The 115,343-nt window shown below is 63.6% G+C and carries 102 protein-coding genes, 1 tRNA gene and 1 pseudogene (1 of these 104 running past the window's edge); 38 read left to right on the top strand and 66 right to left on the bottom strand.

All coding sequences use genetic code 11. The annotated features are described in order from the left end of the window. Positions 1–700, bottom strand: partial view of a type I secretion system permease/ATPase gene (locus AXW67_RS36845; protein WP_430648747.1) — the 5' end (the start) only. 1,454 nt of this gene lie to the left of the window's left edge; 700 of the gene's 2,154 nt are visible here — the first part of the coding sequence; the start codon lies at positions 698–700; the stop codon falls past the left edge of the window. 559 nt (positions 701–1,259) lie between these two features. Here AXW67_RS36845 and AXW67_RS36840 point away from each other — a divergent pair. Then, positions 1,260–3,005: an AIDA repeat-containing protein gene (locus AXW67_RS36840; RefSeq protein ID WP_082908167.1), complete on the top strand. Its 1,746-nt coding sequence runs from the start codon at positions 1,260–1,262 to the stop codon at positions 3,003–3,005. 120 nt (positions 3,006–3,125) lie between these two features. Here AXW67_RS36840 and AXW67_RS36835 read toward each other — a convergent pair whose 3' ends face one another. After that, positions 3,126–3,971, bottom strand: a complete 846-nt coding sequence (locus tag AXW67_RS36835; RefSeq protein ID WP_063681844.1) for a cell envelope integrity EipB family protein — start codon at positions 3,969–3,971, stop codon at positions 3,126–3,128. Between the two features lie 268 nt (positions 3,972–4,239). Between AXW67_RS36835 and AXW67_RS36830 the strand changes: the two genes are divergently transcribed. The 4 genes from AXW67_RS36830 to AXW67_RS36815 all read left to right on the top strand — a co-directional run bounded on the left by AXW67_RS36830 (position 4,240) and on the right by AXW67_RS36815 (position 7,396). Next, on the top strand, positions 4,240–4,707 hold the full coding sequence (locus tag AXW67_RS36830; protein ID WP_027553071.1) for a RidA family protein: 468 nt from the start codon (positions 4,240–4,242) through the stop codon (positions 4,705–4,707). A gap of 18 nt (positions 4,708–4,725) precedes the next feature. Continuing rightward, the gene (locus AXW67_RS36825; protein WP_063681843.1) at positions 4,726–5,472 is read left to right on the top strand and encodes a glycerophosphodiester phosphodiesterase; all 747 of its coding nucleotides are present in this window, start codon (positions 4,726–4,728) and stop codon (positions 5,470–5,472) included. A 203-nt stretch (positions 5,473–5,675) separates the two neighbouring features. Next, entirely contained in the window at positions 5,676–6,917 is a 1,242-nt protein-coding gene (locus tag AXW67_RS36820; protein ID WP_082908166.1) for a GNAT family N-acetyltransferase, read from the top strand. Positions 6,918–6,967: 50 nt separating this feature from the next. Beyond that, the gene (locus tag AXW67_RS36815) at positions 6,968–7,396 is read left to right on the top strand and encodes an HIT family protein (protein ID WP_063681841.1); all 429 of its coding nucleotides are present in this window, start codon (positions 6,968–6,970) and stop codon (positions 7,394–7,396) included. A gap of 10 nt (positions 7,397–7,406) precedes the next feature. Here AXW67_RS36815 and tsaA read toward each other — a convergent pair whose 3' ends face one another. From tsaA to AXW67_RS36795, 4 genes are all read right to left on the bottom strand, one after another. Then, a complete protein-coding gene (gene tsaA / locus AXW67_RS36810; protein ID WP_063681840.1) occupies positions 7,407–7,898 on the bottom strand; it encodes a tRNA (N6-threonylcarbamoyladenosine(37)-N6)-methyltransferase TrmO in 492 nt (163 codons plus the stop codon). Positions 7,899–7,927: 29 nt separating this feature from the next. Further along, on the bottom strand, positions 7,928–8,278 hold the full coding sequence (locus tag AXW67_RS36805; protein WP_027553066.1) for an AzlD domain-containing protein: 351 nt from the start codon (positions 8,276–8,278) through the stop codon (positions 7,928–7,930). Then, positions 8,275–9,015 carry an AzlC family ABC transporter permease gene (locus AXW67_RS36800; protein ID WP_063681839.1) on the bottom strand — a complete coding sequence of 247 codons (741 nt, stop codon included), beginning with the start codon at positions 9,013–9,015 and terminating at the stop codon, positions 8,275–8,277. Before AXW67_RS36800 ends, AXW67_RS36805 begins: the two co-directional genes overlap by 4 nt. A 232-nt stretch (positions 9,016–9,247) precedes the next feature. Next, entirely contained in the window at positions 9,248–10,225 is a 978-nt protein-coding gene (locus AXW67_RS36795) for a lytic transglycosylase domain-containing protein (protein ID WP_063681838.1), read from the bottom strand. A gap of 162 nt (positions 10,226–10,387) precedes the next feature. Between AXW67_RS36795 and AXW67_RS36790 the strand changes: the two genes are divergently transcribed. Both AXW67_RS36790 and AXW67_RS36785 read left to right on the top strand, forming a co-directional pair. Next, positions 10,388–11,413 (top strand): TRAP transporter substrate-binding protein, encoded by a 1,026-nt coding sequence (locus tag AXW67_RS36790; RefSeq protein WP_063681837.1) that lies wholly within the window; start codon positions 10,388–10,390, stop codon positions 11,411–11,413. Positions 11,414–11,482: 69 nt separating this feature from the next. Further along, on the top strand, positions 11,483–12,121 hold the full coding sequence (locus AXW67_RS36785) for an HAD family hydrolase (RefSeq protein WP_063681836.1): 639 nt from the start codon (positions 11,483–11,485) through the stop codon (positions 12,119–12,121). Positions 12,122–12,165: 44 nt separating this feature from the next. Here AXW67_RS36785 and AXW67_RS36780 read toward each other — a convergent pair whose 3' ends face one another. Beyond that, positions 12,166–13,182, bottom strand: a complete 1,017-nt coding sequence (locus AXW67_RS36780) for a carbon-nitrogen hydrolase family protein (RefSeq protein WP_063681835.1) — start codon at positions 13,180–13,182, stop codon at positions 12,166–12,168. Between the two features lie 205 nt (positions 13,183–13,387). On the opposite strand from AXW67_RS36780, the gene AXW67_RS36775 reads away from it, so the two are divergent. The 3 genes from AXW67_RS36775 (at position 13,388) to AXW67_RS36765 (ending at position 16,276) form a co-directional block, all read left to right on the top strand. Continuing rightward, a complete protein-coding gene (locus AXW67_RS36775; protein WP_063681834.1) occupies positions 13,388–14,344 on the top strand; it encodes an AraC-like ligand-binding domain-containing protein in 957 nt (318 codons plus the stop codon). A gap of 89 nt (positions 14,345–14,433) precedes the next feature. Further along, positions 14,434–14,661, top strand: a complete 228-nt coding sequence (locus AXW67_RS36770) for a hypothetical protein (protein WP_063681833.1) — start codon at positions 14,434–14,436, stop codon at positions 14,659–14,661. A 193-nt stretch (positions 14,662–14,854) separates the two neighbouring features. Then, on the top strand, positions 14,855–16,276 hold the full coding sequence (locus AXW67_RS36765; protein ID WP_063681832.1) for an MFS transporter: 1,422 nt from the start codon (positions 14,855–14,857) through the stop codon (positions 16,274–16,276). Between the two features lie 79 nt (positions 16,277–16,355). Here AXW67_RS36765 and clpA read toward each other — a convergent pair whose 3' ends face one another. Both clpA and clpS read right to left on the bottom strand, forming a co-directional pair. Then, positions 16,356–18,767 carry an ATP-dependent Clp protease ATP-binding subunit ClpA gene (gene clpA / locus AXW67_RS36760; protein WP_063681831.1) on the bottom strand — a complete coding sequence of 804 codons (2,412 nt, stop codon included), beginning with the start codon at positions 18,765–18,767 and terminating at the stop codon, positions 16,356–16,358. A 308-nt stretch (positions 18,768–19,075) separates the two neighbouring features. Then, positions 19,076–19,408, bottom strand: a complete 333-nt coding sequence (gene clpS / locus AXW67_RS36755) for an ATP-dependent Clp protease adapter ClpS (RefSeq protein ID WP_027553057.1) — start codon at positions 19,406–19,408, stop codon at positions 19,076–19,078. A gap of 483 nt (positions 19,409–19,891) precedes the next feature. Here clpS and AXW67_RS36750 point away from each other — a divergent pair, with 483 nt between their 5' ends. Next, complete coding sequence (locus tag AXW67_RS36750; RefSeq protein ID WP_063681830.1) at positions 19,892–21,301, top strand: TadE/TadG family type IV pilus assembly protein; 1,410 nt, start codon at positions 19,892–19,894, stop codon at positions 21,299–21,301. 72 nt (positions 21,302–21,373) lie between these two features. Here AXW67_RS36750 and AXW67_RS36745 read toward each other — a convergent pair whose 3' ends face one another. Continuing rightward, positions 21,374–21,712 (bottom strand): phasin family protein, encoded by a 339-nt coding sequence (locus AXW67_RS36745; RefSeq protein WP_027553055.1) that lies wholly within the window; start codon positions 21,710–21,712, stop codon positions 21,374–21,376. Positions 21,713–22,100: 388 nt separating this feature from the next. Between AXW67_RS36745 and AXW67_RS36740 the strand changes: the two genes are divergently transcribed. After that, on the top strand, positions 22,101–23,927 hold the full coding sequence (locus AXW67_RS36740) for a D-alanyl-D-alanine carboxypeptidase (protein WP_063681829.1): 1,827 nt from the start codon (positions 22,101–22,103) through the stop codon (positions 23,925–23,927). Positions 23,928–24,152: 225 nt separating this feature from the next. Here the strand turns inward: AXW67_RS36740 and AXW67_RS36735 are convergent, their stop codons facing one another. The 4 genes from AXW67_RS36735 to AXW67_RS36720 all read right to left on the bottom strand — a co-directional run bounded on the left by AXW67_RS36735 (position 24,153) and on the right by AXW67_RS36720 (position 28,002). Then, complete coding sequence (locus AXW67_RS36735; RefSeq protein WP_063681869.1) at positions 24,153–24,881, bottom strand: DnaJ domain-containing protein; 729 nt, start codon at positions 24,879–24,881, stop codon at positions 24,153–24,155. A 99-nt stretch (positions 24,882–24,980) separates the two neighbouring features. Further along, on the bottom strand, positions 24,981–25,736 hold the full coding sequence (locus tag AXW67_RS36730) for a vWA domain-containing protein (RefSeq protein WP_063681828.1): 756 nt from the start codon (positions 25,734–25,736) through the stop codon (positions 24,981–24,983). 125 nt (positions 25,737–25,861) lie between these two features. Then, positions 25,862–26,722, bottom strand: a complete 861-nt coding sequence (locus tag AXW67_RS36725; protein WP_027553051.1) for an alpha/beta fold hydrolase — start codon at positions 26,720–26,722, stop codon at positions 25,862–25,864. A gap of 356 nt (positions 26,723–27,078) precedes the next feature. Then, on the bottom strand, positions 27,079–28,002 hold the full coding sequence (locus tag AXW67_RS36720; RefSeq protein ID WP_027553050.1) for a division plane positioning ATPase MipZ: 924 nt from the start codon (positions 28,000–28,002) through the stop codon (positions 27,079–27,081). A gap of 287 nt (positions 28,003–28,289) precedes the next feature. On the opposite strand from AXW67_RS36720, the gene panC reads away from it, so the two are divergent. After that, positions 28,290–29,141 (top strand): pantoate--beta-alanine ligase, encoded by an 852-nt coding sequence (gene panC, locus AXW67_RS36715; RefSeq protein ID WP_063681827.1) that lies wholly within the window; start codon positions 28,290–28,292, stop codon positions 29,139–29,141. On the opposite strand, the gene AXW67_RS36710 is transcribed toward panC, so the two are convergent. The 5 genes from AXW67_RS36710 to AXW67_RS36690 form a co-directional block, all read right to left on the bottom strand. Further along, complete coding sequence (locus AXW67_RS36710) at positions 29,138–29,578, bottom strand: DUF1489 family protein (protein ID WP_063681826.1); 441 nt, start codon at positions 29,576–29,578, stop codon at positions 29,138–29,140. The genes panC and AXW67_RS36710 overlap by 4 nt on opposite strands. 42 nt (positions 29,579–29,620) lie before the next feature. Then, positions 29,621–30,619 carry a hypothetical protein gene (locus AXW67_RS36705; protein WP_063681825.1) on the bottom strand — a complete coding sequence of 333 codons (999 nt, stop codon included), beginning with the start codon at positions 30,617–30,619 and terminating at the stop codon, positions 29,621–29,623. 142 nt (positions 30,620–30,761) lie between these two features. Further along, positions 30,762–30,953, bottom strand: a complete 192-nt coding sequence (locus AXW67_RS36700; protein ID WP_027553046.1) for a hypothetical protein — start codon at positions 30,951–30,953, stop codon at positions 30,762–30,764. Positions 30,954–31,151: 198 nt separating this feature from the next. After that, positions 31,152–31,520, bottom strand: coding sequence for a YidB family protein (locus AXW67_RS36695; RefSeq protein WP_063681824.1), 369 nt, complete (start codon positions 31,518–31,520; stop codon positions 31,152–31,154). Between the two features lie 196 nt (positions 31,521–31,716). Further along, a complete protein-coding gene (locus AXW67_RS36690; RefSeq protein ID WP_063681823.1) occupies positions 31,717–32,379 on the bottom strand; it encodes a glutathione S-transferase family protein in 663 nt (220 codons plus the stop codon). 121 nt (positions 32,380–32,500) lie between these two features. On the opposite strand from AXW67_RS36690, the gene AXW67_RS36685 reads away from it, so the two are divergent. The 3 genes from AXW67_RS36685 to AXW67_RS36675 all read left to right on the top strand — a co-directional run bounded on the left by AXW67_RS36685 (position 32,501) and on the right by AXW67_RS36675 (position 34,167). After that, positions 32,501–33,223 carry a DUF599 domain-containing protein gene (locus tag AXW67_RS36685; RefSeq protein ID WP_063681868.1) on the top strand — a complete coding sequence of 241 codons (723 nt, stop codon included), beginning with the start codon at positions 32,501–32,503 and terminating at the stop codon, positions 33,221–33,223. 252 nt (positions 33,224–33,475) lie between these two features. Then, the gene (locus AXW67_RS36680) at positions 33,476–33,760 is read left to right on the top strand and encodes a hypothetical protein (protein ID WP_063681822.1); all 285 of its coding nucleotides are present in this window, start codon (positions 33,476–33,478) and stop codon (positions 33,758–33,760) included. A gap of 155 nt (positions 33,761–33,915) precedes the next feature. Next, complete coding sequence (locus AXW67_RS36675) at positions 33,916–34,167, top strand: hypothetical protein (protein WP_027553042.1); 252 nt, start codon at positions 33,916–33,918, stop codon at positions 34,165–34,167. A gap of 15 nt (positions 34,168–34,182) precedes the next feature. Here the strand turns inward: AXW67_RS36675 and AXW67_RS36670 are convergent, their stop codons facing one another. The 4 genes from AXW67_RS36670 to mgtE all read right to left on the bottom strand — a co-directional run bounded on the left by AXW67_RS36670 (position 34,183) and on the right by mgtE (position 38,132). After that, on the bottom strand, positions 34,183–35,151 hold the full coding sequence (locus tag AXW67_RS36670; RefSeq protein ID WP_063681821.1) for a hypothetical protein: 969 nt from the start codon (positions 35,149–35,151) through the stop codon (positions 34,183–34,185). Positions 35,152–35,200: 49 nt separating this feature from the next. Continuing rightward, positions 35,201–36,019: an aldo/keto reductase gene (locus AXW67_RS36665; protein ID WP_063681820.1), complete on the bottom strand. Its 819-nt coding sequence runs from the start codon at positions 36,017–36,019 to the stop codon at positions 35,201–35,203. A 129-nt stretch (positions 36,020–36,148) separates the two neighbouring features. Continuing rightward, positions 36,149–36,451, bottom strand: coding sequence for a helix-turn-helix domain-containing protein (locus AXW67_RS36660; RefSeq protein WP_027553039.1), 303 nt, complete (start codon positions 36,449–36,451; stop codon positions 36,149–36,151). Between the two features lie 259 nt (positions 36,452–36,710). After that, a complete protein-coding gene (gene mgtE / locus AXW67_RS36655; protein WP_063681819.1) occupies positions 36,711–38,132 on the bottom strand; it encodes a magnesium transporter in 1,422 nt (473 codons plus the stop codon). An 83-nt stretch (positions 38,133–38,215) separates the two neighbouring features. Here mgtE and AXW67_RS36650 point away from each other — a divergent pair, with 83 nt between their 5' ends. Continuing rightward, a complete protein-coding gene (locus AXW67_RS36650; RefSeq protein WP_145928118.1) occupies positions 38,216–39,022 on the top strand; it encodes a polysaccharide deacetylase family protein in 807 nt (268 codons plus the stop codon). A gap of 179 nt (positions 39,023–39,201) precedes the next feature. After that, positions 39,202–40,449 carry a polysaccharide deacetylase family protein gene (locus AXW67_RS36645; protein WP_063681818.1) on the top strand — a complete coding sequence of 416 codons (1,248 nt, stop codon included), beginning with the start codon at positions 39,202–39,204 and terminating at the stop codon, positions 40,447–40,449. A gap of 4 nt (positions 40,450–40,453) precedes the next feature. On the opposite strand, the gene AXW67_RS36640 is transcribed toward AXW67_RS36645, so the two are convergent. Beyond that, positions 40,454–40,828: a hypothetical protein gene (locus tag AXW67_RS36640; RefSeq protein WP_063681817.1), complete on the bottom strand. Its 375-nt coding sequence runs from the start codon at positions 40,826–40,828 to the stop codon at positions 40,454–40,456. Positions 40,829–41,125: 297 nt separating this feature from the next. On the opposite strand from AXW67_RS36640, the gene AXW67_RS36635 reads away from it, so the two are divergent. The 3 genes from AXW67_RS36635 (at position 41,126) to AXW67_RS36625 (ending at position 43,083) form a co-directional block, all read left to right on the top strand. Beyond that, complete coding sequence (locus AXW67_RS36635) at positions 41,126–41,383, top strand: hypothetical protein (protein ID WP_198024739.1); 258 nt, start codon at positions 41,126–41,128, stop codon at positions 41,381–41,383. Between the two features lie 202 nt (positions 41,384–41,585). After that, entirely contained in the window at positions 41,586–42,215 is a 630-nt protein-coding gene (locus tag AXW67_RS36630) for a DUF1326 domain-containing protein (protein WP_027553033.1), read from the top strand. 49 nt (positions 42,216–42,264) lie between these two features. Then, on the top strand, positions 42,265–43,083 hold the full coding sequence (locus AXW67_RS36625) for a DUF2182 domain-containing protein (RefSeq protein ID WP_063681816.1): 819 nt from the start codon (positions 42,265–42,267) through the stop codon (positions 43,081–43,083). A gap of 37 nt (positions 43,084–43,120) precedes the next feature. Here AXW67_RS36625 and AXW67_RS36620 read toward each other — a convergent pair whose 3' ends face one another. Continuing rightward, positions 43,121–44,386, bottom strand: coding sequence for a DUF3047 domain-containing protein (locus AXW67_RS36620; protein WP_245315834.1), 1,266 nt, complete (start codon positions 44,384–44,386; stop codon positions 43,121–43,123). Between the two features lie 452 nt (positions 44,387–44,838). Here AXW67_RS36620 and AXW67_RS36615 point away from each other — a divergent pair, with 452 nt between their 5' ends. Beyond that, on the top strand, positions 44,839–45,534 hold the full coding sequence (locus tag AXW67_RS36615; RefSeq protein ID WP_082908165.1) for a transglutaminase-like cysteine peptidase: 696 nt from the start codon (positions 44,839–44,841) through the stop codon (positions 45,532–45,534). Here the strand turns inward: AXW67_RS36615 and AXW67_RS36610 are convergent. The 7 genes from AXW67_RS36610 to AXW67_RS36580 all read right to left on the bottom strand — a co-directional run bounded on the left by AXW67_RS36610 (position 45,531) and on the right by AXW67_RS36580 (position 55,814). Beyond that, positions 45,531–45,896 carry a helix-turn-helix domain-containing protein gene (locus AXW67_RS36610; RefSeq protein WP_063681814.1) on the bottom strand — a complete coding sequence of 122 codons (366 nt, stop codon included), beginning with the start codon at positions 45,894–45,896 and terminating at the stop codon, positions 45,531–45,533. The genes AXW67_RS36615 and AXW67_RS36610 overlap by 4 nt on opposite strands. Positions 45,897–46,326: 430 nt before the next feature. Continuing rightward, positions 46,327–48,588, bottom strand: coding sequence for a polysaccharide biosynthesis tyrosine autokinase (locus tag AXW67_RS36605; protein WP_063681813.1), 2,262 nt, complete (start codon positions 48,586–48,588; stop codon positions 46,327–46,329). A gap of 331 nt (positions 48,589–48,919) precedes the next feature. Then, positions 48,920–51,076: a glycosyl hydrolase family 28-related protein gene (locus AXW67_RS36600; RefSeq protein ID WP_161491334.1), complete on the bottom strand. Its 2,157-nt coding sequence runs from the start codon at positions 51,074–51,076 to the stop codon at positions 48,920–48,922. A gap of 99 nt (positions 51,077–51,175) precedes the next feature. Further along, positions 51,176–51,805 carry a class I SAM-dependent methyltransferase gene (locus AXW67_RS36595; protein WP_063681811.1) on the bottom strand — a complete coding sequence of 210 codons (630 nt, stop codon included), beginning with the start codon at positions 51,803–51,805 and terminating at the stop codon, positions 51,176–51,178. Positions 51,806–52,042: 237 nt separating this feature from the next. Continuing rightward, on the bottom strand, positions 52,043–53,458 hold the full coding sequence (locus AXW67_RS36590; RefSeq protein WP_145928117.1) for a hypothetical protein: 1,416 nt from the start codon (positions 53,456–53,458) through the stop codon (positions 52,043–52,045). Continuing rightward, the gene (locus AXW67_RS36585) at positions 53,455–54,729 is read right to left on the bottom strand and encodes a hypothetical protein (RefSeq protein WP_145928116.1); all 1,275 of its coding nucleotides are present in this window, start codon (positions 54,727–54,729) and stop codon (positions 53,455–53,457) included. Before AXW67_RS36585 ends, AXW67_RS36590 begins: the two co-directional genes overlap by 4 nt. A gap of 110 nt (positions 54,730–54,839) precedes the next feature. Further along, positions 54,840–55,814 (bottom strand): peptidylprolyl isomerase, encoded by a 975-nt coding sequence (locus tag AXW67_RS36580; protein WP_245315833.1) that lies wholly within the window; start codon positions 55,812–55,814, stop codon positions 54,840–54,842. A 506-nt stretch (positions 55,815–56,320) separates the two neighbouring features. Between AXW67_RS36580 and AXW67_RS36575 the strand changes: the two genes are divergently transcribed. Continuing rightward, a complete protein-coding gene (locus tag AXW67_RS36575) occupies positions 56,321–57,973 on the top strand; it encodes a substrate-binding domain-containing protein (RefSeq protein ID WP_063681807.1) in 1,653 nt (550 codons plus the stop codon). 187 nt (positions 57,974–58,160) lie between these two features. Here the strand turns inward: AXW67_RS36575 and AXW67_RS36570 are convergent, their stop codons facing one another. Further along, the gene (locus AXW67_RS36570) at positions 58,161–59,453 is read right to left on the bottom strand and encodes a thioesterase domain-containing protein (protein WP_063681806.1); all 1,293 of its coding nucleotides are present in this window, start codon (positions 59,451–59,453) and stop codon (positions 58,161–58,163) included. A 40-nt stretch (positions 59,454–59,493) separates the two neighbouring features. On the opposite strand from AXW67_RS36570, the gene AXW67_RS36565 reads away from it, so the two are divergent. Continuing rightward, entirely contained in the window at positions 59,494–60,732 is a 1,239-nt protein-coding gene (locus tag AXW67_RS36565) for a glycosyltransferase (RefSeq protein ID WP_063681805.1), read from the top strand. 39 nt (positions 60,733–60,771) lie between these two features. Here AXW67_RS36565 and AXW67_RS36560 read toward each other — a convergent pair whose 3' ends face one another. Then, positions 60,772–62,568, bottom strand: coding sequence for a carbamoyltransferase family protein (locus tag AXW67_RS36560; RefSeq protein ID WP_063681804.1), 1,797 nt, complete (start codon positions 62,566–62,568; stop codon positions 60,772–60,774). Between the two features lie 477 nt (positions 62,569–63,045). Here AXW67_RS36560 and AXW67_RS36555 point away from each other — a divergent pair, with 477 nt between their 5' ends. The 3 genes from AXW67_RS36555 to AXW67_RS36545 all read left to right on the top strand — a co-directional run bounded on the left by AXW67_RS36555 (position 63,046) and on the right by AXW67_RS36545 (position 66,922). Beyond that, positions 63,046–64,563 (top strand): sugar transferase, encoded by a 1,518-nt coding sequence (locus tag AXW67_RS36555; protein WP_161491332.1) that lies wholly within the window; start codon positions 63,046–63,048, stop codon positions 64,561–64,563. Positions 64,564–64,757: 194 nt separating this feature from the next. Then, positions 64,758–65,903, top strand: a complete 1,146-nt coding sequence (locus AXW67_RS36550) for a glycosyltransferase family protein (RefSeq protein WP_063681802.1) — start codon at positions 64,758–64,760, stop codon at positions 65,901–65,903. Further along, a complete protein-coding gene (locus tag AXW67_RS36545; RefSeq protein ID WP_063681801.1) occupies positions 65,900–66,922 on the top strand; it encodes an NAD-dependent epimerase/dehydratase family protein in 1,023 nt (340 codons plus the stop codon). The genes AXW67_RS36550 and AXW67_RS36545 overlap by 4 nt, the downstream gene beginning before the upstream one ends. A 182-nt stretch (positions 66,923–67,104) precedes the next feature. Here AXW67_RS36545 and AXW67_RS36540 read toward each other — a convergent pair whose 3' ends face one another. From AXW67_RS36540 to AXW67_RS36500, 10 genes and pseudogenes are all read right to left on the bottom strand, one after another. Then, positions 67,105–68,094: a glycosyltransferase family 2 protein gene (locus tag AXW67_RS36540; protein ID WP_063681800.1), complete on the bottom strand. Its 990-nt coding sequence runs from the start codon at positions 68,092–68,094 to the stop codon at positions 67,105–67,107. Between the two features lie 29 nt (positions 68,095–68,123). Next, positions 68,124–81,887, bottom strand: a complete 13,764-nt coding sequence (locus AXW67_RS36535; RefSeq protein ID WP_145928114.1) for a filamentous hemagglutinin family protein — start codon at positions 81,885–81,887, stop codon at positions 68,124–68,126. 313 nt (positions 81,888–82,200) lie between these two features. Then, a complete protein-coding gene (locus AXW67_RS36530) occupies positions 82,201–83,085 on the bottom strand; it encodes a peptidylprolyl isomerase (RefSeq protein WP_245315832.1) in 885 nt (294 codons plus the stop codon). A 131-nt stretch (positions 83,086–83,216) separates the two neighbouring features. After that, complete coding sequence (locus AXW67_RS36525; RefSeq protein WP_063681865.1) at positions 83,217–83,810, bottom strand: hypothetical protein; 594 nt, start codon at positions 83,808–83,810, stop codon at positions 83,217–83,219. Between the two features lie 2 nt (positions 83,811–83,812). Further along, the gene (locus tag AXW67_RS36520; protein WP_245315831.1) at positions 83,813–85,660 is read right to left on the bottom strand and encodes a putative porin; all 1,848 of its coding nucleotides are present in this window, start codon (positions 85,658–85,660) and stop codon (positions 83,813–83,815) included. Between the two features lie 83 nt (positions 85,661–85,743). Then, the gene (locus AXW67_RS36515) at positions 85,744–86,469 is read right to left on the bottom strand and encodes an energy transducer TonB family protein (protein WP_063681796.1); all 726 of its coding nucleotides are present in this window, start codon (positions 86,467–86,469) and stop codon (positions 85,744–85,746) included. Between the two features lie 12 nt (positions 86,470–86,481). Continuing rightward, positions 86,482–86,886 carry an ExbD/TolR family protein gene (locus tag AXW67_RS36510; protein ID WP_027553015.1) on the bottom strand — a complete coding sequence of 135 codons (405 nt, stop codon included), beginning with the start codon at positions 86,884–86,886 and terminating at the stop codon, positions 86,482–86,484. Positions 86,887–86,890: 4 nt separating this feature from the next. Continuing rightward, positions 86,891–87,846 (bottom strand): annotated as a pseudogene (locus AXW67_RS44580) (MotA/TolQ/ExbB proton channel family protein); the annotation flags it as partial. A 1-nt stretch (position 87,847) separates the two neighbouring features. After that, the coding region (locus AXW67_RS44575) for a DUF2341 domain-containing protein (protein WP_245315830.1) at positions 87,848–88,834 on the bottom strand (987 nt) is incomplete at its 3' end. After that, positions 88,835–90,415 carry a ShlB/FhaC/HecB family hemolysin secretion/activation protein gene (locus AXW67_RS36500; RefSeq protein WP_245315829.1) on the bottom strand — a complete coding sequence of 527 codons (1,581 nt, stop codon included), beginning with the start codon at positions 90,413–90,415 and terminating at the stop codon, positions 88,835–88,837. A 504-nt stretch (positions 90,416–90,919) separates the two neighbouring features. Between AXW67_RS36500 and AXW67_RS36495 the strand changes: the two genes are divergently transcribed. Together AXW67_RS36495 and AXW67_RS45145 are read left to right on the top strand one after the other, a co-directional pair. Further along, positions 90,920–91,579: an RNA polymerase sigma factor gene (locus AXW67_RS36495; protein WP_063681794.1), complete on the top strand. Its 660-nt coding sequence runs from the start codon at positions 90,920–90,922 to the stop codon at positions 91,577–91,579. A gap of 16 nt (positions 91,580–91,595) precedes the next feature. Continuing rightward, positions 91,596–91,793, top strand: a complete 198-nt coding sequence (locus AXW67_RS45145) for a FecR/PupR family sigma factor regulator (protein ID WP_027553012.1) — start codon at positions 91,596–91,598, stop codon at positions 91,791–91,793. A 50-nt stretch (positions 91,794–91,843) separates the two neighbouring features. On the opposite strand, the gene AXW67_RS36490 is transcribed toward AXW67_RS45145, so the two are convergent. The 12 genes from AXW67_RS36490 to AXW67_RS36445 all read right to left on the bottom strand — a co-directional run bounded on the left by AXW67_RS36490 (position 91,844) and on the right by AXW67_RS36445 (position 99,748). After that, positions 91,844–92,506 carry a lytic transglycosylase domain-containing protein gene (locus tag AXW67_RS36490; RefSeq protein ID WP_245315828.1) on the bottom strand — a complete coding sequence of 221 codons (663 nt, stop codon included), beginning with the start codon at positions 92,504–92,506 and terminating at the stop codon, positions 91,844–91,846. A 191-nt stretch (positions 92,507–92,697) separates the two neighbouring features. Then, entirely contained in the window at positions 92,698–93,045 is a 348-nt protein-coding gene (locus AXW67_RS44570) for a hypothetical protein (RefSeq protein WP_245315827.1), read from the bottom strand. 237 nt (positions 93,046–93,282) lie between these two features. Further along, positions 93,283–94,461, bottom strand: a complete 1,179-nt coding sequence (locus AXW67_RS36480; protein ID WP_063681792.1) for a polysaccharide biosynthesis/export family protein — start codon at positions 94,459–94,461, stop codon at positions 93,283–93,285. 353 nt (positions 94,462–94,814) lie between these two features. Further along, a complete protein-coding gene (locus tag AXW67_RS42485) occupies positions 94,815–95,237 on the bottom strand; it encodes a hypothetical protein (RefSeq protein WP_145928112.1) in 423 nt (140 codons plus the stop codon). A 140-nt stretch (positions 95,238–95,377) separates the two neighbouring features. Further along, the gene (locus tag AXW67_RS42480; RefSeq protein WP_145928111.1) at positions 95,378–96,181 is read right to left on the bottom strand and encodes a hypothetical protein; all 804 of its coding nucleotides are present in this window, start codon (positions 96,179–96,181) and stop codon (positions 95,378–95,380) included. 183 nt (positions 96,182–96,364) lie between these two features. Then, positions 96,365–97,288 carry a type II secretion system minor pseudopilin gene (locus tag AXW67_RS36470; protein WP_063681791.1) on the bottom strand — a complete coding sequence of 308 codons (924 nt, stop codon included), beginning with the start codon at positions 97,286–97,288 and terminating at the stop codon, positions 96,365–96,367. 2 nt (positions 97,289–97,290) lie between these two features. Continuing rightward, positions 97,291–97,974, bottom strand: a complete 684-nt coding sequence (locus tag AXW67_RS36465; RefSeq protein ID WP_256380006.1) for a PulJ/GspJ family protein — start codon at positions 97,972–97,974, stop codon at positions 97,291–97,293. Between the two features lie 17 nt (positions 97,975–97,991). Then, the gene (locus tag AXW67_RS36460) at positions 97,992–98,387 is read right to left on the bottom strand and encodes a prepilin-type N-terminal cleavage/methylation domain-containing protein (RefSeq protein WP_035685193.1); all 396 of its coding nucleotides are present in this window, start codon (positions 98,385–98,387) and stop codon (positions 97,992–97,994) included. Next, the gene (locus tag AXW67_RS36455) at positions 98,365–98,889 is read right to left on the bottom strand and encodes a prepilin-type N-terminal cleavage/methylation domain-containing protein (protein WP_082908160.1); all 525 of its coding nucleotides are present in this window, start codon (positions 98,887–98,889) and stop codon (positions 98,365–98,367) included. The genes AXW67_RS36460 and AXW67_RS36455 overlap by 23 nt, the downstream gene beginning before the upstream one ends. Next, positions 98,834–99,301: a type II secretion system major pseudopilin GspG gene (gene gspG, locus AXW67_RS36450; protein WP_063681789.1), complete on the bottom strand. Its 468-nt coding sequence runs from the start codon at positions 99,299–99,301 to the stop codon at positions 98,834–98,836. The genes AXW67_RS36455 and gspG overlap by 56 nt, the downstream gene beginning before the upstream one ends. Continuing rightward, positions 99,298–99,492, bottom strand: coding sequence for a type II secretion system F family protein (locus AXW67_RS45190; protein ID WP_145928110.1), 195 nt, complete (start codon positions 99,490–99,492; stop codon positions 99,298–99,300). The genes gspG and AXW67_RS45190 overlap by 4 nt, the downstream gene beginning before the upstream one ends. Before the next feature lie 4 nt (positions 99,493–99,496). Next, entirely contained in the window at positions 99,497–99,748 is a 252-nt protein-coding gene (locus AXW67_RS36445; protein ID WP_063681788.1) for a hypothetical protein, read from the bottom strand. Between the two features lie 310 nt (positions 99,749–100,058). On the opposite strand from AXW67_RS36445, the gene gspD reads away from it, so the two are divergent. The 6 genes from gspD to AXW67_RS36415 all read left to right on the top strand — a co-directional run bounded on the left by gspD (position 100,059) and on the right by AXW67_RS36415 (position 105,493). Further along, the gene (gspD, locus tag AXW67_RS36440; protein ID WP_063681787.1) at positions 100,059–102,413 is read left to right on the top strand and encodes a type II secretion system secretin GspD; all 2,355 of its coding nucleotides are present in this window, start codon (positions 100,059–100,061) and stop codon (positions 102,411–102,413) included. Positions 102,414–102,628: 215 nt separating this feature from the next. Continuing rightward, positions 102,629–103,384 (top strand): Hint domain-containing protein, encoded by a 756-nt coding sequence (locus AXW67_RS36435; RefSeq protein WP_063681786.1) that lies wholly within the window; start codon positions 102,629–102,631, stop codon positions 103,382–103,384. A 234-nt stretch (positions 103,385–103,618) separates the two neighbouring features. After that, complete coding sequence (locus tag AXW67_RS43405; RefSeq protein WP_201723758.1) at positions 103,619–103,858, top strand: sialate O-acetylesterase family protein; 240 nt, start codon at positions 103,619–103,621, stop codon at positions 103,856–103,858. Beyond that, the gene (locus AXW67_RS43400) at positions 103,848–104,234 is read left to right on the top strand and encodes a hypothetical protein (RefSeq protein ID WP_201723757.1); all 387 of its coding nucleotides are present in this window, start codon (positions 103,848–103,850) and stop codon (positions 104,232–104,234) included. Before AXW67_RS43405 ends, AXW67_RS43400 begins: the two co-directional genes overlap by 11 nt. A gap of 316 nt (positions 104,235–104,550) precedes the next feature. Next, positions 104,551–104,925, top strand: a complete 375-nt coding sequence (locus AXW67_RS44565; RefSeq protein WP_245315826.1) for a hypothetical protein — start codon at positions 104,551–104,553, stop codon at positions 104,923–104,925. Between the two features lies 1 nt (position 104,926). After that, positions 104,927–105,493 (top strand): type II toxin-antitoxin system VapC family toxin, encoded by a 567-nt coding sequence (locus tag AXW67_RS36415; RefSeq protein ID WP_063681783.1) that lies wholly within the window; start codon positions 104,927–104,929, stop codon positions 105,491–105,493. 160 nt (positions 105,494–105,653) lie between these two features. Here AXW67_RS36415 and AXW67_RS36410 read toward each other — a convergent pair. Next, positions 105,654–105,738 (bottom strand) — tRNA-Leu (locus AXW67_RS36410). Positions 105,739–105,873: 135 nt separating this feature from the next. Continuing rightward, complete coding sequence (locus AXW67_RS36405; RefSeq protein ID WP_018647371.1) at positions 105,874–106,116, bottom strand: FliM/FliN family flagellar motor switch protein; 243 nt, start codon at positions 106,114–106,116, stop codon at positions 105,874–105,876. A gap of 70 nt (positions 106,117–106,186) precedes the next feature. Between AXW67_RS36405 and lipB the strand changes: the two genes are divergently transcribed. Continuing rightward, entirely contained in the window at positions 106,187–106,921 is a 735-nt protein-coding gene (gene lipB / locus AXW67_RS36400; RefSeq protein ID WP_063681782.1) for a lipoyl(octanoyl) transferase LipB, read from the top strand. On the opposite strand, the gene AXW67_RS36395 is transcribed toward lipB, so the two are convergent. Beyond that, positions 106,918–107,346 (bottom strand): tautomerase family protein, encoded by a 429-nt coding sequence (locus AXW67_RS36395; RefSeq protein ID WP_063681781.1) that lies wholly within the window; start codon positions 107,344–107,346, stop codon positions 106,918–106,920. The genes lipB and AXW67_RS36395 overlap by 4 nt on opposite strands. A gap of 113 nt (positions 107,347–107,459) precedes the next feature. On the opposite strand from AXW67_RS36395, the gene AXW67_RS36390 reads away from it, so the two are divergent. Next, positions 107,460–108,317, top strand: a complete 858-nt coding sequence (locus AXW67_RS36390; protein WP_063681780.1) for a LysR family transcriptional regulator — start codon at positions 107,460–107,462, stop codon at positions 108,315–108,317. 18 nt (positions 108,318–108,335) lie between these two features. Here AXW67_RS36390 and AXW67_RS36385 read toward each other — a convergent pair whose 3' ends face one another. From AXW67_RS36385 to AXW67_RS36370, 4 genes are read right to left on the bottom strand one after another with little or no spacing between them, the layout of a single operon-like run. Continuing rightward, a complete protein-coding gene (locus AXW67_RS36385) occupies positions 108,336–108,782 on the bottom strand; it encodes a hypothetical protein (RefSeq protein ID WP_145928109.1) in 447 nt (148 codons plus the stop codon). Next, a complete protein-coding gene (locus tag AXW67_RS36380; RefSeq protein WP_063681778.1) occupies positions 108,779–110,215 on the bottom strand; it encodes a TIGR01777 family oxidoreductase in 1,437 nt (478 codons plus the stop codon). Before AXW67_RS36380 ends, AXW67_RS36385 begins: the two co-directional genes overlap by 4 nt. After that, positions 110,212–110,877, bottom strand: coding sequence for a DUF4166 domain-containing protein (locus AXW67_RS36375; protein WP_063681777.1), 666 nt, complete (start codon positions 110,875–110,877; stop codon positions 110,212–110,214). The genes AXW67_RS36380 and AXW67_RS36375 overlap by 4 nt, the downstream gene beginning before the upstream one ends. Positions 110,878–110,893: 16 nt before the next feature. Then, entirely contained in the window at positions 110,894–111,451 is a 558-nt protein-coding gene (locus tag AXW67_RS36370) for a GbsR/MarR family transcriptional regulator (protein ID WP_063681776.1), read from the bottom strand. A 156-nt stretch (positions 111,452–111,607) separates the two neighbouring features. Between AXW67_RS36370 and AXW67_RS36365 the strand changes: the two genes are divergently transcribed. After that, positions 111,608–113,128, top strand: coding sequence for a PAS domain-containing sensor histidine kinase (locus tag AXW67_RS36365; protein WP_063681775.1), 1,521 nt, complete (start codon positions 111,608–111,610; stop codon positions 113,126–113,128). Positions 113,129–113,134: 6 nt separating this feature from the next. Here AXW67_RS36365 and AXW67_RS36360 read toward each other — a convergent pair whose 3' ends face one another. The 3 genes from AXW67_RS36360 to AXW67_RS36350 form a co-directional block, all read right to left on the bottom strand. Next, the gene (locus AXW67_RS36360) at positions 113,135–113,434 is read right to left on the bottom strand and encodes an acylphosphatase (protein WP_027552994.1); all 300 of its coding nucleotides are present in this window, start codon (positions 113,432–113,434) and stop codon (positions 113,135–113,137) included. Next, positions 113,431–114,297: an isocitrate lyase/PEP mutase family protein gene (locus AXW67_RS36355; protein WP_063681774.1), complete on the bottom strand. Its 867-nt coding sequence runs from the start codon at positions 114,295–114,297 to the stop codon at positions 113,431–113,433. Before AXW67_RS36355 ends, AXW67_RS36360 begins: the two co-directional genes overlap by 4 nt. A 206-nt stretch (positions 114,298–114,503) precedes the next feature. After that, a partial coding sequence (locus AXW67_RS36350) for a biotin/lipoyl-containing protein (RefSeq protein ID WP_145928108.1) occupies positions 114,504–115,343 on the bottom strand: 840 nt, incomplete at its 5' end.

The raw sequence follows: 115,343 nt of genomic DNA, 5'->3' as shown, positions 1-115,343 counted from the left end.
GCGCGCCCAACTCGACGTCGATGCGGTTGGTCGTGTGCGAAAACAGGTAGGTCCGGAGCGTTCCGAGGATCGTTTCAAAGACCGCGATCGCAACCAGGCCGGTCACGATGACGTCCAAGGTCGTCATGCTGCGATGGACGAGCACCTTGTCGATCACGACCTGGAACAACAGCGGGGAAACCAGAGCGAAGAGCTGGAGGAACAGCGACCCGACCAGGACCTCGCCGAGCAGCCGCCGGTATTTATGGATCGCGCCCAGGAACCACGTGATGTCGAAGCGCCGGGACAGGTCGGTCAGGGGCGCTCGCTTGGCGATCAGGATCGCCCGGCCATCCCACGCTTCCTCGAATTCGGCCCGGGTCATGAGATCCGGTTTCGGGGCGTCCGGCACCTGGACGATGATCTTGTCGTGCCCGGCCTTGCCGAGCAGCAGAAACCCGCCGTCGCGCAAAACTGCGATGCATGGCATCGGCATCCCGGCAAGCCGATCCCAGGTCGCGGCGACCGCCCTCGCCTTCAGGCCGAAGCTCTTCGCGCAGCGCAAGACCTCGGTGACGCCGAGCCTGTCGCCGAATTGATGCCGGATCTGGTCCGGGCTTGCCCCCACGCCATTCAGGCGCAACAGGGCAACGATCGCGTGAAGGCCAGGATCGGCGGGCAGTTCACGGGCTGCGCCCTCAGCCATGCGCAGCACCGTCATGTTTCAACTCCGTTACCCGCGGACACCCCGGCGGGCTGGTTGTCGGCTCCATAGATCCCCTCATCGGGCACGCTGCGAGCAACCGCGCCCAAAATCATATGATATCTTATCGATATATGTTATATACGACGAATGCGACTCACATACGAACGTCGATTCAATTACACGGCATACGCCGATGCCGTGATCAAGGGCGCCCTCGCGTCAACGCCAACTGCATCTGGCTGACCTTCATTATCCATTATCGGGCTCGCGGCGCGCCTGCAGCACCCGGAAAATAGGAGCCGCGTGGTACTTATTATCGAGGACGCATCGGTCAACGCCTGATGATCCACCGCGACATGACGCTGGCATCGTTCGACGGGACTCTAATGCGGCAATCCGACGCGTCAGCGCGACGCGATATCACATAACAATGGATGGGAATAAACCATTACTCACCGTGTTATGATAACAAAATTGACTTGTATATCGTAACTGGACGCGCGATCGAGAAGACCCCGGGCTTCGGGATGCGAGAACGGAAATTGGACACAATGAATTTTTCCAGGAGAATGCGATGACTGAGACAGTACAACCGGGCGATACCTTGGAGGTCGGCTCGGGGGCAACCGCTGACGGGACCTTGGTCCTGTGGAACGGTACGCTCGAGATCAACGCCGGTGGCACGGCCAGCGGAACGGTCGTCAATGGCGGCGGCCTGCTGGTGGTGGACTCCGGTGGAACCGCCGTCGATTCCTTCCTCGGCGGACTTGCCGTCGAGAACGTGTTCGGCACCGACATCAACGCGACGGTCGCCGGCGGCGCCGTCATGAACATTTTCAACGGTGGCAAGGCGATCGGCACCACCTTGGACGGCGCCACTCAGAACGTCTACTCCGGCGGAACGGCCAGCAACACCACGGGCGGTGGCGTTCAGGCCGTCTATGACGGCGGTATCGCGACGGGGACCAACCTGAGCGCCGGCGCCCAATGGGTCTATTCCGGCGGCATGGCCAGTGGCACGACGCTCGGCAACGGCATCTACCAGGCCGTCTATGGCGGCGCGACCGCGAGCGCCACGACCATTGCAGGTGGCCAGGAGGACGTCCTCGGCACCGCGAACGACACGATCATGACCAGCGGGTGGCAGTTTATCGGAGCCGGTGGTGTCGCAAACAACACGACCATGTCCGGCGGGTTCGAATATGTGCTGGCCGGCGGCACCGCCAACGGCACGACGGTGCGCGGCGGATCCCAGATCGTATGGGACGGCCTTGCGAACAATACGGTGATAAATGGTGGCACAGGCACGCAGACCGTCCTCGGCGGGGGCGTCGCCAACGGCACGGTCGTCAACAGCGGAACGCAGAACGTGGAAGCCTACGGTCTGGCGGTGGGCACCACGGTGAACCACGGCGGCTACGTAGTCGTCACCTCAAGCGGCTTTACGAGTGGCTCTGTCATCAACAACGGCGGCTACGAATTCGTCAGCGCAGGAGGAACCGCAGCGGGAGGGATCATCCATCACGGTGGCTATGAAATCGTCAGCGCTGGTGGGACCTCCGAGTCGGCGACCGTCTATGCCGGCGGCTACGAGGTCGTCGACACCGGCGGCATCTCGAAAGACGCAACCGTGCTGACCGGCGGCTACGCCATGATCCAGGTCGGAGGCCTGGCAACGAACATGGTCATCAGCGCCGGATACCAGTTCGTCTACGGCACCGCGGACAACACCACGAACCTCGGTGGCACCGAATACATCTATGGCGTCGTAGACAATGCCGAGATCGGAAATCGCGGTAAGGAAAACGTCATGGGCGTCGCCAACGGCACCGTCGTGAACAGCGGCGGCCTCCAGACCGTGACGGGCGGCATCACCAACGGAACGATCGTCCACAGCGGTGGCGTTGAGCTCGTGAACAGCGGCTTGGCCAACGGCACGATCATCTCCGGTGGTCTTGCGCATATTGCCGTGGGTGGCGCGGCGATCGACGTCACGTTCCAGGGCGAAGGCGGTACGCTTCAGCTCGACGCCTCCGACCTGTTTTCGGGGCAGATCGCGGGCTTCGGCGACACCGACATCATCGACCTCCGGGACATCGCCTTTGGCGCAGGGACGACGTTGGGCTATGCGGCCGCCCCCGGCAATGCGGGTGGCACGCTGACCCTCAGCGACGGCTTCAATTCAGCTTCGCTGATCCTGCTCGGCCAATACTCGGCCGCGAACTTCGCGCTGGCTTCGGACGGACATGGCGGCACGATGATCACCGAGCACATGGCGGTGGCACAGGCGAACCTAGCGCCCAACGCCCTGGCGGCCTGACGGCAGAACGCGCGGCGGGGCCCCGGCTCCGCTAGCTCCGAAATATCGAGGGCGCGGTCTCGCCGAGGCCGCGCCCTTTTTTCTCACTGCTGGAATGTGCCAGCGCGCGGAACTTCGCCCTCAATTACAGGGCTTGCTGTCCTTCACGTCGAACTTGCCGAGCGCGCCGGAGATCACAAAATCGTTGTAATCGAGCACGAGCTGACGGGAGACGCCGTTTTCGTAGAGCTCGAACGACATCGCATAGACCGGCGTCTGCTCGCCTTCCTTCTGCTGCACGTCGCGGTCGAAATAGCTGACGGTGACGGGCCAGCGCTTGAGCGACTTCATGTGCTCGTCGGTGGTCGACGGGTCGGACGAGATGGCGCGGTCGGCGGGGATCGGCTGGCCGATCACGGTCAGCGTGTTGTAGACCTTCTGGCCATCATCGGAGCCGTCATAGACGGAGAGCTCGAGCAGCGACTTGCCGTCCTTGGCGGCGGCGATGATGCGCTGGATCTGCTCGGTCGGAAACACGATCTTGCCGTCGAGGGCAAAGCTCTTTGGCGCCGGCAGCTTCAGCTTGACGTTAATATGGTCGCCGTCGCGCTCGGCGGAACCGTCGACCTTTGCGGCCTCCGTCTCGTTCATGCGCGTCTCGATCCTGAAGCGGTAGCTCTTGCCCGCGGCGTCCTCCCAGGAATTGGATCGGAGATCGCTGAGCGTGACCTTGCCCTCGCCGCTGTCGAGCTCGGAGACCTGGCGGAATTCGGAGGTGTAGCCCTCGCAAGAGTTGCCGGTGAAATTGTAGAGGATGCGGCCGCGCGCGCTGTTGACCGAGTTGGAGCGCGATTTGGCGAGACTCAGATCATAGAGCGCCTGATGCGCGAGAAACGGGCCGCTCGCGGCCTGCGCCCCGCCGCCCGGGCCGAAAGTGGCCGCAGCGAGCGCCATCACACCGAGCGAAGTCCGGAAAAGGTGCACCATGTCTATTCCCTGGGGAAACGCAGATTCGACACTTTAATGACCGTCCCATTGCGTCGCAACTGCGGCCGTTTCACGTAAAGTTGCGGCCTCGCGTTGAACCTCCTGGACTGCCTCAACAAAATGCAGTTCGCCGCCGGGCTGCCCACCCGCCCCACCGGCTTGCTTGCATGTGGCTGCCCAATGGGCGAAACAGGCCCGGCCCGGCCGCAAACTGAAAGCGGCCGGGGCGGATGAATTCTCGGACACTTCCTGGACATCGAGGTCGAACATGGCGGGCACGGTCGAACAGAAACTGGCGGAACAGGGCATCAAGCTGCACGAGGCGCCCACGCCCGTGGCCAACTACGTGCCGTTCGTGCGCACCGGCAACCTCCTGTTCGTCTCCGGGCAGGTCTGCTTCGACCCCGCCGGAAAGCTGATCGCCAAGGGCAAGCTCGGGGCCGGCGTCACCATTGAAGACGGTGCCGCGGCGGCGCGGGGCTGCGCCATCAACCTGCTCGCCCAGGTCAAGGCGGCGCTCGGCGACCTCGACAAGGTCGTGCGCGTGGTGCGCCTCGGCGGCTTCATCAACTCGGCGCCGGATTTCGTCGACGGACCGAAGGTCCTGAACGGCGCCTCCGACCTGATGGTTGCGGCGTTCGGCGACAAGGGCCGCCACGCCCGTACCACCGTCGGCGTCGCTTCGCTGCCTGCGGATGCGGCGGTCGAGGTCGAAGGCATCTTCGAGGTCGCCTGATCTGAGGGAGCAAGCAGCGTGCGTGCTCCGGATTGGCTGACAGCGCGGCCGGTCGCCCATCGCGGCCTGCATGACATTTCGCGCGGCATCGTCGAGAACATGCCGGGCGCCGTGCAGGCGGCGATCGCGGGCAATTTCGCCATCGAGGTCGACATCCAGCTCACCGCCGACGGCGACGCCATGGTGCATCACGACCATGCGCTCGGCCGCCTCACCGAGGCGACCGGCGAGCTGATCGAGAAGACCGCGGCGGAGCTGAAGGCCGTCACGTTCAAGGATACGTCCGAGCGGATGATGTCGCTGCCCGACCTCTGCACCATGGTCGCGGGCCGCGTGCCGCTGGTGATCGAGGTGAAGAGCCATTTTGCCGGCGACCGCAAGCTGGTGAGGCGGATGGCGGAGGTGCTGTCGTCCTATCAGGGGCCTGCCGTCGGCATGTCCTTCGATCCCGACCAGGTGCTGGCGCTGCGCGAGCTGTTGCCCTCGCGCCCGCGCGGCATCGTCGCGCAGCGGACCTATGAGGACGAATACTGGGCTTATCTGACGCAAGAACAGCGCGACAGCATGCTGTACCTGCGCCACGGCCTTCAGACCCAGCCGCATTTCGTCGCCTTCAAGGTCGACCACCTCCCCGCACCCGCGCCCTGGATCGCGCGGAATGTCTTCGGCTGCGCCCTGCTCGGCTGGACCGTGCGCACGCGCGACCAGCGGACGCGGGTTGGGCAATATGCCGACCAGATGATCTTTGAGGGGTTCGTGCCGTAGGGGCACGGCACACTTCCTCCATCGTCATTGCGAGGAATTGGGCACGGTGCCTCCCCAACGTCGTCCTGGCTTTCGCCAGGACGACGTGTTGGGATGGTCTTGCCCGAAATGGCGAGCGCTGCCTTCGCGGCACCCCGGTTCCCGCCCCCTTGAAGTCGCTGCTGCGATGCACGATGTTTGGCTGGGACCGTTCAAGACACACGATGGCATCATCCGAAATCACGCTCGAGGCCGTACCTTCCATCGGCGAAGTCTCGCCAGAGGATTGGGACGCCTGCGCCAATCCCGCCAGACGGTGCAATGGGTCTGGCCCGGGAACCTCATCTCCCCTCCCAGGCGATTCGGCCGGCCTCCCAAGAGCCGCCTATAACCCGTTCGTCTCCCACGCGTTTTTCGCGGCGGTTGAGAAATCGGGTTCGGCGACGCCGCGCACCGGCTGGGGCCCGCGGCATCTCGTGGCCAAGATCGACAGCCGCGTCGCAGGCGTTGTACCCTGCTATCTGAAATCGCATTCGCAGGGCGAGTACGTCTTCGACCGTGGCTGGGCGGACGCCTATGAGCGCGCCGGCGGGCGCTATTACCCGAAGCTGCAAGTCTCGGTTCCCTTCACGCCGGCAACGGGGCCGCGGCTCCTGATCCGCGACGGCGTAGACCGCGACCACATCGCGGAGGCGCTCGCGAGCGGGCTGGTCGCGCTCTGCGGCGTCAGCAAGGCCTCTTCGGTGCACGTTACCTTTGCGCGCGAGGACGAATGGAAGCTGCTCGCAAGCCACGGTTTCCTGCAGCGAACCGACCAGCAGTTCCACTGGCACAACGAGGGCTTTGCGACCTTCGACGATTTCCTCAGCACGCTGAACTCGCGCCATCGCAAGTCGATCAAGCGCGAGCGGCGCGACGCGCTCGCTGCCGGCATCAGCATCCACTGGCTCAGGGGCAGTGACATCACCGAGGACGCCTGGGACGCCTTCTTCGAATTCTACATGGAGACCGGCTCGCGCAAATGGGGCCGGCCTTACCTGACGCGCGAGTTCTTCTCGCTGATCGGCGCGACCATGAGCGAGGATGTGCTGCTGGTGATGGCGCGGCGCAATCACCGCTGGATCGCGGGTGCGATCAACTTCGTCGGCTCGGACACGCTGTTCGGCCGCAACTGGGGCGCGGTCGAGCATCATCCGTTTCTGCATTTCGAGGTCTGCTACTACCAGGCGATCGACTTCGCGATCAAACACGGACTCGCGTATGTCGAGGCTGGCGCGCAGGGCGAGCACAAGATCGCGCGCGGCTACCTGCCGCGGACGACGCATTCCGCCCACTTCATCGCCGATCCAGGCCTGCGCCGCGCCATCGATGATTACCTCAAGCGCGAACGCGCCTATGTGGCGGAAGCCGGCCGCGAGCTCGCCGAGCTAGGACCGTTCCGGAAAGGCGCGGACGAGGCGCCTTGACGCCTTCTCCAAGGTGATGACAGTAAGGCCGCAACTTCAGGAGCCGCCGCATGACCGCCTACGATCCCAACAATATCTTCGCGAAAATCCTGCGCGGCGAATTCCCTTGTTACAAGGTCTATGAGGACGAGCACGTGCTCGCTTTCCTCGACATCATGCCGCGCTCGCCCGGCCATACGCTCGTCATCCCGAAAGCTCCCGCCCGCAACATCCTCGACATCAAACCTGACGACTATGCCCATGTCGCGCGCGGCGCGCACAGGATCGCGGCAGCGGCGATGAAGGCATTCGACGCCGACGGCATCACCGTGCAGCAGTTCAACGAGCCTGCTGGTGGACAGGTCGTATTTCACCTGCACATGCATGTGATGCCACGCCAGGACGGTGTCGCGCTGCTGCCGCCCGCGAGCCGCAAGGAAGACGGAAAGGTGCTGGAAGAGCATGCGGCGAAGCTGATCGCGACGTTGAAGGTGGGTTAGGTCTTTCCCGTCATTCCGTCTCGAAATCCCCGGGCTGCGGCGCGGCAAGCGGCGTGAACTCGCAGCGATCCGGCTTGATGTCGATCAGCGGCGTGTTGTCGATGCAGTCGAGCCCGCGCACAAGGATCGTGCTGCCCTCGACGCCGACCAGCTTGACGATCGAGGTGCCGATCGGATTGGGCCTGACCGGCGAGCGCAGCGAGAAGGTGCCGCGGGTATTCTGGTTGTTCTTCGGGTTCTGCAGGATGATGTCGCGGCGCGAGCGGTCGAGCCAGTAAAGCACCTCGAGATTGCTGTAGAAGTCGACGCCCTTGATCGCCGGCACGAAGGGCTCGAAGATCTCCAGCCGGCACACCGGGCCGTCGTGACGGCCCTGCCGCGGCGTCTCCAGCCGTGAGGTCCACGGCGTCCGGATGCGGCCGATGAAGACGAGGCCTGCATCCGCAGTCGGCGGCAACTCGATGGCGACCTCGCCTTCGCGGAGCTCGTTTTCGCGAACCATTTTTCACTTCCTTGCTGTTCGCGGCGGTTTTAGCCCAACCACCACTTTCCGGCCAGCATGAAGACTTCGCCGGTGACGACGCCTGCAAAAATCGAGCGGCGGGTCAGCAGGAACGCGACGAGGCCGGCCCCCACCGCGCCGTAGCGCAAGCCGTCCGGCACGCTCGCCAGCGCGCCCGGCGGCTCGACCACGATCTGGGCGATGACGCCGGCCAGAATCGCGGTCGCGACCGCCCTGACCCAGACCAGCAGCTCGGAGCCCTCGTCGATGCCGCCGCCGAACCACAGGCCCAGCATGCGCCATATCTGGTTGGGAATAACGCCGGCGACGAACAGCACGGCGAGCGCGTGCCAGTCACCGATGAGCTGCACGATGGTCATGCGTGCACCTCGCGCCACCAATGCACGCCATAGGCAATCGTGCCGGCTGCAACGCCGCTGACGAGGATGTCGAGGCCGGAGTTCATCTTCGCCGCCAGCGGATACAGCACGATCCCGAGCACGAGCGCGACGACGTCGGCGATCTCACGGCTGTTGCGCGCGGTCGAGAACAGGAAGGATAGCGGCGTCAGCAAGAGGATCGCGCCGCCCAGCGTCTGCGTCAGATTGGCGGCGAGGAAATATCCGACCGTGTTGGCGCAGAGGCACACCGAGACCAGGCCAAAGCCGAGCCCGTGGACGAAGGCGATACGCCGCTCGCGCGGCACCTGCGGCAGGAAGCGATGGCATTCGACCCACAGCGTCACGGCGGTGAGATGCGCGGCGAAGATCAGCTCGCGCCGTTTTGTCGTTGGCGTGCGCATCAGCGGCAGCACCGAGACCACCATCGGAAACAGCCGGATCGCGCTGACGGTGACAGCGATCGCGGACTGGATGATGGTCGCGCCCGAGCCGAGCGTGGTGATCAGAATGATCTGCGCCGGCCCCGCCCAGACGAACAGCGTCGAGGCCAGCGCCCAGAGCAGGCTGAAATGGGTGTCATGGGCGAGCGCGCCGATGCCGAGATAGGTCACGAAAAGAACGATCGTGAGGATCGTCTGCGTGATCGAGCGCAGCCCCCAAGCAAAGGCGCGCCAGGGACTTTGCCATTGAGGTGAATCGAGCGGAGGAAGTGCCACGGGAGAGATTTGGCCGGGTGAGGAATCGTTCCTGCATAACGGGCAATGGCAGGCCCCGCGTCAAGAAAGCGTGCGGCGGGGCTGGCATGCGGGCGGACGATACTCACCGTCATTCCGGGGCGCGCCCCCTTAGGCGCGAGCCCGGAATCCATTGGGCCGCAGAGTTGGTTGTGAAATGGATTCCGGGCTCGCGACTTCGTCGCGCCCCGGAATGACGAGGGGAGAGAGATCCCTACCCTGTCACGCCCCGGTTCTTCAGCACGAAACAGGCGCCGCCCGCTTTGCGGATGCGGTTGCAGAGATCGTCCGCCTCGCTGCGCGTATCGGCGCCGATGCGCACCTGGTAGAAGGCGTGCGTGCCGCGGCTGCGCATCACCGAGCTCAGAAGGCTCGGATCGCGGTTGCCGATCACGGCGCTGAGGCGCGTCACGGCGCGGGAATACATCGCCAGCGCCCTGTTGCGGTCAAAGCCAGCGGCGAGCTGCACGCCCCAGACTTTTGCGGCGGCAAGCTCGACATGCTGCTCGAGCTCGGCGACGAAGGGGTTGGGTGCGCGCTTGAGCAGCGCCATCAGATCGCGACAGCTCGTCGGCGGCCCGCTCGGCGGACCCTTGCCGGTGCTGCCTGCCTTGGCCCAAGCGTCGACCGTCGCGCCGGTGATGGCGAAGACGTAGTGGCGCGTCTGCTCCGGCATGCCGCCGGTGCCGGCGAGCCACTCCTGCACCCGCCGCGGACCGGCATTGTAGGCGGCCGCGGCCAACCCAAGATTGCCGAACTGGTTGCGCAGCTCGTTGAGAAACTCCGCCGATTTGGGCAGCGCCTGCACCGGATTGAAGGGATCAAGCAGCCCGCGTTCGCTCGCCGTGCCCGGCATGAACTGCGCGATGCCCTGCGCGCGCTCGCCGCTCCGCGTCACGGGCCCCACCGCGTCGGTCTGGAAGCGGCTCTCCTGCCAGATCACGCGGGCGAAGAATTCCAGCGGCAGATTGGCATCGCGCGCCGCCGCCTCGATGATCAGGCAGATCGACTCCCGCGTGTCGCTCTCGCGTGCACTGACCGGCTTTTCCGGCGGCCATGCAAGCTCCTCGACGCTCGGGACGGCGACATCGGTCTTTGCGGGAGTTGAATCCCACGCCGCCGCCTGCGTCGCCGACAGGAGCAATGCGGCCAACATGCGCAGCGGCCTGCGCGCGGCGGAAAGACGTGGCATGCGCGCGGTCCCGAGAGCTGCCAGCCGGAGTAAGCGGCCGAGGAAGAATGCAACCCGCCTCGACGCAAGGCAAGCATATCGGTGGCATACGCCGGTCCGGCGTGCCACAAAGTGCTGTGCCAAACTGTGGCATCGCGACATGGGTTAGAGACTTCGCCGATTATGATCCCTGGTCTGCCCCTCCCAATGCTTTTCCTCGCCAAACGGATCCGCACCCTCCTCGTCCTCGCCGTCTGGGCCGTGTTCGCGCTCAGCGTCGCGCCGGCCGCAGCACAGGTCACCTGGCGGATGACCACGGAATACCCGCAGAACAACATTTCCGGGATCGGGCTGACGACCTTCGCGAGCCGCGTCGCCGAGCGCACCCACGGTTTCGTGACCGTCAGCAACGCCTTCGACAATGAGCTCAAGATCAGCTCCGGCGAGATGCCGCGCGCCGCGCAGGATGGCTGGATCGCCGGCGGCGATGCGTTTGCGGGCGCGCTCTCCGGCATCGACCCGGTGCTCGGATTGTCCACTTTGCCCTTCCTCGTGCAATCCGTTGACGTCGCCCGCGCCACCAATGTGCGGGCACGCCCGCTCTATGAGAAGGCGCTGGCGGCGCGCGGCCTCAAGCTGCTTTATCTGACGATCTGGCCGGCAACAGGGCTGTGGTCGGAGCGTTCGCTCGAAGGCGCCGGCGACCTGCCGAAGCTGAATTTGCGCGCATACGACGCCAACTCGAGCGAGGTCATGCGCGCGGCCGGGGCGAATGCGCAGTTCCTGCCGATGGACACGGCGATCGCCGGCCTGAAGGAGCATCGGCTGAACGCGTTCCTCACCTCCGGCGATGGCGGCGCGGGACGCAAGCTCTGGGACTTCCTGCCGCATTTCACGGCGATCAACTACGCGATGCCGATTTCGATTGCGTTCGTTCGCAGCGACGCATTTGCCGAGCTGTCCGAACCGATGCAGCGCGAAGTATTGGCCGCGGCTGAAGAGACCGAGCAAAGCCAGCTCGCGCTGCTCGCCAATCGCACCTCCGAAAACTATGCGCGGATGCGCGACAATGGGGTCCGCATCACTGAGCCGGCGCCACCCTCACTTGTCGCTGCGCTCCGGATGGCGGCGACGAGCGCGATCGCCGCCTGGGAGACGCAGGTCGGCACGGATGCCGCCGCGATCGTCGAATGGGCCCGGCAGCAATGACGCTTCGGCTCTTGACTTGAGAGCCGATCCAACTAGCAACGGGGCGGTATCAACGCAGGCTCGGCCCGGATGCAAACCATCTATTTCGATCTCGACGGCACGCTGACCAATCCCAAGCCGGGGATCACCCGCTCGATCCAGTACGCGCTGGAGCGGCTTGGCGCGCCTGTTCCGAGCGAGGACGAGCTGACCTGGTGCATCGGGCCGCCGCTGCACGCCAGCCTGAAGAAGCTCACGGGAACCGACGAGCTCGCCGACCGGGCGCTGCTGCTTTACCGCGAGCGCTTCAGCGAAGTCGGCCTGTTCGAGAACGAGGCTTATGACGGCATCAAGAAGACGCTGGGCGCCATTGCCGCGACCACGCCGCGCATGTTCGTCGCGACCAGCAAGCCCGCGGTTTACGCCAATCGCATCATCGATCATTTCGGCCTGCGGCCCTATTTCGAGCGCGTGTTCGGCTCCGAGCTCGACGGCACGCGGGTCGACAAGCGCGACCTGCTCCGCTACGCGCTCGACGAGGCGAAGGTCGATCCCAAGAGCGCGATCATGATCGGCGACCGGAGCCACGACGTGATCGGCGCCAGGACCAACGGCATGACCGCGATCGGCGTGCTCTATGGCTATGGCAGCGAAGCCGAGCTTAAGGAGGCCGGCGCGCATCACATCTGCGCCGCGCATCCCGAATTGCTCGGCCACTGCGTGACGTGAACCTCAGGCGCTGACGGTCGCAACCGCCGTCAGCACGCGGCGGATCAGCTCGCCGCCGCGTCGATCTCCGTGGGCTCGACGGTGTCGACCGGCAGCGAAAACTGCTCGACGCGCTTGTACGGCTTCCTGTTGAGCAGGAGCCGCGTCACATCGGGCCGCGAATAATGCCCAGCAGGATCGGCGGCGTTCTTGGCAACGCCGATGGCACCGAGATCGATCTCGGCAATCAGGAGCCCCTCCTGATCGGGCGCAAGCTTCTCCCCGATCTGGCTGCCATCGGGCCCGTAGATCGCGGCAAAGCCGCCGCCGGCATGCAGCAGCGCGTGCTTGTCGGGCCGGTCGCAGAGTTCGTCGATCATCGCCTGCGACACGGTCGCGCAAGGCGCGAGCACGAAGCAGGAGCCCTCCACCGCATAGACGCGCGAGGCGGCATTGTTCACCTCGGCGCCGAGCGCCGGCGCGAAGGGATCGTAAAGCGAGAAGCCCGGCCAGGCGGCGACATGGACCTGCTCGTTCTGGGCATACATGGCGTATTTCGACAGCGGCTGGAGATGCTCCCAGCAGCAGAGCGCGCCCAGGCGCCCGATGTCGGACCTGGCGTGGACAGCAAGGTCGCTGCCGTCACCCTCGCCATAGACCGTGCGCTCGGCATGGGTCGGGCGCAGCTTGCGGCGCTTTGCGATCGTCTCGCCGTCCGGACCGATCAGCCATTGCGCGAGATAGAGGCTGCCGCCGTCGCGCTCGGAGAGGCCAAGCACCGCCGTGAGCCCGGCCTTGCGCACCGCATCGCGCAGCTTCTCGGCCTGCGGACTGTCATAGGATAGAGAGTTGTCGAAATAGCGCTGCACGAAGCCGCGGCCGATCGCCCAGGCCGGCGAGTCCAGCCAGATGTGCCAGGGATAGCCGGGGATGAAGGCCTCCGGAAACGCGATCAGCTTCGCGCCCTTTTCGGCCGCCTCCCTGATCAGCGCAATTGACCTGTCGATGGACGCGTCGAGATCGAGCCAGGCCGGTGCCGCCTGCACCACTGCGACCTTGTATTTCGGATGTTCGATGCCCATTCCCGCCTCCTATGGTCCACTTGGACAGGGCCGCTTTCCGGTTGATCACGGCACACGCCCGATGCAGTCTATTGGGCCACGGCCGGAGGGCGCCCGCTCGACCGCCACGGCACGAAAATTCGACCGGAACGGCGGTCCGGACTTTGCAGCCGGTCGATCTCGGCGCCTGAATGCTGTTTTGGCGATGTGAAAGGGAGGCCTGCTGATGACCATCCAGTTCACGACGGACGGCAGCCCCGGCCACCGGCGCCTCGCCCTCTGGCAGGACATCGTATGCGACGTCTTCGTCGGGCTCGACTGCAAGTCCGACCTCGGCAGCGCGTTTCACGGCTCGGTCACGCGAGGCACGCTCGGCAAGGCCGTATGCTCAGAGGTCCGCTCCGACCGTCAGCACGTCTACCGCACGCCCTCCCGCATCGCGCGTTCGGATCAGGATTTCATCCTGATCGCGCTCGGCGACCGCGGCGCCGGCGGCGTCGTACAGGATGGCCGCGAGACCGTAATCCATCCCGGCGAGTTTGCGCTCTATGACACCACGCGCCCTTACGAGCTGAAATTCGACCACGCCTTCACGCAGACGATCTTCATGGTGCCGCGACAGATGCTGCAGCGGCGGCTCGGCGCGAGCGAGACGCTGACCGCGATGTCGTTCGGCGCCGACGCACCGCTGGAGCGGCTCGCCTACGACTTCATCTACAGACTGTGCCGGAGCGCCGACCGGATCGATCCCGCCAACGCCGCTATCCTCTCGGAGCAGGCCGTAGACCTGCTGGCGATGGCGCTGAGCGGGCGGCTCGGCAAGAGGTCGCTGCCCTCCTCGACCCACGGCTCGGCCCTGCTCTACCGGCTGAAGGCGCACATCCGCGCACGTCTCGCCGATCCCGAACTCTCGCCGTCGGAGACCGCGGCCGCGCTCGGCATCTCGCCGCGCTATGTCAACGATCTCCTCGCCGACGAGGACACCTCGTTCCAGCGCTACGTCCTCGCCGAACGTCTCGCCCAATGCAGGCGCGACCTTGCCTCGCCCCTACTCAGCCGTCGCCACGTCAGCGAGATCGCCTTCGCCTGGGGTTTCAACGACCTCTCGCATTTCGGCCGCGTCTTCCGCGAACATTTCGGCATGTCGCCGCGCGATTTCCGGCAGAGCCAGTTGCGGCACTGAGCCATCAGCGCCAGCCTTCGTCAGGGACGAAGGCAAGGCTTGGGAATTCCAGATTGTCTTGTCCATGCGCGTGCCTCAAGCTGGCGCGCATGAAGACCGACTCCACGATAAGCGGATCGGAGATGTTGCTGACCGTGATCGCGATCCGGCTCGCGGTGCTGGTCCTGGTCGGCTGGAGCCTGCTTCTGCTGCCGCGGCAGGCTCACGATAGTGTGCCCGCTTGCACCGCCGCCTTGGCGACGACGGCGACATCGAACGCAGCCGGCTCGCAACATGTCAGCGATGCCGCGTTCGACGACATGCTTCTGCACGACTAGCGCCAGTCTTGAGCAAGTGCGCAGCGATCGACATTCCGCTGACCATCCAGCGAAGCTGGCCCTGACCCATGCCCGCAGCGCCGGGAGGCCTGCGGTCGGAGCAGGAACTCACGGTGTCCTGCCGGGTTACGATCGAGCTGACAATTTCCTAATCCGGGGATGAATCACGGCCCACGTCAAGCACGCATCCCCCATGTCGTCCGCCTCGATCGAGCATGCCGACGGCCTGCCGCAGCCACAACGCAATCAGGCGATCCTCACCATCGCGCTTGGCATCATCATGGCGGTCGTCGACAGCGCGATCGCCAATGTGGCGCTGCCGACGATCGCGGCCGATCTCAATGCGAGCCCGGCCTTCTCGATCTGGATCGTCAACGGCTATCAGCTCGCCATCACGATCTCGCTGCTGCCGCTGGCGTCCCTTGGTGAGATCGTCGGCTATCGCCGCGTCTATCTGGCGGGGCTTGCACTGTTCACCCTCGCCTCCGCCTTCTGCGCGGCGGCGCACACGCTTCCGCTGCTGACCATCGCGCGCATCGTCCAGGGTTTTGGCGCGGCCGGCATCATGAGCGTGAATGCCGCGCTGGTGCGCTTCACCTATCCAAGCAGCCTGCTCGGCCGCGGCATCGGGCTCAACGCGCTCGTGGTCGCCTGCTCCGCCGCAGTCGGGCCGACGCTCGCCGCCGGCATCCTCGCGGTGGGAAGCTGGCCCTGGCTGTTCGCCATCAACATCCCGCTCGGCGCGCTGACACTCGCGTTGGGTTTGCGCAGCCTGCCCCATACCAGCCCCGCAAGCCATTCCTTCGACTGGCAGAGCGCCGGGCTCAGCGCGATCACGTTCGGCGTCGGCATCGCCGCGATCGACAGCGTCGGCCATGACGAGGCGCCCGTGATCTGGCTCTTCCAGTTCGCGGTCGCCCTCGTTGCGGGCGCGCTGCTGGTCTACCGCGAAACCCACATGACCTCGCCGCTGCTGCCGGTCGATCTCCTGCGCATCCCGGTCTTCGCGCTGTCGATTGCGACCTCGATCGCCTCCTTCTGCGGTCAGATGCTGGCCTTCGTCGCGCTTCCCTTCTACCTCCAGAGCCGCTTCGGCTATTCGGCCGTGCACATGGGTCTGCTCATCACGCCCTGGCCGATCGCGGTGGCCTTTGCCGCGCCGCTTGCCGGCCGTCTGGTCGAGCATTATCCGGCCGGCCTGCTCGGCGGCATCGGGCTGACGCTGTTCGCCTGCGGCCTCGGCGCGCTCGCCTTCCTGCCCGCCGCGCCCACGTCGCTCGACGTGATCTGGCGGATGGCGCTCGCAGGCCTCGGCTTCGGCCTGTTCCAGACGCCCAACAACCGCACCATGATCGCAGCCGCTCCGCGCGAGCGCTCAGGCGGTGCCAGCGGCATGCTGGGCACCGCGCGGCTGCTCGGCCAGACCACGGGCGCGGCGCTGGTGGCGCTGTTCCTCGGCCGCTATCCGCTTGAGGGAACCAGGATCGCCCTCCTCACCGGCGTCGGCTTCGCCCTGTGCGGCGCCGTCCTGAGCATGTTGAGACTATCGTCCGCCGGCGCCCGCGGCGCGGAGCATGTGCGGGTGCAGGATGCGCAGCGGATGAAGGGCGATTGATGCCGTCCAACGGGCCATGACAGCGGACAGCAAAAAGGCCGGCTTTGCAGCCGGCCTTTTCGATTTCATGGCGTTCGGGTCAGGCTTTGACCAGCGGGCCCTTGGAGGTCGGCCCCTTGGAGCCGCCGGGGCCGCCCGGCTTGTTGGACTTGCCCGGCGGGCGCTTGCGGGTGCCGGGCAGCTTCTCCTGCTTCGGCGTGACCGGACCCTCGACGAATTCGAAGCCGATCTTGTCCTTGGTCTCGTCGGCCTCCTCCTTGACCACGACGACGCGGACGTGGCCACCGCCCTTCAGCTTGCCGAACAGCACCTCGTCGGCCAGCGGCTTCTTGATGTGCTCCTGGATCACGCGGGCCATCGGCCGCGCACCCATCTGCTCGTCGTAACCATGCTGAATTAGCCAGGCCTTGGCGGGCTCGGACAGCTCGATGGTGACGTCGCGGTCGCCGAGCTGGGCCTCGAGCTGCAGCACGAACTTCTCCACCACCGTGCCGATCACCTCGACGCTGAGGTGGCCGAACGAGACGATGGCATCGAGGCGATTGCGGAATTCCGGCGCGAACTGCCGGTTGATCGCCTCGTGGTCGTCGCCTTCCCGCTTGGAGCGGGTGAAGCCGAACGCCTGCTTGGCGAGATCGGACGCGCCCGCGTTCGTGGTCATGATCAGGATCACGTTGCGGAAATTGACCTGCTTGCCGTTATGGTCGGTGAGCCGGCCGTGATCCATGATCTGGAGCAGCACGTTGTAGAGGTCGGGATGCGCCTTCTCGATCTCGTCGAGCAGCACCACGCAATGCGGATGCTGGTCAACGCCATCGGTGAGCAGGCCGCCCTGGTCGAAGCCGACATAGCCGGGAGGCGCGCCGATCAGGCGCGACACGGTGTGCCGTTCCATGTATTCGGACATGTCGAAGCGCAGGAGCTCGACGCCGAGCGTCGCTGCGAGCTGCTTTGCCACCTCGGTCTTGCCGACGCCCGTCGGACCCGAGAACAGATACGAGCCGATCGGCTTTTCCGGCTCGCGCAGGCCAGCCCGCGACAGCTTGATCGACGCAGCAAGTGCTTCGATCGCCTTGTCCTGGCCGAACACCACACGCTTCAGCGTCTGCTCGAGATGCTTCAGCACCTCGGCATCGTCCTTCGACACGCTCTTCGGCGGAATCCGGGCCATCGTGGCGATCGTGGTCTCGATCTCCTTGATGCCGATGGTCTTCTTGCGCTTGTTCTCGGCGACCAGCATCTGCGCCGCACCTGACTCGTCGATCACGTCGATCGCCTTGTCCGGCAGCTTGCGGTCATGGATGTAGCGCGAGGAGAGCTGAACCGCCGCCTCGATCGCCTCATTGGTGTATTTCAGCCGGTGGTAGTCCTCGAAGTAAGGCTTGAGGCCCTTGAGGATCGCGATCGCGTCCTCGACCGTCGGCTCGTTGATGTCGATCTTCTGGAAGCGCCGCACCAGCGCGCGGTCCTTCTCGAAGTGCTGGCGGTATTCCTTGTAGGTGGTCGAGCCCATGCAACGGATGGTGCCCGAGGCGAGCGCGGGCTTGAGCAGGTTCGACGCGTCCATCGCCCCGCCCGACGTCGCACCCGCACCAATCACGGTGTGGATCTCGTCGATGAACAGGATGGCGTTGGGATGCGCCTCGAGCTCCTTCAGCACCTGCTTCAGCCGCTCCTCGAAATCGCCGCGATAGCGCGTGCCCGCGAGCAGCGTGCCCATGTCGAGCGAGAACACGGTGGCGGCGGCCAAAACCTCCGGCACCTCGCTGTCGACGATGCGCTTGGCAAGCCCTTCCGCGATCGCGGTCTTGCCGACGCCGGCCTCGCCCACGAACAGCGGATTGTTCTTCTGCCGGCGGCACAGCACCTGGATGGCACGGTTGATCTCGGAATTGCGTCCGATCACCGGATCGATCTTGCCGTCACGCGCCTTCTTGTTGAGGTTGACGCAATAGGTTTCGAGCGCCTCGCCCTTCTTCTTGGAGTCCTCGTTGCCCTTGGTCTCGGTCTCCTCGTCGACGCCGCGAACGGGGCGCGCTTCCGAGACGCCCGGCCGCTTGGCGATGCCGTGGCTGATATAGTTGACCGCGTCGTAGCGCGTCATGTCCTGCTCCTGCAGGAAATACGCGGCATGGCTCTCGCGCTCGGCGAAGATCGCGATCAGGACGTTGGCGCCCGTCACCTCTTCGCGACCGGAGGATTGCACATGGATCACCGCGCGCTGGATCACGCGCTGGAAACCGGCGGTCGGCTTGGCGTCGTCGGCGCCATCCGTCACCAGATTTTCGAATTCGGTCTCAAGATAGTTGACGAGGCTCGTGCGCAGCTTGTCGAGATCGACGCTGCACGCGCGCATCACGGCAGCCGCATCGGAGTCATCGATCAGCGACAGCAGAAGGTGTTCGAGCGTCGCGTATTGGTGATGACGCTCGTTTGCGATCGCCAGCGCACGATGCAGGGATTGTTCAAGGCTTTGGGAAAAAGTCGGCATTCGCGTCCTCTATGGCCCCCACCATCATGATCGCCATCGCCCGGTCAGGCAACAACAACCTTTGTCACATATAGTTATACAAGATCGCGGCAAAAGACCGGTTCCGCGACTTGAGGGCGTTTGCGCACCCACGGAATTCTCGATGCAAAACCCGTTCCGATCTGGGCAAGAATCTGGACGAGAATCTGGGCAAGGATTTGGGCAGGATTGGCGCCGGCGCAACCTTCCGTAGCTTTGCCGGCCAGACGGGAGACCCGCGCGCAACGGTCACGTGGCCACCGAAGCAGAACCCGGCTTCGAACGCGCGGCTACTTCTTTTCCATTACGCATTGCAGCGGATGCTGGTGCTTGCGGGCGAAATCCATCACCTGCGTGACCTTGGTCTCGGCAATCTCGTAGGTGAACACGCCGCACTCCCCGATCCCGTGATGATGGACGTGGAGCATGATCTTGGTTGCAGCCTCGACGTCCTTGTTGAAGAACTTCTCCAGCACGTGAACGACGAACTCCATCGGCGTGTAGTCGTCGTTCAGGATCAGGACGCGGTACAGGTTCGGCCGTTTGGTCTTGGGTTTGACCTTGGTGATGACCGAGGTGTTCGGACCGGACACATTGCCGGGACGGTTCTCGTCATTGCTCATCCGCGGAGCGTACGCAGCGGCTGGCGCGGACAGGTCTGGTCTTGAAGTCAATTGCGGCATGGCACAGGCGTTCAAATTCCCCACGGAAGCGGATGACGGTCCGCCGCGACCCAGCCCTTCGGGGCCTCGCGCGGGCGCGCCGCCTCTTGGATCGCCGCTCCCCGACCGGTCCGGTCTCGGCCGGGTCGGTCACGAGGGAATATGGGCCTGCCCCCCGCCCGCCGCAAGCGCGCAAAGGTCCGGCCGCTGCGGCCGCAAAGGTCCCGATTCCCGATCGGGCGATCCTGGCTGAGGTTAATCAATCCGGACCGATTTGACAAAAATTTCCGCCCCACCCGTTTAGAACGTGTTGACCAGGAACCCGACGTTAGTGCCCGCGCGATGGCTTGGCGCGGGATAACTCCGGTTTTCTACGGTCCAGTTTACCCGACGTTCAATGGCGTGGCGCGAAATCGGGCAAAACCACAGGTGTCGGGGATCGTCATGCTTCGCCTTCCCGTTGTCAGCCGTCTTGGTCGACAGCTCGCGCATTTCGCGGCTGCCGAGCAAGGCAATATCGCCGTCGTCTTCGCCGTCACCCTGGTCCCTATCCTGACCTTCGTGGGCGCCGCGATAGACTATAGCCGCGCCACTGCCGCGCGAACGGCCATGCAGTCGGCGCTCGACTCCGCGGTGCTCATGGTTGCGCGCGACCTGAGCCAGGGCCTGATCACGACGTCTCAGGTCAACACGAAGGCGCAAAGCTATTTCAGTGGCCTCTATAACTACTCCGGTGTCCAGTCGATTTCTGTCGCTGGGACCTACACGGCCGCCAGCGGCAGCGGCAACGCCACCATCCAGGTGACGGGATCCGGGGCGATCAAGAGCGATTTCATGCAGATCGCCGGCTATCCGACCCTGGGCTTCAATGCCAGCTCGACCACCACTTGGGGAGCCAGCCTGCTCCGCGTTGCACTGGTGCTCGACAACACGGGGTCGATGAACGACTACAACAAGATCGGCGCGCTGAGGACGGCCGCGACAAATCTCGTCAACCAATTGTCGGCACTGGCGCAGAACCAGGGCGACGTCTTGATGTCCGTCGTTCCCTTCAACATCGACGTCAATGTCGGCACCTCGAATTCGGGTGCGAGCTGGCTGCGCTGGGATCAATGGGATTCCCGGACCACGAACAACTCCGGAAACACCTATTGCAGCGACAACAACTGGCACATCTACAATCCCACAATGGCCCAGTGCAAAGGCCATGGCTACAACTGGAATCATACGCCGTCGTCGAACACGTCGTCATGGAACGGGTGCGTAGGAGACCGCGACCAGAACTATGACGTCACCTCCGACGCACCGAGCTCGCAGTCGACCAATTTCCCTGCCGATCAGTATCCATACTGCCCCGTCGTCTCGATCATCCCGCTGACCTACAACTGGACGACGATCAAAAGCGCCATCACGTCGATGACGGCCCAGGGCTCCACCAACCAGACGATCGGGCTGCAATGGGGCTGGCTTTCGCTGATGCAGCAGTCGCCGATGAACGCGCCGGCGGAATCCTCGACCAGCAACACCTACCAGCACATCATCATCCTCTTCACCGACGGCCTCAACACCATGGATCGCTGGTACGGTGATGGCGGAAGCGTCAGTTCCGGTGTCGACACGCGCATGAAGCTGTTGTGCGACAACATCAAGGGCGTGAACGACCCGAAAACCGGCAAGGCGATGTACACGATCTACACCGTGCAGATCGATACGGACGGCGCGGGGCAATCGCCGGTGCTGCCCTATTGCGCGAGCTCGTCGGCCAATTTCTACATGCTGACGTCGCCGAGCCAGATCGCGGAGGCATTCGCGGAGATCGGCACGTCGATCTCGAAGCTGCGCGTCGCGCGCTGAGACGGATCTGACGCCTCAAACGAAAAAGCCCGGCTGGTTCAGCCGGGCTTTTTGATTCCAGGAGGCTAAGCGTTAGTTGGAAGCCGGGGTGAACTTCGAAACGATGGTCTCGACCGGCTTGAACGCCTGCTTGGCGAGGTCGCTATAGAGGCCGGCGATCTTCTGCGATTCAGCGACAAAGGTCTCGTAGCTGGAACGGGCGAAATCGGTCTGCGCTTCCAGCGCCTTGTCCAGCGACTTCACGCCGGAAAGCTTCTCGACGAAGGACTTGGTGTCCTCGAACGACTTCTTGGTATAGTCGCCATACGCGCTGGCGATCGCCTGGAGGCCGTGCTGCACCGAGGTCGCGGAGGCAACACACTGCTCGAACTGCTCTTTCCCGTAGTTCTGAAAATCTTCAACCTTGAACATCTCGGAATCCCTTTTTCCCTGGCATCGTCGGAAGCCCCGGCTCCCTGACATTGCCTACAATTAGTGCAATGCACAAAAAAGTCAAGAATATTGTGCGACGCACAAAGATAGATGCAAATCGCGGAGATTCCCGAGGGTTCCCGCAAGGGTTCCTTAAGCTTTTAGAAACCGCGCGCCCCTACCCTGATTCCCTGGACGTGTTCAGCTTCCGCAGACGGCCAAAAGCCGTTTGAGAACATAACCTTAGCCAGAACAGCGGCTCAGGCTCCACCTCGCGCGCAGCTCGCATCAGCAGAGGGACAGCCTGAGCAGGTAATGATCCCGGGTCGTTTGGGCACAATTTCGCCTCACGGGCCGGTGATCAAGTCAGAAACGGGGACGGGGTTTCATGCTTCGTAAAAACTTATCTTCCTCGCGCTTGGCGCGGGTTGGGGTTTTCGGGCTTCTTACAGTCACCACCGCGGTCATCTTCACCACCGATGTGGCCGAGGCGCGCCGCCATCGGCATCGTCATTCCGCGCACCACCGGGTGCAGCGCGATGCGTCCGAAAGCTACAGCCCGCAATTCGCGTCGATCATCGTCGACGGCAATTCCGGCTCGGTGCTGCAGTCGACGAACCCGGACGGGCTCCGCCATCCCGCCTCGCTCACCAAGATCATGACGCTCTATCTGCTGTTCGAGCGGCTGGAGTCCGGCAAGATGAAGCTCGACACCGAAATGCCGGTGTCCCAGCACGCCGCCGACCAGGATCCGACCAAGCTCAACCTGCGCCCGGGCCAGACCATCCGCGTCGAGGACGCCATCAAGGGTCTCGTCACCCGCTCCGCAAACGACGCGGCCGTGGTGATTGCCGAAGCGATCGGCGGCGATGAAGACGATTTCGCCCAGATAATGACGCGCAAAGCGCGCGCGCTCGGCATGTCCAAGACCGTCTATCGCAACGCCTCCGGCCTGCCGAACGACGAGCAGGTGACGACAGCCCGTGACCAGGCCACGCTCGGCCGGGCCATCCAGGACCGCTTCCCGCGCTATTATCGTTATTTCTCGACCGCCTCGTTCAATTTCAGGGGCCAGTCGATCCGCAATCACAATCACCTGCTCGGCAGTGTCGAGGGCATCGACGGCATCAAGACCGGCTACACCCGCGCCTCCGGCTTCAACCTCGTGAGCTCGCTGCATCGCGGCAACCGCTTCCTGGTCGGCGTGGTCCTGGGCGGCCGCAGCGGCGGCTCGCGCGACGCCATCATGCGCAACCTGCTCGCGGAGAATCTCGAGAAGGGCGCGAGCGCCCGCACGGTTGCCGCCATCAGCGAGCGCAACGGCTCCGACGCCAGCGCCGATGTCGCCGACGCCTCTGAGGCCCCGGCTCGGCCCGCTCCGCAGGTCCACGCCGCAGCCGCCCCCGCTCCCGAAGCGGCCGCACCGCGCCTGGCCTCGCGTCTGTCGGCGCTCGCTGCGGCCACCGCCGCGATGCCGCCGGCCCAGCCCAGGCCTGAAGCGAGGCCGGTCGATGCCAAGATCGAGCCCGCGCCGCTCACCAATGGCGTCATCGCGAGCCAGCCGCTTTCGCTCATCCCGGGCTCCTCCGAGCCGATGAAGCCGGTCCGTGTGAAGACTGTTCAGGTCAAGGCCGGCCCGGTGAAGGTCGCCTCCGCGGCTCCCGCGCAGGCCGCGCCGCCGGTGACCAGCACCATTGCGTCGCGCACGGACGTCGCCGAGACCTCCGGCGCGGTCGTCGCCCGGGCCGACCTCGTCAACAAGCCTGAGGTCATCAACAAGCCGGAAGCCCAGAAGGCCGAGGTCGCCCGCGCCGAGCTGCCGCCGCAGCCGCCGGGCTTCGGCACCGGCAACGGCATCCTCGGCGTGCTCCCGGCCGCAACCGCTCCCGCACCGGCCGCGAAGCTCGCTTCCGCCGATCCGGCACCGCAGGCCGTCCAGATGAGCACCACCACCAAGCCGGTCGTCAGCCACAGCGGCTGGATCGTTCAGGTCGGCGCACTCGAGAGCGAGAGCGAAGCCCAGCAGCGCATCGACGCCGCGCGCAGCTCGGCCCGTGGCCTGCTCAGCAAGGCTGACCCGTTCACCGAGGTGGTCGCCAAGGACAACCGCAAGCTCTACCGCGCCCGCTTTGCCGGGCTCGAGCGGGACCAGGCCGAAGCAGTGTGCCGCACGCTGAAGCGCGCCGACATCTCCTGCATCACGGTCCGCAACTAGCTCTTTTCATCCTTCCGACCCCAATGCCCGCGCCTCTGGCGTGGGCATTTTCGTTTTGTGGACGCAGTGATCCGAAGACTGTTTCGCAACAACCTCTCGTCAAGGATTTACGGTTAAAACTTTGCTCAAGGGATCGACCACGCCGCAAACGGCGGGCATCGGGGCGACGGCAAACGGAGCAAGCGGAGTTCACGCGGTACGGGCGTTTGTAGCGTGGTGCCGGAGTTAGCCGTTATGCGTGCGAAGCAGAGTATCCTTGGCCTCGTTTACACGGGCAGCGAGATACGTCGAGCCCCCCTGGTCGGGATGCAGTTTCTTCATGAGGGATTTGTGGGCCCGGCTGATGTCGTCACGCCCCGCCCCCGGCTGCAGGCCAAGGATCTGATAGGCTTCCTCCGCCGTCATTTTGCCGCCCGCCGCCGTGCGGCGCTGCCCCCCTGCCGTATTGCCTTGCGCGTTCTGACGCCAGGCGGGAAACCGGCGGTCCAGATAGCTTTCAAGTAAGGCGACGCTCTCGGCGTCGAACGCCGGGACCATCGCGAGCAATCCGGCGAGATCGAACTCGTCGAGACTGCGCCCGGCGTTCGGCCCGGCAACGATCTGGCCCGTCAGCTGGCCGCTGTCGTGATCGAGCTGCATATCCAGAAACTGCGAGCGCACGCGCGAGCTCTGCCCTGACGCGCGCGTCGCGCCACCGCCGAACAGCCCGCCGACATTGCCGAAGCCTGCGTTCGCCAGCGGCGTCCAGCCGAGCAGCCCGGCGCCGAATATTCCGAGCGGGATCGCCACCGCAAGCTCGCCCCTGATGCCGGTGAAGGCTGCGACCGCCAGCGCCACCACGCCGCCGCCGACCTTGAGGGCACGCGCGAGCACCGCCGGATTGGCCGCGCGGAACATCTGGAGCAGCAGATACAAAGTGACAACGGCGACAGCGCCAGCGATCAGGGTCGGCATGACCGGAATATAGTCGCCCTGACGGCAAAATGCATGGCGGTCTTTCCGCACGCCCGCAGCCGGCGACGACACCAAACACTGGTTTGCCGGAACGTCCGACTACTTCATCTGGCCGATCAGCAGGGCCGCGCCGCTCGTGGTCTTCGACAATTTCAGCAGCGCCTCGCGGCCGCCGGCGGCATAGGCTGCGGCGGCGCGCAGCAGGTCGCGCAGCTGCGCCGCCGCGCCCGGATCGAACCGGCACCAGGCCCCGCCGGTCAGGCGCGCGATCTCGCGGAACGCCTGCTCGGCCACGGCGTCGTAGCCTTCCTGAAACAGGAAGACGGGGACCTTCAACATGCCAAGCTCACCCGCCTTGGCGCAGAGTTCGTCGACCTTCTCCTCCATGGCGTCGCCGACGAAAACCACGGCGCGCACGCCGGAAGCTACCGCCTCGCGCCGCGCCTCGCTGAGCACCTTGCCGATCTGCGTGTCGCCTCCACGGCAATCGATTTTGCTCATCAGCGTCGCAAGCCTGACGCTATCTGAGATCCAGCCCGTGGCGCGGCACTCGTTGAAGCCGCGATAATAGACGAGCCGGATGTCGAGACTGCCCAGCGCCGCCGCCTCACGGAACATGTCGGCCTGGAGCGCGCAGGCCATGTCCCAGGTCGGCTGCCGGCTCATCGTCGCGTCCAGCGCAAAGATCAGCCGGCCCTTGGCGCCGGGCGCATGCGGCGACATCGCGCGGGCCTTGGCGACGAAGGCGGCGATATCGTCCGCTGTTGACGCATCCGCCTGCGGCAGTCCACCGCTTCGATCGTCTTTCGCTGAAACGGGTTCGCGGCCGCGCGGTTTGGTCGGTTCGCCGGACATCCCTGCTCGCATCTTGTCAGAGACGGCTAATGTGGAGTGCGCCCCCTGCCCGGTCAATGCGCGAAGCCTCCCCAGGCGGTCGCCGGCGGAGGCTTCGAAAGTCGTCAGCTAGTTGAGAAGCGCGATCAGCTCTTGGCTGGCTTCATCAGGGCGACCGGACCGGGCTCGAGGATCTTGGGCGGCGATGAAGTGGTGTCGACGGGCGCGATCTCGCTGTCGGTGGCGCTCAGGAACTTGTCCAGCATGCCCTGGATCGAGTTCTTGGCATCGTCCGGACCGGTGTCGCGCATGTCGTTATGCTGGAATTCGGTCTTCACGACCTGAATCCCGGCCTTCTCGCACTCCTCGTCGGTCGGGATCACGCCCGGATCCGTCTTGAACTGCGGATCGTGGGATCGGAACGACAGGATCTTGAACTTGCCGGCGGTGACGAAGGGCACGCGCAGATTGTCCAGCGTGACGACCTTCTTGACCTCGTCCGGATACTGCTTGGCGAAATACATCGTGATATCGCCGCCCATGGAGTGACCGACCATCGTCACCTGGGCGTAGTCGGCGTTCGGCTGCACCTTCTTCATTTCCTGCATCGCCAGATGGATGTTGGCGACGCCGCGCAGGATCTGCGGCAGCCGGCCGACGTAAAGCTCGCCGGGCTTGGTCACCATCGGAGGATCGGTCGGCAGGTCATGCTGCGGGCTGACCACGAGATAGCCGCGCGCCGCAAAGATGTTGGCGAGGAAACCGTATTCGGTGTTCTTGACGGTGTTGCCGTGATTGATCACCGCGACCGGCAACGTGATCATGCCGGCAGTGGCCTGCATTTCCTTGTCGCGACGGACGGCGATATCGACGGGCACTGGACGGTTGTCGCGCGAAGCGTCGTAGAAGGTGATCGTCTCATGCTTGATGGCCCATTTGCTCGCCGTGAAATAGGCGACGCCGCAGAGGGCACCGACGGAAACCAGAACGGCAATTCCACGCTTCATTTTCGTCCTCAGCCTCAGGTCTTCTGACCTGAATCCCTGTTGAAAATCGTTGGTAGAGGGCTCTCACTGGCCCCTTGTCGCCTATTCCCTAATATATGTCACAGCCACGTGACAGGAAGGCCAAATATTGTGATCCGGCAGCCCTTTCGTTGTGCGCCGCACACGTTTCTTGAGCACCTTATTCCAGCACCACTACGTCAGGGTGCACTCGTACTTCAGACGCAACCTTTCTCTTTCAGGTTCGGTTTCGGTGTAAATGCAGCATAAAAACCTCGCTGCGCTCGCTCGGTTCCGTGGGAACCCGGGATTTCAGCTTCGTTGATCTTCGACTGGAAGTAGCGCCGTACCGTCGCGGCTCAGGCGCCGAGGATGTCGTGAACCTCGAGCGGCTTGTCGACCTGGCTGAACCACTCGGCGCGGTTGGCCGCGCGGCGGCGGCCGCGCTCGTCGAGCGGCAGCTTGAGCTGGCGGAGCAGGCTCGTCACCTCTTCCCGTGCGGTGAGATGACCGAGATTGGGCCGCATGCCGAGCGTGGCCTCGTCGATCTCGTCGAGCGCGGTCAGGCCGCGCGGAAAGAACTCGCGATAGACGACGCGCTCGGCAAAGCCATCGACATAGCGGAAGCCGAGCCGCAGCGACAATTCCTTCAAGCCGTCGGCGACGAGTTGCTTGTTGCGCGAGCCGAGCATGGACAGGCGGTTGCGCACGACGATCCAGTCGGTGGTCGAGCCGTCAAGCTGGCGGCGCCTGCGCCTCGTGTCCCGCACCATCTCGGCATAGTGGCTCTCGCCCGTGACCGCATAGTTGGCGGGGTCGACGGTGCCGAGCACGTCGAAATCGAGGAAGCTGTCGTTGATCGGCGTGACCAGGGTATCAGCCATCGAATGGGCGAGCCGCATCAGGTAGCTGTCGGTGCCTGGCGTATCGATGACGATGAAGTCGAAACTGCTTTCGACTGCCGAGACCGCCTCCATGAACTGCTGGAACTCGGAGTTCTCGTTGTCGGCGATCTGCATGGTCTCGCCGAGCTTGATGCAGCGATGTACCGGCAGCTCGAGATCGAGCTTGGTGCGGCGCGCCCAGGCGGAACGGTTGTTGATGTAACGGGTGAAGCTCTGCTGACGGCAGTCGAGGTCGATGGTGGCGACGCGCTGGCCAGCCTTCAGAAGCGCGACCGCGATATGCAGGGCAGTCGTCGACTTGCCGGAGCCGCCCTTTTCGTTGCCGAGCACGACAACATGCGCCGAGCCGGATTGGCCTTGGCTAGCCTGCAGAAGCATAACGATCCTCAACACCCCTAACGAATATCTTCGAGATGACCGCGTCTGCGGTCAAGTGAAATGCGTGACAGGAAATGCAAATCGCACTGCGCCGTGCTTCATCATGAATCGCGCCGCCATTTCGCGTCTGCGATTCAGCCAACAATGCCGCGACATCCTTCACGGCGCTACGCGGGATGCTGTGCCGCATGCGGATGCATGGCGTCCACGGCCGCGGCTTGTTAAGGTTAGCCGGCCGCGCGGCAGACCGTACGGCCCATCCGTGTCCCAGCCATCCCCGAGTCCTGATGTCACGCAGCCCCTTGATCGCCCGCACGGTCCCCACCCTGCGCCGCGCCATCGACAATCTTCGCAAGCGAAAAGCCACGATCGCGCTGGTGCCGACCATGGGGGCACTCCATGACGGGCATGTGTCGCTGGTCCGACTCGCCAAGCGACGCGCGAGCCGGGTCGTGGTCTCGATCTTCGTGAACCCGACTCAGTTCGCGCCGACCGAGGATTTCGGCGCTTATCCGCGAACCTGGAAGTCGGACATCGCCAAGCTGGCCGCCGAGGACGTCGACATGGTCTGGCACCCCGGCGTCGAGGCCATGTATCCGGAGGGCTTTGCCACCCGCATCGCGCCGGAGGGGCCGGCGCTGGCCGGGCTCGAAGACCGCTTCCGCCCGCACTTCTTTGGCGGCGTCGCCACCGTGGTCGGCAAGCTGTTCACGCAATGCCGGCCGGATTTCGCGATCTTCGGCGAGAAGGACTTTCAGCAATTGCGGGTGGTGACGCAGATGGCGCGGGATCTCGATCTCGGCGTCAAGATCATCGGGTCCCGCACCGTGCGCGAGCGCGACGGGCTCGCGATGTCCTCGCGCAACGTCTACCTGTCGCCGGAGGAGCGGCAGATCGCGCCCACGCTCTATCGCGCCATGAAGGAAAGCGCCCGCCGGATCAAGGCCGGCGATGCGATCGCGTCTGCGATGGCGGGCGGCGCCGGGCTGATCGCGGCCGCCGGCTTTACGCTCGACTATTTCGAGGTCCGCCATGCCGAGACGCTTGGGCCGGTCACCTCGCGCAAGGACGGCCCCTTGCGGATCCTGGTCGCAGCCAGGCTCGGCTCGACGCGCCTGATCGACAATATCGCGGTTTAGAGCAGCCCGAGGTCGCGCAGCTCGCGCCGCATCGGCTCCGGCATCGCCGCGATGGTGCCTGCTGCGGCCTTGCCGAGATCGGGCGGCACGGCGTCCTCGGTGAGATAGCGCCAGCCCTGGAACGGACGCATCGGCCGCGGCGAGACCGAGATCACCTTCGGCTGCATCACGATCCGGCAACGCCCGATGCCGTCCTTGTCTCGGAACGGCTCGATGCTGATGATTTTTTCGCGGGCGGCGATCTCACCCTTAATCACCCAGTAGAGCGATCCCCCTGCGAGGATCTCGGCGTCGCGCTTGGGCACCATGCGGGTGATGTGGATGTGATGCTGCGGCAGACCCTTCTTCTTCGCGGTCTGCATCCGCTCGGCGACCCACTCCTTCAATTCTTTGACGGAGTCGCAGCCAACGGCGAGCTTGATCAGATGTAGCGGCATGCCCCCAGCATTAGCGGGCCGGCCGCGCATTTGAAAGCCGAACTAATTGTTATCCGCAGCCGCGGGAGCCGGTGCAGCTGCCGGCGCCGGCGGCGCCAGCGGAACCGGCGCGGCGGCGGGAGCCCGAGCGGTCTTCGGCGCCTGCGGCTTCTTCGCCGCCGGTGCAGGCGCTGCGGCCTGGGCCGGTGCCGCAGCCGGGGCACGCGCGGCTGGCGGCGCCGCGGCGTTCGCGTTGGCGTTCGCAGCGGGCGCCTGGCGTGCCGGTGGCTCCGAGGTCATGATGCTCACGGCTGGCGTCGACGAGGCGCTCGGGAACTCTGCATTGGTCGGCTTGCCCGTCGGCACCGAGGCCGGTAACGCGGCGAGCGCTCCTCCGGCCGGCAGGCCCGGCGCCGCCGGCGCGTTCCAGGTCGGCGCGAAGCGCGCGACCAACGTGTCGTAGAGATGGGAATCCATGTTGGCGGCGACCTGCTGCTGATCGGTCAGCGAGCGGAAGGCCGCACACTCGAACTGCGTGCAGCCGTTGCGCGCGACCAGAACCTGCGCGACGAGGCCGTAGCGGTCGCGCTCCAGCGACTTGCGCATCGCTTTCAACTCTAGCGTCATGCTGCTCTCGGCGGTGGCGACGTCGCCGAGCGCCGTCAGCCGATCGATCCGCGCAGCCGTGTAGGAAACGGCGGCGGCCGCCGCGTCAGGCGCGCCGAACAGCGCCTTCTCGCAGCCGAGCGCCACGGCATCGCCGGCAAGATCATCGAGGCAGGACAGCGCCGGCAGGCTGGCGGTCACCGTCGCCTGCGCGGGAGCTTCGCCCGCGCCGCCGGATCCGCCCGGTCCATAGACGCGCATGGTGGCGGCCACCGCAATGCCGATGGAGAGCAGCGAGATCACCGTCAGCGCGCCGTTGGCGACCGACCTCTCGGCGCGCACCAGCGTAAACAGGAGAATCATGCCGAAGAAGCCGGCAGCGACCAGCGTCAGCCACATCGGAGCGGCCGGCGAGCGCCAGATTTGGTCGAGCGAAGTGGCCCATGCCCAGTTCATGCGCGACGTCCCCTCACGCGAGCAAAGAGCGAATTGTCAAGGCAAGCGCCGCGAGTCGGCAACCGCCCCCATTCACCTTGTCGAGGTGAACCGGGCCTTTTAACGGCGGTGCGAAACAAATCGCTGCCGACACACCGCGCTGTCAACCCAGTGCGAGCTGGCTTTCCTTGGCGACGCGCTCGAAGGCTTCGGTCGAGCTCTTGATCCGGTACTGGCAGTCGTCACCTTCCGTCGGCAGCAGGCGGATGATCTCATACGCGCCGCTGGCAGCCGGACGCGCGACATTGCTGGCCGTGAAAAGTACGCGCGTTCCTACGGGGAATTTGTGCTTCAACACCCTCTCCTACTCAAACAGCGCCTGCCTCGCCCATGGTCCCACGCGATGGCCGGCCGGAAACCCGGCCCGCTCTATAGCATGCGCGCCGCCTTTTTGGCCAGTGGTATCCAGCATGGCAAACGTATCAATTTTGCAATGTTTTCAGCGCGATACCCGAGAACCGGCGCCGGACAATACCGCCGGAACCCGAGGCCCTCAGGCGCCGTGGGGCAACCTGCCGTCGGGGCTTGCCTGATCGACCGCCTTGGGCAGCTCCTGGGCCAGGATCTGGCTGAGCTGGTCGACCGGGATGTTGTAGCGCGCAGCCAACTGGCGAACGGTGTCGTTGCCGAGCACCGCGCGAAGCTGGTCGGCCGAGATCGGCAGATTCTGGCCATTGCCGAGCCAGGACTTCACCTGGTCGCCGAAGCCGGCCTGCTCGAGCTTGGCGACAATCGCGCCGAGCCCGCCCTGACTGTTGCTGCCGAGCACCTCGCTGAGCACGGCCGGCAGCACCGCTGCGCCGAGCTGGCCGAGCGCGCTGCGGAACGCGGGGTTGTTCTCCAACGAGTCCAGGATTCCCATAGCCGTCCCCTCTCCTTCGACGATCGCACCTGCGATTGAGCGCTGCGGGCCTGTGCACCGTCAAGCGGCCCTCAATCACAATCATGGTAAAATGCGATGCGATTGCATCGCGTTTTACCCGTTTAAGAGAGCATGATCTGATTGGAAAACCGGTACCCACTTTGCGCTAACGCGGCCCTTCGGGTCCGGATCATGCTTACGCATCCTCGAACTTTTCGATGACAAGCGTTTCGGCGAGCCCGTCGCGGGTCCATTCCTGGAACGCCGGCAGCGCCATCATCGTGTCCATGTAGGCCTTGGTCTCTGCCGTGATGTCGATCGCGTAGGTGCGGAAGCGGTGCATGACCGGGGCGTACATCGCATCCGCCGCGCCGAAGCGGCCGAACAGGAACGGCCCCTTGGCGCCGTAGCGGGTCCGGCACTCGCGCCAGATCTCCTGAATGCGCGCGATGTTGGCCAAAGCATCCGCCGACAGCGCTATCGCACGCACGGGGCGATGCAGGTTCATACCGCATTCGCTGCGCAGGGGGACGAAGCCGGAATGCATCTCGGCGCACACCGAACGGGCATGGGCGCGGGCCGCGACGTCATCGGGCCAGAGCTTCTTTTCCGGATAGCGCTCGGCGATGTATTCGATGATCGCGAGCGAATCCCACACCGTGATATCGCCGTCGACGAGCACCGGCACCTTGCCGGCGCGGCTGAAGCCGAGGATGCGCTCCTTGTCCGCGGGATTGTCGGTGTAGAGCGGGATGACGGTCTCCACGAACGGGATCTCGTTGGCGCGCAGCGCGAGCCAGGGCCGCATCGACCATGACGAGTAGTTCTTGTTGCCGATCGCGAGTTTCAGCGCAGCCATGTGACCAATCCTTGTCTCAGACTCTCTCGTGCGCCTGCTTGTAGCGCTTTCGCCTGCCGCCAATCAATCGTTGCCGCGCGTGAACATGCATGGCAATTCTTCTGCGAATGAGGGGATCAAGATGCACGGATATTGGGTCGACGCCGCCGCCGTCGGCTTCTTCATCATCGAATGGCTGGTCTACGCCCTGACGCTGGAGCACTCGGCTTACGGGCGCAACAGCCTGTCGGCGCGCATGAACCGCTACCGCGAGGTCTGGGTCCGCCGCCTGCTCGAGCGCGAGACGCGCATGGTCGACATGCAGATCATGGCCTCGCTGCAGAACGGCACCGCCTTCTTCGCCTCCACCAGCCTGTTTGCGATCGGCGGCGCACTGGCGCTGCTGCATGCCACCAACGATGCGATCGTCATCCTGAGCAAGCTGCCGATCGACCTCAGCCCCTCGCCCGCGCTGTGGGAGCTGAAATGCGTCGGCCTCGTCCTGATCTGCGTCTACGCCTTCTTCAAGTTCGCCTGGGCCTATCGCCTGTTCAACTATGTCGCGATCCTGTTCGGCGGCATGCCACCGTCCTCCCAGCGCGACACGCCCACGGCCGAGGCCCACGTCATCCGCACCACGCGCGTGTTCGAATCCGCCGGCCGCCACTTCAACCGCGGCCAGCGCGCCTTCTTCTTCGCACTCGGCTATCTCGGCTGGTTCGTCAGCCCCTGGGTGCTGTTCGTGAGCACGGCAGCGGTGGTGATCGTGACATGGCGGCGGCAGTTCGCATCCAGTGCCTGGGCGGCGATGGCGCCGGAGGATTGGGCGGTGGATGGCGAGGCGGCGCAGAAGCGCGGTCATTGATGAAGATTCTCGTGTCCCGGACGCACTGCAACGCGCATAGCGCGTTGAAGACGTGCGTAAACGCGCTTTTGCGTTGCTGCGCAGAGCCGGGACCAAGATGATAATGCGGCACAGCGCTGCAAGATGGGCCCCGGCTCTGCAGCGCACCGCCGAAGAGGCGCTGCGCTGCGTCCGGGGCACGCGACCGCAAATTGAGGCGCAGGCTCTCTCCCCGTCGTCATTGCGAGCGCAGCGAAGCAATCATGAGGGAAGATGACGGAGTACGACGTTCGGCAACTCGGTCTGATGATTGAAAAACTCGATGCCTTTGATGCAATCTATTTGTCTCATCTTGTGTCGGACTTGGATGGGCTTCAAAGTGCGATGGAAAGTGCGGACGCTCAGTGGAAGAGTGCCTTCCTCGAGCATTCGGGCGTGCTCGAAGACGTCAATGCCGACATATTGGACGAGAACCTCACGGAATTTCCAAACGAGCACGCGCGCCTCTTAACGAGTGCAATCCAGGAGATGAGGAAGCTCATTGCTCAACGTCTATGAGCGCTCGCGGGCTCTCCGATCGGCGGGCCAGTCGTAGAGATCGGCCGCCGTGTGTGCTTCACCACACCGCTGCAAAGCCTGAGATTGCAGGCAGCAATTCGACAAGCTATACGCTAGCGCATTGGAATGACTTAACGCGTAAGACCCGGGGCGAAATGAACAAGGTGATGATCGCGGCTGTCGCGGCGGTTTTGGGACTATCGACGGCGAAGGCAGCTCCGCTTTACGAATGCCACGGCGACCCGGCCTGCCAGGCCAAGCGCGACAGCATGTCCCGCGCCACGTACGACCGAAATATCAAGCGGTGCCTTGCCTCCGCCGGCGCCACGATCGAGCAGTGGCGCGCTCACGCCGTGCCGAGAGGCCCAGCCGACAAAGTCCGCGCCTGCCTCGCCGCGAACGGATAACGCGAGCGGCAAACCCTACGACCCGCCAAAATCCCGCGGCGTGAATGGAAGGTCCATCACCTTCCATTCCTGGTACTTGTCGACCGGCAGCATCTTGTAGGGCTGGCAGGCCAATAGCGCGCTCATCGCCGACTGCATCAGCAGCGGGCCCTTGGCCGATGCGCTCGCCTCGATCAGGACCGGGGCGCGCGCCAGCGTGCCGTCGGTCGCCATCACTGCGCGCAGCTTGATGTGCACGTTGTCGCCCGGCGCCACGCCGGCCGGCAGTTTTGCGCAGCTCCTCAAATGGCGGCGAAACTCTGCGACCACCTCGGCTGGAAGCTTGGCCGCAATCGAATCCTTGGCGTCGCCGCCGTCGTCCTTGGGCGCGTCCTTCGGCGCGAGCGACAAGTCCGGCGGCAGGCCCAGCATGACGCCGTATTTGACGGTGACGTCGGGCTCCGGAGCCGCATAGGCCGGCTTCTCGGCTTGCGGCGGTGGCGGCACGGGGGGCGGCTGCTGCGTAGGCTGTGGCTGCGCTGATCGCGCCGTCTGAGGCTGTTGAGTTGCTTGCGGTTGCGGCGTCGCCTGCTCTTGCGGCTGTACGTTAGCCTCGCGCTGTTTCGCCGCCGATGAGGGCTGCGGCTGCGCTTGTTGCCGCTGCGGCTCAGGCGATGCCGGCGGCGCTGGCGACGGTGATGGCGCCGGCGCGGACTGCTTGGCCGAAGGCGCGGTCGCCTCCGCCTTGTCGTTGAAATCGAGCTTGGGCAGTTTTAAGTCGGGGAGCGGCGCTTCAGGCGTCTTCTCCTTCGCCTCCTCCTTGGCCTCCTGCTCCTTGACCTGCTCCTGCACCTGCTCCGGCGTGACGATGTCGACCGACACTGTCTCGGGCGGCGCGGCACGGAACGGATGGACCTCGCTGATCAGGATGATCAGCCCCACCAGCGTCAGATGCGCGATCGCCGACGCTGCAATGTCCGTCCGTATGATCCGCCGCAGTTCCATCGCCCGATCTTGGGTTGCCGCGCTGGTCCTAGCATAACGGAAGCCCCCCTCAATCCCATTTCGGCGCGAAGCCGTAATCGGTCAGGCGGCCCTTGGGTTGGGCAAGCCCGGCAATCCGGCTCATCTCGTCGTCCGACAGCTCGAAATCGAAGATCCCGATGTTCTCCGACAGGCGTTCGACGCGCGAGGTCCGGGGAATCGCAGCGACATTCTGCTGCACCAGCCAGCGCAGGCAGACCTGCGCCGGGCTCTTGCGGTGCGTGCGCCCGATCTCGGCCAGCGTCTGGTCGGTCTTGATGCGGCCTTTGGCGATCGGGCTGTAGGCGACGAGCGCGAGGCCGTGCTGGTCGCAGGCCGCCCTCACCTTCGCCTGGTCGAGATAAGGGTGATATTCGACCTGGTTGCAGACCAGCGGCTCCGGCGAGAGCGCGACCGCCTGCTCGATCAGGGCCACCGTGAAGTTGGAGACGCCGATGTGACGTGTCAGGCCCATTTGCCTGGCATGCGCCAGCGCCCCCAGCGTCTCCGCCAGCGGCACGTGCGAGTTGGGCCAGTGCAGCAGCACGAGGTCGACAGACGAAAGCCGCAGCCGCGCGAGACTCTCCTTGACCGAGCGCCCGAGATCGTGAGGCGCGAAATGGTTGGTCCAGACCTTCGTGGTCACGAACACATCGTCACGGCGCACGCCGGAGGCGCGCAAGGCATCGCCGACCTCGCGCTCATTCTCATAGACCTGCGCGGTGTCGATGTGACGGTAGCCGAGCCGCAGCGCCTGCTCGACCACGCGCGCGCAGGTCCGGCCGCTCAGCTCCCAGGTTCCGAGCCCGAGCGCCGGGATCTTTGCGCCATTGGCCCCGACGAACAGCATGAGGAATCTCTCCCACGTTCGCGCCGACGGCCATTATGGACCTCGCCCATGGCAGTGCCAACCGAAGCTGAGGCATGCAGACGGGATATCCAGATCAGACTTGATGAGGTCTTGATGAGTATCTTGCCTTCAGGCCTTGGCGAGCGCCTGGAACACCGTGTCCGGCGCATGCGCGATCACCGCCAGCAGCGCGCGGGCCGGTCCGCGCGGAGCGCGCTTGCCCTGCTCCCAATTGCGGATGGTCTCGACGGGAACTCCCAGCTTGGCCGCGAACTCCATCTGGGTGAGACAGGCGCGGCGGCGCAGGTCGCGCACCGCGAGCGGAGCGGCCTCATCCTGTGCAGCCGGGGTCGCGGGCTGCACCGGAAACTCCTGCCCGTCCCGCAACTCGACGATCCGTCCGTCCGCCTTCAGCCGCAACCGCATGTTCATCCCCCAAGCGGGGGAATCATGCGCGAGGCCGCTTAAGTTCGGATTAACGATAGCGAGGTGCACACGGTCTCGTGTCCCGGACGCAGCCCCGCTTAGGGCGTCGCAGCGCGTTCGGGACACGAGCGTGGACTTTGTGGTTGCCCACACTCCGTCATTGCGAGCGCAGCGAAGCAATCCAAAGTCTTTCCGCGGCGACAGCCTGGATTGCTTCGCTGCGCTCGCAATGACGACCGTTGAGAGAGCGGCGCCTCGAAGCGACCTACTTCAAGCCAAACCAGAGCGTCGCGATGCCGAGGAAGGAGAAGAAGCCGACGACGTCGGTCACCGTGGTGACGAAGGTGCCGGACGCCACCGCGGGATCGGCCCGCACCCGGTCGAGCCCCATCGGGATCAGGATGCCGCCGAGCGCGCCGGCGACGAGATTGCAGATGATCGCAAGGCCGATCACGATTCCGAGGCCCGGGATCTTGAACCAGGCCACCGCGGCGATGCCTGTGATCACCGCGAAGGCGAGACCGTTGACGAGGCCGACGAAGGTCTCGCGCATCACCACACGCCAGGCGTTGGAGGAGCCGAGCTCGCGGGTGGCGAGCGCGCGCACCGCGACGGTCATGGTCTGGGTCGCGGCGTTGCCGCCCTGGCTCGCCACGATCGGCGCCAGCACCGCGAGCGCCACCATCTTCTCGAGCTGGCCCTCGAATAGGCCGAGCACGGAGGACGCCAGGAACGCAGTGGCGAGATTGACCAGCAGCCAGTTGAAGCGGCCGCGTGCGATGGTCAGCACGGTGTCCGACAGCTCTTCGTCGCTGGTGACGCCGCCCAGCGCCTTGAGGTCCTCGGCCGCCTCCTCCTCGATGACGTCGACGACGTCGTCGACGGTGATGACGCCGACGAGACGATCCTGGGTGTCGAGAACCGGCGCGGCGACGAGATTGTACTTGCCGAACATGCGCGCCACCTCCTCCTGGTCCTCCAGGACGGAGACGCGGCGGCGATCCTCATCGCAGAGGTCGGCGAGCGGCACGGGACGGCGCGAGCGCAGCAGCACGTCGAGCGGCACCGCGCCCTGCCAGTGCTGCTCCTTGTCGACCACGTAGATCTCGTAGAAGCGATCGGGCAGGTCCGGTGTCTCGCGCATGTAATCGATCGCCTGGCCGACGGTGAAATCCTGCGGCACGGCGATGAACTCTGTCTGCATCCGCCGTCCGGCGGAGTTTTCCGGATAAAGCAGGCTGCGCTCGAGCGCGACGCGCTCGGGCAGCGGCAGCTTCTCCAGGATCTCCTCCTGGTCCGCTTCGTCGAGGGTTTCCAGAAGCTCGACCGCGTCATCGGATTCGAGCTCGCGCACGCCCTCCGCGACCGTCTCCGGCGGAAGCTCCTCGAGGATCTCCTCGCGGACCGCCTCGTCGACCTCGTTCAGCGCCGAGAAGTCGAAATCGCGGCCCGTCAGCTCGACCAGGCGGACGCGGTCGTCGGGCTCCAGCGCTCCGATCAGATCGCCGAGGTCGGCCTCGTGCAGCTCGCCGACGGTGGCCTTGAGCAGCGTCGAGTCGCCACCTTCGATCGCGTGCGCAATCTCCTCGACGAATTCGTGCCGAATTTCGCCGTCTTCATTGCGCATCGGCACATGGTCAAGTACCGAGGCCGCGGCGGACGGGGCAACGTCCATTTGTTCATTCATGGCGCGCCTCGCCGTTTGACAGATTGGATCAGTTGGTCTGAGCTATCGGCTCAGGCAATACTCACAAGGCAACTGCAAGCGCAATGACAAAGATGCGTCGGCCGAAATGGATCTCGATATCGATGGGGGCGGCCCTCGCCGCCCTCGCCAGTACCACCTCGGCCAAGGCCGCAGACTGTCCGCGCAAGGATGCGCTCGGCACCTCGCGCGAGCTGAGCGTCGACGTGAAGGCCACGCCGCGCGTCGGCCTGAAGAGCTTTCCGCAGACGCTGCCGCTGGCCGATCACGAGGTCGTGCTGACCTTCGACGACGGCCCGTATCCGCCGACGACGTCGAAGGTGCTGGCCGCGCTGGCGCAGGAATGCGTGCGCGCCACCTTTTTCCTGATCGGCCAGCACGCCTCCGAACATCCCGAGATGGTGAAGCGGATCGCGCGCGAGGGCCACACCATCGGCCATCACACCTGGTCGCATCCGTTCATGGCGCGGATCCCGCTCGAGAAGGCGACGAGCGAGATCGATCGCGGCATTGCGGCCGACGAGATGGCGCTGCACGGCGCCTCGACGACGACGCCGTCGACGCCGTTTTTCCGCTTCCCCTATTTCGAGTCGACGCCCGCAGAGCTCGACCTGCTCCAGTCGCGCGGCATCGTCGTATTCGGGGCCGATCTCTGGGCCAGCGACTGGGAAGAGATGACCCCGGAGCAGGAGCTGAAGCTAGTCACCGAGCGCCTTGCCGCCGCCGGCAAGGGCATCATCCTCTTCCACGACCCCAAGGCGCGCACGGCCGCCATCATGCCCGCCTTTTTGCGGTATTTGCGGGAGAACGGCTATCGCGTCGTTCACGTGGTTCCGGCAGCGCCAGCGCCGAGGAGCGCCGACGCGCGTTGATGCCGGAATGTCACGCCCGTGCAAAATGGGGTGATTCAGGACTTATTAAGTCTCTGTTCATGCTACGCCATGCAGTGTCACGGGGGATCCGCGCCTGAACCGTTTCAGGGCGTCTCCGACCAACGTTGGACATGGCACATTGGACATGGCCGCAACGCACATGGAGGCAGACGGGATTCATGATCGGAAGTAGCGTTTCTGTCCGGACGCGATCGTGGATCGTCCTTTACCTGGGTTTACTGACGGCTTCTCCGGCCGCCTACGCGGCCAATTGTCCCGGCCATCCGGACGCGCTCGGCACTTCCCGCACCCTGGTCGTCGATCCGCGCGCGCATCCGCGCATCGGGACCATGCAGTACCGCGAGACGCTGCCCCTGAAGGACCACGAGGTCGTCCTGACCTTCGACGACGGTCCGCTGCCGAAATACTCGAACCAGGTGCTCCAGATCCTGGCCGATGAATGCATCAAGGCGACCTTCTTCATCATCGGCGAACAGGCCAAGGCCAACCCGGAAGGCGTACGCAAGCTGGTGGCGGCCGGCCACACCGTCGGCACGCACAGCATGAACCATCCCCTGACGTTCGACCGGATGCCGATCGACAAGGCCGAGGCGCAGATCAATGGCGGCATCGAGTGGACCTCGGCCGCGATGACCGATCCATCCGCGCTGGCGCCGTTCTTCCGCATTCCCGGCCTGATGCGCGCCGAGGGCGTCGAGAACTACCTGATCTCCCGCGGCATCCAGGTCTGGAGCGCCGACTTCCCGGCCGATGACTGGCGGCATGTGTCATCCGACCGCGTCTACCAGCTCGCGATCCAGCGGCTCGAAGCCAAGGGCAAAGGCATTTTGCTGCTGCACGACATCCAGGCCCGGACCGTCGCGGCGCTGCCAAAGATCATCCGCGACCTGAAGGCGCGCGGCTATCGCATCGTGCATGTGGTGCCTGCGACCGCCGACCGGCCCGCGACACCGACCGAGCCGGTGGAATGGCTGCTGCACCCGCCGTCGGAGGCGGTGCCGATCGCGCGTTGGCCGAGCGTTCCGAATTTCGTGTTCGCGCAGACGCGGACGCTGCCAGCGCCAAACCTCGCCGATCTCAACGCGCAGCCCGCCTATCAATCGCCATTGCCGCACCGGGCGAAGGCGCTGGCGGATGTCGCAGCCACCCTGCCCGTGCCCGACCGCGACCTGTTCGCGATCCCTGAAGGCTCGCTCGAAGTGCTACTGTCGACGACACTGTCGCGGCGCGCGGCGACGCGGATGGCTGCGGCCGAGGCTGCAAGCGGCCACAAGGGCAAGATCGCCGCCTCGTCGCACAAGCGTCAGGCCGCGCATGCCGTACCGGCTGCGAAGCGCGCCAAGGGCACAGCGCCGCGTCCGACGCGCATCGCCAGCCTGAAGAAGCGGCCGCCCCAGCAGCAGTAAACGTCTACTGCCGCACGATGTTGGCGACGCAGAGCAGCACGATCAGCGCCAGGAAGAACAGGTCCATATAGGACTTGAGCTCGCCGTCGCGGCGCAGCCGCGCGACGTCGGTCACGATCTGCTTGCGCGCCGATGTTCCGCCCGAGCCGTCATTGATCGGGGCCTGCAGGCGCTTGGTCTCGGCCTCCAGCTTCTCGATCTTCTGGAAGAAGTAGAACGCGCGCAGCGTCGAGGCCGCCCGCATGGCGGTATAGACCAGCACCAGGATCGCGAGGATCGCCCGGTTCGGATACTTCTCCATGAAATTCAAGCTGAAATAGACCATCGCCAGAAATGCGAAGTTGGTGACGAAGCGGTAGGCGATGCTCAGAAAGGCCATGCTGGCTCCAGCCTCGAGGACGGCGCAACCGGATCGCGCTCTGGAATTTCGGGGAAGTCGGTCCGGGGCCGGAACGGCCGGCCCGAATGCCGCGCGAGCCGATCTACGCCCACTTTGTTGCAACAAAGATAAGATGGCCTGCGCAGATCGGCGTTTTAGCTGCGCTTGGCCATAATGCAAGCGACTGCGGAAAGAGCCGGCCACTGTTCTGCACCCCTCCCGCGCCTGGCGACGGCTCAATGGAGATTCGGCGCAAGGCGCGATACACTGGCCCGCCACCGCATGTGGGGTCTGCCGATGCCGAAGAAGGGAATCACGGGCCACGACGAATGGGTCCTCACCGAGGCGCTTGCCACCGCGCTGGTCGCGCTGGAGCAGCTCGCGCCGAAGCACCAGCCCCGCGCGCATATGGACGACATCCGCAAGATGCTGTCGAACGGCAAGGAGCCGGCCGCGGTGAGCCTCCATCTCGCCCAGGCCAAATGCCGGCTGTTTCCCGACCAGGATCCGCTGGAGATCTACCGCGAATACGGGATCGGCGATGAGTATGGCTGAGCACTCGGGCGCGCCCACTTGGGGCCCGGCTTAGGTGCGCTCGCAGCGCGGCCGCATTTTCTGCGATTTCAATGGCTTGCGGAAATGGGCAAAGCGTTCAGGTGGATTTCGCCTTGCGGTACTTCCCCGCTCAGCGTAGCCTTCAACTGCACGTAGTTCATTCGAAAGCAATCTATCGGGTTCGGCCTAGCGGGAGAGAGCGATGGCGGATGTCCCATGGCACCTTTCCGGTGACTATTTCGAAAATTGCAGTTGCAGCATCGTGTGTCCCTGCCTCGTGTCGGCGGCTCCCCCGTTGACCGCGCGACCGACCGAGGGGTTTTGCAACGTACCGCTGATCTTCCACGTCGAAAGCGGCCGCTATGGCGATGTCGTACTCGACGGACTCAATGTCCTGGTTGTCCTCCACGCACCCGGGGTCATGGCAGACGGGGATTGGTCGGTGGCCGCCTATATTGATCAGCGCGCCGACGATGAGCAGACCGAGGCTCTAGCTGCGATCTTCACCGGCGCCGCCGGCGGTCCGATGGCCGCGTTCACGCCGTTGATCAGCAAGAACCTGGGGGTGCGCAAGGCCCCGATCACATTCCGCATCGACGGCAAGACGCGGTCCGCGGAAATCCCGGGTATTCTGCACATGTCCGTCGATCCATTGCCGACCATGCATCCGAGCGGGGAAATGTGGGCGAACATCGGCCATCCGGTCAGCCCCGACAACATGGTCATGGCCGTCGGCGCCGCCGGCAATACGTTCAGCGATCATGGCATGCGCTGGGACAATTCCGGCAAGAACGGCCTGTATGCGCCGATCCGCTGGTCGAACCAGGCGTGATGCAGCTCCTGAGCCGGCCTTGCGAGGAGGCCGGCAACACTTATCGCAAATGACCGATGGCCCCCTGGAAACCGTGCTGCGGCGCGATCGCTGGATCGTCGGCGGCGTGATGGGGATCATTGTCGCGTTGGCGTGGGCCTATGTGCTCTGGCTCGCCAGGGACATGGACATGGGCGGCATGGACATGACCGGGTTCCGCATGATCCCGGCCGGGATCGGAATCATGCTGCCGGCGGGCGAGCCATGGCGAGCGATCGAATTCGCGTATGTGTTGCTGATGTGGGCGGTGATGATGATCGGAATGATGGCCCCCTCGGCAGCGCCCATGATCCTCATGTACGCCCGCGTCGGTCGACAGGGCAAAGCGCAGCGCAAGCCATTCGCTGCGACCGGCTGGTTCGCGGCCGGTTATCTCCTCGCCTGGGGTGGCTTTTCGCTGGCAGCAACCCTACTCCAATGGGTGATCGAGCGGGCAGCGCTGCTGGATTCCCGGATGACGATTGCCAGCAATCTGCTTGGCGGCATCGTGCTGATCGCGGCCGGAGTCTATCAATGGACACCGCTCAAGGATGTCTGTCTCGCCCAATGCCAGTCGCCATTTCTGTTCCTGATGCGCAACGGCGGCTTTCGCAACGACCTGCGAGGCTGCCTGCTGCTGGGGCTCCGGCACGGAGGCTATTGTGTCGGCTGCTGCTGGGTCTTGATGGCGCTCTTGTTCGTCGGCGGGGTGATGAACGTGCTTTGGATTGCACTTTTGGCGCTGCTCGTCCTGCTGGAGAAACTTACGCCGGTCGGACGATGGATCGCGCGTGCGGCCGGCATTGCATGTGTGGCGGCGGGCGCTTGGCTGGTGTCCTTGCCGCAGTGATGAGCAAGCTTGAGACCATCGTCGAGCCCCCTCCTCTCTAAACCTTGAGGACAGTGTTGTCGGCGGTGCTGATCTTGATGTCGGCGTAGCGGCACGAGCCCTTGCGGCGCTGAAACGGCGTGATCGCCAGCAGCCAGACGTGCGAGATGCTTTTCGCCGGGCCGCCGATATGGGCGGAGTAATCGGCAGCAATGTCGCGTTCGAACGCTTGCCAGGTCCCGAGTTCCGCCTTGCCAGAGCGGACGACCATATGGGTCTCGATCGCCTTCCAGTTGGCCAGCGGGCAGCGGAACACCATGCCTTGGGGCAAGTGCTCGCTCCAGATGTAGGTCAGATCCTGCCCATCTTCGAACTTCACCCCAATTGAAAGATAGTCATGGGTCGGGGCTTGATCCTCGGCGGCCGCAGAGGGCAGTTGGTCGATTTTCCAGCGCCATCCGAGGCGCGGACCGGACGCCAACGGTATCGACAACGGCCGCTCGATGATACTGGCGCTACCCGCGCTGTCGCAGGTGATTTCGCCGTTCTCGTCCCGGCTGAAGACCTCTTGTCCACCGCCGAACCCCAGCAGGTTCGACCATCCCGCCGGAAGCTTGCGACCACGTTCGAGGCGCGCGAGTTCGGAAGCGAGGAGATCGCCGGCATCGCCCTGAGCGAGCAAACTCTTGATGCCGACGCGGGCATCGCCGCGCCACAGCAGCGCGACACCGGTGATCCTGACGTCCGCCTTCTTGTAGATCTCCGGCGGCGTCTGCAATACGCCGTCCTCCGAGGCCCACTCCGCCGCCGAGCGCGCGACTTCGATCGGACCATCGTGGGAGGCCGTCATCGTCCCGGCATTCAACATCGGGATGTACATCGGCCGGAGCCCGCGCGTGCGCGCGTGGAAGATCAGGCCGGGATTGAACCAGAGGTCATGTTCGCGCGAAAGCCACATGCGACCGGTCAGCAGGAATGTCACCTGCTGCCCCTGAGCCGCATCAAGACCGAGATCGGTCCAGGGAAGATCACCCGCGTTGATATCGAAAACCCGATAAGCGGCGAGTTCGGGCGACTTCGCCTGAACGATGATGTCCTTGATCGCGCTCATCAGATCAGTCGGGGCAGGACCGCTCTGCTCCGCGGCGCAAACCGCCCGCAATGCCGGAGCGGTAAATGGCAGCACGAGACCCAGAGTGCATGCGCGCGCCAACGCATCACGCCGGGAGAGGCCGGCCGTCGACGGTGAGCGAAAACAACTGAAACACATGCGCTTCCTCCCCTGATCCAAATCGATGCCGGCATCTCGCGGTGCTTCGTCCATCTTGGTTCGAAATGCCGTCGCAAATGCCGATTGCTGCGGGCCGCCGAAGGGACCTCGGTCCAGCATTGAGGAAGTGAGGATGGGCCCGCTGACCGCTTCGTGAAGCTGAAAACCTCCCGCGTGAAGCCGGGAAAATTTCACGAAGCTGCCGTGCGGCAGGATGCGGCGCCCTCCCGCGCTCCGGTTCTGTCTCCAAATGATGCGATGACGCTTGCTGCCCGCCCCGGACTCCCGCGATCTCGATCGCGATCGGCAGCGCCCTTTCTGCACAGCGGTTCTCAACGTGCCAGCAACCGTTGGCCGCGGTCTACGTCCGCACCTTAACTGAAATCACACCATGGCACTCCAGCGAGGCTACTTCCGCGCAGATCGATTCAATTTGAAGCAATCCCTTAGCGGGATCGCGAGCTGTCTCTGCCAGCCTCTCATTCGGAATCTGATGGGGGACAGGCATGACGAGATTCTGCATAACGGGGCGGATCGCCACCACACGGCTTCGCGCTTGGACATTTGTCGCGGCGGCCGTGGCCGCCGTCTTCGCGCTGGATGCTCTTCCGGCTCACGCCTTCCTTGCCCGTCCGGCGCTGTTCGCCGCGATCGGCGAGGCAACGAAGGCGCCCGGCGGATGGCTGCAGCTCTGTGCCGCAAATGCCGACGAATGCAAGCCCTTGGCCGATCAGGCGCGCGATGTGACTCTCACGCCGGGTCTGCTCCAGCAACTGTACGAGATCAACAAATACGTCAATGATCGCGTAACGTGGACCAGCGATTCCGAGCTCTACGGAAAAGCTGAGCGTTGGGCCTATCCGCTCGACCGGGGTGATTGCGAGGACATGGTCCTGCTCAAGCGCCGACTGCTCGCGAAGGCGGGTTGGCCGCAGGGCGCGTTGCTGATCACGATCGTCGAGGCGCGCGGCCAGGATAGGGCGCGTCATGCGGTCCTGACCGTCAGATCCGACCGTGGCGAAATGATCCTCGACAACCAGACGCCGGAAATCCTGTTCTGGTACGAGACGACCTATCGGTATCTGTCACGACAGAGCGCGGCGGATCCCAACGTCTGGGTTTCCTTCAACGCCGAGCAGGCAAAACCGGGCATTGAGCTCACGCCATCGCCCTTGCCTCCCCCCTTGGGAATCAGGCCCTAGCCCTTCTCGGGACGCCGAAGCCGCGGCCCCTGGCGTGCACGAAGTTCCTCTTCGTACTTCAGCTTCTCCAGCAACATGTCAGTTACAAGACGTCGCAGTTGCGCGTTTTCGACTTCCAGGCGCTTGATGGTGTCTTCTGTGCTGGCCTCGCGCGGCACGCTCAAGCCGCTGCTGATCTCGTTGCCTGCACCATCCATCACCGGCTCGGGAGATTTGAGCATCTTCTTCCAGCGATGGTAGGTCATGATACTCACGCCGAGCGCTTTTGATATCTCGCGCTGGGTCTTGCCTTTGGCCGCGAGTTGATCCGCCTGAGCCAGCTTGTCCGATATTTCCCGCGAATCATGTCTCCTGCCGACCATCTCACCCTCTCCGGCCAAAGTCCCCGCTTCACCTTGGTAAGGCGGGTTTAGTTAACCTTTTCAATCCACTAATGAAAAGTCGGGTTGCGTTCGTTGCGATAGGCTTGGCGCGGATTGTCCCCACAGTAAAGCCTTTTGCGCCACCATCGCATTGCCGATGGTTAATTTGCGCTCGCCCGATCCCCCCGCCCGGAGTTGCCCTGCCTGTGCTAGCACACACCGGCGTCGTCCCAAAATTCCCTCCAGACTCAGGCCAGCCTCGTCCCCTGAAGCCTGCATCGCAAATTCGATCGCGAATTTAAAGGAAAAATCGGAGCTGCCACGGATAGCCCGGCACGCCGCGTGCCCTTCATGGAGCAGCGGAGAACTCGCGGCGAGGATAGCGTCTGCTACCCTACGATGCTACTAATCAATGAAACAACTTCAACGCTCAATAGTAGCCGTTCTGGCCATAGACGGCGTCGAGCGTCTCATGTCGTCCAAATTCCTTGAGGTCGACCTTGTTGAGGACCACTCCAAGCAACCGCTCGTAGACCTCGGGAGCTCCGAGGAGCTGTTGTCGCACGGTGTTCTTGCGCGATCGTCCCCACTCGATCACCTGAACATATGAATCGACCATGCTTGCCGTCCCCCGCACCTCTGCAACGGGACCGAGTGGCGGCAGATCGATGATGATATAGTCATACGTCTCACGCAGCCGCTCGATCATCACCTTCAGGGCCTCCGAACCGAGAAGCTCGCTGCTGTGGGTATCACGGGACTCGATGATCGTCGGAAGGAAGGCGAGCCCGCGCGCGGTGCGAACCGCATCTTGCAGCTCGACCTTTCCGGCGAGAACCTCGAGCAGGCCATTCGTGGCATCCGGGGCCATCGCCCGGCTTATCGTCGGATTGCGAAGATCGCCGTCGATAAGAATGACGTTCTTGCCGACATGCGCGACCAGCTCGGCAAAATTGCTCGCGATCGTCGATTTGCCTTCGTCCGGAAGCGTCGAAATCACACCGATGACCCTGCTCCTCTGACCGGCCGTACTGACGTCGACGGCGACCTTGATCGAGCGAAACGCGGAGGCGAACACCGATGACGGATCGAGAACCGCCCTGCCGAACATCGCATGGGCCTCAGCGGACGATGCGACGTCCCGCCCAGCGTTTCGTCGCCATGGCATGACCAGGCGCGATCGCGGCGGAGCGTCCAAGAGCGGCACGACGGCGAGACATCTGACCTGAAGGGTTTCCTGGACTTGCCGCGTGCTGCGGAACACCGGATCGAGCGCTTCGCGCAGGCCAGCGATCGCAAGGCTAAGGGCGAGGCCCAGCACCGTGGCGAGACCCAGCACGATGGATGTGCGCGGACTGCTCTTCTGCTTGGGCGCGGTCGCCGGGCTGATGACGCGAGATTCGGTGATCGGAAACGATTGCTGCTGGATCGCTTCCATATAGCGCTGGAGGAAATTGTCATAGATCGTATGAATCGCTTGAGCGTTGCTCTCGAGCTCGCGCAAGCCGATGCGCTCACGGTTGGTGATCCGCGCATCCGAGACCATGTCCGCGAGCTTGTTCTTGAGCGACTGTTCCCGCGCGGTGGCGATCTCATAGTCGCTCCTGGTGCTTTCCGCGATGCGGCGCAGCTCATCGGTGACGGACTGGCGGATCTGCTCCATCTGAGCCCGCACATTGATCGCGGCCTGGTGGTCACTCCCATAACGTTGCGAGAGGAGGCCTTCACGCGCGGCCAGGTCGAGATACTGATTGCGGAGCCGAATGACGATTTCGCTTCGCAGCGAATCCACCACGGACGCATCGGGTATCCCCATTTTGAGGACGTCCTGGATGCGATCGAGCCGCGCCTTCGCCTCGGTGCTCGCCGCGCGCGCGGTACTCAGTTGGCTCGAAATCTCCGTCAGTTGCTGCTCTTCGAGCGATCGCGTGCTGGTGCTGGCGCTGCCGGCAGCGGAAGCAACGGCGATGTCGACGATCTTGTTCTTTTCCTTGTAGTCGAGCACGGCGCGATCGACAGCGGAGACCTGCTCGCGCAGTTCTGTAATCCTGTCCTGGAGCCATTTGCTGGCCCGCCGTGTGGCCTGGTACTTCGATTCCAACTGGTCGACGATGTAGGCCTCGGCGATCCCGTTGGCGATTTCGGCGGCGCGATCGGGGCGCAGCGAGGTAAACGCAATGTCGAGCACGTAGGTGCGGCCAACACGGCTGATGGTGCGTTGACTCAACAATGCGTCCAGAGCCTGGGACTGCCGGCTGTCCGCACCTTGCATCGAATTGCCAGTCCCCCAAAACCGCGCGCTGGCGCCGGCGAACTCCGCGTCCTCCGTCAGGTGCATTTCCTTGACGACGGACAGCCCAAGACCTTCGGATTTCAACACTTCGACCTGGGTTTCGACCTGAGTGGTGTCGAGCGGCGTGTCGGCGAACGACACCTGCTGCTGTTGCAAGACCCGCAATTTGCTGGAGTCGATCTGCATCATCGCATGCGCGGTGTAGCGCGCCGGTGTCGTCAGCAGATAGACTAGGCCAAGACCGATCGAACAGGCGGTGACGATCAGAAAGACAAGGTATTGACGCCGGATAAAGCCCCAGACTTGCTCGACCAGATCGGACAGGGAGATCGTGCCGCCGCGATCATCGCGGTCGGTCTGATCGACTGCCTTGGCTGGTGCGACCGTTCGAATATCCATACTTGTCCGCCGAGGATCCGCGCCTCGGCACGTCCCCCCTGTCCAAATCCTCAACGTTCCGGCCGCGTCACCACGAGCGTCTTGGGTCACCGGACGCTCCGCCAAAGCCGATCGTCCAGTCCCTATGCAGAAGACGTATCGTTCCCTGCTGCGACGAAATAAAACAGGCAATGGCGGCGTCATCTGCCTGTCACAGAGGTCAGAGGCATATGCGATCGGTTCTGCCGCCCCGTCGCTCGCCGTTACGTTCACCGGTGGCGGGTCGACCCGCGCCTTTCGAGCCACCCTGCGCTCTCACCGCAGATTGGCGCCGGATCGGCATGCTGAAGAACTACCGCTCGATGAGATTGATCTTGTTGCGCCGCTCGGTCGCCAGCAGCACGCCACGGTCGATGACCAGGCCTACGCGCGACGCTCCTATGACATTGTTCTCCACGACAACGTCACGCACGCCCGGAAAGACCGGCGTTACACCGGTGACCTCGATATGAGAGTCGTTCTCCATCCGGTTGCCGCGCACGATCACGGCACGGACAAGAGGTGGTTGCTTCAGCATGCCCGGCGGTCGTACGGCCTGAACTGCGATCAGGGCTTCGCCGGACGCAATCGTGCGATCAGGACCGGCCTGGTACGCGTTGCCCTCGGTAATGCGATTGTTGAGGATCTGGACCTGCCAGCTCGGCTGAAAATGGTGATAGATCAAGGCGCGCGCGAAAAAACCTCCGGTCCTCGTGGCGACGTTGTCGGCAAGCACGTGATTCAAGCCGGTGCCGTAGAATTGCGCGGCAACACCGACGTCTTCGAACGTGTTGTCGACGATCAGATAGTTCTGATGCATCTGGACCACGGTGACGACCGACGTCGCATCGAGTTCGACCGCCAGCTTGCGGTCGAGCGCAACCGACATCGGCTTATCGTTGCCGGCCGGATCGAACCGGGCGACGCGCGCGAATTGACCGGCTCCCCGCCCGTCCGCGACCATGACGACGGCCCCCGCCCAGGTCGTCGCGATCACGCGCTCGTTCGCCGGCCCAGGCAGCGATAGCCGGTCCGGTGTGACGCTCAAGGCGGGGCCGAAATAGAAGCCGCCGCCTCCGTCACTCGACACCGCTTCACGATCCCAGCCGTATATCGCCTTGAAAACATTGTTGGCGAAGAACACATTTTCCGAACCGGTGACATCGGGCGCAAGAGTATTGATCGATCCACCGGTGCCTTGAAGATCCGCCGCCGTGACGGTGTTATTTTCGAATATGATGCGATTTGCGCCAGTGAACGAGTACCATCCGAACCGACCGTTGTTGAGAACATTCCCGGAAACGACGGTGTTGCTCGCCTTGAGCAAATGGAGCGATCGGCCCGATCCAACGACATCGCAATCAGTCACTGTCAACTTGTCGCCGCTCAGACGGATCGTATCCAGAAACTGACCATATCGCTGGTCGATCTTCAGCATCCGCTGATAGGTCTGCTCGGGAGACATGTGGCCGCGAAAGGCCGAGGCGCGAATGCGCACGCGACGGAGGGCGATTTCGGAGGCGCTCGGGATCGGCACACCGTTCAGAAAGCCGCCAACCACGACATGACCATGCCTGGAGGCGTAGATTGTCAGATCTTCGATGGCGAAGTGCGACGTACCGGCGATCAGCGCTTCCGGTGGATCCTCCACGTCCGACCAGACCAGATTGACGAGATCTGTACGCTCGCCCTTGAGGGTCACATTCGGTGGGATCATGAGCGGGCCCGAAATCAAATACCGCCCTCGCGGAAAGTAGACGATGCCGCCGCCGCTCTGCTGGGCCGCACTGATCGCCGCTTTGACCGACCGCGACGCGTTTATGATGCCGTCGCCGAATGCACCATATTCGCGGACGTTGAAACTTGTACGCGTCTCCGCGACGGCAGGAACGACGTGAATGCGTTCTGCATCGACGAAATCATCTTCGGTGCCGTCGCCGTTCGAGAGCCGCAAACGGTAGTCACCTGGCGCGACCGTGTCCGGCAGACGAAAACTGGCATGCCAGAGATTCCCTCCGCCGGGGGTCAACGTGATCGGCGGGCCCGCGCGTTCCGGAAGCAGAACGAGCTTCGCCCGATCTGGCTGCCGCACGATATTGCGTCCGAAGACGCGCACCGTTCCGCCCGGCGACACCGTGTCGCCGAGGCTCGCCTGCACCCAATAGACGGTCGGCCTGTTGAGGCTGGCAGAGACCTCGCCTTGCGGATGAGTCAACGTGAAGCGGTAAATTCCAGGGGCAAATTCCTTTGGAACGACAAACTTCATGGATTGCGCGTCCTGCTGGATCAACTCCACGGATCGCGCGGCGGCTGCCTGCCCTGACGCACCGTCTGGAACTCGGCTGACGCTAATCGCTGTGACTGCATCAAGTTGTGAGCCGGTGACGATAACTGACTCATCTGGACCAACGGGATCGCTGTACCAGAACATCTGCGGCTGCGCGGCTGCGCCCGCGACCGTGAGCACCATCAGTGCGAGTGCGATGCAGACCGATCGAAACATGCAATTGTGCCCCCGGTACCGGCTTGCGACGTCCGTGACGACGCGCTCAAAATGACCCGCCGAGTTCTATTTCCGGGCAACAGCGAGCATCGATTTGGCCAGTGGAGGAATTCGTCCGACACGATGGAACTGGATGTCGCGGAGACCAGCTTCTTCGAGAAGCAAGCGAAGAGTCTTGTACGACCAGAACTTGATATGCCCGTGATCCCATAGGGCCGTAAAATGGTGGTCGAGCCTGCCCGTAACGGCCATCGTCAGGTTTTTCCAATATCCGTGATACGGCGTGCTGATGATCGCGGTACCGCCCGGCTTGAGCAGACCGTGAACGGTGGCAGCGTACTTGCGCGGATTGTAGAGGTGCTCGACGACTTCAAGGCTGACGACGAAGTCGAACTGCCCGTATTTTTCGGAGATGGGCTCGTAGGCCGAGCCGCGGTCGATCTGAAGATGCGGATATTTTTCGCGTGCGTACCGGATGCCGGACTCGGAGGGATCGACGCCGACCACCGAATGACCGCGGCGGTGCAACAACTCGGTGACCGCTCCGTTGCCGCATCCGAGATCCATGACGCGGGTCCCCTTCCCACTGCCGCGCTCTTCGAGGACGGCAAGCAGGCACGGCAACAGAATGTCGTGCGATCCGTTCAGCTCCGCATCGTCAAAGGTATATCCAGAGATCGATTCGAGCTGTTCCATACGCGTCTCCTAGCCGTTGCGCGGCCACGCAGTCACTCAGCAGAACGATCGGCGAGGATCGCCTGCGGTACGCTCAATAGACGTAGCCAGGGACGTCGCCGCGAAATCATAGCATCTCAGCAGGTCTTATACAGTCCCTTCACGTAAGTTATGTTATTGAAGAGACATTCTTCCGCGTTTCTCGAGCCCGAGCATAACCTATCAGGAGACTATCGTTGCGTGTCCCGTCGCGCTCTCTCACGACCGTCGGCACAGGACGCGGGTCAATACCGCCAAGATAACCATCTCGACGAAAGTCAGCCCAATCACGGCGCCCAGCGAACCGCGGACGAGAATGGGCGCCGAGGCCATGAAAATGAACGCGCGCAGATCCAGCCCGTGTACCAGGATCGCTCGCTTGGTCCCGAAAAATGTGAGCAGGAACGATACCATGACCGCACCAATGACAACGCCGATCATGCCGAGGTCGGCGTAGAAGTCGCCCGCCACGAAGCCTGACAAATTGGGCGTTCCTGCCGTCCCGAGGTCGGCCAGCACAACTCCCATGTCGCCGGCCAGAACCGTCTCCTTTCCCGGCCAGAGACTGCGCGGCACGAAGAACAACATCAGACCCAGCGTCTTTCCCCCCCAAAAAAAGTCCGACAACTCAAGATACCGCACCTCGTACACGAGCATGTCGAGCACATCGAGCCCGGGGATCGTGAGGACGCCGGCGAAGTCGACGGCTTCGATGGCCTCGGCCAGCGAGGCGCCGGACCTGGACGTGAGATTGAGCATCGGCATGAGGACTACGAGGCCGATCAGCACGCCCAAATAGAATGTCTTGATGCCAAGTTTCCCGGAGATGAAAACCAGCGCGATCGGCAGCCAGGCGATCAGGAAATAGAACCGCGCCGTATTGTAGGGATTCTGGGCAACAAAGAGCAACGCAAGCGCGACACAGGTCGAAACGGCGACGACCGCCGGGGCGGCCTTTTGCCGATAAGGCATGTACTTCGCATGGACGGAGATAAGGAGACAGGCCACCATCAGCAGCGCGAGCGCGGAGGCTCCTGCAGTTCCCATCGCGCCGTCGTCGGACAGTTCCTTGGAGTATCGATCCGCAAGGACGTTCCCGAAGCCACCCTGACCAACGACGAACACGGCGAAACCAACCACGCTGAGCACAAGCAGCACTGGCAGCACGTTGTCTTTCAGGCGATACCGCACGGGCTGCGACGCCGGCACGAGCCGCCCGACCAGAGCGCTCGTGACAGTAGCAGTCAGGAGGAACAGGAAGATGATGACGAACGCCGTCGCGATCTCGCCGTTGGTGAAGAAGAACCCGCTGACCGGTCCGTCATTCTCGAAATGCCCGAAGCTGAGGGTTTGACACGGAGCGATGACGAAAAACACGAACATCAGCAGCCAAAGCATGTCCTCGACGGTCGTGTAGGCTCCTGCAATTCGCGAGACGTTGTAGCAGCAGATCAGGAAGGACGGAAACGTCAGCGCAACTACGAATTTGTCGGCCGCGAACAGCGCGTTCAAGGCGTAGTAGCCGACGAAGAAGGCCAGTCTCATGAGCATGGCGGAGGCAAAGAGCCGATGCCTTCGCAGGACCGTAGGCCGCTCGGGGAGGCCGCGCAGTCCGGTATTGACTGCAGCAATCACGGTTGCTGTCCCATCGCCGCGATCTGTGGCCTCGACCTGCCCAGCCGCAGCGCGAGCAGCAGGATGCCAAGCAGCGTCGACAAGATGTCGGCTACGATGAAAGCATATACGCCCGACCTGCTCAGCAAGACGTAGCTGGTCACAACCCCGACCACGTGAAAGATTGTGATGTCCAGAGCAAGACCCTCATAAGCTCCGGTTGCGGCCAGCCCCTGCATCATCATGATCACCGCAGTGACCGTCAGAATGGCGGGCGAAAACGCGCTGAGCAGTGGCGCGACGGCGCTGAACCGGCTCTCCGGAAATTGTGCGGCGACCAGTCCCGCCGCCGCCACCGCCGCAGAGAAGGTCAACCCGGAGGCCGCCACCAGCTTCTGAACGCGAAAAACCGTCCCCAACGGATTTGCGTTATGACCGGACATGGATGCAACCAAGGTGGGGAATTCGACCCGCTGCACGAACGCGATGACCTGAAGCACTCCCGTGACGATCTGCTTGGCGTAGAGAAAAAGCGCAGTCGTCTCGGCGCCGAACCAGGTCGCGCTCATGACCAACTGCGCGCGCCCGTAGAGTTGGGCCGGCAAGTGGACACAGAGCATGGCTCCCCCTTCCCGCGCCGCCCTTCGCAGGCCGCGCAACGTCGGTGTGTGCGCATGCAGCCGCCAGCCGAGTTTGCCGAGCGCAATCCACTGCATCGCAACCATCAGCAAGGATCCCGCCGAAAATGCCGCGCCGAGAGCCGCGCCCGCGGCTTCGGGCGAGGCGTGTCTTGCGACAGCGACCAGAATGAGCGCGGAACTCGCATAAGGGAACGCCGCGCTCATCCCGCTGAGACCGCTGAGCTTGAATCCGTCCAGCAGTCCGGCTGCGTTGCAGGCGACGACAAGCAAGCCGGGCGCAGCAAACAGCGCATAGCTGCTGGAAAATCCATCCGGAGCGAAGGCAAGCGCATAGATGCCCGCCGCGACGATCAGGGTCATCGCCAGCAACACTCGAAACACGGTCGTGTCCCAAAATGCTCTCGATAGCTCCTGAACACCCGTCTCGCGAGAGGAAGACGCTGCGTGGCGCGCCAGCGTGGTGTTTGAACCCGCATCGACCACGAGGCTGCCCAGGACGGCAAACAGAAAATGGGTCCCGAAGGCGGCGAGCAAGCGATACTCGCCGGCGGCAATCAACCAGGTCTGAGCGAGAAATACAGCTCCCTGTCCGAAGCCGTATCCGCCGAACAGGAGACCGATATTGGCGGCCGACGACAACCGTGCCTTCACTGGCAATTCCTGTTCCCGCATCCTCATGGAACGATCGACCACAACGGCCGACCGCGCAGGGCCGATCGTCCCTCTTCCACCGCTAAACGGCGCGATCGCAGTATGCGGGGTCAGTTCGGCGCCTTCACCTTGGCACCTTCATTCGTCGCCTTGGCGGCCTGATCCTGCGGCTGCTCGGGGATATCCAGCCGCTCGATTTTCGCTTCCGACCGCAGCTTCTCCATAGCCACGAGCTGAGCTTTCCGCGCGACAACCATTCCGAATTTGTCCCGCACGACGTCAAACTCCAGCGGCTTTCGCGTCTGCTTGTCCTCGACCTTGACAACCTCCCAACCCTGCTCGGTGCGGATTGGAGCTGCCGTGCTTCCGACCTCGGTCGCGAACGCGACCTTCGCGATTTCCGGTTTCATCTGCTGCCGGCCCATGTAGCCCGCCTCCTTGAGCGTGGCGGGCAAAGACGTTCCCGTCATGTCCTCGGCGACCTTGGTGAATTCCTCGCCCTTCTTGATACGGGCGACCGCCTCATTGGCGCGATCCTCTGCGGTCTTGACCGCCTTTTCATCGTTGGCAGCATCGACCTTGAACAGCATGGTCCGCATACGGATCTGAGGCTCGGCCGCATCCTTGACCGCCTGATCATATGCCGCGCGAACCGTATCTGCCGTAACCGCGGAACGCGCGACGTCACCCAGCCAGCTTTCCATCAGCGCCTTCTTGCGCAGGAACTCGACGTTGCGCTGCAGGGCGGCCTCGTCGATCTTGAGATCCTTCTTCTGCGCGTCCCTCGACATCAGCGCGACGTCGATGAGGTATTGGACGAGGAAGTCGTGACGCGCCTTTTCATCCAATCCCTTCAGGTCATGCACGAACATCTGCTGCGCCAATTCATAGTCGCGGCCGTCGATCACCATGCCGTCAACCCTGGCAACGACCAGGTCGCTGACCTTGGCGAGGACCGTGTCGCTTGACTGTGCGTAGCCCGGTCCGCTCGCGGCCCAAAGGCTCGTAGCGACTGCGAAGCCCACCACCATTCGAGAATACACGCCAGACGATTGCTGGCGGCGACCACGATAGAGAACCATCATACCCTCGATCAGATTTCGAAATGCATCATCGTAGGCTGCGCGGCAGCGACGCGAGAACGCGATGCCCCTGCAACTGCAACCGGTCGTGCCGCTCGGCATGACCAGGATGCGTCTGTAATGATTCAAGCCTGACGCTAATATAATGTAGAGAAGAATGATTTGTGACCATCACCCCCATTATGTTATTCATCCATGAATGATGTCGCCCGCGCGACCTGAGAATCGGATGTTGCGACCACGGCACCACGCGAGACGAATCGCTGCGCGATGCGCAGAAAAACAAGACAAACGCAGCGCTATTTCGCCTTCAAGGTCATCGCGAAATTTTCACAGCGGCGCCCCCCGCCAGCGAAAACGATGCGCGGCGCGCACATCATTAAATCATGTTACTCACTTCACAAATGTAACGTTAAATCATAACAAAGCCTGACTAGGGTCCGCCGCGCCCGATACGATGCCCGCTGGGGGAGAAGGTCGGGTGTTTAGAAATTGAACAGGAGTCTCTAATGAGAAACTGGAAAGCGTATTTGCTGGCCACGGCTGCCATCGGCACTTGCGGCCTGGCTGCGCCGGCTGAAGCTCAGCTGGTTTACGCGGGAGGTGCGTCGTTCCCTGCACCGGTGTATCGTTATCTCTTCGACTGCCACTCGGTCCAAGTCGACGGCAATCCCAACGGCCCGACCTGGCCCTATCCCGCCATCGGCACCACTCCCGCTGGCACGTTCCAGCCCGCGTATCCGATCTCTCCGTCCTGCCCGAGCGCGAGCGGCGACTCGAGCGGCCTGTTCATGCAGATCCTCTACGTTCCGGTTGGCTCGGGCGGCGGCAAGCGCGCGCTCATTGCCCATGACGGCTCTTCCAACTCGACCGGCTTCGGTAACGCGCCCGCCGTTGCACTGCCATACGTCTCCGGCTGGATTCCCGGCTGGACCGACAAGTACGGCTATCCGTCCGTGCAGTTCGTCGGCAGCGACGACGTCTGGAATTCGACCGACGCGGCGAACTACGTTGCTTCGGGCAACCAGGCCAAGTATGGCAACATCATCCAGATGCCGGCTCTGGCTGGCGCGGTCGTGATCGCGTTCAACGGCAATGACGGCAACGGTACGCCGCTCAACATCCAGAACGCGGCTCCCACTGGTGCAACCGCCGACAAGGCCACGTTCGGCTATCCGGGCAACTACTCCGGTCTGAACCTGACCCGCAAGGCGCTGTGCGGCATCTTCACCGGCCACATCACCGCCTGGAACGACCCCGAGCTGAAGAAGTCCAACAACAACGTTGCTCTCGGCAACGGCGCGATCAAGGTCATCCACCGCGCCGACGGCAGCGGCACCAACTTCCTCTTCACCAATGCTCTGTATCGTCAGTGCCAGGGCGTCACCGGTCCGAACAACACGACCGATGCGCTCAGCGCTTCTCCGACCACTCGCTCGTGGGAGTTCCGGTTCAGCGACCGCACCAACGCGGCTTGCCCCGACGCTCTCTATCGCGCGAGCAACCTGACCAACTGGCCGGATAACACCAACGATACCTGCTCGCCGGCGCAGCCGCTCAACAACAACCCGGGCGGCGGCACATTCGTTGCTGCCAGCACCAATGGCGGCGTCAAGAGCGCGATCGAGAGCACCAACGGTGCGATCGGCTACTCCACCACCGACTTCGCGCAGCCGGTCCTCTCGGTCGGCATGAAGGTCGCCAACGTTCAGTCGCAGTACGACGTGGACAACGCGACGGGCGCGTTCCAGTGGCCCTCGCCGACCCGCATCAAGAACTCGATGGCTGCCGTCAGCCCGATCCTGCCGGACGCCAACGCGATCGCTAACCCGCTGAACTGGAGCTCGCAGTCTCAGGTTCCGAATCCGGCCACGCCGAATTCGTATCCGATCGCTGGCTTCACTTGGCTGGACTTCTATCAGTGCTACAGCCAGACCCGCGACTCGGGCCTCGGTCTCGGCACGTTCCAGAACATGATGAACTACCTGACCTTCCACTACTACGACTCGACCGCCGCTGCGATCCTCAACTCGCAGGGCTTCGCGTCGATCCCGAACGCCTGGCGCGACCCGATCATCCCGCTCATCACGGGCGGCCCCTCGGTCATGGGTAATGCCGGCGATCCGGGCAACACGTTCTGCGCGAGCAAGCAGGGCGCCTGATCTTCCGCTCAAGGCTCGTCAAACGACGCATGTGCACCCGGCTCCGCCGGGTGCATTCTTTTTACTCCCCTTTGAGAAATGCGTCGCCTCAATCGGCCAAGATAAGGCCATCCATTCGCCGAGCGAAGCCACTCGATGCCTGCGCGCTCGCAGGCTCGGATTGGCGAATTCCTGACGGGATAGCGCCCTATGACAGGCGGATGGAAATCTCGGCTGCCAGCTCGTGCACGAAAGGAGGGAAAATCATGTTGGCATGGGTCCCGTCGACTTCGACCACTTCGAGCTCCGGAACCTTCGGTTGCCATGTTTCGACGGGATCGACGAGATCGCGTTTCGCCGACTCCCACGACTTGAACAGGACGACGGGAAAATCGACCACGAGCGGCACGTACCGTTCGTAGGCCACGAGCGCGAGGTCCTTGACGACCTTGATCCTCTCGTCGAGTGAGGATTCGTAATAGCGCGTGAATTCGGCATCATAGGTGAACTGACCTATCAGGCGACGGATCAGCGGGCGCACGAGATTGAGCAAGGTCTCCAGGCGCTGCCCCGATGGAGCCTCAAACAGTCCCCACACGCGCAACTGCGAACGCCGGGCCATGTATCGCAACCGCGTCGTCAACGACCAATGCCTTTCCACGACGTTGGTGTCGATGAGGCCGATCAATCCCAGCTTTCGATTGTCCAAGCGCAGAGCCCTCGCCATCTCGATCGCGATCTCACCACCCATCGAGTATCCAACGAGATTGACCGGCTCGGCATGATCCCCGCCGAGATGCTTGAGAAACCAGGCCGCGGTCGCCTCAATGGATTCGAAACGCGGTGTGTCGCCTTCGAAGCCGGGCGGCTGAAATCCCCAAATTTTGCCCGGGAATGATGACGCTCGCGCCAGCGCCACGACTTCAAACAGGGTCCCGCGAACACCGGCAATCAGATAGAGCGGCGGACGATCGTCGCCATCCTTCAGCAGCAGCAACGGCGAAGGCTCGGGCCATCGATCCGTCGCGATGGCTTCCGCGATGGCCTCCGGCGTGCCCAGCCTCAACGCGGTACCGATCGGAATCCTCTTGCCCAGCGACCATTCAATCTCATCCAGCAAGCGAACCACCCGCCTGACGCCGATCCCCATGTGGCGAAGATCTGCATTCGCCTGCTGTCCCTTCGGGCCCGTCGTGCGCTGCCAGATCGCGAGGACCGTTTCCTGGACGGAAAGTGATTGCTCTATCGGCGCAGACCCGACTCGTGCGTTGGGTGTCATTGCGTCGCTCATCATCGCATCCCTTTGCCGGCAAACGGCCCAGCGATCTTCCCGGCTTGCGCGGCCCTGCCGTTTGCCGCGATGCTTCCGGCGAGCCCCCGCAAGCGTCGCCAGCGCACCGTGATGGCAGCCCTCCTTGACAGTCTGATGTCCAGCCGTGCGGCCAGCGTCATCCAGCACGATCCTTGATGCGGCCACGATCAATTTGGTATCGCCACCCATTGATATATCGTATTGATCATATGCGGATGTGAAGCCAGCAATGAAACCATCATTACGCGTTCTTGAGATCATAGCATCGGTCGATCCACGCGGTGGCGGGGCCATCGAGGGCCTGCTGCGCCAGGCGGAGGCCCGGCGCGCGTTCGGAATGGACACGCATATCGTCAGTCTCGACGACCCGGACGACCCCTGGGTCCGCGAATGTCCGGTGCCGACCTTCGCAGTCGGGAGCGGTATGCTGAGCCGTCCATCCGGCCCGTTGAACTGGCTGTGGACCCACTACGGTTACGCGCCCAAATTCGTGCCGTGGCTCAGATCGCACGTCAGCGACCATGACATCGTGGTGGTCAACGGTCTCTGGAATTATTCAACGCTCGGAGCGCGGCAGGTCCTGCCACGATCCGGCATTCCCTACGTCGTGTTTGCCCATGGCATGCTGGATCCATGGGCTCGGGGGGGCTTGAAGCATGCGATGAAGCAGGCGCTGTGGGCGTTCTCTGAGGGCCCGCTGTTGAAGAATGCAAACGCCGTGCTGTTCACCACCGAAGACGAAATGATCCGCGCCCGCAACACGTTTCGGCCGTATCGCGTCCGCGAGCGAATTGCCGGCTATGGGACTGCGGACATCCAGGGTGATTGCGAGCAGCAGATCAGCGCCTTCCGCAAATCCTTGCCTGCCCTCGGCGACCGGACGTTCCTGCTGTTTCTCGGCCGCATCCATCCCAAGAAGGGCTGCGACCTGCTGGTTACCGCGTTCTCAGGGATCGCTGCCGAGAACCCCGAACTTGATCTCGTCATCGCGGGCCCGGACCAGGTCGGATGGCGGCGCCAGCTCGAGGCCCAGGCACGCGCGGCCGGCATCGAACGTCGTATCCATTGGCCCGGCGCGGTGTTCGGCGATGTCAAATGGGGCGCCTTGCGCGCCTGCGATGCTTTCGTTCTGCCATCACATCAGGAGAACTTTGGCGTCGCGGTTGCGGAGACGCTTGCAGCCGGCAAGCCGGTCCTGATCACCGACAAGGTCAACATCTGGCGCGAGGTCACGTCGGATGCCGCCGGACTGGTCTCGACGGATGATGCCGCCGGCGTCAGCGACATGTTGGCGCGCTTCGTGTCGCTGCCTCAGTCAGAGAAGAGCGCGATGGGCCAGGCCGCCCGCGAGTGCTTCTTGCGACGCTTCGAGATCAGTATCCCGGCCAAGCAGCTTGGCCGCGTGCTCTCCGAGATCGCGACGGCCCACAATCGGACACCGGAGATCGCTGCCAGAGCGATCTCATAGCTGAAAGGCTGGCGCGCCTCGGCGCAGCGAATGACATTCTCACCCCGCCGCGGCCTCTTCCAGCCCGCACACCTCGCGCACCAGCGCTTCGTGCTCGGGCTTGGCGACGATGTAGTTGCCGAGGCAAAGCGCGTCGAGACCGGTCCGCACGAAGCAATTCACGGCCTGCTCCGGCGTATCGACGATCGGCTCGTTCTCGTTGAAGCTGGTGTTGAGAACGATCGGGATTCCGGACTGGCGTCCGAACGCCTCGATCAGGTCGAAATACAACGGGTTCGTCTCACGCTCGATGCTCTGGAGCCGACCGGTGCCGTCGACATGGGTGATGCCCGGAAGTTGTTCACGCCATTCGGGACGAACCTTTACCACATGCATCATGAACGGGCTGAAGACGTCCTGTTCGAAATACTTCCCGACCTCGTGCCGCACGATGGTCGGTGCGAACGGGCGGAACAGTTCGCGGCGCTTGATCTTGGCGTTGATGAGATCCTTGACGTCGGCCCGCGTCGGATCGCCGAGGATCGAACGATTGCCCAGTGCGCGCGGCCCCCACTCCGATCGGCCTTGATACCATCCGATCACGAGGCCCGCTCGGATCAGTCGGGCCGCCGCCTCCGGGACCTCGGCGCGTGACACCTGATGAACCGGAAAGCCGGAAGTTTCCGCCGCCCTCCGTATCACGCTGTCCGGATATTCCGGACCCCAATAGGCGTGCTTCATGTAGAAGCGCTCCGACCTGCCCGCGACATTGTGCCAGGCCCACATGGCCGCCCCGATGCACAGGCCGTCGTCCGAAGCTGCCGGCTGAAGATAGACGTTCTCGAACGGGGTATCGCGCAACAGCCGCGCATTCGCCACGCCGTTGAGCGCACATCCGCCAGCGTAGGCGATCTGATTGCTGCGAACCCGATCGTGAAGCTTCTGGAAGCAATCCATCGCGACATCCTCGAACCGCACCTGGCATGAGCGAGCGATGTCGTGCTCCCGTTGCGTCAGCGGTTCGCCGCGCTTGCGCGGGGCGCCGAGCTTTTCGATCCATTTGTCGGTGTAGTGCAGACCCATCTCGATCGCGTTGCGGTCATCCATTCCGCCGCTGACACCGCCCGAATGCATTCCGAACCATCCGGGAGCGAGTTGGAACCAGCCGTCGTCGGGCGAGATCACCAGTTCGCGCATGAACTCCGCGTAGGTGTTCTCCCCATACGGGGCGAGACCCATGACCTTGTATTCCTCGCCGAATCCGTCGAAGCCGATGTACTGACAGCAGGCCGTGTAGAAAAACCCGAGGCTGTTCGGCAACGAAACACGATCGAGGACCTCGATGCGGCTGCCCTCGCATCGCGCGGCCATCGCGCTCACGAAATCGCCGCTGGCGTCGTACGAGAAGCCGGCCGTAACGCCCTCGAACGGCGAGCAATAATAGGCGCTCGCGATGTGCGCGATATGATGCTCTACGTTGACGACCTTGGCCCGGAGCGCGCCAGGCGCCTCGCCACACGCTTCCGCGACCCGGTCCGCGGTTCCCTTCTCGGCATTGGCGCGGCGCAGATGCTCCATCGCCGCCTGCGCCCCGTGCCATGGGTTTTGCAGGACGTACAGGGCCTTGCTCAATCGGTTTTGCTGCGTGTCGCGGGGGACCGCGATGAAATCAATGTCCTTGACGCTCACGCCACCGATCGCGAGGACCGACCTTATCGCTTGCTCCGGGAAGGTCGGATCATGCTTGACGCGACGTCCAAAGCGTTCTTCGGCGACAGCCGCAACGACCTTGCCGTCCAGGATCAGCGCAGCCGACGCGTCGGCGTGATTGAAATTCAGCCCCAGGATCGCGGTCATATGCCCACCCGTCTCCTCTAACGCCCGCCGCGGCTTGCTGCGTCGGCGCGTGTGTTACGCGGAACGTCATGCGCGAGCCTCAAGCACGCACCTCACGGTCGCCAGACCCATAACCTGCCTGTACGGCACGCTTCGCCCCCAGCAACGCCGTCACGGGATACACCACGTCATATTATGTTAAGATGACGTGAGAACATCGCAATCACATCACGATGCCATTGAGCACCGATCGCTCGCGCCACTGCGCCTCGCAACATCGACAGTTTCGTAAATCGAGGCCTGGCCTGCTTGCAGCAGCGTCGCCGCGGCCTGGAACGACCGCGCAAGTCACGTGGAACTCTGTCCAACTGATGTTGTGATGTCGCCCCGATGTCACATAGCAATGTTAACTCGACGTTAATCGCATCAAGCCCGCTGGAGCGCCGACAGATGCGGTGAATACTTATGAAAATGATCAGGGATTAGATGGTAATTGCCATGAGATCATTGCGCATTTTGCTGGCGGATCTGGCATTGGTGTCATTCGCGCTGGTCGCGTCCTCGATCCTCCGCGAGAATCTGGAGTTCTCGAGCGATCATCTCTTGGCACTGATCCCGTATGGCCTCCTGACGATTTCCACAGCCGCAATCGTGCTGCCATTGTCGGGCGTCACCACGGCAGTCTGGCGGTACAGTTCTCCGCAAAACTATCGTGACATCGTTACCGCGGTCGTGGCGATCGTCGCCGGTGCCGCGGTACTGACCTTCATTGCCAACCGGCTCGAAGGGGTGCCGCGCGCGCTGCCCCTGCTCCAGGCGCTCATCACAATCACCCTGATGATCGGGGCGCGGATCGCGAGCCGGCTGTGGCATATGCGACGTTCGCCGCGCGATTGGCAGCAGGACGTAATCGTTCCCACCGCCGAATCCGTCCTTCTCGTCGGCCTCAACGAATTGGCTGAACTCTATTTGCACAGCATCACCCGCTATGCCCGCGACCGCGTCCGTGTCGTAGGGCTGCTGGACTCCCAGGCCCGTCGCGGGCTGTCCCTACTGTCGCATCGTGTTCTCGGCACGCCGGAAGACGTTGCCGACGTTGTCCGCACACTCGAAGTGCACGGCGTCGTCATCACCCGGGTCGTGCTTGCGGTTCCCCTTCGCGAGTTGTCGACCCAGGCGCGGGAAGCACTGTTCGCGCTCGAGGCCTCCAACGCGATTCCGCTCGAATTCCTGGATCAGAAGATCGCATCGGATCGTCCGAGCCGGGAGGTGGCGCACAGCGACAGTGCTTCCGAGACGCGGACGCAGACCTATGCATTCAGTGCAAGGAGCGGCGAGGGTTTGGTAGGCTCGCCCTACCGCACCGTCAAGCGGCTCCTCGATATCGTCTTTGCAGCGTTGCTCCTGGTGATGCTGGCGCCCATCATGGGCCTGGTCGCGCTCGTCGCGATCATGGACGTCGGATTTCCAGTGCTGTTCTGGCAAGAGCGTCCCGGCCTTGGTGCGCAACCGTTCAAGGTGTTCAAGTTCCGCACCATGGCCGCGGCCCATGACGCGCACGGGCGCCGCAGGCTCGAGTCGCAGCGCATTTCCTCGATCGGCAATGTCCTGCGCCGGACGCGGCTCGACGAACTGCCCCAGTTGATCAGCATCCTGATGGGCCGCATGTCGTTCGTGGGGCCGCGACCGCTGCTTCCGATCGATCAGCCGGCGGATTATTCGGCGCGCCTCCTGGTTCGCCCGGGCCTCACAGGCTGGGCCCAGATCAAGGGCGGGCGAGCAATCTCGCCAACCGACAAGGCCGCGCTCGACGTCTGGTACGTCAGGAACATGTCCTTCCTGCTGGATATCAAGATCATTATCGGCACGATCCCGATGATACTGTTCGGCGAGAAAGTCGAGAACGACGCGATCGCACAGGCTTGGCGCGAGCTGGAAAAATCGCAAGCGCAAGCCGAAAAGAACGGGGCCGCCGCCGCTTCGGTGGCGCTCGGCGCGAGGCTTCACGTGTCGTGAAGGCGACATGTTGTTCTCATAACGTCACACAAACTATCATCTAACTTGCGGATCGCATGTTATGCTACCCGAGCGTCCCGATATGCTAGCGAGCGAGCCGCGCGCCACGGATGATGTCCTGAACCGTAGCGACTTGGCGCCGTTGCACGGCCGCTCCGGCATCGCGCCGGATCATTGAGCAGCCTTCCGCCATCATGTCCGACTCCCGGCTCGTCTATATCTGCGATTGGCTCCCGCCCGACTTCGGCGCGGTGGGACAGTACTCCGTGCTGTTCGCCCGCGATCTTGCGCGCGACCGCGGCCTTCACGTCACGCTGGTCGGCCTCACGTCGGGCGAAGCAACCCATTCGGTCGAACGCTTCGAACGCGGTGAGCTCGAGGTCGTCAAGGTGCCGGTCCCCGCCTACGACAAGGCCAGGACGTCGGCGCGCATTCGCTGGACGATCACGACCAACACCAAGCTGCTGCGGGCCGCCCTGCCCTACATCCGCAAGGCGCAATCGGTTCTCTTCACCGGAAGCCCGCCTTTGTTTCTTCACTGGATTGCGCCGCTGAACGTGCTGCTGCGCAAGCGGCTCATCTATCGCATCACGGATTTCCATCCCGAGTGCGCGATCGCCGAACGCGGCAGTGCCAGCCTGTTCCTGAGGCTCGTCCTCACCCTCACGCTGTTGTGGCGCCGGCGAGTCCACACCTTCGAGGTGCTCGGACACGACCAGGCGATACGGCTCAACGAGATCGGGGTGACCAAGGACCGCATCGTGCTGAAGCGCGATCCCTCCCCGATCGAGATCGGCCCCGACACCCCGCCTCTCGCCCGCCCGCCGCAAACCGAAGGCAAGTTTCTCCTGCTTTACTCGGGTAACTGGGGCATCGCGCACGACACGACGACGTTCGTTGACGCCTATGTCGAGCATCACAAGAGTGGATCGGGAACGGTCCTCCTCTGGCTCAACGCGATCGGAAAAGGCGCGGCCACCGTAGCCGAAGCGCTTGACGAAGCTCGGGTGCCGTACATTCGCACCGATCTCGTGCCGCTGGATCAGCTCGCCTCCCTGCTCAGGACGCCGGACGCTCATCTCATCACCCTGAAGAACGCGTTCGTCGGCTACGTGCTGCCCTCCAAGGTCTATGCCTGCGTCGACTCGGACCTGCCGGTGATCTTCATCGGCCCCACGGACTCCGACGTCCATCTCCTCTGCGACAAGCGCAAGTCCAGCTCGTATTTCCACGTCGATGTCGGCGACACCAATCGATGCGTGCGATTGCTCGAAGATTTGGGCACGAAGCAGAGCGCATCGTCAGCCAAGAAAATTCGATTAGTCAGGAGCAGCGTATGAAAAAGGCATTGGTCTGCGGCGCAGGCGGGTTCATTGGGTCCCATCTGGTCAAGCGCCTGAAGGCGGAAGGTTTCTGGGTCCGCGGTGTGGACCTCAAATATCCGCGCTTCAGCCCGACCCAGGCCGACGATTTCATCGTCGGCGATCTCAGGGATCTCTCGGTTTGCCACGAGGCCGTCGATGCGCGCTTCGACGAGGTCTATCAACTCGCCGCTGATATGGGCGGTGCCGGCTACATCTTCACCGGCGAGAATGATGCGTCGGTGATGCATAATTCGGCGCAGATCAACCTCAACATCCTCGAGGCTTGCCGGCGCCGCAACAGCTTTCGGATCTTCTACTCGTCGTCGGCCTGCATCTACCCGGAATACCGTCAGCTCGATGCCGATAACGCGGGCCTTGCCGAGAGCGACGCCTATCCAGCCGCACCCGACAGCGAATACGGCTGGGAGAAGCTGTTCAGCGAGCGCCTCTACGCCGCCTACGCCCGCAATCACGGTTTCGAGGTTCGCGTCGCGCGCTATCACAACATCTTCGGCCCCGAAGGCGCCTGGAACGACGGCAAGGAAAAAGCGCCGGCGGCGATCTGCCGCAAGGTCGCACAGGCCGGCAATCCCGGCGAGATCGAGATCTGGGGTGACGGCGAGCAGACCCGCTCGTTCCTCTACATCGACGAATGCCTCGATGGCACGATCCGCTTCATGCGATCGGACTGGGCCGGACCGGTGAATATCGGCTCCGAGGAAATGGTCTCGATCAACCGCCTCGCGGCAATCGCTGCCGAGATCGCGGGCAAGAAGATCACACCGCGGCACATCCCCGGACCGCTCGGCGTGCGCGGCCGCAACTCGAACAACAAGCTGATCTTCGAAAAGCTCGGATGGCGTCCGTCGCAGCCGCTCGCCAACGGCCTCGCCAAGACCTATGCCTGGATCGACCAGCAGGTCCAAAAGGCAAAGCGTCTCAAGGACGCGCCGAAGCCCGTAATCCGGCAGCCGGAAATCGTCGCGGCGGAGTAAGAGGCGGGCGAACGGGTTGATATCGGCGGTGTCGCGTCCCCGGTGCGGATGCGGCACGGTATTGCGTCGGCGTATGCACGGTTCGATCGGCGCAGCTCGACGCACGGCGAGGTCGCGGCCGAAAGCGTTCGTCGCCCTTCATAAGAGCTGAGCACTCAATTCAGGTGACGACGCCCTCCGCGTCAACCGTGCGCGGCAGCCCGCGCGCGGCTGCACTCGCCTTCGGCCGCGACAATTCGCGGCAGCGGCCGCGCCGGGGCTGGGGCCGCGACGTTCGGGTCGAAACCCGTCGCGATCCGGACCGCCTCGCTCACTGGAATCCCCCGCCGCTTTGCCAGCGCCATGATCTCGTCGAGCTTGGCGTCGATCAGGGTGCGATACCAGAAGCCCTGGAGGATGTGGAAATAGTATCCCTGCTTGCCGTCGAGGAAGCCGAGCCGCACGACATAGCGGTAGAGGAAGAAGAGCAGTGGCCGGACGCCGCCGGGCAGCTTCCCGTAGATCCGCTCCTTGACGAAGCGCTTGAGCTTGGCCTGCCAGGATGCACTGTGGCGCTGGATGTCCATGTTCTCGCCGAGCAGCCCGCGCGAGGCCAGGATGTCGATCACCTCGCGTGAGGCGTAGCGATTGTGCTTGCTGGTCCACCAGTCGAGTGAGTTGAGGTTCTCGTCGACCAGGTCGATCGTGGAGCGCACCACCTTGCCGGTGACGATGATGTGCTCATCCATCCAGCGCTGCTCGCAGGAGCCCTGCCCCGCGCGCCAGAGCCTGAGCTGCCAGCTCGGCTCGATCGCGCCCCATTTGATGCGGCGGCCGAGAAACACGATCTGGCGGCGGACGACGATGCCGCCGACCTCGCGCGGCTGCCGGTCCAGGAGATCATGCAGGCCGGCGGCCGATTCCGGCGTGAGATATTCGTCGGCATCGATGCGCATCAGCCAGCCGGTCTTGCCGGCGCAGGCCGCGATGGCCTTGTTGGTCTGGGTCGCGTAGTTGATCCAGGGATTTTCGATCACCTCCGCGCCGAGGCCGGCCGCGATCTCCCGGGTGCGGTCCTTTGAGCCGGAATCGACGACGAGGATGCTCGCGCAGTGATCGCGGATGGTCTCGATGCAGCGCGCGATGTGCTTCTCCTCGTCGAGCGTCAGGATGATGGCGTGGATTTCGGTCATCGCGGCCCCTTGCTGCTTGGCGCGCCTCCTTACGGCTGCTTGCGTTCCTGATCGTCGGATTTGGTCCCCTGTCCGCTGCTTGAGGACGGGTTGGAGTCCTGACCACCAGTGTCACCGCCGCCGTAGCCGACCACCTCGACGATGAAGACGGAGGCACGATCATTGTTGCCCGCAGCCGTCGGCGGTTCTGCCGATTTGGCCGCGGCGCCGGCCGTGTTCGAGGCCGCGCTGAGCGCGCCGATATTCGGGGCTGTAACCGTCGGGATGCCGGTGGAGGTGCCGCCCACCTGGATGTTGCCGGCATTAACCACCTGCACGGCCGCGATCGTCAGATTGCCCGACACCCGGATACCCGCTTCGCCGGCGTCGACGGTGCCGCGCGGCGCGAGCAGATAGGTGTTGGACTTCTTCGCAACCTTCGAGCTCTGGATCACGGCGATGCCGGCGCCGCTGACGAGGCCGCCGAGATCGACGCTCTGATAGTCGTCGGAGTTGAACACGACCTGCAACGGCGGGAACGACAGCGTCGTCTGGGCGCCGCGGCCGGCGTCGAGGTCGCCGTTCGAGCTCCACATCAGGATGTCACCGCCCTGCTGGGTCATGACCCGGCTTGAGTTCACCAGCACGCTGGCATCCGTGAACGTGTTGATGTCGCCAACACCGAGCGTGAGGATGCCGAGATCGTTCGGCTTGAGCAGCGGGTTCGGCTCGAGCGCGAGCGAGCCGACGCGGATCGTCCCGCCCGGACCGAAGATCGAGATGTCGCCGCCGAGCTTGGTCTGGATCGTCGCGTGCAGGAGATCGAGGTCGCCGGTATGCTTCAGCGTATTCGCGCCGTTGGTGCCGCCGCCCAGCGCGTTCCGGGTGTAGCCGAAGTCCGCCGGGAACATCGTGTTGATCGCCTCGTAACCGCGCTGGTAGTTGCCGGACGTTCCGGTCTGCGCCTGGCCTACGGCCTTGAGCTCGGCAAAGAACACCTGGTCGGCGAAGACGTGCTGGAGATCCTTCGGCAAGGCGTAGAAATCCGCCAACGCGCTGGCCTGATTTTCGGGACGTAAACCGATGCGCAGCAAGAAGGCGCCGAGATCGACGAACCCGTTCTGAATTTGCTGCGGCAGCGCATTAGCAAAGAAATCCCACGGGCGCGCTAGAAGATCAAAGTACTGATTCAGACCAGCACGATCGATTGAACCATCGCCCTTCAAAGCATTGATGTTCGCCTGTTTCAGCGTGGCTCGACCGGCCGGGGTGTTAAAGAAGTCGAACAGCGCGTCGCTCTTCAGATAGCTCCGAAGCGCATCTGTATTGAAGGCGTAATTTTGCGCGACGTTCGAGGCGTTGGCCGGATCGAGATAGGTGGAAATCACGCCGGGGTGAAGGACAAGCTGATTGGTGTTGGGATCCTTGGCCCAATAACCGTCGTAATTGATGCCTTTGGCGGCGCCGAACATGGTGATGATGTCGGCTCCGGTGCCGGGCAGCAGCTCGTTGCGCTTTTTCGTGGTTGAGCTGACGGAGCCGAGCAGCGTTATGTCGTACATGCCGCTCGAGCCCTGGCTGACATATCGGTTGCCGACCGGCCACAGGCTGGCGTTGCCGACCGAGGCGATACCTTCCTGGGCCGGTGTGTATGTGATGCTGTCGCGCGTCACGGGCAGGAACGGTCCGAGATCGCGGCCGGCCTGTACCACCAGGAATCCCGGCCCCGCGATCTGCAGTCCCGGTCCGCCAAAGGTCACGGCCTGGTTGTTCACATTTGCCGTTCCGCCGCCGTAATTGTACAGAATGTCGCGGTCGGCCTGGATCGTGGTGACATCGTCGGCTGCGATGTTCTGGGCGATGAGGTTGAGATTGAGGATGTCGCGGCCGGCATAGATCTTCGCCGGACGGTTGAGTTCGACTCTCGCGTACGACGTCGGCGTGACCGAGACAATCGTGCTCGTACCCGGAATCCGGTTAACCGTGCTGCTCGTGGTCGCTACCGCCGAGATGTTGCCCGACACCGCGTAGATGCGCGCAGGGTTGGTATCGTGGTCGTCCCGGTGCGCCAGCAACGCCGAACTGAAGGCGCCTGTCATGCCGTTGTTGGGCTGGTAGGGATCGAACGCCGTGTCGAGCAGCGACGGCCCCGCCGAAATAGACGGCGCGAACGTGGCCAGATTGGTATAGCCGCCGGTCAGATCGATGCTGCCCTGCGCGAGCAGCTCAAACCTGCCATTCTCCGATCCGGTCAGGACGATGCCGGGCATGGCAGGATTCTGGGCCCCTACGGTTGAATTGGTCACGAGTCCCTTTGTGGTGATGTCCCCGCCCGCAGCGATGGCCGTGAAACTCGCCGGGTAGGTCAAACCGGAGGTGTTCCAGGGGACCGTACCGAACGTCTGCGGCATCGCGATATTCAGATTTCCGGTGACCGCGGTCAGGTTCACGCCACTGTCCTGCCCGTAGGTGTTCATGAGAAGGCTGCTCGCCGCACCCAAGGGATTGGCCGCCGTGGTTGACTGAAGATGCAACTGGGCGGGGTTGACCACGCCGCCGATCGCCATCGATCCGCCTGAGATCATGCTGATCTGGCCAGTGTCCACCGCAAGCAGTGTATAGTTGGGCGCCGTCGTATTGGCCGCCTTGAGCGTGATTGTGCCATTCGCATCCACGAGGCCGCCAACCTGGATGCTTGCGTGCCCCGAGCCTTCGTAATACGAACCGCCCAGCAGATTGCGGCCTGCCCGCACCATCATGTTGCCGCTACCGTAGAGCTGGGTCACCGGCGTGCTCGCCGAAGAAAGCCCGCCAGTGACCCGCCCGGTCGTGGGCAGCGAGACCGAGACGTCGACCAGATCGCGTCCTGCCGTAACGTTGACGTTGCCACCGGCCGAAAGAATGCCCTCGCGGAAGCTGGCGTACTGAATCCACCAGGCGGTCTGGGATGCAATGCGGTCGCTGGAAACGAACACGCCGGCGCCCACGGTCGGTGCGCCGACCAAGTTCGTCACTCCAGCATCGGCGATGAGCCAAGGCGTATAGTAGGCATTCCACAGGGTGGTTTGATTGAATATGTTCGTTGTCGTGACATTCCTGTACCCTTTGATGTCCTCCTGCGCGACGACCGACACGTCACCCGCAGCAACCGGAAATGCTGCGCTGGTCGGCGCGCCGTAGACTAGTGCCGCGCCGCCCTGCGTATTGCTGCCATAGCTCAACAGCTGCGGCTCGAGGAAGCCGTTGGCATCCGTCACATTGCCGGACGCATCATAGGGATTGGCGTATCGGGCCGTGTTCACGCCCGCAGCGTAGATGACGCCCGGCGCGGCGGTATCGGCGAGACTGACGTCGCGCGCGGCCGCGATCGAGATGCTGCCGGTGCCGGTCCGCACCATGGTCGGGAGATTGAGGTTTGGTGCGATGGTCGTGGCCAGGACGTGCCCGTTCACGACGACGTCCCCGGCACCGCGCTTGTTCACGCTTGCGAGCGACTGCATCGCGTTTGGATTGGCGCTCCCGATTTCGGCGCCGGCCGTCAGACGGTAGGACCACGAGCCGGGATTGGTGATCGCAGCCAGACCATCCGGCGCTGAGTCGGCACCACAATGGCTGATGCAGACATTCAGCGTGTGCGGGAACAGGTCCGCTTCGTCGAGGTCGGTCGCACTCGCGCTGATGCCGTTGGGATTTCCAGTCGTATTGTACGGCGCGATTGGAGCCGGCTTGTAGTTGTTCAAGTTGGCACCATTATTGCCGTCGATTCCCCGCGGGGTAGCGCTGCGGAGATAGGCCGAAACGGCGCTCCGGTAGATCGGGTTCAGATAATCCCCGAACTGGAAGAACCCATCGGAGATCGAGGCGTTCACGTTGATGTTGTTGAACGCGCGCAGCGTCAGTGCGCCGGCTTCGACCCCGTAGCTCGGCACGTCCGCACTTCCGTAGTTCGCCAGATAGCGGTAGGCAAAATCGACGTAACTGATGCTGGGATCGAAGTACTGGGTCCCCGCCAGAGAGCCGGTGTTGTTCTGCAGCTTCCCGACGGTGCCGGCCGCCAGATTCCAGTTGCTGGCGACGGTGATGTTGCCGCCGTTGATGGTCGGATCCGGATTGACGAGGTCGACGTCCGGCCGCAGATGCACCACCGAACCGAGCTCGCCGGCGAGCGGCTTCACGATCCGATCCATCGCACCGCTGAAACCGTAGTGCTTGACTTCGGTGTTGGTGTTGTAGGTCCAATTGCCCTGCACATATTGCCGCAGCGTCACGGCGGCAAAGGCCCCCGAGCCCGTCGCCGCGGCCGTATCCATGTCCGCCGCGACCGAAGCAGCCTCCGTCGCGCCGATGCCGCCGCCCGAGAAGCTGGCGGTGGCCGCCGTGCCGGGGGTGTAGTTGCCGGCATTCGTCACATTGACGCCGACGACCGTCATCACGGTGCTGGCGAAATCGCTGCTCGTCAGATGCCCGGTGAGAATGAGCTTGCCGTCGCGATAGAACAGGATGGTGGAAGGCGCGCCCGTAAAGCCGCTGCCGGCGCCGATGATGGTGAAGGTCGGAACGCCATTCGCGTCCGTCGTCACGGTTCCGGTCGCCGAAGCGCCGCCCGACGCGGATTCGATCACCACATTGCCTGCAAAATTGGGATCGAGATGATACCAGCCGCTGGTCGAGGCGATCGAGATGCTCTTGAGCCCCATCACCGCAGTGCCCTGGGCCTGGCCGGCCGTCGTCGTCAACTGCGCGCTGGCGAAGTCGCTGCTCGTCAGGTGCGCGGTGGTGAGAAGAACGCCCTGGCTGTAGAAGCGGATCGTCGCGGGCGCGCCGGTGAAGCCACTGCCCGGATTGGTGATGGTGAACGTGGGAACGCCGTTCGCGTCGGTCGTCACGATGCCGCTTGCGGCGGTGCCGCCCGCGGGCGCCTCGATCACGACTTCGCCGATTAGATTGGGATCGAGGTGATACCAGTTGCTCGTCGAGGCGATCGAAATGCTCTTGAGCCCGGTCACGGACGTCGCAGGCGCGGAGAATATCACGTCGGGAACCTGGGTGTACGCCCCACCGCTGCCCGGAGGCACATACACCGTGTTGACCTTCAGGCTCGTCTTCGTCACCGAGCCGCCCGGATCGAGCACGCCGTTCCACCCGAGCGAGGACGCATCGATACCGCCCTGGCCGTTGGTGCTGAAGCTGACGAAGGACTCGATCGTCACGTCGCGGGCGCCGGTGATCGTCGACGCGATCTCCGTGATGTAGACGTCGTTGCCGCCGTCGTTCGGTGCACGGACCAGGACCGTCCCGCCGCTCAACCCGCCCTTGGTGCCGCCATGGACGTCGATGCGCGAGCCCGGCTGAAGGTCGATGCCTGCGTTGCTCTTGGTGCCCCAGCCGATCGCGATCGTCACGTCGCCGCCGCGTTCATCGCCGTGCTCGGTGGATGCGTTGATGAGCCCCGTCGCCGTCAGGGTGATCTCGTTGGCGGCGTAAAGGTTGACTTGTCCACCCGCCTGCCCGGTGCCGTCAGCCGTTCTGCCCGCATAGCCGCTGGCGTCGATCGTGCCGGCGATGACGATGCGTCCGAACTGCCTCGTCGGGTCGGTGGTGTCCCACGTCTGGTCATCCGCCGTGAGCGTGACCGAGTTGGCCTTGAGTGTGTGTCCCTGGGACAGGATCAGGTCGCCGGTCCGGGTGTGGATGTCGACTGCACCGGTGAAGCCGCCCGCCAGCAACTTGTCCGCCAGCGGATCGAGCGCCACCTCGGGCGTGAAGCCACTGCCGTCGACCTGGAGACTGTTGGTGTCGATCTGGATACCGCCGCCGAGACCGTTGCCACCCTTGCCACGGAGGTCCCCGAGCACGGTCGCCTGACCGGCGGTCGCGAGAATCCGGACCTGTCCGCCATAGCCCATGCCACCATCCGGCTGCGCCACATCGATCACGCTGGCGTCGTTGCCCTTGGCCGAAGCGCTGACGCCGCGTGTGACGACGTTGCCGCGATCGGCCTTCAGCACGATTTTTCCACCAGGGAGATAGGTTGCCGTGTCGATCAGGTTCTTGGCGTAGCCGCGCGCCGACAAATAGGCGTTGTGGTCGAGCGTCACGTCTCCTTTCGTCGCCTCGAGCGTGATCGAACCGGCCTGCGCCTGGATGACGGTGCCCGAACGCTGATTGCCCTGATCATCGGCAAAGCCGCCGATGCTGACGCTCCTGCCCTGGATCATCAGGCTGCCGCCGGTGTCACTGCTGTCCTTGGGCGAATCGGACCGGACCGGCGGGTTGTTGGGATTGACGATGGTGTCGCCGATGTTGACGGCACCGGAGGTGACAACGACGAACGATCCGCCGCCCTTCGAGGTGCTGCCGCCGACCGAAACCAGCGGCGTGATCATCTGGAGACCGACCACGTCGGTCGGGAGACCGTCCACGTCGCTTCCGGTCCCGAGCCTCAGCGAGCCCTGGCTCTTGAACAGGACCTGGTCACTGGCAGCGAGGTTCACTTGCGAGAATCCTGCGATCGTCTGGGTGCCGCCGCCGAATACGATGTCGGTTGCGGCGATGCCGAGACTTCCGCTCGGGCTCGCCTGCGCCGATGTGCCGGTCGCGCTGCTGTTGAGCAGCGTCACGGTGCCGCCGACCTCGATCGTGCTATTGCCGCCAGTCCCCCTGACTGCACGCGCATCTAACGTCAGCCCCTGCATTGTCGCCTGGATCAGATTGGAGCCGTAGAACGTGATGTCACCCCCGACTGCGGCGAGCGTCAGATTCTTCACACCCGAGAGCTGATCCAGATTGGTCTGATTCAGGATCACGCCGTCGCTCGAGCTCGCCCCGATCCCGATGCTGCGACCCGCGAACTTTGCCTGGTTCGCGGTGATGGTGGCGGCCGGCGCGTTGGGATTGCCCGCGACCGGCTTGTTGAGGATGATGTTGTTGGTGGTTGCCGTTGCCTGGATGAACAGGTTGTTGGTCGAGATATGCGCGCCCGCCTCGATCTCGACATGACCGACATTGCCGCCCAAGGTGATCGTGGCCGGACCGCTGCTGCCATCGGCGTTGCGCACCAGATTGTTGCTGCCCGCCAGCGTCGTGAACTGGATCGTCAGCGGTGATGCTGAGGGTCCCGCGACAGAAATCGTCGAATCCTGAGACGCGACAAACAGGGCACCGAGGCCCTGGCTGGCATAGCTGGACAACACGGCTGTGGACGGGTTGTTGTTGTAGCCTATCCCCGGAACGCTGACGGGTAGCTTGTTGACATCGGCGCCCGTGATGACGGCGCCGGTGGAATCCAGCGTTCCTCCGAGAGCCGTCGCCACTTGCTGTGCCGTGGTGCTGCCGCTCGGATTCGAGCCGACATAGAAGTTGCGTCCGGCGCCGGTATGAACGTTCCCGCTGGTCGTGATCACGCTGCCAGTCGCGATCGAGATGGTGCCGGTGCCCTTCGGCACCGTGGCGGTGAACTGGGAGGTGCCGTCGAGCCAATTGCCGTTCATGTTGACCTGGAACGACGACGAGACAGTCTGTTGCGTCGTTCTCAGCGGGCTCGTCACGAACATGAACTCTGGAAGCGACAAGCCATCCGGCGTATCGACCACGAGCTCAGACGCAGTTCCCGTGATCAGCGTGCCCTTCGACGTATCGCTGCGCAGTCCACCGATCAGCACGCTTTCGAAGCTCGCGAGCTGCTCGCTCGCCACCACGACATAGCCGGCAGCCGTGTACGGCTGCTGGTTGACGCTGGAGCTCAGCACGGCCAGCTTGTCGCTGGAAATATCGAGCTCGCCGCCACGTCCTCCTGCGGCGGGCGCGCTCAGCTCGGTGGCACCGAGAAGAAGCGTTTGCTGCGCAACGACAGCGATGCGGCCCGCATCGACCGGAAGGCGCGGGATGGCAACGCCGTCGTGGTTCGCCTTGTCGGTGAAATAGCCGTTGGCCGTGCTGAAGTTGTATTCGCTGTACTGGCGCCAGACACTGTTGCTCTGAACCGCGAACAGTTCGCTGCCCGACGAGTAGGCTCCCGGCCGTACCGATTGCGTGTAGTGTCCCGAGACCAGCACTGTCCCGTCCGGCAGCGTTGTCCCCGACGGGATGTTGCGTCCGAGATTGCTGCCATAGTCCACGACGCGCAAGGCACCGGGCAGAGTCGCATAATGTGCCGGGTAGAGCGTATAGGTGCCGGCCGGAACGCCGGTGCTGCCGTCGAGATGGATTTGCTGTCCCGCCAGCGGATACGCGTCGCCCGCCTTGAAGTTCTGGCCGCCATCGCTGCGCGTCGTGGCGAAATGGATATCGTAAGCCGCGACCGGATCGTTGTAGGACGGGATGAGCGCGTAGACGGTCTGGCCCGAGGGCGTCGTGGTCAGCGTGTCACGGGACCCGCCTTTGCCCGGGGTCCATTCCATGGCCTGAAGGTCGCCGCCACCACGGGTGTCGATGGTCGAGCCCTGTTTGACCGCGACGTTGTTCCCGTTGAGCACGAGCCCCTTCGACGGCAGCACCGGCTCCGTACCGCTTGCTGCGGCCAGCAGAGGGTGGAGACTGGCGTTGTAATACCAATTCACGCCGTCGACCGTTTCGCCGTAGGGCACGATGGTGCCGGCGAGCGTGACCGAGGTCAGGCTGCCCGGCTCCAGGGTCACCGACGTGGTCTGGATTTTCGACGTGTTGCCGGTCGCGGTGCCGTCATCGCCGAGCGTGATCCTGCCGAGCGGGGCGTAGATATTGCCGTTCTGATCGATGGTCGCTGCATAGACGCTGAGCGAGCCGCCGGCCGACAGGGGAATAACGCTGCGTCCGCCGGCGGTGGCCTGGAAAGTGACGTTACCCGTGGTCTGAATGGTGAAGTCGACATCCGAGACAGGGTAGATTCGCTGGGCGTCGAGAATGAGGTTCGCCCCACCCGCCGCGATCTGGCCGGTAAATCTCGCAGCGTCCGTCGAGGTGCCGCCTGACGTGAAACCGTTGGCGACCTTCGGGGTGCTGAGACGAATGTCGCCCGAGCTCTTAAGCTCGATATCGTTGAAGCCCGCAAAGGCGGCATTTTCGATGTCGATCGTCCGCGCGATGATGACGTCCGACGTCGGATCACCCGCCTTGGTGCGGAAGCCCAGATGCAGCGAACTGCCGGCGGTGCTGGTGCTGCCGCCCCCGCCGGTGAGCAGCATATAGGGTGCGGCCAGCGTAACCGTGCTGCCGGACGTCGTGGAGCTGATCGTGTTGGCCGCGATGTAGAGTCGGGACAGGCCGTCGTCGGATGTCCAGGTCACGGAGCCCGAGATCGCCAATGGGCTCAGCGTCGGCGCGGCAATGGCGTAGGTGTTGCCCGACACGCCCGTGAAGATTCGCGCAACACCATTCTGTGCGGTGCCGCTGTAGAGAAGGACGTTCTCGAACGCGCTCAGCCGATCGACCGCGGCGAATATCGAAGACGACGTACCCGACGCCGACGCAAGCTGATTGACGAGCGAACTCGAATTGCTGGCAAGGTTGGCAAGCGTCGCCGGGCCGCCTGCAAGGGTTCCGGACAGCGCAGCCGTGACATTGGCAGAATCCTGCTGCAACTGCATCGCGCCGCCGCCGAGCATGAGGGTCCCGCCATTGGCCAGCGGCGTCTTGCCGTCGGCCGAGCGCCCACCCTTCGCTTCGAAAGTGCCGGCCCAGACGAATGCGGCGGCGTCGATCTTGACGGTGCCGGCGTCGCTCCAGGATTGGACCGTGACCGCGCCGCCGTGGCCGTTCTGGGCCTGGATCGACGTGGCGTAGCCGGATACGTCGACCACAGCACCTTGCTCGGCGACGACGTAAGTGCCGGACGGCACGGTACCGGGGGTGTAGGTGTTTGCGAGGGTGCCGACCTGAACGTTCGGCGCGGCGGCTTCGATGGTAAAGGTACCGCCGCTCAGGACCGTACCGCTGACAAGCTGGCCTTTCGGCTGCCCGAAACGGGAGTTGGCCACGAATGTTCCGGACACGTCGACCTTGGCCTGGGGGCCAAGCCAGGTCTTCTGCGCGTTCACCACGACCGTGCCGCCATGATCGATCACCCTGCCGCGCAGCAGGACGTTCTGAGCGGCCTGCTCCCGGGTCGGATCCGAAACGGTGTAGTTCGGGATGCCGCCGAAGCTGACCTTTGCCTGCGGATCGGTCGCTATCACGGCGCCGGTGTCGAGCAGGATGTTGTCCGATTTCAGTGTGAGGTCGACCACATTGCGCTGATCGTCCGGCAAGCGCGCCCGGGTCGCTGCGTCCGCGATCTTGCTGCCGGTGCCGACCGCACGGTAGTCGGCAAGGCTCGCCAGGTTCTGCTGCTGGAGCGTCAGATTCACCCCGGCGGCCACGGCGATCACCGCGTTCGTATCGGTCCAGCCGTCTGGCGTCGATTCGATCACATAAGCGCCAAACCCGCCATCAGTCAGCCGGGAGGCTGCGAGCGTGACGGCCGTCATGCCCGCGCCGCCGGTCGAGGTCACGATGCCCGAGCTTGCGTCGGCATGCGCAGTGCTGTCGATCGTGATCGTCTTCCCCGTGCCCAGCGTCAGGGTGCCGTTGCGCTCGAAGCCATAGGCCCGCAGTCTACCGTCGAGCTGGAGTTGGGCGACGTTGCCAGCGGTAGGCGTCGCCGGTCCGGTAGCGCCCTGCACATCATAGCGCTTGCCCTGATAGAGAAGCAGCGAAACGCTGCCGCCACGCCCGGCCAACACGCCCGTCGAGGCGGTCTTGGCAATCCCGGTCGAGGAAATGTATCCGCCGCTCGAGGCGTCCAAGAGCGATCCCTGCGCGAGCAGGATGCTGCCAGTCGTGTCGACGGTCCCATCGCTGTTCGTATTTGTCGCAATCGAAATCGAACCGCCGTCGATGTATCCCGGACCAGTCATGCCGGTCCCGAACCGGCCGGTGTCGTTGACCCAGCGGCCGCTGACATCAAGCGTCCCCTGGACGAAGATGTCGTCCTTGCCGGATGCAGTCTGGGCCGCCTTGAAGAAGGGATTGTTTCTAAACGCGAAGCCGTCGGTCACCAGACTGATCTGACCGCCGGCCGCCCCAATATTGCCCGCCACGCTGATCGCGCTGCCGGTCGTGGCCGAGAATGTTCCGCCAGCCGCAAGGCTGAGGTCGGGCAGTCCTGCTGCGTCATTGGCCGAATTGTGCGTGACCAGCAGATCATTACTGTTGATGCGCAGCAGGCTGAGACCGTAGCTCGACAATGTCGCGGCCGACAGGACGGTCTGGTAGGCGCTGGTCGGGGTAAAATCGGCGCCCGCCACGGCAGGAGCGAATTGCGACGGGTCCGGCACGTCGGCGATATGCCTGATCTGGTTCGTCACTCCCAACCCGCCGGACGTCGAATCCGTGCTCGTGCCGATCACGACGCTGCTCGCGAGATTGAAGGTGAGATATCCCTGCGAGGGGAGTTCATCGCCCTTGGCTTGAGTGGCGGTGACGCCATTCGTCGCCGATGGCTTGAGGCCGAGGGAGATTTGCCGCTCACCCGCCGCGGACCCGAAATACATCTGACCCTGGAGCTGTGGGCTGACGGTGGTGATGTTGATGCCGCCGGCGTCATGCCCCTCGGCATACCCGGGCTGATAAATCTGCGTCGCCGTCGACCAGATCTCCTTCACGCGCCAATGGGAGTGGTTGACGGTGAACTGCCCCGCGATGCCGAGATAAACCATGTTGGGATCGGCGTTCGCCATGCTGTATATTCGGCCGTCGGCGCCGAGCAGCTTGGTGGTCGAGACCATGCCCGGAAGGTACTTGACCGTGCCACCCGCGACATTGATCACCGAACCGGACTGTGTAATCACGCTGCGGCTGGTGGTCGAGCTGTCCGTTGCGATCTGGTCCGTTTGCAGGCTCACGACGCCCCCGGTCGTCATGAGCTGCTGGATGCTGCGGCCGTAGCTGTTGATCGTACCGCTGGCATCGGCGACCGGAGTTCCGACCCACGTCGTGCCGTCGCTCCGCGTCCCCGACGCGCGGATGTCGATGTAGAACGTCTGGCCAGGCAAAAAGCTGCGCTGCAACGGCATGTCCGCAACTTCATTTCCGGTCGGCTTGAACGGGATGAAATTGTAGCTGGCCGGGAGCACGACGTTTTGCAGCCCGGCGACGTCGATGGTTGCGCCGTCCTCCAGCAGGACCTGCTGCGGGCCGGTCACGCTTGCCTTAACCGCGCCGGGGACGCCCGGGCTACCGAACAACGTGTTTGTCGTAGAATTCGTGTAGAGGGACGGAGCGTTCGGCAGCCCATTTCCAAGGTCGATGGCACGTAGCGCCACCGTAGCCGAGGGCGCCGATATCAGGCCGCTCGATCCCACCGTGACCGAATTCTGAGCAGACAGCTCGACATAGGCCGGCGCGAAGCTTTGTACCGTGCTCCCCCTGCTTCCACCCTGTGGCAGGCTGGGCGTCAACGGATCCTCGTAGGGAAGCGCGCTGATCGTACCTTCCAGGTCAATGCCGGTCGCAGCGCGCAGCAGCACCATGCTGTTGCGGGTGATACCGGTATCCGCCGAGATGATGCCGGTCTGACCGATCGTGATCCGGTCGCCGTTCATCTGGGTGATGCCACGCGGCGTTTCGATCAAGCCGTCATTACTGATGAGACCTGTCCCAGTCGCGTAGTTGGGTGCGATCGCGTTGCCGTCTGGACTATAGACGTCGGCGAAGTGGGTGATCTGGAAGTCGGTTCCGCGATAGGTCACACCGGTAGGGAGCACCGCCGAGGGCAGCTTCCAATAGCCGCCGGAGATCAGGCTGATGCTACGGGCCGCGACGAGAGCGACCTCGCCGGCCGGCGACGTGAGCGTGCCCGAATTAGACACGTTGCGACCGAAAAGGTAGATGAAGCCGGTCGACTCCAGATCGACCACGCTGGTTTTGATCGAGGCACCAGCATTGACCTTGACGTCGCCCCAGCCGTTGTTCTCCGCAGTGTAGCCGCCGTCATCCGGCGAGCCGAACCCAGGCGAGTGCGTGGGCGCAACCGAGAACGCGGTCACGTTCGCATTGTTGATGCCTGTGTTGATGAAGTATTTGTCGCGCTTATCCTGCGGTAAACCCAGCGCACCGACGTCGAGGCTCGAGGCAATCAGAGCATGCACGTTGACCTGCGCGCCGGGGCCGAAAATGATGCCGTTGCGGTTGATGACGTAGACGCCGCCGAGCGCGCTCATCTGCCCCAGAATCTGCGTCGGGGAACCGGTCGGATCGGTCACGCGGTTGAGCACGGTCCAGTCGGCGGACTTCTGCTCGAACTTCACGGACGTGTTGCGGCCGATATTGAACGTTTCCCAGTTCAGGATCGCCCGATTCTGGGTCTGGGTGATGTCCACCGTGTATTGCCCGTTCTTGACGGTCTGGGTGAAGGTCGTGTTTGCGTTCTGCCACGAGGTCGGGGTGTTGAGTTGAAGCGACGAGCAAGAATCGCCGCAAGCGCTCTGGCCCGTGACGTCCTTCACCCCCCCGATCGGCATCAAACCACCGGTGACGACGCCATTGACAGTCGAATTGAGAGCTTGTGCGGCTGCCGCCGCGGCGTCCTGCTGTGCCTGGCGCGCAGCAGAAAGTGCGGCCGCGGCACGCGCGAGAGAGACTTGCGCCTGGGCACCCGCGGCAGCGGCTTGCTGCGCCGCCAGCCCAGCAGCCAGCTGAGCCGCGGTGGCGGGGGCCACCGACGAATTGCTCGGAGTGAGGCTGCGTGCCTGGGCCTGATGGCCGATCAACCCGGGCAATATAGCTGTCGAGGTCAGCAGCGCGGCACGGATGCTGCGCCAACGAAGCGAAAAGGCCGAAGACTTCAGATCGATATTCACGAGGCGCACTCCAGCGGGAACGGGGCGTTGCTTAGGGCGGCTGACAGGGCCGCACCAGCCGGTTCGCGGCCGCCGCTGAGAGCACGCAACGCGCGTCTCGGGTATCACATAAACTGTTACACATATATGATATTTAACTAACGATTAACGATATCGGCGACCGGAACAAAGGTTCTAAGGTCGCAGGTGATCAATTGCCGCTTGGGAACAACGATATTCCGGGGTCCGCCTCTACTGTTCCACGGAGCGCAAAATAGCAGCCGAGCTGCGCTGTCGCGCAACTCGGCCGGGACCATTCGGACAGAACGCAGGCCTAGCGTGACGACGTAGAGTCGGGCTTCGCTTCCAGCAGTTTGGAGAGCGCGATCTCGTTCACGACAGGTGGGGATTGCTTGAGCACTTCCGCCACATAGGCGCGGCGATTGGCTTCGATGCGCTCCGCTCGCATGCGCTGGACCAGGGCATCCCTCACTTCCGCAAACGACCGCGTATGCGCAGCCTCGGTATCCACCAGCTTCACGATGTGCCAGCCATCATCGAGCCGGATTGCATCGGTGATGCCCGATTTCGGCAATCCGGTGACTTGACCGCGAATTTCGGTCCGAAGGTCCGGCTCGTTGACCCAGCCGATCTCGCCCTCGCGCTCGGCGGACGCGGTATCATCGGACGCGCTGCGCGCAATCGCGCCGAAATCCGCGCCTGTCTGCTTGACCTTCTTCATGACATCTTCGAGTTTCTTTCGCGCGATGTCCTCGGCGGCCTTGTCCGCGTCCTTCGGCACCGCCACCACGATCTGCGCAAGCCGGAAACGGCGCGGGACGAGAAGAGCACTGGCATTTGCCTCATACACGCTCTTGACCTCCGCCTCGCTCGGAAAGCTGTCGGGCGGCGCGGTCACGGATTGCAGATAGGTTTCGACGATCAGGCTTTCGCGCGCGCGCGCAAGCTGGGCGACGACGGTGGGCTGCTGCTCCCATTTCTTGGCCGACGCCTCCTTGAGCACGAGGCGATTGGCGAGGATCGCCCGCACAGTCTGGCTGAGCAGGGCCGGATCACGCGCCATCGCGGCCTGCTGACGCGCATCCAGAAGCTGGATCGTCGCACGCACCTCCTCCGCGGTCACGTCACTGTCGCCGACCCGCGCAATCACCTCGCCGCTCCTGATCGCCGAAGCATCCTCGCTGGCTGTCGGGCGCACGGGAGCGGCTCCCGCAGGTGCGGGGCGTGCCGGTGCAGGCTGCGGCTGATTGCGGGTTTGAGCCATGGCCATGGACGAAGTGGCAGCGAACAGCGCGCCCGCGAGTACAACGGTCTTAAGTGCATGGCTGGTCATGGCTTGGCCTTCTGTTCGAGGATCTTGTCACGGAAGTCCTGGGCCGCATTCTGATGCTCGACCCGCTTCAATCCAAATACCGGATCGTGGTCGAGAACCTTCTCGAACGGATCCATCGCCTCATATTTGGTCACGACTTCGTCGGCGATCTTCGCAAGCCGGACGTTCTTGGCTTCGCAGGCCTTGGTGCTCGCCTTCAACGCGGTCGCCTCGGTTTCGAACTTGGCGCGCTCGGCATCCTTGGCGCGCGCCACGCTGGCCGCCTCGCCATAGGCGGTCTTCCACTTCTCCAGTGAATCGTCGCGTTCGCCGAGACGTTCGTTGAAGTCCTTCACCGCCTGGCGATAGGCCTGCTCCGCTTCCTTGACCTGGGCACGATACGCCTCGCTCTGCTTGCGCAGACGGTCACGCTCCTGCTCGGCCGATGTCAGCTTGGCCTGGAGCGCGGCGCGTTGATCTTCCGCCGCCCTCGCCTGCGCGGTGGCGGTACGCAGCGCTTCGCGCAGGCGATCGCCTTCCTGGTCCGCGTGCGCGGTGGTGGCGATCGCGAGCGCCGACAAAGCAATCAGAGAAAGTCCCAAGCGCCGCATCATTAGAACCTCGCATTGAGATCGAACTGGAAGATGTCTACCGCGTAAGGCGCACCAGCGACCTGGTTCGCACTCATCCAGCGCGCCGTCAGCCAGACGTTCGACGACAGCGCGAGATTCCCACCTATGAAATAGCCCTTGAGATTGGTTCCTCCGAGCCCGAAATCGGAGTCGGCGAAGGCGTCGAGCACGGCGTCGGACTCGAGATACTTGTAACCGACATACGCGCTCCAATCCCAAAGTTGCTTCAACTCTCGATGGCCGACCGACAGGCGCGCGAGCCAGCCTTGATTTCCGCCCTCGTATACTTGAGGACAAGGAAGACTTGCGCAGGCCGCTGTCGGCCCAAGAGGCACGAAGCCGTTATTCGGGATGAAAGTGCCCGCATTGAGCAGTTTTGCAGCGATATCATTGCGATTCCATGCGACGTTGCGCACGTATTCGCCGTCGAGGATGATGTGTATCGGATCGAAGTGACCAAGATCCAGGCGGGCGCTCAAATCCACGTCCTGGAACGCCGATGCGAGGCCGAAATACTGGTATTGGAACTGGGTGCCAAGACTATTGAACACCGTCGGCACGATGCTTCGCAGCGGAATGTAGGTATTGCCCTTTTGTGCGAATGACGGGCGCAACAAGTCTGTGTCGCACAGGTCCTGAACGCTATAGACATAGCATTGGCTCGAAACCTTGCCCTGGACGTTACTGAAGTCATAGAAGGCGGCACCCACGGTGAGTTCAATCTCGGGCTGAGGCCTGAAATTGCCGCCAACCTGCGCACCGAACATCCACTTGTCACGGCTCGGCAGTTTACCGAACGTGGCGTTCGTGCCATCCGACGCGAGTTGTGCACCAACGTCGAATGTCGTGTTGTAGATCGGGAACGCACCAGCGACCACAAAGGGCGTAATACCCGGCTCTACCTCGTAGCGTCCTTGTGCGGCGAAGCCATCGAAGCCGAGATCACGGTGGTATACGAGATCCGTCGCAGTGAAGAACGGATTGTCGAACCGCCCCGCACTAAGCGTCATCTCATTCGTGGGGCTATATCTGATATAGGCACGATCCAGCCAAATGGCGTACTTGCTGAAGTTTCCGCCCGAGCCTCCCATTGTTTGGTTGAATGAGACCGGACCGCTGTTGTCGCCGGTCGCGATCCGCATTCCGGTCCAGAATCCGTCGAAGACCTCGGCTTCCATGCCCAAACGCGCGCGGAGCCGTTCACGATGCCGATCCTGATCCACATTGTAGGACGGATAGGTGTTCGGATTACTCAAATCGCTGACGTCGAACGGACTGCCGGTATTGATGGCATTGAAGTTCGGAAAAAAGCCAACCGCGTTGCCTTTCGGGAAGAAATCGCTTTCGTGCCGCACGCGCACGTCGCCATAGAACCGGATGCGCGAGATCCAGTCCGGCAGCGCGCCCGGCTGGGCCCAGCCCTCCTTGTGGGCGCGGTCCATCACTTCCGCCCTGATCTCGTCGCGCAGCTGCTTCTTGACGATCTCTGGGACATAAGTGACGCGCTTGGTGCCGGGCGGCGAGACCGCATCCGTTGCAGTTGTCGCAGCCTTCTCGGCGCCTTCCGCCTTCGCCGTGGCATCACGCGTGGCCTGGCGGGCGACGTAGGCCTCGCCGTCCGCTTGCTTGATCAGCGCTGCCGCCTGCTCCTCGCTGAGCGTGCCTTGCTTCACCAGCAGATTGATCAGGTTGACGGTCGCGTTGGACGACGGCGGCGCGTTGCGCGAGACCGTTGGGCGTTTGACCGGTTGAGTATCGTCCTGGGCCGACGCGGGAACAGAAAGCGCAAGCAGGATCGCCGCGCTCCCCGCCAGTTGTCGCTTCGTCATCTCTGCACGCCACATGACATCAACCCTTCTTCCAGTCTCTCTCACTCATTTACGCGGACGGCTGTCGCCGTCCCGCCGTCGCCTCAACCCGGACTGCGCGCCGTGACCTGCATCACGATCGGCATCGGCATTTCCCTGGGCGGCGGTTCGCGTAACGTCATGCCGCTGAGGATCTGATCGCGGATCACCGCGTCGAGCTCGCTGTTACCGGTCGAGGACACCAGCTGCACGCGGCTGACCCGGCCGCTGGCGTCCGGCCACAACCGGACCCTGACCCGCATCACTGCGTGGCGCGTCTTCTCGTTCGAGCGCAGGGCAGCCTCGATCTGCGCCTGCACGATGCTGGCGTACCAGCCCCATTTGCCGCCGCCGCCGCCTCCACCGCCACCGCCACCGATCAAGCCTCCCTTGCCGCCCTTCAAGGTGCCCGGCCCGGTCGTGTTGGCTTCGAGCGATGGCGGGCTGTCCATCGGACTGTCGGGCGCATCCGGCGGCGCGTCCTTGGGGACGTCCACCGGCTTCTCCTCGATCATCTCCTGCTTGACCGGCGTCTGCTCGACCATCTTCTGCTCGGGCTGCTGTTCCGGTGGAGGCGGCGGCGGAGGCGGAGGTGGCGGCGGCGGCATGATCATCGTGACCTGCAGCTCGTTCACCTTGCGCGGCGGGTTCTTGTCGCCGCTCATCAGGACCATGATGCCGCCGACCAGGAGCACGACGACCAACAGACCGCCGCCACCCAGCAGCAGATAGCGCCACCAGGCAGCTCCTTCGCTCTCGTCGGTGTTGCTGCGCTGATCCATCGGCGTCATGTGCAGTCAGGTTCACCGCGCTACGGGCTTGGTCGCCATGCCGACCTGTGTGAAGTTCAGGCGGCCGAGCAGATCGAGCACGTCGACGACGTTCTGGTACGGGGTCTGGCTGTCGCCGCGCACGACGATCGGAAACTCCGGCGTCAGCGCGCGTTGCTGCACCAGGCGCTGCTCGAGCTCGGCCAGCGTCACGGGAATCGTATCGAGGAACAGCTTTCCGTCATTGGCGACCGTGATCGCCTTGGTGGTCTGCTGCGCAAGGCTCGGCGCCGCGCTCGCCTTCGGCAGGTTCACCTTCATGCCTTGCACGGTCGCCGTGGTCATGATGATGAAGATCACCAGCAGCACGTAAGCGAGATCGAGCATCGGCGTGATGTTGATGTCGTCGTACGGCTTGCTTTCGGACTGGACTTGCATCGGTTCACTCCGCCGCCTGCTTCACCGGCTCGTCAGGAAGCTCGTAGGACTCCGCGATCCGCGTGATGAACTCGTCGACGAAGACCTGCATCTCGCTGCTCACGTCCTTGATGCGGATCGTCAGGTAGTTGTAGGCAAACAGCGAGGGGATCGCGACGCCGAGGCCGGCGACGGTGGCGACCAGCGCAGCCGCGATGCCGGGCGCAATCGCGTTGACGTTGACGTCGCCGCTGGCGGCGATCGCCGCGAAGGTGATCATGACGCCGACGACGGTACCGAGGAGACCGAGAAACGGACCGCCGGAGATCGCAATGGTCAGCATCACCATCAGACGGTTGAGGCGCTGGTTCTCCCGCACGAAGCCGCTGTCGAGCACGGCGCGGATCGACTGGATCGCCTGCGGTGACAATCGGCGATAACCGCCACCCGCGAAGCGACGCCGGATTTCCTGCGCGCCGGCCGCGAACAGGTGATAGAGGGGCGCGGCATGCACCGCCTTGCGCTGCTTTTTGCCGAGCTCGCCACCAAAGCTCGGATCGTTCTCCTGGCTGTCGAGCTGAAGCAGACCGCCGATGTCGGTCGACGTCTCGCGGAAATGCTTAAGGAAGATCGTATTGCCGGCCGCGACCCGGTTCAGATAAGAGACGCGATCGACCATGACGTACCAGCTGATGAACGCCATGATCGCGAGCAGGCCGATGACGACCCAGCCATCGAGCGTCACCGAGCGAAGGATCACGCCGAAATAACCGCCGCTGAACCAGCCCGCGTTTTCCTCGTCGACACTGAACGTGATCAATTTGGCTTGGTCGGGGCCCTGCCCGATCGCGCCGAGCTTGATGAAGCCGGGCGCGCGCGCAACCTTGGCGATCTGAAACTCGTCGATATCACCAACAAAGCCGGCAGCCGCGCCGGCCGGTGCGGCTGCGGGCGGCGATGCCTGCGCCGCATCAGCGGCGGNGGGCGCGGCTGCATCTGCTGCCGGTGCCGCCACAGACGCGACATGGCCGAGCTGCGCCGCGCCCGTCATGGTGGGCAGGCCCGCAGCGAGCGTCGCAGACTGGTTGCCGTCGACGAAAATCGTGATCTGGGCATCCTTGGCCGTGAAGGCGATCTGATGCCAGGACCCCGCCGCAATCGCGGCGCCACCGGAGCTACGCTGCAAGTTGCCGCCGTTCGTGACTTCCACGAAGGCCACGCCGTTGTCCAATCCGACCGTCAGTCCGTTCGCACCTTCGGTGCGTGCGAACAGCACGGCACCAGGCTGCAACGCGGTCATCTTGACCCAGAGCGACCAGGTGAGCTCGCCGTTCTCGGCGACCGCCAGCGAGGGCGAGCCGGGAAGCATGAGCGCGGTCTGGCCCTCCAGGCGCGCACCCTGGCCGATGATCGCCCCATCCGCTCCCGGCACTGCGTTCTGCGCGGAGTTCGCCCAGGCCGTGATGTCCTGCGCCGGCGTCGAGCGATCGTTGAAATGATAGACCAGCAATGTGTCGGGATCGTACGTCCCCTTGGCGTCGGCCGCAGTCGGCGCCTTCTGGTTTCCATAATAGAGCCAGATATCGTTCTTGGCGCCCGGCTTCAGATCGGGAACGCCGACCCAGACCAGCGCTTCGCCGAGCAGCGCGTCGTATTTCTCGACATGATGCTTGAGCGGGGTCTTGTCGTCGCCGGCGATGAAGCGGAGATCGCCGCCGTCCTCCTTAGCCGCGCCAAAGCGGAAATTTCCGACATGGAGACGAACCAGGACCGGCGTCGGGCCGATCGCATCGCTGATGCCGGCGCCCGACGGGCCGGTGTCGATGGTGATCTTCTTACGCAGCGTCCACTGATCGTTCCACCACGCCGACGCCGAACTCGGCCACAGCGCCGCAAGGAAGATCAGAGCAAGCATCACCGGCGCGCTCAGGCGAAATCCGGGACGTGATCCAAAGCGAAGGAGCGACATCTAGAATTCTCCCCAGACCCGAAAGCTGAACCGTGGATGATTGGCGACGGTGACCTGTTGGCTCGTCAGCGGCATGCCGACGAACACGATGCTGTTGAGGTAGCGAAGCGTCTTCATGCGCAGGCCGACGCCGTAGCTCGCGAGGTCGAAATGCGACTGTTGATCCGGGAGCGGCTGGAAGATCCTGGCATTGCCGCCATCGACGAACGTGAAGAAGCGCATGTCGTCGAAAGCGTTGTACTTGATGGACTCGCCGAGTGGATTGGGCAGCTTCTGCTCGAGATATCGTGCGAGATTTGGCGTCCTCAGCTCCAGCGTGCCGGCGACGCCGTAATCACCGAGCACCTCGGATTCGAGATAGCCGCGCACGGTGTCCTGCCCACCGAGGCTGAACTGCTCGCTGGACACCAGCGGCTGGTCCGCAGCCTGCCCCTGGAGTTTGGCGTAGAGCTGGAAGCCGCCGGCAAAATCCTGGGTGTGCGAGATGTCGGCGTGCAGCGTGATGAAGCTCGCGGTCGCGTCGAAGCGCTTGGCGTCGAACTCGTCGCGGCTGGAGCCGATGCCGCGCAGACCGGTGGTGACCGTAGCATTCAGCTGCGTGAGCCGACCCTCGCCCTGCCAGGTCGCACCATAGGAGCCGACCAGCGGAACATAGGTCACGGGCGAGCCGAACGCATCGGAGCCGAGCTGGAGTGTTTGCTTGAAGTCCTTGTAATCGACGCCGAGCGACAGCGTCTGGAACAGTTCACCCTTGGCCGGCAGCGTCAGGACAGCGCGTCCACCGACGACCTGACCGGGGCCCACGACGTTCGCTCCCCCGACCGTCGCGACCGAGCTGTCCGAGACCAGGCCATAAACGAGAACGCTGAGCCAATCGATCTCCGTGCGCGCGAGATACGAGCCGGAGATGACCATCGCGTCCTTTGGATTCATCGGCGCGACCTGATAGGTCCAGGTCATGGAGTGGCCGAGCTGCCAAAGATTGTCGTAATGCATCGAGACGCTGGTACGCAGCGGCGTGGTGCTCGGGCTCTGCTTGTTGTTGAGTTCGACGCTGCCATGCAGCGGATAGGTATCCTCGACGTTGAGGTCCACATCGACCGTTCCGGGAGCGATGCCTGCCCGCAGCGCCGGCGTGATACGCCGGTCCGACCAGCGATTGAGCGCGACGATATCTTTCGTGACGTCTTGGAAATTGGGCAATACTCCTTCCTTCAGCGATGGAGCATTGTCCTTGATGTTCTTGAGATCGAAATAGCGTGAGCCCTTCACGCGCAAGCGTCCGACCCGATTTTCGGTCACCTTGAGCACGACGAAGCCGCGCTGCGCGTCCTGCTGCGGGACCGCCACGCTCACGGTCTGAAGACCCTTGTCGTGATAGGCCTTCTCCACCGCGGCACGCGCCTTCTCGACGTCCTGTGCGCTCTTCTTCGGACCAAGAAACGGATAGACCGCAGCCTCGATCTCGATCTGCGGCAGATTGTCCGCTCCCTCGACGCGAAATTCGTCGATGTCGAAATGCGCTTCCGGGGCCGCCGGCTTGGCGGAATCCGCGGCGCCCTTGGCTGGCACAGCAGCCACGGGCTTCGCGGCAGCAGGCTTCGTGGCATCCGCCTCGGATTTCGCCGCCGCCGGTCTTGCGCATATCGCACAGATCAGCAGACCGCAGACGGTGAGTTGCGAAGCGCATGCGGCGACGAACCGGCCTCTCCGCGCGGCGCGCAACCGAAGCGGCACATGGCGGCGCGCGCTCCTCTCATACAGACCACGCGAATTCACCTAAGCCTCGATATCATGCTCGCATTGCGGCCAGCTCACGCGTGACCGCGGCGTTCTTCGGACAGCCCGAACCGGCCGGAACGAGCCGGCCTGCCTGGCCTTATCCGGTAGACGTCGTGCGTCGGACGCTTGCGAAAAAAATTTCGCAGCCACCTGCTACACGCGTCGATCGACGCTGTGATGATTTTGCGCAACATAACATGACTATCATTTCGACTCTGTTATTCACTAACAGTTCGTCACATTATCGTTGTGCGGCCTCACTACGGTCCCGCGCAATTTGGGACTGAGTGAAGTGGGGCGTACATGACCAACGATAACATCACCAGCTTGCGCAGCCTGCTGCTCGCCGAGTATGTCGATTTCGATCGGCGGCTGACGCGGCGCCTGGGTTCGCCGGACCTCGCTTCCGAGGCGCTCAACGAGACCTATCTTCGTCTCGAAAGCATTCGGGAGATCGGACCGGTGCGCAGCCCGAAGGCCTATCTGTTTCGGATTGCGCTCAACATCGCCAGCGACCGCCGCCGCGCCGAGAAGCGCCGCCTCACCGCCGACGAGGTCGACAGCCTGCTCGAGATTCCCGACGACCGGCCCGACGCCGCCCGCGTGATCGAGGACCGCTCGGATATCCACCTGCTGCGGCACGCCATCGCCGAGCTCCCCGAGCGCCGGCGGCGTGTGCTGATGCTCTCGCGCATCGACGGCATGCCGAACCGCGAGATCGCCGCGCTGCTCGGCGTCACCGTCCGTACGGTCGAAACCGATCTCAAGCAGGCGGTCGAGCATTGCGCCGATCGTCTCAAACGCCCCACCCGCGTCAAATTCGCTTATCGGCGTCCCGCGTCGTCTTACGTACAGAGATATGTCGATCGGGAGCATCCGCTCGTGACCGGCGTCTGCGGGAAAGCGCTGGATCGTGACGAAGCGAAGCCATCAGGTCGATCACTTAGATCCGTTAATCCGTGAAGCCCTGTCATGGATCATGCGGCTCAAGTCGGGTGAGGCAACGATCGCGGATGCCGAACAACTGATGGATTGGCGCGGCAGGAGCTCCGCCCACGAGCACGCCTTCCGCGATGCCGTAAGATGCTGGCGCGCCATTGGCCAGGCGTTGGCGACCAGCAGCCCGGCACCGGCCGTTCGGCGCAGGCGTCCAACGGGCGGCAAGAAGCGCGCATGATACGGCGCGCCTGGTTTACAGGCCGCAGGTCCTTCTCAGCCCAGATCGGATCAGCGTAGGTCGGACGGCGACTTTCGCTGGGCGACGCTGCGCAAGCGCGTATTGAGTTCTGCGAAGTTGACCGTACTGCCTGCGGGCCGGATGCGGCCGCGGACTCCGCCGCCGGCGGCCAACGACCTTCCGAAGGTCGGTTGCGGAACGGAGCCGGTGACGGCAACGCCGTTGGCCGCCAAGTGCGCACGGACGCGCGTGCAATATTCGACCGACAGGTAGGAAAACCGGGTCTCGCCGTGACCGGCGCGATATTTCATCGTCGCCGTGCAGAGATCTCCGTTGGCGCGGCGCCAGGCGCCAGCCAGATACTGCACGCCATAGTGTACGTTGACCTCGGGCGAAGCCAGCTCCGACGGCGTACCGGCGAAACCCATCATCCGCGCCGTCGGCAGCATCACCTGCATCAGTCCGACCTCGCCGTCCATGCCGACCACGGCCGAATTGTATCTGCTCTCGACCGCCATCACGGCATCGACGAGCGCCGGCGGCAAGCCAAACGCAAGCGATTCACGCTCGATGAGTTGCCGGTACTGCGCGCGGCCGGCACGCCAGTCGCGGCCGAACATGGCGCTCGTCCGGAAAGTGTAGTTCCCGAGAAGCGGATTTGCGGGTGGAAGATCGGCGGCTGTGAGCGGCTTCGGAGCGAACGGCTCAAGCACCAGGGGCTCGGGCGCGCTATCGTCCAAATCCGCCGGCGAAGCGGTGGCGCTGCCAATGCCGGTCGTTTGGCAGTCTTCATCGTCTTGCGGCCTCACCTCGCCGTTCAGGATGAGGAGCAGGCACAATGCGGCCGACGGCCACAATCGGCGCGCAGCCCGAATGGTCTTTATCTGCGGAGAGGATCTCGACATCAGCGATGCGGCAGCACGTTGGAAATGGCCGGCGGGCGATAGGGAACGGCCGAGCGACCGTAGTTGGAGCCATATTGCTGGCGGACAGCCGCCTCGTTTGCGTTGCCCACGCGCACGTCGGGTGAGCGCGCATCGATCGGCGGCAGGTTGAGCGTCGGATTGACCTTATCCACTTCACGCCGAAGCTTCTCGTTCAGACAGCCGAACGCGCTATCGCCTCCGATCTGGACATCGACGCAACGTTGAATCGCGGGGCCGGTCGCTCCGCCGCCGATGATCGTGCCCGCGCGCGGCCCAGGCGGCGGATTGGCCGGGACGGGAGCCTGGGCCATCACCGGGACCGCCATCATCACAATGAGACAGGCTCCCAAGCCACCACGATGGGAAAGTCCAAATCTCGACAGAGCGTCACCCAATGTGAGGCCTCCGACAGCGCTTGTTGACCAGCGGGACGATAACATTGCCGACCAACCGATACGGTATGAGATTCGACCACTATCATAATTCGTCGAATCCGGCGCGTCCCGATTTGGGAAATGAAACGCTCGCCCTCGAGCCTGCCAGGGCCTCGGAACGGTTCACACTTAGAGCTTGCTTCGTACTACCTTGACATCATTGACGAGAGTTACCCCGTTGTCGGCGGTCACGACGGCGGCGTTGATGAAGTTCAGGACCTTGGTGATGTCGACCTGCGGAGCGTTCGCGGCATAAATTACGTCGAACGGACGCATTTGCATCTTGGTGGCGACAAAGTAACCCGCCGGGTCCTGGAAATTGACGTTGAAGACAATCGGGACAGTCTCGCCTTCATATTTCGAGCAATCGACCCCCAGTTGCCTTGCCACATCGCGCGGCTCGCGACGATAGAGAAAGACCGAAGCCGGGTCGGCCTGCAGATCGAGCAGCCCGCCCGCCTTCGCTACCGCCTGGGTGAGGTTGATCCGCCAGGCGTCGAAGTTGAACTCGCCCTGTTGGCCCGTCGCGCCAAACGCGATGAATTTCATGGGCTCGCGGTAGAGATAGATGCGATCACCTGGCTGCACGAAGACGTTACTCGCTGGGAAATAGACGAGATTTCCGAACGGCAGCGTGGCACGCTTGCCGCCGCGCTCGAGCACCACCCAGGTCTCCCAGCCGGCACCGCTGATACCGCCGGCGCGCGTGATCGCGTCGGTGATCCGATCCTGCGCCCCCGCCGCAGGCATGGGGAAGCGCACCGGCGTCCTGACTTCGCCAAACACGCTGACGAGCGACGACCGCTGCTGGCTCGATGTGACAACGACCTGCGGATCGATCGCACGCTTCTTGATCTGCGCCAGAATGTCGTCCTGAATCTGCACGTTGGTGCGCCCCGCCGCGCGTATCCTGCCGGCATAGGGCACGGTGATATTTCCATCGTTATCGACAGCCTGATCGGGCAGGCTCACGAAATTGCCCGGCCGGACACCTGCCTCGAGCGGCACATACAATCCGCCCGCGGACGCTTCGAAGATCGTGACGCTGACGATATCGCCAATGCCGAAGCGAATACTTGACGGGGGACGGCTGTCTGCAAGAGCTCCCGGCATTCCGCTGGGCTCGAACCTCTCGAGCTGACGCACGATATCGGGAGTGAGCTTGACGACAGCGAAAGGCAGCACTGTCGTATTCTCGGCTTTGACGTCAATACTTGCCGGTCCGGACATCGAAATGAATCCGCAGCCGCCGAGCAGCGTGGACCAGGCCAGACAGCATGCGATCGCCAGGTGGTTTCTCAATCGCATGACCGTTTCGTACTCAGCTGACGTACCTTCGCCAAGCCTGCACGGCGCTGTACACGCCGGCACGCTTTCCGCAAACCAACGGCGGATCAGTTTGCGGTTCCTGCTTCATAGACGCCATCCGTACAGCGACTGCGAAAACAAGACCCGCAACAATGCTCGGAGGGTCTGTGTGGGGCCCCTCAAATAGACTGGGAGGAGGAAACCTTCACGGTCGTAGCGAAGCAACGAGGTAGGCGCTGGGCCCACCTATTTGCGCGCACTGGCCTGATCGGATCAGTCTGCCCGCTTGCCTGCTAATTATCGCAGCGGATCGTGCGGGCCGCCAACACGCCTACGTCAAAGAGCGTCGGTCGTCAGATCGCGGACAGCAACTTGCGCAGGCGTGCGACTTCGATCTGGGTTTCCGCGACCATGCGCATCAGGAGCGCATTCTCGTGCTTGAGGTTCTCAATGCGGCGGAGCCGACTGCTTTCGTCCTGCTTCAAACCCAGATCGTACACGTTCTCGTTTGACGCTTGGGGCGCGGAGTTGAGACAAGTCAGATCAATCGCATTTGTCGCGCGCATTCCAACCCCCAAAACAAAAAAACACAGGCTCGAATTCCAACTCTCGCGCAATGCAGCAGCCCACTGCCTGCCGAGCGACGCCTGTTTGCCATTCTTGTAAGAATGTTTCTTATCGTTGCTGTGACCAATCCTAAAAAAGAATTCAGATTTAAGATGAAAAGCGATCGTTATGTTGGACGAAAAGCGGTCATTACATGGCACGAACATCACGGCCCGGACTTGGTTCGAGCACGGTACGTCCGCTCATTGCAATATCGTCGTCTTCGACGATGACGAAAGCCGCGCATTCCGCGACCGATCTACCCGGCCTCTCCCGCCGACGTATCGCCCAGCGATGCGATGTGGCTCACCTAGTGCGGCCGCTGCTGCATGCCTGCACTTCCAGGTGGCTGGGGCGGCTGCAATGCACGTTGGACCCCAGTACTCGTCAACGTTTGAAGCGAGCCTGTAGGCTTGAATGCATTGACAAGGGCCGCTGGTGGCGACGATGCGCCTCGCGCCGCCGTTGCCGGAATGGGCATCGGCGCTGCCGTCCCGGCAAGCACTGGTGCAGATGGCCCTGGCGTGAGATCGGGGGGCGCCAAATCGAGGATGGTATTATCCAGCCCCTTCGCCAATTCGACCTGACGTGGGCGCACATTGCGCAGCGTCCATCCCTGATGGTTCTCGCCTGCTTTCAGACGCAGGACTTCCTTGCTCACGGAATCGATGAACAGGCCGATCCGTTCGCGCGATCCTGCAACTGTGCCAAGCAAGGTAAGCTGAGACTTCTCAGGTTCTGGCGGCTTGGGTGGCGGACCGACCGGCGCCAGCGCAGGTCGGATCGTCTCCAGCGGCGGCGCTGGACGCCGCGACGGCGCAAACAACGGCTGATCGCGCGAAGCAGTCAAACGCGCCAGAGGAATCTCCCATAGCGGATTGCCGCTCGTGATGTGCTCAACCGGCGGCGCAGTCGTAATCGTAGTCGCAGCCGCGCTAGGCTCCGGCGCTCGCGGAGGAGCAGCAACCGGCGCCGCCGCAACCGGCTTCGGCGCGAACAAATCACTACCGCTCGGATCGACGATTTGCGTATTGATCGTTAGCGGCGCGTTCGTCGCCAGCGCCTCGGCGTTACCGATCAGCACCGAACTCATCAGCAAGGCAAGAGCGCGCATTTCCACGCCTTTCCCCAAGGTGTACACTGGGGGCGAGCAATAACGTTCGCATCTCTCGAAATTGTGACACTATCATTATAGCGCTAACATTGCGATCCAATCAAGCGGCACACGGATGCGACACGACACCGGCAACCGCATCGATCCACAACGACAACGCCGCCGTAATTTCACTGACGATGCTCATCTTTGCACCCCGCCCGCCGAAGGGTCTATCTCGTCTCGCCATGTGAACACCCGGTAGGCACTCTTCGTGCCCCGATCGGGAAGCATGATGACCCCTTCCGACCTGCTGTCCCGGCCGTCGGGAAGGATGATACGCATGCGAATGCGGTAGGCACTGCTTGCGGCCACCGTGGCACCAGACACCCTGCCGCCGAGAATACCCAGGACGAACTCCGGATCCTTCGAAGGCAACGAGTCACGCTGATTGAGGAATGCATCAACCTGCGCGGAGGTCATGCCGGGAAGTGCGGCAAGGACTTCCGGAGCGGCCTCCAGGACATTGATCCCCGCTATACCGCTGTACAATGTCAGGTACGGCCGCGCGCGCTCCACCAGCGCCGCGGGCATTCCCACAACGAGCGATAGCTCGTCGATATTGTTGAAGGCTGCGTGGCGCGGCAGGTACTTCAAGCCGGCAGCGACGTAGAGAGAGTCCTCTTCGTCTTGTAAATTTGGTCTTGGCGCATTCCGCCACGCCACCGCCCGATCGGCAAGCTGGCGCGCCGCATCGGACCCGACGCCGAGGGCCGTGAACAGGCCCGCGATAACGGATCGAGGCGCCATATTCAGATTGATGCGCGCGGCCTCCGACTGGTATTCGACCGCTACCCTTGCGTTCGCAAGTCGAAACGTGAAGCTGCCCCGAGATGGGCGTTCCTCCGGTGCGACACCGGACAGCTGGTAGGCAGCCAGCTCGACGCCCCCCGTCGATATCATTTGAAGCTGCGTAGCCGCATCGAAAGCGCTGAGCGCGATGGCCGATTGCGTCATGTACACCGCCCCCACCAGGATCAACCCGGCCAGGGCGGCGAGCAGCCACAGCGTCGCCACCACGATGAAGCCGCGCTCGGTCGTCCTGGAGCAGATCTTTGAAGGATCCATGGTCACCTGACCCCGGTCCCGTTGTTGTTCGCCGCCTGACTGTCGCCAGGGCGAACATCATCGACCGCCTCGGACTGAGGTGCTGCTGTGTTGGCGCGGACACGCGTCGCGGTCGAAAGCACGATCCTTCCTTCGGCGTCATGAAGGTCGAAACGCACCGTCGTCGGCAGGCCCGCCCAGGCGGGCCAATTGCCGAACCAGTCACCACGAGGGCCGGCGTAGGCGAAGGTGATACGAAGCGGCGCGCGCAGCAACACGACGGGATCCCTGAACGGTATTGGATCAACCGCAGGATCCCCGGTCGGGAGCAAGACGAAAGGGGCTCGGGCCCGCACCAGCACCCGCCCGGTGCGATCGGTCGTCTCGGCAATTCGCACAATCTCCAAGCCCGGTCGGTTGTTGGGGCCAAGCGCCGAGCGCACGAAGACGATCGACGATTCATCACCACGGAACAACGCGGCAGTGCTGGCCCGGTTCGGCGTCACAAATTCGGCTGCGGACACATCCGCCGCCAGGCGATCGAGCGCGATCGTGACCTGCTCGTTGCGCTGGGTCTGGAGCAGACCACGATTCCAGGGTGGCAACCACCCCCCTGTCACGCTTGCCAACACGCCGAGAACCAGCCCCATCAGCGCCAGCGCGACGAGGGCCTCGAACATCGTGAAGCCCGCATTCGACCGCCACATCCGAACAAGCGACGACCTCATTGGCGCGCGTCCCGGTATTGCAGGCGCACGGTCTCGAGCGACACGATCGCCCCGGTTGGCGATTGGACGCGCAACTCGACCCGTCGCGGAACGAACGGAGAGTCCGGAATCGCCGTGTCTGCATCCACGAACGGCGATATCCGCATCTGCCAGCGATAGCCGGCTTCCCTACCCGCGAGTTCAGTCGGAAGCGGTTGACCTTCCTGCGGAAGGCGGGATGCGATCAGACGCGCCGTCTGCATCAATGCCGTATGTTGCTCGAGCTGCTGCGCGCCGCGCACGTTACGGGCCACGAGCGAACCGATTGCCGCGAGCACGATGGACAGCAGCGCCAGCGCAACCACCGCCTCGATCATCGTGAAGCCGGCTTCACTGCTCCGCCTGGACGGCATCCTGCGCGACAATGTCCACTCCTCCCGTCAACCAGTTCACCCGCACGTCGAACCCGCTGCCGAACCGCGTCAGCCGTATGGCTCCGCCGCAAGACATCCCGCTCGGAAGGAACGTGATGGTCGAAGGCACCTCCCGCCCATTGCAGCGCTGCGGCAGGAGCGCATCGAACACGACGTCGTCCGGCACCTTGACGAATCCCGCACTCGAACCGGCCCGGACGGTTCGTCCAGGCGCATCGACCACGGCGCCGAGCGACAGCCGGCGCCCCATCGCCGCATTGCGGTCGGCCTTGAGCAATGTGGCGATCTGGATCGCATAAGCCTCCAGCTTCGGCCGCGACGTCGCCACTGGGATGCGCGGAAGCGAGATCGCAACGAGCAGCGCCATGATCCCAAGGACACAAACCATCTCCAGTAGAGTGAAACCCGCTTCTCCGCTGTCGAGGCTACTTCGTCGACGACGTGATATCGCCAGCGGTTCCCGTCCCACCTTCCTGACCATCTGAACCAAGCGATCGAATTTCGTAAGGATCCTTCTCCGCCGGCTGCTTGTAGACATAAGGATTGCCCCATGGATCGTTGGGAACGTTGCCGCCCTTCACATAGGGCCCATTCCAGGACGCTACACCGCTCACTGGGTGCGCGAGCGCACCCAGTCCCTCCGAACTCGTCGGAAAGCGGCCGGCATCGAGGTAGAACAGATCGAGCGCGCTGCTGAAACTCTGGATCTGGATCTTGGCCGCCTTCACACGGGACTCGCTGAGATAGTTCAGCACTCGAGGCCCGACCAACGCCATGATCATGCCGATGATGGTGATGACGACCAGCATCTCGACCAGCGTAAAGCCTTCCTCCCCACGACGAGGCCGACGCCTGGGTGGAGCGAACAGGCCCCTCCGCGAAAAGCCGATCATATGCACCCTCCCCTGTTTATCCCACAACTCGAGTTACCGACAGCCGCGCAGTCTTGACGGAAACGATCGATCCGCCGACGACGCCGATGAGGAGGAGATTGCCGCCTGGCCTCGGCTAGATTGGCTGCCGTGATTGATCCGGAAACCATCTTTCCCTTTTGCGTCGGTGCGCGATAGCGGAAGTTCGGCATCTCGTCACCGCACGATCGTCACGCGCAGGACCTCCGCCGCCATCATCTCCAGAAGCGTGACATGCGGAAGCTCGAAGAACATCGCCACTTCTTCGTCGAATCCGCTCGCCGAAAATTCGTTCATCTCCCACAGCTCGTGTAGGCCGCCTTCGGCGGGGCCCGACCCATTCAGCCTGCCGCGCTTGTCCGCGTCCGCTTTCCGGCCGGCGTCCTGGCTGAACCGAGCTGCGAATTCGTGCGCATTCGGGGAGGCCATGAACGTCTACCGCAGTCACTCTGGTGGCCGCAGAGCGGCGAGCGGGCCGTTTACCCTACTTTTCCGATGAGAAATGTGACGTGACGATCAACCGCAGGCAATTCACGGTACGTGCGCGTAACGCTGTTGATATTCCCCACCAATTTCCCGTCTTCGTCGCAGCCTACATAACATTGTAGCGCATCGATTGATACGCGATAGACAACATTCATAACACACGAGTGTCATACGAGAGAGCTAAGCAACCGCCATTCGGCCCGCCCCGTCTCGACGGGGGACAACAGCGGGCAGCGCGTGAGTGAGGTCGACTGTGAGCCGAGCAGCATTCCGGATCGGCTTGGTCGTCCAATGCGCCGTCATCTGCGTATTGCTCGGGTCCTGCAATACGGTGGGCAGTATCGCCGATGCCGACAGCAACAAGGACCCGGATGTCTTCGACAAAGTGCGCTCGATAGATCTCTTGCCGCGCTATCCGAACCAGTTGCCGCAGCGGCAGCTCAGCACCGGGCCCAAGGCCAAGACCGCGATCTACGCCGCTGACCCCGGAGATGATACCCCGACCGCCACGTCGACGCAGGCAGCCACGACAAGCGCGGACCGGATCGAGCTGAATTTCGACAATTCACCGATTGCATCGGTCGCCAAGATCGTCCTCGGGGACATTCTAGGCGTCGGCTACGTGATCGATCCGCGCGTTCAGGGCAACATAAGCCTCTCGTCGGGTCGACCGATCCCCAAGACCGACGTCGTCTTCGCGCTCGAGAACACCCTTCGTCTCGCGGGCGTTGCGCTCGTGCGCGACGACACTGGCTACCGGCTGATGCCTCAGACCGATGCGGTCGGGGTCGGAATGGCGGATGCGGCTGATCGCATGACCCCCGGCTATGGCGTTACAATCGTGCCGTTGCAATATGTGTCCGCGCAGACCGTCATCAAGCTGGTCGACAGCTTTGCGACCAAGCAAGGCATGATCCGCGCCGATACCAGCCGCAATCTCATTCTGATCCAGGGCACGGGCAGCGAGCGCCGCAATGCGGTCGACCTCGTGCTCAGCTTCGACGCAGACTTCCTGAAGGGACAATCCGTCGGCATTTTCCCGGTGCAGAACAGCAATCCGGGCCCCATCATCGCTGAGCTTGAGAAGATCGTGGACTCCGGCGAAGGCGGGATGTCGCAAAACCTCATCAAGTTCCAGTCGATCGCACGAATGAACGCGGTGCTCGCGGTGACGCGGAAGCCGGAATTGCTCCAGCGCGTCGAGACCTGGATTCGCCGGCTCGATACGACCAATACGGGACGGTCCGCCGTCCACGTCTATCGTGTGAAGTTCGGCGATGCCAAGCAGATTGCACGGGTGTTGAACGACGTCTTCGGCGGCAGCGGCGCGTCGGGATCCTCGTCATCGCCGCTGGATACGCCCGCCGGACAGGTCGCACCGGGCTCGGGCATGTCAGCGAGCTCGAGCGGCGGCTCTGCACTCAACCGCCTCTCGGCTTCACCTACCGGCCAGACGTCGGGAGGCTTCGGATCGAGTGGACGGAGCGCTGGAGGCACAACGGCTGACGCATCGTCCGGCAATCAAGCGAGTTACGGCGCAGGTTCAGGCGCGCAAGGAGGCGGCAGCCTGTTCGACAATTCCGCCACCGGCCAGGGCGGCGGACGAGGCGGCCCCGGTGGGGCTGGCGTTCTCGATGGCGTTCGCATCACCGCCGACAGCGTCAACAACACGCTCCTCATCTATGCGAGCCAGGAGCAGTATCGCATCATCGAACAGACCATCAAGGAGGTCGACCAACCGCAGCTTCAGGTCGCCATCGACGCCACGATTGCCGAGGTGACCCTCACCGACGATCTTCAATACGGCGTCCAGTCCTACATCATGAGCCGCGATCTTGGTCTCAAGCCGAACACCGGCTCGTTCGGTTACAACGGTGCGAGCGCAGCTGTCTCTGCGGCTGCCGATGCTGTGCTCCAGCGCGCAATCCCCGGCTTCAACTTCCTGGTCGGCTCTGCGCAAACACCGCGGGCGGTGCTCAATGCCTTGCATGCAATCGCCGACGTCAAGGTGCTCTCGAATCCGTCCGTGGTCGTGATCGACAACCAGATCGCGACGCTCCAGGTCGGCGACGAGATTCCGATCCAGACCGGAAGCGCGACCGTGCTGACCGGCAGCAACACGATTGCCAATACAACGGACTATCGCAGCACCGGCATCATCCTGCGCGTCGCGCCGAGGATCAATGCAAACGGCAACGTCCGGCTCGACGTCGAGCAGGAGATATCCAATCCTGTCGCCAATTCGTCGTCGGGTTCCTCCTCGACCTCAACCAACACGCTGACGCCGACAGTGTCGACCCGCAAGGTGCGCAGCTCTGTCGCGGTCGCCAGCGGGCAGACGGTACTGCTGGCAGGCCTGATCAGTGACAGCCAGACCAAGTCCCGCTCCGGTATTCCGGGGCTCGACCAGATTCCTGGCCTCGGCGACGTCGTGTTCGGACAGGCCGACAAGCAGATCAAGCGCACCGAGTTGATCATCTTCATCCGCCCGCAGATCATCCGCGACGGCGCAGACGCACATTTCGTTGCCGAGGAGCTGCGCACCAAGTTGCGCGGCACGATCAACGCAATCGGGCCGAAGCAGACCGCCCCGACCACGTATCGTTGAGCTTCCGTACGATGGCCCCAAGACTCTCCGTTCTGAGCCACCGCGAGCGAGATCATGTCGCAGTCGGCGCAGAGCCCCTAGGGGTTTACCTTGCACATGCGTTAATGTATAACATTAAACCAACATAACCGGATGATTGTAACGCTACGACGCATCATTTCCGATTTCGTTGAGCGGACAGTCGCGGGGGTAGCGGAATTTTGGAGACGCGCCGAATGTCCCAGGCAGATAAAGCGAAGATCCCTTCGAAAACGATGACGCGCCGCACGATTTTCGCCGCCGCAATCGCGGGGTGCGGGGTCAGCGCTGCCCGGGCCTACCCCCATGGCCATAACTGCTTCTTGAAAGGCACGAGGATCGCGACGCTCACGAGCGCTTGCAGGATCGAAGACCTCAGTGCCGGTGACATTGTGCTGACCGCCTTCGGAGGAGCACGGCCGATCGAGTCGATCGCACGATTCCGGCGGACACGCCGCAGTCCGAACAGGCCTTGGGATAAGCATGAGCGGCCTGTCCGCGTCGCTCGCGGCGCGCTGGCTCCCAATGTCCCGTCGGCCGACCTGTTCGTGACGAGGGGGCACGCATTGCTGATCGATGGGCTGTTGATCCCGGCGGAGTGCCTGATCAACGACGCCACGATCTCGCTCTACCCGGCCCATGAGCATCACGAACTGGAGTTCTTTCATATCAAGCTTGCGAGCCACGACGTGATCTATGCCGAGGACGCGCCTTGCGAGTCCCTCCTCCGTGTGGATGACACAATGAGCAATTCGTCCAGCTATCTCGGCGAGACGCTGGAGCAACATTGCGCGCCAATCGTTTCCAACGGTCTGCGCGCGGAATTGACGGGCGGCGTCAGAACCCTGCTGTCGCCGTCGCAGCACACGCGACAACTCCACCTCATCCGAGCCCGGCTGAATGCCCGGGCGGCCGCTCTTGGCGGGCGGCAGCCGTTGGGAACGGCGGCATAGCATCGATCGCTAGGGCCCTGATCGTGTCGCTGCCGGCGGCACAGATATCAGGTGCGCAGCTCTCGCCTGCGTGCACGTTTGTTGCGGGCGATTCCGCGCCTCTCCGAAAGTAGATTGTAGGTGCGACCAAGCGGGTCGCCGCGACGCAGCAACCTTCCCTCAGGAAGGCAGCGCGGCATTGACGCCATTGAATTGGCTCTGAGCACCTTGGGCTGCAACCAGAAAGAGCTTGCCTTGAAGCTGAAGGTGTCGACAACGCAAATCAGCAAGTGGAAGAAGGGCGAGTACATGTCGTCCGAGATGGAGCATCGCATCAAAGAACTGACCAAGATCGGCGATCATCACCCTGCAGTTGTGCTTTGGGCTGGATCGGTCAAGAACGCCAAGAAATGGGAGGAGCTCTTTCACCGTTTGGCGGAGCTTGCAGACGACAACAGTGAAACCGGATACGACACCTACCCTTGTGAAGGATAAGTCATTTCGCGCCGGAGTGCCGCTTCGTGCGGAATTGATGGACATGGTCTACGATGATCATGACTCGCTTGGGCAGACTGCCGAAGCCGAGGCCTTCGGATTCAATGCGGCACGACTACATCCCGACGTCTACATGAATGAACTGCTTCAAGGGATGCGGATCATCCATCAGGTATTGCCGGCAATTATGAAAAAACTCGGCATGGATGAGAAGGACTTCACATTGGACAGGTCGCAACTCTATGTGAGCGAATCATCATCAATCGATGCTGATGACGATAGCCACGATGAAGATGCCGGCGAAGTGCCCAACAATGGAGCTGAGTTATCACCTGAAGGCAAAAAATACTCTGATGATGAACCGAAGAGCACCTGAAGCGTCCCTGGAAGACAATTTGCGCTACCCCCGCTTTGACGGCACAGCTTAAACATCGATCTAGGGATGACATTCCGCGTCAGACCGCTTTTGGGCTCTTAGAATGCACCGACGCCGAAACCTGCCACCTTATTAGAAAACAGGGACCGCCTCGCAGTTTGGGATCCGGTCGGCCCGAAACACTTGCAGAGCGAATCCAACAATCACCTCCCATCAAAATCGCTGGGCAGAGCCTTTGGACTTCAGCACGCGCCTTGAAATTCAGGAACCTCCATGTTAGACAGAAATAAATTTTGTCTAACATGGTCAAATTGCCATGACAAAGGGATCAGCAAGCAAATCCCCAACGCGCCAAGGCAAGCGGGCGACAGGCGCTGCCAAAGGTAGCGGCTTGGGGCAGAAGGCCCTTCATCGGGAAGCAACGACGGGCCGGCTTGTCGTGAGCAAAGCGCGCTTCGAGGCGGTCATGCAGGCGGCGGAAAGGTCGGGCCTCCTGAACGAGAAAGGCGGCCGTATTGGCGGCAGAGTGAGCCCGGCATTAATCAGGCAGGCCAAACGGCAAACAGGCATCAAGACAGATACGGACTTGATCGAGTTTGCCCTAGCGACGGTCGCGCTTGAGGATGACTTCGCAGACGTGTTCAGGGAGTCTCGTGGCAAGGTTGCCCCGAATCTGAAGCTTGGTTTTTGATGTGGCGGAGTTCGATTTCGACACTGCCCGGCGGTGGGCGCGCTTCGATCCGCTCAGAACGCTGACACGACGAAGCGACGATGAACTGCCGTTCGTCAATCCGAGCTTGATCGGCGGACAAGGACTCCTGCTTGATACGTCCGTTTACATCGATCAGATGCAGGATCGTTCGCCTCAGATCCTGGACGACCTAATAGCGCAGCGACAGGTCAATCATTCGACTGTCGCGATCCAGGAATTGATGCACACGGTCGGCGCATTAAATCCATCCGATGCGCGAACCGCCTCCGTCATTGACGTCATCGGCAGGCAGATCAAAGCGATGCCGCCACATCGCATCTTTGCACCTGACACCGACGTTCTCGGACGCGCTGCGCTACTGTCGGGGATACTCTGCCGCCTCCAAGGCTACGAAAAGGACGGCAAGTTGCGTGCGCTCCAGGACTGCGTGATGTTTCTTCAAGCGCAAAAGCTTGGCTTGGTTGTCCTGACTGCGAACGTCGGCGACTATGATATTCTGCTCCAACTCGTTCCAACCGGACGCGCACTGTTCTATCGTCGGAAATAAGCCCCGTTGACGCTTGAAAGAGAATTCTGAGCGGCATTTCGCCTGACGATCTTCTAATACTGAAACTCGCGGAATGCAGGGCTAACAATCTTCGCGTGCAACAATGGGGACCACGCAGAATTATTGCAAAAATGTTTCCCTTATCAAAGGCTTACGCCTTTGGTGCGCTCGGAGGGACTCGAACCCCCACGGTGTTACCCACTGCCACCTCAAGGCAGCGCGTCTACCAGTTCCGCCACGAGCGCTAGGAGATGCCGGCCTGAGGCTTTAAGGCCAGCCGGATCAGCGGCCGCCGATCTAACAAATCCATCAGGGGGATACAAGCCTGCAAAGGAGGCGAATTCCACAGGCTTGCGCGGAAAGATCCGCCCGGACCGGCCTTATCTCGTGCCGGGCGAGCGCGGCAGCATCTGCTTGACCTCGACCGCGATCCGGTTGCGGTCGACCAGCACGACGCCAGAGGCCACCGGCAGGTTGTTGGCGAGAACCTTGACCTCGTCGGCCTCGGTCGCGTCCAGCTCGATGATGGCGCCACGGGAAAGACGTAATACCTGATGGATGGGCATAGTGGTCGTCCCGAGGACGACCATGAGATCCACGGTGACTTTATCGAGAGTGGGCACTGTCAGGACCGCCGCAACTTTGGAACTTTCGCATTTGCTCTCGCGATCATCACCACGTTATGGTTAGCCAATGGTTAATAAGCCCGAAAACCACCGCCAAGACCTCGATTTGACGTCGTTTTCCGCCTCCGCGGGCGCGCCCGTGGAGTGGCGGATTTCGGACGCCCCGGTTGCCTATCCGGACGCGGTTGCCGCCATGGAGGCGCGCGTTGCGGCGATCGCGGCGGGCGAAGCGCCCGAGCTCGTCTGGCTGCTCGAACACCCCCCGCTCTACACCTCCGGCACCTCCGGCAAGCCCTCCGACCTGCTCGATTCGCGCTTCCCGACCTTCGCCACCGGTCGCGGCGGGCAGCTCACCTATCACGGCCCCGGCCAGCGGGTGGCCTACATCATGCTCGACCTCAAGCGTCGACGGCCGGACGTCCGGGCCTATGTCGCGAGCCTTGAGGAGTTGATTCTGCGCACGCTGGCCGCCTTCAACATTCGCGGCGAGCGGCGCGAGGACCGGGTCGGCGTCTGGGTCAGGCGGCCGGACAAGGGCGCCGATCATGAGGACAAGATCGCCGCCATCGGCGTCCGGCTGAAGCGCTGGGTGTCGTTCCACGGCATCGCGATCAATGTCGAGCCGGAGCTGTCGCATTTTGCCGGGATAGTGCCCTGCGGCGTCGCCGACCCCCGCTACGGCGTCACCTCGCTGGTCGACCTCGGCCATCCCGTGACGATGGCCGATGTCGACATCGCGCTCCGGCAGGCTTTTGAAGAGCTGTTCGGCCCGACAAAGGCATTGCTGCCGGAAGCCGCCTAGGCCGCCGCGCGGTCCGGTGCGACTTCGAGCTTGCCGGCGATATAGCGGCGCTCCTGGCTGAGGCCGCCGAAGCCGTAGGCATCGCCCCTCACCTCGTCGACATGCAAATACGTCTCGTGATGCAGCGGACCCAAGATCTCGGCCATGCGCTTGAACATCGCGGCGAGATAGGCCGCCTTCTCGTCCTTGGTGTTGGTACCCTCGGAGACGTGGATGTCGATCCAGTAGCTCGCGAGCTTCTGCTCGGCGAGCGGCTTGCCGCCCGCGAACCAGTCGTTGGCGTCGACTGATTTCACGATGATGGCGGTGACCTTGGGATCCTTGTGCAGGATCTTTGCGGTGAGCTCGGACACCGCACTCGCGATGTCCGCCTTGAGCGTCGGCGACTGGCGGGAGGTCGAATAGGACACAGTGATCAGGGGCATGGCGGTTCTCCTAAGCTTCGGCGCAGGCGGCTGCGCCGCGTCCATGGAAAACTAGACCCGACCACATCATTCTGGTACCTTATCTCTGTTGATATCAGTGATAACTATTCATAATGAATGCAACGCTCGACATCGCCACGGTACAGGCCTTCCTGCTGGTCGCCGACCTCCAGAGCTTCACGCGCGCTGCTGAGGCGCTCGGGACGACGCAGGCGGCTGTGAGCCTCAAGCTGCAACGGCTCGAAACGCTGCTTCGAAAACGCCTCGTCGAGCGCTCGCCGCGCGCGGTGAAGCTGACCGCCGAGGGCGCTGCGTTCGTGCCGCGGGCCCGCGCGCTGATGGACGCCCATGACAGCGCGCTGTCGGGCGAGGCGCAGACGGCGCAACTGTTGTCGCTCGGCATCTCCGACCACGCCGCCGGCCCCGAGCTGGTGCCCCTGCTGGAACGACTGCACGCGATGTCCTCGCAGCTCACCCTCGCCGTCACGATCGGCTTTTCGCGTGAGATGCTGGACGCCTACGACAAAGGCCGGCTCGATGCGGTGATCGTGCGCCAGGAAGGCAGCAGGCGCGGCGGCGAAAAACTCGTCGAGGACGAGTTCGGCTGGTTCGCGTCAAGACGCTTTACCGTGCCGAAAGGCGAAGCGCTGCCGCTCGCCACCCTGGCCCCACCCTGCGGCGTGCGTGCCATGGCAGCGCGCGCGCTCGAAAAGGCCGGCATCCCCTCCCGCGAGCGCTTCGTCGGCGGCGGCGTCACGGCGGTGGTCGCGGCCGCGCTTGCGGGCCTTGCCATCGCACCGCTGGCGCGGCGGATCGCGCCACCTGGACTGATCGATATCGGCCCGGCGCAAAAGCTGCCCAAGCTGGGGGCATCAAAGGTGATGCTGCACGCGAAGGTCAGCGATCCCGCCAAGCTCGCGGCACTGCGCACGGTGGCGGCGACGTTCCGGAGCGCAGCGGCCGCAGCCTGAACACGCCGCAGGCGGCCGCTAGCCATCCTCGCCGGTTGGATGATCGCGACCGGCATGGCGTCCTGCCACATACCAATAAATCAACCCTGCCGCACATCCGGCCAGGGCAAACACCCAGATGCGAAAGAACGAAAGCTCGAGCAGACTCTGGCCGAGGCCTCCGGTCACGCCGCCGGAGCAAACATAGAAGAGCAGCGAACGTACCCGGAAACGCTCGGTCAGCCCAATGACGATAACGGCGGGGATCGCAGTAAGCACTCCGATCACGAGAAGGACAAACGGTGCAGTGATGCCGAAACCCATCAGGTAGTCCGACGCCGCAGGCAGTACGTTGGCGCGATAGTTCTCCCACATCGATGCGACGATGAAGCAGACTTCAGCGGCGATAGTGGCCGTCACGCATCCGCTCAGCCACCCTTTGATGACGCGCAACCAGAAACGACCGGACAAAACAGCTGCATTCACAATATCGCCTCGAACGCGCTGCGCAGCGTCTCGTGCCTGAAGACAAAACCGCGGCTCAGCGCCTTGTTCGGCAACACGCGCTGACCGCCGAGCAGGAGCTCATCGGCAAAGCCGCCGCCGATCCGGCGCAGCAGGCCGCCAGGAATGCGAAACACAGCGGGCCGGTGCAGGCGACGGCCGAGCTCTTCGGTGAATTTTGCATTGGTGACGGGGATCGGCGCGGTCGCATTGACGGGACCTGCAAGCTCCGGTGTCGCGATCACATAGGCGATCAGTCGGACTAGGTCGTCGCGCTCGATCCAGGACATCCACTGCCGGCCCGTTCCGAGCGGCCCGCCAAGACCGAATTCGAACGGCGTCAGCATGCGCGTGATGAAGCCGCCCTCGGTGCCGAGCACGAGCCCGGTACGCAAGTACGCCACGCGGACGCCAAGTCCCTCGGCGGGCCGCGCCGCGCTCTCCCAGGCCTCGCACAATTCGTGACTAAAACACGCGTGCGATTTCGCCGACTCCGTCAGCACCTGATCGGCCCACAAGCCGTACCAGCCGATCGCGGAGCCGCTGATGAGCACCGCGGGCTTACGCTCCAGCCGTGCGATCAGCTTCACGACCTCTCCGGTCATGTTGATCCGCGAAGAGAGGATTTTCGCGCGCTTTGCCTCGGTCCAGAGGCCGTTGCCGATCGGCTCGCCGGCGAGATTGACGATGGCGTCGATGCGCGTATCCGAAGCAAGCTGGTCGAGGCTCGTGATCAGGGTGACCGGCGGCGGCAGCATTTCCGCCTTCGCGGGATTGCGAAGGAGCGCGATGACCTGATGCCCTTCTCCGCTGAGGCTTGCGGCGAGCCGGCTGCCGATGAAGCCGGTGGCGCCCGTGATCAGCACGGTCTGGCGGCCGGAGAGCTTATCGACGAGCCTGTGCCCGGGCGCGCTCGTCATGCGGGCGAGCCGCCGCGTCACCGCGAAATCGCGCACGCCGCAAAGCGCCGCGCCCGCCGCGCAGGCAGTCGCGGCGAGGCTCAGCAAGCCCTGATAAACGACGATCACGCCGAGCGGCTGCATCGTCCAATCGATCAGCACCGGTAGCAGAAGTACCAGGATGGCACCGTAGTTGATCGCCAGCAGCGTGTGATTGATCCGCTCGCTCGGCGGCAGCTTCCGGCTCAGATCCTCCTCGACGAAATCCATCAGCGTGATGATGATCTCGGCGACCAGCACCGCGACGATCAGCAGCGCCAGCAGGCCATGGACCTCGAACCAGCCGAGCACCAGGAACAGAAGCGCATAGAGCATGTTGCGCACGGCGTGCAGTTGCAGCTCGAACCGCTGCGACGGGCGCCAGGCCAGGCGTTCGGTGAATTCGTGGTGATAGAAGGTGTCGAACACGCCCATCACGATCTGGATGGCGATGAGGGTCCACAAGAGCGGCGTCATGATACGGCCTCCCTGAACACGGCAGACTGGTGGATCACCGCGCCGTAACGCGGGTGAGTGACATCGAGGGTGAAGCGGAAGGCGCCCTCGCCAAGATCGCGATGCGTCACGGTGAGATCGCCGGGCGTGAGCCATTGCGGCAGCGGAATCCACAGGCCTCCAAGCTGGAGGCCATAACCGGCGCTGCGAAAGGTCAGCGCCTGATCCTCGACCGCGATGCGGAGCGCCATACAGACGCCGAAGCCGACATATTCCTCGAGCCCGGTCGGGCCGGCGAAGCGCTTGGCGGAGTGGATCACCTGCGGAAAACCGCACCGGCGCGCGCAGATGCGCGTCCAGGTCTGGCCGCCACTCACGCCATCCTCGGTGACCGTGACGATCATGGGCACGCCGGTGTCGCGGCTGATCGGCAAGGGGCCACCGATCAGCCGGGCGGCCTGCGCAAACCACCAGCCGATGTCGCTGAAGCTGATCTCGTCGACCACGCCGACATAGACGACGCTGTCGCCGTCGCCGACGCGCTTGGAGAAGCGCCGCCAGGTCGCGAGCGGCAGGCGGCCCCAATCCTCGTCCGACAACAGAGCACGGAAACGGCGATCGTCGAGCAGTTTGGTGTGAGCGGGGTGAGGTGCGAGAGAACCTGGTAATCTTGCCGACGTCATCGCCCCCTCCTCAAAGCTATCTGGCCTTACCCAGCGGCAGCAGGTTGGCGATCTTCTCGCCGAGCTTCATCAGTGCGACCAGCCGCGGCCGCGGCACCTTCAGCATCTGCATGAACCAGTGGTCGGCGAGCTCGGTGAAGGCGAGCATCTCCTTCAGCCGCTTAGCTGCGACCGGACTGATGGTCGGATCGTCGGTGGCGTCGGACACGCAGGCCCGCAGCGCCGCGATGGCCGGTTCGATTTCCCTCTCCTTGCGGCGCGCCGCGATCCGCGCCGCGACCTCCCAGATATCGGCCTCGGCCTCGTAATGGTCGCGACGATCGCCGAGGATCGGCACGCGCCGGATCAGGTTCCAGGCGAGGAGTTCCTTGAGCGAGTTGGAAACATTGGAGCGCGCCATGCCGAGCGTGTCGGCGATGTCTTCCGCCGTCATTGGCGCGTCTGCGAGATAGAGCAGCCCGTGGATCTGGCTGACGGAGCGGTTGACGCCCCACTCGTCCCCCATGTCGCCCCAATGCAGGATGAAGCGCTCGACGGCCGCGGGGAGTTTCTTCTTGCCGGTTATTTCTGTCATAACAGAAATATCTGACGACGCCGACCGACTGTCAAGCCCGCCACCGAATGCTTTGATGCTTTGCATACCGTCCGCGACATTTGCCTAAAAATGTCCCAGGGCCGGGAACAATCCGTGTCCTGCGGCGTTTGCACGGGTCGACGCAGGGTGCTGGGAATGGTGAAAAAGTACAATCGACAGAGAGACTTGTTCGAAAGCGAACGCAGTTTCCGACTGTTGATTGACGGCGTTGCGGATTACGCCCTCTACATGCTCGACCCCAGCGGGATCATCACGAGCTGGAACATCGGTGGCGAGCGCATCAAGGGCTATTCGCCGAGCGAGATCGTCGGACAACATTTTTCCCGCTTCTATACCGAGGCCGACCGAGCCAACGGCAAGCCCGCACGCGCGCTCGGCATTGCCCGGGAAAAGGGCCGCTACGAGGAAGAAGGCTGGCGCGTCCGCAAGGACGGCACCTTCTTCTGGGCCAGCGTGGTAATCGATCCGATCTACGAGGACGGCGAGCTCGTCGGCTTTGCCAAGATCACGCGGGACATCACCGAGCGGCGCGATGCCCAGCTCAGGCTCGAGGCGATGCAGAAGCAGCTCGCCGAGTCGCAGAAGTTCGACGCGCTCGGCCAGCTCACCGGCGGGGTCGCGCACGACTTCAACAACCTGTTGATGATCATCAGCGGCAGCCTGCACATGCTGAAGCGGGGAACCGAAGACGACGAAAAGGTGCAGCGCGCGATCTCCGCGATCGACACGGCGACGAAACGCGGCGCTGCGCTCACCAACCAGCTCCTCACCTTCGCACGGCGGCAGAGCGTCAATCCGCAGGCGATTGATTTCGCCGGCCGCATCGCGGCGATCCGCGAGGTACTCGAGGCCGGCGTCGGCAGCGCCGTGCGACTCGCCTTCAACATCGATCGCGGCGTCTGGCCAATAAAGGCCGACGTCTCCGAGCTCGAAACCGCATTGCTCAATCTCGTCATCAATGCCCGCGACGCGATGCCCGACGGCGGCACCGTGACGATCGGCGCCCGCAACACCGTGTTGGCCGAAACGCCCTACGTCGGCGAGTTCGTCGCAATCGGCGTCGCCGATACCGGCCTCGGCATTCCCTCCGACGTGCTCGACAAGATCTTCGAGCCATTCTTCACGACCAAGCCGATTGGCAAGGGCACCGGCCTCGGCCTCTCCCAGGTGCACGGCTTCGCCCACCAGGCGGGCGGTACAGTGAAGGTCGCCAGCGAGCTCGGCAAGGGCACGACCTTCACCATCCTCCTGCCGCGCGGGATGGACACACCAGTGCGGGAGACCACGGAGGAGGCACCGTTCCGCGGCAGCGGCACCGTGCTGCTGGTGGAGGACAATCCGGACGTCGCATCCGTCAGCACCGGGCTCCTGGAGCAGCTCGGCTACAGCGTGCATCGGGTCGCCGATGCCGAGGCCGCGCTACGCGAGCTTGAGACGAATGGCGTCGACTTCGTCTTCTCTGACATCGTGATGCCCGGAAAGATGGACGGGCTCAGCCTTGCCCACCATCTGCGCCAGATCCGCCCCGGCCTGCCGATCCTGCTCGCCACCGGCTACAGCGATGTCGCCGCCGACGTCCGCGGCGACTTCCCGATCCTGCGCAAGCCCTATGAAATCCACGAGCTGAGCGAGGCGATCGCCAAGCTGCCGCGGTGAAGCGGACTAGACCGTCGGCAGCACCGAGAAGGCTTCCCCTGCCCTGCGCAGGTTCAGTTCGTCGGCGCCGGCGGTCTCGCTGGTGACGCTGTCGACCCGCGAAGACGGCGGACCGTGGCGGCACAGCGCGACCATGTCGGCGACATGCTTCGGCGCCCCCGCAAACAGCGCTTCGACGCTGCCGTCGCGACGGTTGCGGACCCAGCCTTCGAGTCCGCTGGTAACAGCCTGGTATTCGACCCAGGCACGATAGCCGACGCCCTGGACGCGGCCGCGGATCATGACCTGGAGGATCGCCCGGCTCATTTTTTCAGCCCGAGAAATTCGGCGCTGCGCGCCTTCATATCGGCCTCGCGCATGACGCGGCCGGTCAGCTCGGACGATGCGAGGCCTTTGAGGTTTTTCGGCGGCGTGCCCTCGCGCAGCGCCTTCAGCGTGTCGTGGACGGCTTGCGTCGCCGCCGCGATCGGCGCGTGGCCCTGGAGCGCGATGCGGACGCGCTGGCCGGCGAGATAGTCAAGCGCGTTCAATTCGTCCGGTGCGCCGCCCAGCACGATCGGCAGGCGCGTTGCCGCCGCGATCGCATCGAGTTCGGCGCGCGACTTGATGCCGGTGAAGAACAGAGCGTCGATCCCGGTGGCCTCGTAGGCCTGCGCACGGCGGATGGTATCGTCGAGCGAAGAGATTGAGGCCGCACCGGTGCGGCCCATGATGACGAGCGAGGGATCGCTGCGGCCATCGAGCGCCGCCTTCATCTTGCCGACGCCCTCCTCGAGCGAGATCAGCTGTGTCCTGGCTTCGCCGAAGGCGGCCGGCAGCAGCGTATCCTCGATGGTGAGGCCGGCGGCACCCGCCGTCTCCAGCTCCTGCACCGTGCGGCGCACATTGAGCGCATTGCCATAGCCGTGGTCGGCATCGACCAGCACCGGAAGCGTTGCGGTGCGCGACATCCGCCGCATCTGCTCGGCAAGCTCGGTGAGCGTGATCAGCGTGACATCAGGGTCGCCGAGCACGGCGAGCGAAGCGACCGAGCCGCCGAACATACCAAGCGGAAAGCCGAGATCCTCGGCGATCCGGATCGAGATCGCGTCATAGACCGAACCGGGATGGACGCAGGCCGAGCTCGACAGGATGGTGCGCAGTTTTTCGCGGCGGGAACGAAAGGCCATGGTACTCTCTCAACTGTTGCGACGCAGTCCGCAACCTACTCCGTCATTGCGAGCGCCGCGAAGCAATCCAGAATGCCAGCTCCTCATCCTGTGGAGCGCGGAACGCGCGTCTCGAAGGATGAAGGCCCGAGCGGTGGCCTCGCCCTTCGAGACGCGCGCGAAGAGCGCACTCCTCAGGGTGAGGATCTACCGCCTGTGCCCGCTCCTTACGCAAACTCCAAAATCAGCGCGTCCACCGCGAGCGTCGCGCCGGCGCTGGCGTGGACTTTCTTCACGGTGCCGTCGCGCTCGGCGCGCAGCACGTTCTGCATCTTCATGGCTTCGACCACCGCAAGCGTCTCGCCGGCCTTGACCTCCTGCCCCTCGGTCACCGCGATCGAGACCACGAGGCCGGGCATCGGGCAGAGCAGCTTCTTGCCGGTGTCTGAGGCCGAGACCACCGGCATCAGCCGCGCGGAAGTCGCTTCCGCTTCGGTCCAGACATAGACCGGCACCTCGACGCCATGGTGCGCGAGGCGGATGCCGTTCGCAATGGGACGCGTCTGCACCGCGATGAAGTGGCCGTCGATGGTGCCCTGCCAGACCGGATCGCCCGGCTTCCACGGCGACTGCAACAGATGGGCATTGCCGGCCTTGCCCTCGGTATCGACGAAGCGCACCGCGATGGCGTCGCCCTCGCGGCCGACCTCGAGCAGGATCTCGTCGCGGTCGAGCCAGACGGCGCGGCGCCGCTCGCGCTGCACGACGCGGCCGCCGAGCTGGCCCGAGATCTGCCGCTTGCGCTCCCCTAGCACGTGATCGATGGCGGCGCCGACCGCGGCAATGCGCCGCGCGACCTCGCCCTCCGGCACCCGCACGGCAAAGCCCTTCGGGAACTCCTCCGCGATGAAGCCGGTCGAGAGCCGGCCCTCGCGCCAGCGCGGATGGTGCATCAAGGCCGACAGGAACGGGATGTTGTGGCGGATGCCGTCGACATAGAAGGCGTCGAGCGCGGTCGCCTGCGCCTCGATCGCGGCGGCGCGCGAGGGCGCATGGGTGACGAGTTT

It is taken from the genome of Bradyrhizobium neotropicale (assembly GCF_001641695.1).
Classification (GTDB): domain Bacteria; phylum Pseudomonadota; class Alphaproteobacteria; order Rhizobiales; family Xanthobacteraceae; genus Bradyrhizobium; species Bradyrhizobium neotropicale.
The sequence above is the reverse complement of the archived record's forward strand: the minus strand, read 5'-3'. Positions and strand labels throughout refer to the sequence as shown.

Excerpts from the sequence above, each read along its gene's own strand:
- AXW67_RS36840 (WP_082908167.1), top strand. The coding sequence starts at position 1,260 with ATGACTGAGACAGTACAACCGGGCGATACCTTGGAGGTCGGCTCGGGG.
- AXW67_RS36835 (WP_063681844.1), bottom strand. The coding sequence starts at position 3,971 with ATGGTGCACCTTTTCCGGACTTCGCTCGGTGTGATGGCGCTCGCTGCG.
- AXW67_RS36830 (WP_027553071.1), top strand. The coding sequence starts at position 4,240 with ATGGCGGGCACGGTCGAACAGAAACTGGCGGAACAGGGCATCAAGCTG.
- AXW67_RS36820 (WP_082908166.1), top strand. The coding sequence starts at position 5,676 with ATGGCATCATCCGAAATCACGCTCGAGGCCGTACCTTCCATCGGCGAA.
- AXW67_RS36815 (WP_063681841.1), top strand. The coding sequence starts at position 6,968 with ATGACCGCCTACGATCCCAACAATATCTTCGCGAAAATCCTGCGCGGC.
- tsaA (WP_063681840.1), bottom strand. The coding sequence starts at position 7,898 with ATGGTTCGCGAAAACGAGCTCCGCGAAGGCGAGGTCGCCATCGAGTTG.
- AXW67_RS36805 (WP_027553066.1), bottom strand. The coding sequence starts at position 8,278 with ATGACCATCGTGCAGCTCATCGGTGACTGGCACGCGCTCGCCGTGCTG.
- AXW67_RS36795 (WP_063681838.1), bottom strand. The coding sequence starts at position 10,225 with ATGCCACGTCTTTCCGCCGCGCGCAGGCCGCTGCGCATGTTGGCCGCA.
- AXW67_RS36790 (WP_063681837.1), top strand. The coding sequence starts at position 10,388 with ATGATCCCTGGTCTGCCCCTCCCAATGCTTTTCCTCGCCAAACGGATC.
- AXW67_RS36785 (WP_063681836.1), top strand. The coding sequence starts at position 11,483 with ATGCAAACCATCTATTTCGATCTCGACGGCACGCTGACCAATCCCAAG.
- AXW67_RS36780 (WP_063681835.1), bottom strand. The coding sequence starts at position 13,182 with ATGGGCATCGAACATCCGAAATACAAGGTCGCAGTGGTGCAGGCGGCA.
- AXW67_RS36775 (WP_063681834.1), top strand. The coding sequence starts at position 13,388 with ATGACCATCCAGTTCACGACGGACGGCAGCCCCGGCCACCGGCGCCTC.
- AXW67_RS36770 (WP_063681833.1), top strand. The coding sequence starts at position 14,434 with ATGAAGACCGACTCCACGATAAGCGGATCGGAGATGTTGCTGACCGTG.
- AXW67_RS36765 (WP_063681832.1), top strand. The coding sequence starts at position 14,855 with ATGTCGTCCGCCTCGATCGAGCATGCCGACGGCCTGCCGCAGCCACAA.
- clpA (WP_063681831.1), bottom strand. The coding sequence starts at position 18,767 with ATGCCGACTTTTTCCCAAAGCCTTGAACAATCCCTGCATCGTGCGCTG.
- clpS (WP_027553057.1), bottom strand. The coding sequence starts at position 19,408 with ATGAGCAATGACGAGAACCGTCCCGGCAATGTGTCCGGTCCGAACACC.
- AXW67_RS36750 (WP_063681830.1), top strand. The coding sequence starts at position 19,892 with ATGCTTCGCCTTCCCGTTGTCAGCCGTCTTGGTCGACAGCTCGCGCAT.
- AXW67_RS36745 (WP_027553055.1), bottom strand. The coding sequence starts at position 21,712 with ATGTTCAAGGTTGAAGATTTTCAGAACTACGGGAAAGAGCAGTTCGAG.
- AXW67_RS36740 (WP_063681829.1), top strand. The coding sequence starts at position 22,101 with ATGCTTCGTAAAAACTTATCTTCCTCGCGCTTGGCGCGGGTTGGGGTT.
- AXW67_RS36735 (WP_063681869.1), bottom strand. The coding sequence starts at position 24,881 with ATGCCGACCCTGATCGCTGGCGCTGTCGCCGTTGTCACTTTGTATCTG.
- AXW67_RS36730 (WP_063681828.1), bottom strand. The coding sequence starts at position 25,736 with ATGTCCGGCGAACCGACCAAACCGCGCGGCCGCGAACCCGTTTCAGCG.
- AXW67_RS36725 (WP_027553051.1), bottom strand. The coding sequence starts at position 26,722 with ATGAAGCGTGGAATTGCCGTTCTGGTTTCCGTCGGTGCCCTCTGCGGC.
- AXW67_RS36720 (WP_027553050.1), bottom strand. The coding sequence starts at position 28,002 with ATGCTTCTGCAGGCTAGCCAAGGCCAATCCGGCTCGGCGCATGTTGTC.
- panC (WP_063681827.1), top strand. The coding sequence starts at position 28,290 with ATGTCACGCAGCCCCTTGATCGCCCGCACGGTCCCCACCCTGCGCCGC.
- AXW67_RS36710 (WP_063681826.1), bottom strand. The coding sequence starts at position 29,578 with ATGCCGCTACATCTGATCAAGCTCGCCGTTGGCTGCGACTCCGTCAAA.
- AXW67_RS36705 (WP_063681825.1), bottom strand. The coding sequence starts at position 30,619 with ATGAACTGGGCATGGGCCACTTCGCTCGACCAAATCTGGCGCTCGCCG.
- AXW67_RS36695 (WP_063681824.1), bottom strand. The coding sequence starts at position 31,520 with ATGGGAATCCTGGACTCGTTGGAGAACAACCCCGCGTTCCGCAGCGCG.
- AXW67_RS36690 (WP_063681823.1), bottom strand. The coding sequence starts at position 32,379 with ATGGCTGCGCTGAAACTCGCGATCGGCAACAAGAACTACTCGTCATGG.
- AXW67_RS36685 (WP_063681868.1), top strand. The coding sequence starts at position 32,501 with ATGCACGGATATTGGGTCGACGCCGCCGCCGTCGGCTTCTTCATCATC.
- AXW67_RS36680 (WP_063681822.1), top strand. The coding sequence starts at position 33,476 with ATGACGGAGTACGACGTTCGGCAACTCGGTCTGATGATTGAAAAACTC.
- AXW67_RS36675 (WP_027553042.1), top strand. The coding sequence starts at position 33,916 with ATGAACAAGGTGATGATCGCGGCTGTCGCGGCGGTTTTGGGACTATCG.
- AXW67_RS36670 (WP_063681821.1), bottom strand. The coding sequence starts at position 35,151 with ATGGAACTGCGGCGGATCATACGGACGGACATTGCAGCGTCGGCGATC.
- AXW67_RS36665 (WP_063681820.1), bottom strand. The coding sequence starts at position 36,019 with ATGCTGTTCGTCGGGGCCAATGGCGCAAAGATCCCGGCGCTCGGGCTC.
- AXW67_RS36660 (WP_027553039.1), bottom strand. The coding sequence starts at position 36,451 with ATGAACATGCGGTTGCGGCTGAAGGCGGACGGACGGATCGTCGAGTTG.
- mgtE (WP_063681819.1), bottom strand. The coding sequence starts at position 38,132 with ATGAATGAACAAATGGACGTTGCCCCGTCCGCCGCGGCCTCGGTACTT.
- AXW67_RS36650 (WP_145928118.1), top strand. The coding sequence starts at position 38,216 with ATGACAAAGATGCGTCGGCCGAAATGGATCTCGATATCGATGGGGGCG.
- AXW67_RS36645 (WP_063681818.1), top strand. The coding sequence starts at position 39,202 with ATGATCGGAAGTAGCGTTTCTGTCCGGACGCGATCGTGGATCGTCCTT.
- AXW67_RS36640 (WP_063681817.1), bottom strand. The coding sequence starts at position 40,828 with ATGGCCTTTCTGAGCATCGCCTACCGCTTCGTCACCAACTTCGCATTT.
- AXW67_RS36635 (WP_198024739.1), top strand. The coding sequence starts at position 41,126 with ATGCCGAAGAAGGGAATCACGGGCCACGACGAATGGGTCCTCACCGAG.
- AXW67_RS36630 (WP_027553033.1), top strand. The coding sequence starts at position 41,586 with ATGGCGGATGTCCCATGGCACCTTTCCGGTGACTATTTCGAAAATTGC.
- AXW67_RS36625 (WP_063681816.1), top strand. The coding sequence starts at position 42,265 with ATGACCGATGGCCCCCTGGAAACCGTGCTGCGGCGCGATCGCTGGATC.
- AXW67_RS36620 (WP_245315834.1), bottom strand. The coding sequence starts at position 44,386 with ATGGACGAAGCACCGCGAGATGCCGGCATCGATTTGGATCAGGGGAGG.
- AXW67_RS36615 (WP_082908165.1), top strand. The coding sequence starts at position 44,839 with ATGACGAGATTCTGCATAACGGGGCGGATCGCCACCACACGGCTTCGC.
- AXW67_RS36610 (WP_063681814.1), bottom strand. The coding sequence starts at position 45,896 with ATGGTCGGCAGGAGACATGATTCGCGGGAAATATCGGACAAGCTGGCT.
- AXW67_RS36605 (WP_063681813.1), bottom strand. The coding sequence starts at position 48,588 with ATGGATATTCGAACGGTCGCACCAGCCAAGGCAGTCGATCAGACCGAC.
- AXW67_RS36600 (WP_161491334.1), bottom strand. The coding sequence starts at position 51,076 with ATGGTGCTCACGGTCGCGGGCGCAGCCGCGCAGCCGCAGATGTTCTGG.
- AXW67_RS36595 (WP_063681811.1), bottom strand. The coding sequence starts at position 51,805 with ATGGAACAGCTCGAATCGATCTCTGGATATACCTTTGACGATGCGGAG.
- AXW67_RS36580 (WP_245315833.1), bottom strand. The coding sequence starts at position 55,814 with ATGATGGTTCTCTATCGTGGTCGCCGCCAGCAATCGTCTGGCGTGTAT.
- AXW67_RS36575 (WP_063681807.1), top strand. The coding sequence starts at position 56,321 with ATGAGAAACTGGAAAGCGTATTTGCTGGCCACGGCTGCCATCGGCACT.
- AXW67_RS36570 (WP_063681806.1), bottom strand. The coding sequence starts at position 59,453 with ATGGGTGGCGATACCAAATTGATCGTGGCCGCATCAAGGATCGTGCTG.
- AXW67_RS36565 (WP_063681805.1), top strand. The coding sequence starts at position 59,494 with ATGAAACCATCATTACGCGTTCTTGAGATCATAGCATCGGTCGATCCA.
- AXW67_RS36560 (WP_063681804.1), bottom strand. The coding sequence starts at position 62,568 with ATGACCGCGATCCTGGGGCTGAATTTCAATCACGCCGACGCGTCGGCT.
- AXW67_RS36555 (WP_161491332.1), top strand. The coding sequence starts at position 63,046 with ATGAGATCATTGCGCATTTTGCTGGCGGATCTGGCATTGGTGTCATTC.
- AXW67_RS36550 (WP_063681802.1), top strand. The coding sequence starts at position 64,758 with ATGTCCGACTCCCGGCTCGTCTATATCTGCGATTGGCTCCCGCCCGAC.
- AXW67_RS36545 (WP_063681801.1), top strand. The coding sequence starts at position 65,900 with ATGAAAAAGGCATTGGTCTGCGGCGCAGGCGGGTTCATTGGGTCCCAT.
- AXW67_RS36540 (WP_063681800.1), bottom strand. The coding sequence starts at position 68,094 with ATGACCGAAATCCACGCCATCATCCTGACGCTCGACGAGGAGAAGCAC.
- AXW67_RS36525 (WP_063681865.1), bottom strand. The coding sequence starts at position 83,810 with ATGCGGCGCTTGGGACTTTCTCTGATTGCTTTGTCGGCGCTCGCGATC.
- AXW67_RS36520 (WP_245315831.1), bottom strand. The coding sequence starts at position 85,660 with ATGACGAAGCGACAACTGGCGGGGAGCGCGGCGATCCTGCTTGCGCTT.
- AXW67_RS36515 (WP_063681796.1), bottom strand. The coding sequence starts at position 86,469 with ATGACGCCGATGGATCAGCGCAGCAACACCGACGAGAGCGAAGGAGCT.
- AXW67_RS36510 (WP_027553015.1), bottom strand. The coding sequence starts at position 86,886 with ATGCAAGTCCAGTCCGAAAGCAAGCCGTACGACGACATCAACATCACG.
- AXW67_RS36495 (WP_063681794.1), top strand. The coding sequence starts at position 90,920 with ATGACCAACGATAACATCACCAGCTTGCGCAGCCTGCTGCTCGCCGAG.
- AXW67_RS45145 (WP_027553012.1), top strand. The coding sequence starts at position 91,596 with ATGCGGCTCAAGTCGGGTGAGGCAACGATCGCGGATGCCGAACAACTG.
- AXW67_RS44570 (WP_245315827.1), bottom strand. The coding sequence starts at position 93,045 with ATGGCGGTCCCGGTGATGGCCCAGGCTCCCGTCCCGGCCAATCCGCCG.
- AXW67_RS36480 (WP_063681792.1), bottom strand. The coding sequence starts at position 94,461 with ATGCGATTGAGAAACCACCTGGCGATCGCATGCTGTCTGGCCTGGTCC.
- AXW67_RS42480 (WP_145928111.1), bottom strand. The coding sequence starts at position 96,181 with ATGCGCGCTCTTGCCTTGCTGATGAGTTCGGTGCTGATCGGTAACGCC.
- AXW67_RS36470 (WP_063681791.1), bottom strand. The coding sequence starts at position 97,288 with ATGGATCCTTCAAAGATCTGCTCCAGGACGACCGAGCGCGGCTTCATC.
- AXW67_RS36465 (WP_256380006.1), bottom strand. The coding sequence starts at position 97,974 with ATGTGGCGGTCGAATGCGGGCTTCACGATGTTCGAGGCCCTCGTCGCG.
- AXW67_RS36460 (WP_035685193.1), bottom strand. The coding sequence starts at position 98,387 with ATGCCGTCCAGGCGGAGCAGTGAAGCCGGCTTCACGATGATCGAGGCG.
- AXW67_RS36455 (WP_082908160.1), bottom strand. The coding sequence starts at position 98,889 with ATGGTCAGGAAGGTGGGACGGGAACCGCTGGCGATATCACGTCGTCGA.
- gspG (WP_063681789.1), bottom strand. The coding sequence starts at position 99,301 with ATGATCGGCTTTTCGCGGAGGGGCCTGTTCGCTCCACCCAGGCGTCGG.
- AXW67_RS45190 (WP_145928110.1), bottom strand. The coding sequence starts at position 99,492 with ATGCCGAACTTCCGCTATCGCGCACCGACGCAAAAGGGAAAGATGGTT.
- AXW67_RS36445 (WP_063681788.1), bottom strand. The coding sequence starts at position 99,748 with ATGGCCTCCCCGAATGCGCACGAATTCGCAGCTCGGTTCAGCCAGGAC.
- AXW67_RS36435 (WP_063681786.1), top strand. The coding sequence starts at position 102,629 with ATGTCCCAGGCAGATAAAGCGAAGATCCCTTCGAAAACGATGACGCGC.
- AXW67_RS44565 (WP_245315826.1), top strand. The coding sequence starts at position 104,551 with ATGACAAAGGGATCAGCAAGCAAATCCCCAACGCGCCAAGGCAAGCGG.
- lipB (WP_063681782.1), top strand. The coding sequence starts at position 106,187 with ATGGTTAATAAGCCCGAAAACCACCGCCAAGACCTCGATTTGACGTCG.
- AXW67_RS36395 (WP_063681781.1), bottom strand. The coding sequence starts at position 107,346 with ATGCCCCTGATCACTGTGTCCTATTCGACCTCCCGCCAGTCGCCGACG.
- AXW67_RS36390 (WP_063681780.1), top strand. The coding sequence starts at position 107,460 with ATGAATGCAACGCTCGACATCGCCACGGTACAGGCCTTCCTGCTGGTC.
- AXW67_RS36380 (WP_063681778.1), bottom strand. The coding sequence starts at position 110,215 with ATGACGCCGCTCTTGTGGACCCTCATCGCCATCCAGATCGTGATGGGC.
- AXW67_RS36375 (WP_063681777.1), bottom strand. The coding sequence starts at position 110,877 with ATGACGTCGGCAAGATTACCAGGTTCTCTCGCACCTCACCCCGCTCAC.
- AXW67_RS36370 (WP_063681776.1), bottom strand. The coding sequence starts at position 111,451 with ATGACAGAAATAACCGGCAAGAAGAAACTCCCCGCGGCCGTCGAGCGC.
- AXW67_RS36365 (WP_063681775.1), top strand. The coding sequence starts at position 111,608 with ATGGTGAAAAAGTACAATCGACAGAGAGACTTGTTCGAAAGCGAACGC.
- AXW67_RS36360 (WP_027552994.1), bottom strand. The coding sequence starts at position 113,434 with ATGAGCCGGGCGATCCTCCAGGTCATGATCCGCGGCCGCGTCCAGGGC.
- AXW67_RS36355 (WP_063681774.1), bottom strand. The coding sequence starts at position 114,297 with ATGGCCTTTCGTTCCCGCCGCGAAAAACTGCGCACCATCCTGTCGAGC.